Raw genomic sequence first — 113,865 nt, forward strand, 5'->3', positions numbered from 1 at the left:
CAGGCGGTGGATACCCGCTCGAACGCGGAGGAAACCGCCACCTGGGTACGCGAGCATCGCTATCGATCGGTGCGGCTGGTGACGTCCGACTGGCATATGGCGCGCGCGCGGATGGAGCTGGATGCGGCGCTCGACGACAATGTGACGATCGTGCCGGATGGCGTGCCGACCGAGCCGCGGCTGGGGCAATTGGTGAACGAATTCAACAAGCTCATTCTGCGGCGCGTTGTGCTGTGGCTGGGGATCGGGCGATGAGCGACTGGCTGAGGACGATCGCGTTTCGCGTCATATTCTATGCGATATCGGTGCCGATCGTGCTCGGCGTGCCGCTCGCCGCGCTTGGCGGGCAGCGCGTGGTGATCGTCTATGCGGATTGCTGGGCGCGGGTTCACCGCTGGGCGATGCGGGCGATCCTCGGCATCCGCAGCCGGGTGGAGGGCGAGATACCGGGCGGGCAGGTGCTCTACGTCGCCAAGCATCAGGCGATGTACGAGACCGTGGAACTGCAACTGATCCTCGGCAGCCCGGCGATGGTGCTGAAGCGCGAACTGATGCGCATCCCGCTGTGGGGCTGGGCGACCACGCTCTACGGGTCGATCGTGGTCGACCGCGACGCTTCGACGAAGGCGCTGCGCCAGCTGATGCGCGACGGGGCGGCGGCGAAGGCATCCGGCCGCTCGGTGATCGTCTATCCCGAAGGAACGCGCGTGCCGCCGGGCGAGAAGCCGCCGCTGCGCTCCGGGTTCGCGGGCCTTTACAAGGCGCTCGATCTGCCGGTGGTCCCGATCGCCACCAACAGCGGCCTGTTGCTGCCGAAAAAAGGCGCGAAGCATCCCGGCATCGTCACTTTCCGCATCGGCGCGGTGATCCCGCCCGGCTTGCCGCGTGAAGAGGCCGAGCGGCGCGTGTGGGAAGCGATCAACGCGCTGGACGCGTGATGCGCCTCAGCCGTGCTTCCGGCCGAAATCGGCGGCGGCGTCATCCTGCCCCTGATCGACGATCGAGCGGCGGATCGCGCGGGTCTGGGCGAAATGGTTGAACAAGGTGTCGCCATCGCCCCAGCGGATCGCGCGCTGCAACTGTGACAGATCCTCGCTGAAGCGCTGGAGCATTTCCAGCACCGCTTCCTTGTTGCTGAGGAACACGTCGCGCCACATCGTCGGGTCGGAGGCGGCGATGCGGGTGAAATCGCGGAAGCCGCCGGCCGAGAATTTGATAACCTCGGATTCGGTGACCTCGGCGAGATCGTTGGCGGTGCCCACGATCGTGTAGGCGATCAGGTGTGGCAGGTGGCTCGTGATCGCCAGTACGCGGTCATGATGCTCGGGGGCCATCGTCTCGACATCGCTGCCGAGCCGTCGCCAGAATTCCGCCACGCGCTCCGCCGCGACCGGATCGCCGCCCGGCAGCGGGGTGACGATGCACCAGCGGCCATGAAACAGCGAAGCGAAGCCGGCTTCCGGCCCGCTCTTTTCCGTTCCCGCGACCGGATGGGCGGGAACGATGATCGCGTCGGGCAATGCCTCGGTCAGCGCCCGGGCGACGAACTCCTTGCTCGAGCCCACGTCGCTGACGATCGCATCGGCGGGAAGGTCTGCCGCGATCTCGGCGGCGACCGCCCCCATCACGCCGACCGGCACGCACAGGATGACGAGGTCGGCATCGGTCACGGCGGCGCCGGGCGTATCGGTCACGTCGTCGACCAGACCGAGCCGGCGCACCGCCTCGCGCACCGCCGCGCTCGCATCATGCCCGGTCAGCCGCACCGTCGGCATCGCCTGGCGCACCGCGCGCGCCACCGATGAGCCGATCAGCCCCAGCCCGATGATGGTGACGCGTGCGAAAGGCAGCATCAGCCCGCGCCCGTCAGCCGACGCAGCGCGGCGACCACGCCCTTCGTCTCGTCCTCGGTGCCGATCGTGATGCGCAAGCCGTGCGGCAGGCCCTGCCCGGGCAGCCAGCGCACGATATAGCCGGCGTCCATCAGCCCCTTGTACGCCGCCTCGGCGGTCAACGCGCCTTCGAACAGCACGAGGATGAAGTTCGCCTGGCTCGGCACCGCGCGTAGCCCGGCATTGCCGAGCTTGGCGATCTCGCTTGCGAACCACGCGCGCCATTTGGCGTTATGCGCCTTCGTATGGGCGACGAAATCGCTGTCGCCCACCGCCGCGACTGCCGCCGCGGTGCCCGCGATGGTGATCGAGAAGGGCAGGCGGATGCGGTGCATCGCCTCGATGATCGCCGGCGCGGCATAGCCCCAGCCGATCCGCTCGGCGGCGAGGCCATACATCTTCGAGAAGGTGCGCGTGACGAGCACGTTCGGCGCGCGCTCCGCCAGCGCCATCCCGCCGTCATCGTCGTCACCGTCGATATATTCGGCATATGCGTGATCGAGCACGAGCAGGATATCGGGGCGCAGCCCGGCGTGCAGCCGCTCGATGTCGGCGCGCGGGGCATAGGTGCCGGTGGGATTGTTCGGGTTGGCGACGAAAACGATCCGCGTGCGATCGGTCACCGCCGCGAGGATCGCGTCCACGTCGGTCGCATAATCCTTGTCCGGCGCCACTACCGGCGTCGCGCCGACGCGCCGGGTGGCGATCGGATAGACCGAGAAGCCGTAATTGACGTAGATCACCTCGTCGCCCGGCCCGGCAAAGGCGCCGGCGGCGAGATGCAGCACCTCGTCGGATCCGTTGCCGTAGATGATTCGGGCCGGATCGAGGCCATGCCTGGACGCCAGCGTATCGCGCAGCTCGGTGGCGCTCGCATCGGGATAACGCTCCAGGCTGGTCGTGGCGCTGGCAAAGGCGGCGCGCGCCTTGGGGCTGGTGCCCAGCGGGTTCTCGTTCGACGAGAGCTTGGCCACCTTGCGGCCGTCGTCGGTGGTGGAACGGCCCGGAATATAGGGCGCGATCTCCATGATCCACGGCTTGGGAACGGGTGCATTCGTCATGGTGGCGGCAATAGCGATCCCCACGGGCTTCGCAATGCCGCGCCGCTCGCGCATCCGTCACCCTTGTTTCGGCAACCGCTTCAGGGTGGCACCGCAAGGCTGCGATAGTTGCAGTCTCCGGCTGGTCCGCCGCGTGTCGCCAGCGGTGAACTCCCCCGGTCGAATTGTGGTCGGCGATGCCCGGATGACGGAGAAAGGTTGTCAATGGCCTGAGATGGACGCAGTGACGGCGTGCAATGTCCGTGATGAATTCCAGTCAGAATGGTGCTCATGATCCGCGTTTCGGCGCGGGGCGCCATGTCGCGCTGCCCGGGCCGCTGAGGCTCGATGGCGGCGGGATACTGACGCCCGTCGAGATATCATACGAAACCTATGGAACGCTGGCGCCCGATGGCGGCAATGCGGTGCTGGTCTGCCACGCGCTGACGATGGACCAATATGTCGCCTCGCCGCATCCGCGCACCGGCAAGCCGGGGTGGTGGACGGCGATGGTGGGGCCGGGGCGGCCGATCGATACCGACCGGATGTTCGTGGTGTGCGCCAACGTGCTCGGCTCGTGCATGGGCTCCTCGGGGCCGGCGACGATCGATCCGGCGACCGGCCGTGAATATGCGATGGCGTTTCCCGTCATCACGATCCGCGATATGGTGCGGGCGCAGGCGATGCTGCTCGATCATCTCGGCGTGCGGCGGCTGAACGCGGTGGTCGGCGGCTCGATGGGGGGCATGCAGGCGCTGTCATGGGCGGCAACCTTCCCCGATCGCGTGGAGGCGGTCGTCGCGATCGCGTCGGCGGCGCGCCATTCGGCGCAGAACATCGCCTTCCACGAAGTCGGGCGCCAGGCGGTGATGGCCGATCCGAACTGGAACGGCGGCGACTATTATCGCAGCACACAACCAGCCGCCGGCCTCGCAGTGGCGAGGATGGCGGCGCATATCACCTATCTTTCCGAAGCGGGACTGACGGAAAAGTTCGGCCGTAGGCTACAAGCCCGCGACGCGAAGTCTTTCGGTTTCGATGCCGATTTTCAGGTTGAGAGCTATCTGCGCCATCAGGGGCTGAGCTTCGTCGATCGGTTCGACGCCAACTCGTATCTCTACATCACCCGCGCGATGGATTATTTCGATCTGGCGGAGGAGCATGGAGGCCTGCTCGCCAGCGCTTTCCGCACGAGCAAATCGCGTTTCTGCCTCGTCAGCTTCGATACCGACTGGCTTTACCCTACCCGCGAATCGCGCGCTATCGTCCATGCTCTAAACGCCGCCGGTGCCCGGGTGAGCTTCATGGAACTGTCCAGTCCTTATGGCCACGATGCCTTTTTGCTGGACGCGCCAGAGCTCTATCGTGTCGTTGCCGGCTTCATGAGGGGTGCGGCATGATCCTGCTTCGTCCGGATCTGGCGGTGATTGCCGATCATGTCGCGCGGGACTCGCGGGTTCTGGATATTGGATGCGGCGATGGCCTGCTGATGGCAGCACTTCGCGATACGAAAGGCGTCGATGCGCGCGGGCTGGAGCTAAATGCCGGCAATGTCGCCAGCGCGGTGGGTCGCGGGCTTTCGGTAATTCAGGGCGACGCGGACACCGATCTCGCCGACTACCCTTCGCGCAGCTTTGATTACGCTATCCTCAGCCAGACGTTGCAGACCTGTCGCGCGCCGGACAAAGTGCTGGGTGAGTTGCTGCGGATCGGGCAGCGCGCCTTTGTCAGCTTCCCCAATTTCGCGCACTGGCGGGTGCGGCTATCGCTGTTATGGGGCGGCCGGATGCCGGTGACGCGGCTGCTGCCGGAGCGGTGGTACGACACGCCGAATATCCACCATCTGACGATCGACGATTTCCGCGCCTATCTTCGCGAGCACGGTATCGCAGTGGAAGGCGCGTGGTTCCTGTCACGTGGTCGAAAAACCACATCGGCGGCGGCAAATGCGCTCGCTGAGCATGCTGTCTTTTTGTTGCGGGGAACCGGCGGGCGCGACGCCTGTTAAGTTACATCGCTATGATCTGGATTAGGAAATGAGCAAGACCGCGCTGATCGTCGAGGACGAAATCTTCGTCGCGCTCGATCTTGAGCGTATATTGGTTGACGCGGGCTACGAAGTCGGCGCGATCGCTGCCGATGCTACGGAGGCGCTTGCTGCCGCGCCTACCTGCTGCGCCGCTTTTGTCGATATCAACCTGCGCGATGGCGCGACCGGCCCGACGATCGCGGAGCGCATCGCGCGTGATTATGGCGTGAAGGTGGTATTCGTCACCGCCAATCCGTCACAGATCGTAAACGAAAGCGCTGCGCTGGGCTATATCCGCAAACCTTTCAGTGAAGAGGCAATCCGCGCCGCCGCCGCAATGGCGATCGACGGGGTCAATCGAGCCAATCACGATTTCGTCTGCTTTACGCCGCGCGACTGAGCGCCGCGCTCGGCACGGCGATTTCCACTACCAGGCCCTCCGGGCGCCAATCACGGCGAACACTACCGCCAAGCTGGCGGACAGCGCTAAGTTCGATCAGTTGACTTCCAAAGCCGCCAGCATTCTCTGGCGCCTTGATAATCGGGCCGCCGCTTTCGCGCCAGACTAGGGTGGTTGTCCCGTTGTCGGAATCAATATCAAGGGCGATGCTGCCGTCATTGCGTGACAACGCGCCGTATTTGGCGGCGTTAGTGGCGAGTTCGTGAAATAGCAGCGCGATCGGTGTGGCTGCGCGATCGTCGATCGCCACCTCGCCCCCTGCGATCGCGATGCGGACATTGTCTCCGACCTGGTAGGGTTCGAACAACTGCCACAGCAACGCTTGCAGGCTGTCGATCTGAGGTGATGGCCGCGAATTGGCGCTATGAGGGCGGATAAAGTCGTGCGCGCGACCCAGCGCCGTTACGCGCTCCCGCAGATCGCGGGCGGCGGGAGCGAATTCGGGCCGCGTGCGCGCTGTTAGCTGGATCAGTCCGGAGACGACCGAAAAAATGTTCTTTATCCGATGGGACAGTTCCTGGCTGACGATTTCCCGCTCCTCGAGCGCGAGCTTTTGCTCATGGATGTCGGTGCAAGTGCCGAACCATCGAAAAATATTGCCGCTCCCGTCACGGATCGGCAGCGCGCGGCCCAAAACCCAGCGGTACGTTCCGTCCGAACGTCGCAAACGATATTCGATCTGATAGGGGTCGCCGGTTTTGAGGCTGTAACGCCACTTATCCCACGCACGCTCCTGATCGTCCGGGTGGAACATGCCGTTCCACTCCTCGCCATCGGTAGAGCCTTCGGGCATGCCGGTGAACTCGTACCAACGGGCGTTGTAATAATCGTGGTAGCCGTCGGGTAAAGTCGACCAGACCATCTGCGGCATCGTGTCCGCGAGGGTGCGGAAACGGATCTCGCTGTCCTCAAGCGCCGCGCGGGCGCCTTCTGCCTCGCGGGCGGTCCGGCGTTCGACCAGCCGGCCCAGCGCGGCGGATGCGGCTATCGTCATCCCTTCCCGCTGGAGCGCCGTAAGGCCCGCGCGCGGCTTGTTGTCGATCACGCACAGCGCGCCCAGCGCCAGGCCCTCGGCGGTAACGAGCGGAGCCCCTGCGTAGAAGCGGATATGGGGTGCGCCCGTAACCAGTGGATTATCAGCGAAGCGCTTGTCGTCCCGCGCGTCAGGCACCTCCATTACCTGGTGCCCGTACATCGCATATGCGCAGAAAGACTGACTGCGCGGCGTTTCGGTGAGATCCGTCCCCACGCGCGAAATAAAGCGCTGGAAATGCTCTTCCACCACACTGACAAGCGCGACCGGCGCATCGCACAACTGGCCGGCGAAGCGCACCAGATCATCCAGGAGCCCCTCGTCCCGCGCGCCGGCAACATCGTAGAGGGCCATGGCGCGAGCGCGGGCTACTTCGTCCAGCATGGAATCAGCGATGGCGGACACGGGCCTCCTTAGAACGGAACATCGTCGTCGAGGTCTTCTGCGAAGCCGCCACGGCTCTGTCCGAAACCGCCACCGCCGCCTTTGTTCCCTGCGGCGCCACTTGACGAGGCGCTGCCGAAATCGTTCGCGCCGCCCCAGTCGTCTCGGCCGCCGCCGCCACCGGCCGCCGCACCGCCGGCACCTGCCGCGCCATCGAGCATCGTCAGCACGCTGTTGAAGCCTTGCAGCACGATTTCGGTCGAATAGCGGTCCTGACCTTGCTGGTCCTGCCACTTACGCGTCTGAAGCTGCCCCTCGATATAGACCTTCGATCCCTTGCGCAGAAAGCGCTCGGCAACGTTGGCGAGACCTTCATTGAAAATCGCGACAGAATGCCACTCGGTGCGTTCCTTGCGCTCGCCACTGTTGCGATCCTTCCACGTCTCGGAGGTGGCAATGCGCAGGTTCACAACCTTCCCGCCATTCTGAAACGTGCGTGATTCGGGATCCCGCCCCAGGTTACCGACGAGAATTACCTTGTTGACGCTGCCTGCCATTTGAGCCCCTCAGAGACCCGCGGCAACCGCGAGCCAGTATGTGATTCCTGCCATGATGTAGGCGGCGGCGAAGAGATAGCCAATCATGAAGAGTGGCCATTTCCACCCATTCGTTTCCCGACGGGTGACGGCGATCGTGGAGATGCACTGCGGGGCGAATACAAACCACATCAGGAAAGCGAGCGCGGTCGGCAGCGACCAACGACGGCGCAGATTCTCCACGATCGTGCCCTTGCCCTTGTCCGATTCCGCATCGTCCACGGCATAGACGGTGCCGATCGCCGATACCGCGACTTCACGCGCCGCCATCGCCGGGATCAGCGCCAGCGCGATGTCGCGGTTGAAGCCGATCGGCTTCACGACCACCTCGACCCCGCTCGCGATGCGGCCGGCGATCGAATGATCGACCTGGCTTTGACCTTCGGGTGCGCGGGGGAAACTCAGCAAAGCCCATAGGATAACGGTTGTCAGCGCGATGATCGTGCCGGCACGCTTGAGAAAGATCGCGGCACGGCTCCACAGCCCGAGCAACACGTCACCGGCGCGTGGCCACTGATATTTCGGCATTTCCATCATGAAGCCGGATGACGAGCCCTTCGTAACTGTCCGGCGAAGCAGCAGCGCAGCGCAGAAAGCGCCGACGATACCCATCAAATACAGCCCCAGCAGCACCAGCCCCTGCAACCCCACGAATGGCAGTATCCGGGTGTTAGGAATGAACGCGCCGATGATGATCGTATATACCGGCAACCGTGCCGAGCAGGTCATCAGCGGTGCGATCAGGATCGTGGTCAGCCTGTCCTTTTCGTCATCGATCGTGCGCGTCGCCATGATACCGGGCACCGCGCAGGCGAAGCTGGAAAGCAGCGGGATGAAAGCGCGACCGGATAGCCCGACGCTGGCCATCAGCCGGTCCATCAGGAACGCGGCGCGAACCATGTAGCCGGTCGCCTCCAGCACCAGGATGAACAGGAACAGGATCAGGATTTGTGGAAGGAACACCACAACCGCGCCAACTCCAGCGATCACCCCGTCGGTAATCAGCGAGCGCAGGATGCCGTTTGGCATCAGCGAGGTGACCCAAGCTTCCAGCGCCTTGAACGCATCCTCGATCAGGCTGATCGGCGCTTCAGACCAGCTGAACACCGCCTGGAACATGATGAACAGCAATGTCAGCAGCAAGATCGGCCCCGCGACCGGATGCAATGCAACTGCATCGAGCAGGTGTGTCCAGCGGCGCACCGGCGTCTCGCTGAGCGTTGCTCCGGCCGAGATCGCCCTCGCACGGCGCTGGAGCGCGGCGATATCCTCCTCCACGCGGCCGTCGGAAGGACGCAACACGATGGCTGCACTTTCATCGATCGCCAGCGTCAATTCCCGGCGCAGCGCGTCGAGCCCACGTTTGCGCACCGCCACCGTAGGCACGACGGGAACGCCCAGTTCGCGTGCAAGCACCGCAGGATCGAGTGTGAGCCCGTCGCGCTCTGCAAGATCGATCATGTTAAGCGCCACCACGACCGGCAGGCCGAGTGCGACGAGCTGCAGCGTGAAGCGCAGGTGATTGTCGAGGTTGGCAGCGTCCACCACCACGATCAGTGCGTCAGGCAGCCGCTCGCCGGCTTGCGTTCCGGTCACCACGTCGCGAGTGACGCGCTCGTCCGGCGACGATGGCTCGAGACTGTACGCACCCGGCAGATCGACCAGCTCGATCGGGCGGCCGTCATCGAGCGCGAGCCGCCCGGAATGCCGCTCGACGGTCACGCCGGGGTAGTTGCCCACCTTTTGCCGCGCGCCGGTCAAGGCGTTAAAAAGGGCGCTCTTGCCGGCATTGGGATTGCCGACCAGCGCGACAAGCGGGAGCGTCGTCATTATCCGAGGCTAACGGTGATCGCGGCTGCGACAGAACGGCGCAGCGCCACCGTCATTCGCCCGATGCGGCAGGCGATCGGCCCACGCCCGAGAGTCGCGCGATGGAGCACCTCGACATTGACGCCCTCGTCAAAACCAAGCTCACGCAGCCGCCGCGCTTCTGGTGCCGCCAGCCGATCCCATGCGATCGCAGCGATCGTTCCGCGATGACGCAGCGGCAGCGATTCGAGGCTGGGAACGGACGCGAGCACGGCTACGATCTAACGATGCTGCGAACGATTATCAATTGCCTTTCAGGTCAAGCGACCGGATAGCGAAGTCTGCCGATAAAGCGTGATAGACTGGGCCGATGCCGGGTGCGCCGGATAAAGCCGGACTTCGCCTTTTCGAACCGCATGATCCCCTCGATCCGACGGGCGAGGAAGGCGCGTGTTTCGACCTGGCCTTCACTGTCGTCGTCCAGCAGTACCGTCATCGTTGCGGCATAGACGCCGAGCAGGATCGAGCGCTTGGTATAATGATTGTAATCGGTGGCGCTATCGCCCGCCGCGCGCCAGATCGTATCTGCGGCGCGCCAGCCGAGCCGCGTGCCCAGAACGATGTTTTGAGGCAACGCAAGAATGGCCAAGGCGCGTCGCAGCGATTCGCGATGTGGCGCAATGGCGTCGATCCTTGCGCCGACGAGCGCCGCGATCCGCTCGCGGATTTTCATCGCGCTGCATCGCTCGACCGGAACCTGCGCCAGCATCGTCGCGTCGATGGCGGCGAACCAGGCGTCGATCATCGCTGGCGCGTCGGGCAGTGCTAGCGCCGCGATGTCTCGGTCGACCTCATGCGAATCGGCAGCAAGATCTCGTGCTGCTGCCCCCCAGCCGTCGAACGCGGCATTGGCGGCAATCGGCAGCGCCAGCGCGATACGGATCTCGTCGAGGGTGGCGTCGGTCTGATCGGTCATGCAGCCTTCCTATCACTGCGCGGCGAACGGCGCACCAGTACCAGCGCGACGGCGATCAGCAACGCGCCGACAAGGTCAGGCAAGGCAAGCCGCTCATTATAGACGCTCCAACCGATCGCAGCGGCGACGATTGGCTGGACGAGCAGCGCAAGCCCGATGACCAGCGGGCTGAGCGCACCCAGCGCATAGATCATCAATCCCTGGCCAAGCACCTGGCTGGCGAGCGCCAGCGTGACGAGTGGGGTCCAGCTTCCGGGCATCACTTTCTCGCCCAGGGCGATCGATGCTATCAACAGGGGCGGGATAGCGGCGATCGAGGAAAGCGCCAGCGCCGGGAGCGGCAGCATTGTCACCCGTGCCCGCGCCATCAAAATGAAATAGCCAGCGTAAAGGACGCCCGCGACCACGCATAGCAGATCGCCGAGCAAATTCTGCGGCGACACCTGCGCCGAACGCCCCATCAATACCACCGCGCCGACCAGCGCTATCACCAGTGCGGCGCCCTGTCTGCGGGCTGGCCACGCACGGGCGACGACGAAGCCGTAGATCGGATAGATCAGCGAGGCGCAATTGCCCAACAGGGTGGCATTCGCGAGCTTGGTATGGTGGATACCGAGGTGCCAAGCGCCGAGATCGCCTGCGAATAGCAGCCCGGATCCTCCCAGCACCCACCAAAGCCCCTTCGCCTCCGCGAACGGGCGACTCCCGGTCATCCCTGCGAGCAACAGCAGCAGCGGCGCAGCCAATGCGATACGCCAGAATCCTGCCGCGACCGGACCAACGTCGGTCATCCGGACGAACCACGGCCCGAATGCGAGCGCCACGTTGCCGGCTATGAGGGCAAGGAACGCGAGTGTGGGGTTGCTTGCGCCAAGGATAGCTTTTCTTGGGGTAGTGGCTTGATGCATAGCGCGGTGTAACTGCCTATGTCCGTCCCGTCAGGTAGCAATGAGCAACCGAAAGGGGAAATATGCCCACTTTGTTCGATCCCATCGCACTCGGCGCGATCCACGCGCCCAACCGTATTATCATGGCGCCACTGACCCGTACGCGCGCCACTAGCGATCATGTGCCAACCGAATTGATGATAGAATATTATCGCCAGCGCGCCAGCGCCGGTCTTATCATCAGCGAGGCGACTGGAATTAGCCGGCAGGGTCTTGGCTGGCCGAACGCGCCGGGCCTCTGGACCGAGGAGCAGGTCGAAGCGTGGAAGCCTGTTACGGAAGCAGTACATAGCGCGGGCGGACGGATTATAGCACAGCTGTGGCACATGGGCCGCCTGGCACGGCCAGACGTGACCGGCTTGCAGTCTCTATCTTCCTCCACATTGCGCGCGCCGTACGCCGTGCCGGAGAAAAACCCGTACGACCAGCCGCGTGCGGCGACGCTGGATGACATCCGCCAGACGCTGGACGATTATGCCGCTGCCGCGCGCAATGCCATCTCGGCAGGGTTCGACGGGGTGCAGATCCATGCCGCGAATGGCTATTTCATCGATCAGTTCCTGCGCGACGGCACCAATCTGCGCGAGGACGAATATGGCGGCGCGCCTGAAAACCGCATTCGGCTGTTGCGGGAAGCGGCCGAGCGCGTGGTGGCGGAAATCGGCGCCGGCCGCACTTCTGTCCGCTTGTCGCCCAATGGCGAATCGCAAGGCGCTGACGACAGCGCTCCTGAAAAAGTATTTCTGCCAGCGGTGCGTGCGCTAGATGCGCTTGGAATCGCCTTTCTGGAATTGCGTGAGCAGGCGCCCGACGGCACCTTTGGCAGCACGAATGTACCCAAGCTTAGCCCGAAGATCCGAGAGGCCTTCCGGCAGCCGCTGGTGCTCAATCAGGATTACACCCCTGTTTCAGCGCAGGCCGATCTCGATTCCGGCGTCGCCGATGCGATAAGCTGGGGGCGGCTGTTCATTGCCAATCCTGATCTGGTCGAACGATTCCAGCTTGGCGCACCGCTCAACACCCCGAATCCGAAAACCTTCTATCAGCCGGGGCCGGAGGGTTATGTTGACTACCCGGCACTGGAAGCCTCGGTCGCCTGAACGCCTTCGCGCGTCGCTTCCGTTACGGAAGCGACGCGCGGGCAGCGCACGTACCGGCCCCGCCAGGCTTTGATGCGTCTGCGGGGCCAGGCGGGCACGCCGTTGCGGGCGAACAGCAACAGCGCCAGCACCGAGAGCGCAAGCTGCCAGATCACCGCAACTAACCAGATCATCTTGCCGCAAACGCGATCAGGCGCCCGCGGTCGAAGGTGGCGGCGCCCGCCGCATCGAGTTGAATTTTCCGTCGTGCCTTGGCGTCGTAACGGCGCATTGTTGTGAAAGATGGGCCTGCGGCGAGCCCGACGCCGAGGTCATGCCGAGCGATCGACGCCAGCACAGTTTGACCAGTCGGCGGCGAACGGGATGCCCGCGTATCGATCACTTCTAGCCACGGCCCGCGCTCCACATACGATAACGCGGCGCTGGAGGCTCGATCGCCATGTCAGCTGAATTGTTCGCGCAATTGAAGCATCGCGAGCGCCGCTTGGGCCGCGCCGCCACCCTTGTCGAGCTGGGCCGGATCGGCGCGGCGGATCGCCTGTTCCTCATTCTCGGTCGTCAGGATGCCGTTGCCGATCGGAAGGCCGTCCATCGTCAGCGCCATGATGCCACGCGCGCTCTCGTTCGAGACGATCTCGAAATGGTAGGTTTCGCCACGGATGACCACGCCGAGCGCGACATAGCCGTCATAACGCCCCGACTCGGCCGCCATAGCAATTGCACCGGGCACCTCGAGCGCGCCAGGCACTGTGACGACTTCCGCCTGATGCCCGGCGCTCTCGATCGCTGCGCGCGCGCCGGCAATCAGCATGTCGTTGAGGTGATCGTAGAAGCGGGCTTCGACGATGAGAATGCGCGCCATGTGTGATTTTCCTGTTGCCGTGAGATTCAGGCAGTGCCGGTGCCGGTGCCGGTGATCGAGCGTTCGGCGACGATCGACAGGCCATAGCCCTCCAGCCCGATCAATGCGTGGTGAGAGTTGGTAAGCAGCACCATCTCTTCCACACCAAGCTCCGCAAGGATCTGCGCGCCGACGCCGTAATCGCGCAGTTCGTCAATCTCGGGCTCACCGGCGACCTTGCCATCGGCGCGCGCCCTGATGAAGCGCGTGACCGCGCCCTTCATCGGGCGGTTGATGACAACGATCACCCCCGCGCCCTCTTCCGCGATCATTTCCATCGAGCGCGAAAGCATGTCGGCACGGTCGGATTGCTCGCCGAACATATCGACGAAGAAGCTGGCGGTGTGCATCCGCACCAGCGTGGGCTTGGTCGGGTCAATACGGCCTTTTACCAAGGCGATCGTCTCGTCGCCGGTCGCCTTGTTGAAAAAGGTGAGGCCGCGCCACGTGCCGCCCCAGCGCGATTCGAATGTCATTTCCGCTTGTTTTTCGACCAGATGATCGTAGCGACGGCGGTAGGCGATAAGGTCGCGGATCGTCCCGATCCTGAGGTTGTGGAGTTGCGCAAAAGAGACGAGATCGTCCATTCGAGACATCGTCCCGTCGTCGTTCATGATCTCACAGATCACGCCCGACGGGTTGAGGCCGGCCAGTCGCGAAACATCGACCGCCGCCTCCGTGTGGCCAGCGCGAACCAGCACGCCACCGTCGCGCGCCACTAACGGGAAGACGTGGCCCGGCGTCACGATCTCCTCACGGCTCTTGGACGCGTCGATCGCTACAGCGATCGTGCGCGCGCGATCGGCGGCGGAGATGCCGGTGGTAACACCGTCGCGCGCCTCGATGGAAACGGTGAAGGCGGTTTCGTGCCGCGTGCCGTTATGACGGCTCATCAGATCAAGGCCGAGCTGATCGACGCGAGATTTGGTGAGCGCGAGGCAGATCAGCCCGCGGCCATGCCTGGCCATGAAGTTCACCTTTTCCGGCGTCGCCATCTGCGCCGGAATGACGAGATCGCCCTCATTCTCGCGATCCTCGTCATCGACGAGAATGAACATGCGGCCGTTCTTCGCCTCCTCGATAATCTCCTCGGGGGAGGAGAGGAAGGCGTGGCGCAGGCGCGCGAGTTCAGCCGGCTTTGACACGATAATGCTCCATTCGTTGCATGTAACGGGCGAGGACATCGATCTCGATGTTGACCGCCTGCCCCGGAGTGAGACCGCCCAGCGTCGTCACAGTCTGGGTATGCGGGATGAGGTTGATCGAGAAATGGGTGCTGCCGTCGTCCTGATCCGAGACCGCGTTGACCGTCAGCGACACGCCATCGACCGTGACCGATCCCTTGCTGGCGAGAAACGGCGCAATATCCGAGGTGATGCGGAATCCGATGCGGCGCGAATCGCCTTCCGGGCAGATGCCGATCACCTCCGCAACGCCATCGACATGACCCGTCACGATATGTCCGCCGAGCTCGTCTCCAAGCTTCATTGCGCGCTCGAGATTGAGGCGGCGGCCCGCGCTCCATTGGCCCTGCGCAGTACGGCTGGCGGTCTCGCCCGAAACATCGACCGCGAACCAGCCCGGGCCCTTGTCTATCACCGTCAGGCACACGCCGGAGCAGGAGATGGATGCGCCGAGATCGATTCCGGTCGTGTCATAAGCGGTATCGACGATTACGCGCAGATCGCCGCGCGATTCCACCGCGCTGATGGTGCCGATGTCGGTTACGATCCCGGTGAACATGTGAATTCGTTGTCCTGTTATCGCTGGCGCTCATATGCCTCGAGCCGGTCGCTGCCAAGCATGCGTGCGTCGGTCAGGCGCCAGCGGCCATGCGCGCTGGCGAGATTCTGCAAGCCCAGGTCCCCGATCGCCGGGCGGCCCGCGCCGATCAGGATTGGCGCGCGGTACAAAAGCAAGCGATCGACAAGGTCCGCCCTCAGGAAGGCGGATGCCGCGCCCGCGCCGCCCTCGATCAACAGATGATCGCCGGGGAGCGTGGCGATGTCCGCGGGCTGAGCGATGACAATACAACCGGGCGCGTCGACTATTTGTTTGGAAAGAATCACGCGCCTTGGGGCGCGTTCCTCAAGCCCGGGCAGTCGCACGTTGAGACTGGGCCGATCGGTATCCCATGTTCCGCGCCCGATCAGGATGGCCTCGTGGCGGGCGCGTTCAAGATGCGCGTGGGCGCGCGATTCGGAACCGGTGATCCAGCGGCTTTCTCCATCTGCCAGCGCGATGCACCCGTCGAGCGACGTGGCGAGTTTTAGCGTCACCTGCGGACGCCGCGATGCACGGCGGATAAGAAAGCCGGCCATAGCGTGCCGCGCTTCGTCGGCGCAGATGCCGTTCGTAACGGCGACCCCCGCTGCCGCAAGCCGGGCGAACCCGGCACCATTGGTGCGCGGATCGGGATCACCCATTGCGGAAACCACGCGCGCGATCCCCGCCGCGATCAACAGGTTTGCGCAGGCCGGGCCACGTGATGATTGATGCGCGCAAGGCTCCAGCGTGACATAGGCGGTCGCGCCACGCGCTGCCTCGCCCGCCTCCGCCAGCGCCATTGCTTCGGCGTGCGGACGACCGCCCGGCTGGGTCCAGCCGCGCCCGGCAACTCGGCCGTTCGACACGATGACGCAGCCGACGTTGGGATTCGGCGAGGTGCGTCCATGGACCCGCGCCGACAGTGCGAGTGCGGATGCCATCCAGCGCTGGTCGATAGCGGAGGTCAGAGGCCCCAGCGTTTCATTTTGTCGTCAAGCCGCTGGAACTCGGCTCGCGTCTTGGCTTGCTCTTTCTCGAGCGCGGCCTGTTCCTGATCCTTCTTCGCCTGATCGATCTTTTGTTGAGCCAGAATCTCGGCCTCGCTGCGATCGAGCCGCCACTGCTGCACGTAGATGATGTCTGGCTTGTACACCTTTTCCACATGCGAATCCTTCGCGAACGCGAAGATGAAAAATCCGGTGATCAGTATCGCCAGCAGCAGAAAGCCGAGTTCGTGCGGTTGTCGCTGATGCAGAAACAACCGAAGGTCTCGCAGCGCGCGGAGCGGCGACATACGGGCGAGGAATTGCATCCCGGCAAGATAGGCGCGCGGGGCGGTCGTGGCCAGCCCCACGCGCAATCGACTCAGGAAGCCATCTCGAACCGCACCGTCATCGTGCGCCATGATTCGATCGCCACGCCATCCCGGGTCGCTGGGCGGAAGCGCCAGCGGCGCAGCGCTTGCCGCTCCGTCGCCAGCCAGAACGCCTCGCTCGCGGCGGAAATACGCTCGACCAGCTTCACACGGCCGTCGACACCGACCAGGACGCGCACTTCCACCTTTCCTTCATTGCCGAGCCGACGTTCGCCGGCGGGATACTCGGGCTGAAATTCGCGCGCGAAGCGCGGATCTGCGCTGGCATCGATCATCACCGGCGACTTTGCGGGCGGATCGATGATCTTTTCGATGCCGGTTTCGGTGCCGGCCCCGCTGTTCGCTAGCGGCGGAAAGGGCGGGTAGTAGGGCTCGAGCGTTGTCGTGCGCGCTACCGGATCGCTGCGGTCGATAGGCCGTGGTTGCGATTTCGGTTGATGCACCGTCTTGGTTTCGGGTTGCGGCAATGGTTCGGGTGGAGGCGGCTCGTCAATCGGGATGTTGATCGCGGTGAAGTGCTTTTCGACAGTTTTCTTGAACGCCGGCACTGATATTACCATCCCGGCCATGATCGCTGCATTGAGCCCGATGGCGAAGGCGAGGCTGCCCGGATTGATCCCGCGCGAGCGAACATAACGATCCGCGTACATAGGCCTGCTCCTTTCGACTACTCTCCAGCCCGGTTTGCCCGGTTCGGGGATGATACAACGTATCTAAGTCGATCGAAAGAGACTTTATAACAACACATGCCCCTTGCCCCTGAGATGGCGCGCGTTTCAGGCTACGTTCCAGAGAGACGATAAAGTGTGCGATCGCGACCGATCAGCGGGAGCAGGGCGGCCATGTCTGGGCCGTGGTCGCGGCCGGTCAGCGCGCGGCGGAGTGGCAGAAACAACTGTCTTCCCTTTCGCCCGGTGGTTTCCTTGAGCCGGTTGGTTAGTGAGTGCCAGGGATCTGCATCCCAATCGATCATTGCCGCGACAGCGGCAGCCTCGGCGAGATAGGCGGTGTCCTCGCCCTTCTCTATCGTGGGGATCGGCCCTTCGATTACCTGCCACCATTCGGCCGCCTCCGCGACAGCGGTGAGGTTCGGCCGCACGGCCTGCCATGCGGCTTCGGTCATGCCATCGGGCAATCGATCCGCGACGGTCGCGAACGGAAGCTCATGAATGATGCGCGCATTGAGTTGCGCGAGTTCGCATTCGTCAAAACGCGCCGGCGCACGGCCGAAATGCGAGAAATCGAATCCCGCGATCAGCGTCGCGATGTCCTGGATCGGCTCCACCGGATCGCTGGTTCCCAGTCGCGCCAGAAGCGCACGTATCGCCTGCGGTTCGATGCCCGCCGCGCGGAACTGATCGACGCCGACGCTGCCGAGCCGCTTGGAAAGCTTGCCCTCGCTGCCCGTAAGCAGGGCCTCATGCGCGAACGAGGGCGGGGGGGCGCCGAGCGCGTCGAACATCTGGATTTGCAGCGCGGTGTTGGAGACATGATCCTCGCCGCGTACCACATGGGTAATCCCCATATCGATATCGTCGATTACGGAGGGCAGCATATAGAGCCACGAGCCATTGGCACGGCGCACGACAGGATCGCTCATCGTCGCTGGATCGAAATGCTGCGGGCCACGGATCAGATCGTGCCACTCGATTGGGGCACTATGGTCGAGCCGGAAGCGCCAGTGCGGCTGCACGCCCTCCGCTTCCAGCGTCGCGCGATCTTCCGGCGTCAGGTTCAGCGCGGCCCTGTCATATACGGGGGGAAGGCCGCGGCCGCGCTGGATCTTGCGCTTCAGCTCAAGCTCCTGCGCGCTCTCATAGGCAGGATAGATACGTCCGGCGGCCACCAGCGTATCGAATTGGCGTTGGTAAAGCGCGTAGCGCGCTGACTGTCGCTCTTCCTTTACGGGGGTCAGGCCAAGCCATGCCAGATCGGCGCGGATCGAAGTGATGAAATGCGCTGCGCTGCGCTCTTCGTCCGTATCGTCTATACGGAGCATGAATGTGCCACGGTTCGCCTGGGCGAACAGCCAGTTATGCAGCGCGGTGCGGATGTTGCCGACATGCAACCGCCCGGTGGGCGACGGCGCGAAGCGGGTAATGACGGTCATGCGCGCCCGCTTAGGCGCTTGCTCTTTCCCTCGCCAGCCCCCGGCAGTAAGGCGGCGCGATTCGGCGAAGGGGCGCGACGCATGAAACTGATGACGGGTAATTCGAACTTGCCGCTGGCGCGTGACATCGCCGCCTATCTCGAACTACCGTTGACCGAGGCGCTGGTGCGTCGCTTCGCCGATGACGAGATATTCGTCGAAATCCGCGAGAACGTGCGCGGCGAGGACGTGTTCGTTATCCAGTCGACCAGTTTCCCCGCCAACGACAATCTCATGGAATTGCTGATCTGCATCGATGCGCTGAAACGCGCGTCGGCGAAGCGTATCACAGCCGTAATACCCTATTTCGGCTACGCGCGGCAGGATCGGAAGCCCGGCCCCCGTACGCCAATTTCCGCCAAGCTCGTCGCGAACCTCGTTACGACCGCGGGGGCGGATCGTGTGCTTTCCGCCGATCTGCACGCTGGACAAATTCAGGGCTTTTTCGACATCCCGACAGACAACCTGTTCGCTGCGCCGGTGATGTCGGCGGATATCCATGCACGGTTTGGTGACAAGAACCTGATGGTGGTCTCCCCCGATGTCGGCGGCGTCGTGCGTGCACGCGCGCTTGCGAAGCGGCTCGACAATGCGCCGCTGGCGATCGTCGACAAGCGGCGCGAGCGGGCCGGCGAATCCGAGGTGATGAACATCATCGGCGACGTGGAGGGGCGCTTCTGCATCCTGATCGACGATATCGTCGATTCCGCGGGCACCCTCTGCAATGCGGCTGCCGCGCTGAAGGAGTCCGGGGCAGAGGATGTAGTCGCCTACGTCACGCACGGCGTGCTTTCCGGCGGTGCAGTGGCGCGGGTGGAGGGTTCGGCGTTGCGCGAATTGGTGATTACCGATTCGATCGGCAACCAGGAGGCGATCGCCGGCGCCAACCGCATACGCCATCTGACCATCGCGCCGCTGCTCGCAGAGGCGATCCGCCGTATTGCCGATGAATCGAGCGTATCCAGCCTGTTCGACTGATTCGGGCGCAGAGCGGATCCGCGATGTCGTCTGGCTGACGATAGCGCGATTGCACGCTGGAATGGACGCTGTCCGTCCAAACGATCCGCACGATCGCGCGCCGGGGACAGGAGAGGCGTTACGAACGCGCCTTGTCGGTTTCCTCGCCCATCGGCAGGTTGCCGCGGGAACGCGCCAGCGCCTCTGCGATCAATTCGCGGCTGTTCGCGATGCCATAGAGCCTGATAAAACTCCCCATTCGCGGCCCCTGGCTGGATCCGAGAAGTGTCTCGTATAGCGCCTTGAACCAGTCGCGCAGTTCCGGGAACCCGCCGGTCTTGCCGATTTCGTAAACGTGGTTCTGGATATCCTCGGCGGTTGCATCCGCTGGCAATGCAGCGAGCGCAGCATCAAGCCTTTTGAGGCCGTCCACTTCCGCACCTTCCGGCGCGCGGCGCTTTAGCGTCGGCGCGATGAAATCGCGGTGATAGGCGAGCGCATAGCCGATCAGGCGATCGAGCTCCGGATATTGCGCGGGCGAGGCATCAGGAACATAATTTTCGAGATAGCCCCACACCTGCTCGGGCGATGCCTCCCCCATCACGCCGACAAGGTTGAGCAGCAGCCCGAACGTTACCGGCAACTTGCCTTCCGGCAGCTTGCCGTCGTGAATATGGTGAACAGGATTGCCGAGCCGCTCCTTGATCCCCTGCCCGGCATAATTGGTGCGGAACTGCCAGTATTCGTCCACCGCGCGCGGAATTACGCCCATGTGGAGCTGCTTCGCCTTTTTCGGCTCGCGATAAGCGTAAAAGGCGACGGATTCTTCCGGGCCGTAGGTCAGCCATTGCTCCAGGCTCAGCCCGTTGCCCTTGGACTTGGAAATTTTCTCGCCATTCTCATCGAGAAAAAGCTCATACACCAAGGTTTCCGGTTTCCGCCCACCCAGAATCTGGCAGATGCGTCCGCCGAGCGCGGCGGAATCGATAAGATCCTTGCCGTGCATCTCGTAATCGACGCCCAGCGCCGCCCAGCGCATCCCCCAGTCAGGCTTCCACTGCAGCTTCGCCCCTCCGCCCAGGATCGACTGCTCAATCACTTCGCCCTCATCGGCGAAACGGATCAGGCCGGCTTCCGCGTCGACCACCTCTACCGGCACCTGAAGCACGATGCCCGATTTCGGGCTGATCGGCAGCACCGGCGAATATGTCGCCTGGCGTTCGCCGCGCAGCGTCGGCAGCATCACGGCCATGATTGCGTCGTAATTGCGCAGCACATTACGAAGCTGCTCGTCGAAGCGACCAGCGGTGTAATAATCGGTGGAGGAGGCGAATTCGTAATCGAATCCGTAGCGATCGAGGAACGCGCGCAGCATCGCATTATTGTGATGTGCGAAGCTCTCATGCGTGCCGAATGGGTCGGGCACTTCGGTCAGCGGCTTGCCGAGATGTTCCGCCAACATCGCCTGATTGGGCACATTATCCGGCACCTTGCGCAGGCCATCCATATCGTCGGAGAAGGCGATCAGCCGCGTCCGCTGGTCAGATAGCGCGTGAAAGGCATTGCGCACCATCGTCGTGCGGAGCACCTCATTGAAGGTGCCGATATGCGGCAGACCCGATGGCCCGTATCCGGTTTCGAAGATGATCGCCTCGCCGCCCGGCTTTCCTTCCGGCCAGCGCTTGAGGAGCCGGCGTGCTTCCTCGAACGGCCATGCCTTGGATTCTAGGGCTGCGGTGCGGATATCGTCTGTCATGATGCGGTGCGACGTAGCGAGACGCGCCCGTCATGGCTATATCCCGCGCAATGCAATGGTGGTTCGGCCCGCTCCTGTTTCTGGTTACCGTCTCCGGGATGGAGGGCTTTGCCTATGTGATGCACCGCTGGGTGATGCATGGGCCGGGCTGGTTCCTTCACGAAAGCCACCATCGCGTGCGCACCGGACGGTTCGAACTGAACGACCTGTATGGCGTGATATTCGCCGTGCCTTCGATAATACTCCTTCTCGGCGGTACGCAGCTCGGCTGGTGGCAGGGCTGGGCATGGGTAGGCGCCGGCATTGCTGGTTATGGTGCGATCTATTTCGGATTTCATGATGTGATCGTCCATCGCCGCGTCTCCACCGGCTACCTGCCGAAATCCCGCTACATGAAGCGGATTGTTCAGGCGCATCGGTTGCATCACGCAGTCGGCACGAAGCACGGCGCGGTAAGTTTTGGCTTCATCCTCGCCTCACATCCTATCTCACTGAAACAGAAACTGAAACGACGCGAAACGGCTTTGCGCGCTGCGACGAAACGAAAAGATTCGTTTGCCGATTGGTAACCATTGGCCTCCCATAATAGGATGATGGATCGAGCCGTGTCGCTACCTGTACCCCAAGACGGCGAGGACAGCCGCCGCGCGTTGCGCAAGGCGGTGAAGATGCGCGCGCATCTGCGCGACCGCGGCACGACGCGTTTCGAGATCGATGTGGTCGATCTGTCCACCACCGGCTTCCGCGCGCAAACCAGCTTCACTCTGTGGCCGGGGCAGACCGTGTGGCTGACGCTGCCTGGCCTCGCAGGATTGGAAGCGGTCGTCGCATGGCGGGACAAATTCCGTTACGGCTGCGCCTTCGCGAAGCCGCTGCACCCGGCAGTGCTCGATCACATCGTTGCGCTGGGCAATAGCTAGAATCGCATTGGCTGGCCACGGCCGAACAGCGGGTCGTGGCGTCCGGCCCGATACGCAGCGGCTCCGTGTAATATAAGGGTCAGCCCGGAGGCGAGCGTTGCCAGAGCGATCAGGATCAGCGGGCGCCGTGCCGCGCGTGCGATTAAGGCTTTGAGCAGCGCGCGGGGCGAGGGAAAGGTGGATGCCCGACGTGGATTCGAACCACGATTGACGGAGTCAGAGTCCGTAGTCTTGCCGTTAGACGATCGGGCAACAGGGGGGCGCCTCTAGGCCGGAACGGGGGGTGTGGTCAAGCGTGGCTTGCCGGGCCGGTCACGAATCTGTAGCCTCAGGTCCAAGCACCGGGCGAAGCAGAAGTTTCGTGGCGGCAGAACAGAATAGAAAGTAACGGCAATGGGCGACTTTTCCGCCAGCTTGCCGCACCGGCAGGGGCAGGGTCCCGGTCGAACGGCTACCACTCCAGCGCGGCCCCGCACCGGTTTCGCGCGTCATTACGCGGCGCTCGATCTCGGCACCAACAATTGCCGGCTGCTGATCGCGCGGCCGCAGGGCGATGGGTTTGCGGTGGTGGACGCTTTCTCGCGCATCGTTCGGCTCGGCGAAGGACTGGCGAGCAGTGGGCGGCTTTCCGACGCGGCGATCGATCGCACCCTCGCCGCGCTGCGCGTTTGCGCCGACAAGCTGAGTCGCCGCAACGTCGCACTTGCACGTTCCGTGGCGACCGAGGCGTGCCGGCGTGCATCGAACGGGGCCGAATTCATCGCGCGCGTGCGCTCGGAAACGGGGATCCAACTCCATATCATCTCGGCGGAGGAGGAAGCGCGACTGGCGGTGCTCGGCTGCCACGTGCTGCTGGAGCCCGGAGACGGCCCCGCACTGGTGTTCGACATCGGCGGCGGATCGACCGAACTGGTGCTGATCGACACGACCGCCACCGTTCCCACCGTGCTGGACTGGCATTCCGCGCCGTGGGGCGTCGTTTCTCTGACTGAAAGCGTTGCAGTGGCCGAAGGCGCAGCAGGCCGGGTCGCCACCTATGAGCGGATGCGCGCGCTGGTGCGCGAAAGCTTTGCGCCGTTCGCGCAGCGGTTGCCGAGGGGGGCAGGGGAGCATCGGTTGCTGGGCACATCGGGCACGGTGACGACCCTCGCCTCTGTCCACCTGGGGCTCGATCGCTATGATCGCGCGGCGGTTGACGGGCTGATCGCGCCGGCGCACGCGATGCGCGACGTGTCCAACAGTCTTGCCCATATGTCCCCGGCGGAACGGGCGGCCCTGCCTTGCATCGGCCGCGAACGGGCCGATCTGGTCGTGGCGGGCTGTGCGATCCTCGAGACGATCCTCGATCTGTGGCCGGCCGAACGGATCGGGGTGGCGGATCGCGGTATCCGCGAGGGCATATTGCGCAGGCTGATGGCGGCTGGCCGATGACGCGCGGTGGCTCCGGGCTGCGTCAGCGCGTACGCACCGCCCGAAACCGCAGCGCGCAATCGACACGCTGGCTGGAACGGCAGCTCAACGATCCTTACGTCCATCGTGCGAAGGCGGAAGGCTATCGCAGCCGCGCCGCCTACAAGCTGACCGAGCTGGACGAGCGTTTCGGTATCCTGAAGGGCGCGAAGCGCGTCGTCGACCTGGGCATCGCACCGGGCGGCTGGAGCCAGGTGGTGCGGCGGATGGCCCCCAAAGCCGCCGTGGTGGGGATTGACCTGTTGCCGGTCGATCCGATCGATGGGGTGACGATCTTCCAGCATGATTTCATGGACGATGCCGCACCCGCGATGCTCATGGACGCGCTGGGCGGCGCGCCCGATATCGTGCTTTCCGATATGGCGGCGAATACCGTCGGGCATCCGCAGACCGACGCATTGCGCACGATGGCGCTGGTCGAAACCGCGTTCGCCTTCGCGATCGAGGTGCTGGCGCCGGGCGGCACCTTCGTTTCGAAGGTGTTCGCGGGCGGCGCGGATTCCGCGTTGGTGGCGGAGATGAAGCGCCACTTCACCTCCGTGAAACACGCGAAGCCGCCCGCCAGCCGCAAGGGCAGCGTCGAGTGGTTTGTTGTAGCGCAGGGCTTCAAAGGCCGGAGGGACGATTCCACGTCAGGCGCGTGAGCGGCCGGCCAGCGCCAGCGCCGCGAACCCGGTGACCGCCGAAAGCAACGATCCGGCCAGCACACCTATCTTGACCTCTTCCACCAGCGCGCCATCGCCGGGGAAAGCCAGGTCGCCGATGAACAGGCTCATGGTGAAGCCTATACCGGCCAGCAGCGCCATGCCGTAGATCTGCAGCCAGCTCACCCCGCCCGGCCGCTTCGCGATGCCGAGGCGCACCGCGCACCAGATACCGCCGAATACGCCGAATTGCTTGCCCAGAAACAGCCCGAGCGAAACACCCAGCACCACCGGCTGCGCCAACACGCTCCAGCCGACACCGCCCAACGAGACGCCGGCATTGGCAAAGGCAAACAGTGGGACGATCACCAGCGCCACCCATGGGCTGAGCGCATGTTCCAGGCGGTGGAGCGGTGATTCCGGCGCGTCGGGCGCACCGGGCGTTGGCACTACCGGGATGAACATGGCGGTCAACACCCCGGCGACTGTTGCGTGAACGCCAGATTGCAGCACAAAAAGCCACAGCGCCAAACCGGCGAACAGGTACGGCCAGAGCTTATGCACGCCGCGTCGGTTCATGACATACAGCACCACCAGCGCCAGCGCTGCGCCGATCAGCGCCAGCGCCCTAATCTCCTCGGTATAAGCGAGTGCGATGATCGCTACCGCCCCCATGTCGTCAACGATCGCGACAGTTGTGAGCAACAGCTTGAGTGCGGGCGGCACGCGCTTGCCCAGCATCGCCATCACGCCGATGGCGAAGGCGATATCGGTCGCCGCCGGAATCGCCCAGCCGCGCTGAAGGCCGCTGTTGTCACCCACCACCAGCAGATAGACTAGCGCAGGCACTGCCATGCCGGCGGCGGCGGCGATGAACGGCAGCCGCCGCTGATCGGCGCGCGCCAGCCGCCCGTCGACGAACTCGCGCTTGATCTCCAGTCCGACGAGCAGGAAAAACAGCGCCATCAGCGCATCGTTGATCCACAGATGCACCGTCATCGGGCCTAGCGCCGTCGACAGCGTTGGCCCGGTTTCGGCATGCAGCATGCGCGCATACGAGCCTGCGGTTGCCGGCATGTTCGCCGCGACCATGGCCAGTCCGGCGGCCGCGATCAGTACGAAGCCTCCTGCCGTTTCGCCGCTCAGGAACGCGCGCAATGCCGAAGCAGGCCGACGGCTCATGGCCACAGGCCGGCAACAGGGTGTTGGAGGTGCGCACCGGCATCAAGGCTCAACGATTGCATTGCCCCAGTCTAACTTGTGGTTGCCGCGGACACGAGTGCCTCGGCACTGTTCAAGCGACAAATCCACGTTCGAGGCGCCGCATGCCGGAACTGTGCAGCGGTTCTTATGTAATGGGCGCTCTTGGCGGATCACCCGCACCGGGATCGCCGATGGCCAGGAGGCACGCATATGCGGGCGCCGGATCGGCAACCTGCAATCCCTGGGCTGGATATCGGTGATCAACACGGCATCGAGCGTGGCCATCTCGAGATTCGCCTCCCGGCGGACGACGGTAAGGTCGGTCTAACCTAAGCATCAGGACATCGAGCGGCCATTGGTTCCTGCGCAGCCATCCTGCTTTTGCCCGCGTTGAATGCAGCTTCTGCGAAGCCGCGTTCTGCGCATACGCCTTGCCCGCCTGCGGATCGCACGGTAGGCGCTGTCGCCGCGCATCAGATCGATTTCCAGCGGATCGTGTTCGCCTCAGGAGTCTGGCGGGAAAAGCAATGACGACGCGACATCTGGTTGTCTCTGCCGTGAATTTCAGCGAAGGTGGCCCGCTGACCGTCCTGATCGATGCTCTCGATAGCGCGGCCGACACACTTGGCCCCGAGTGGACAATCACGGCGCTTGTTCATGACGAAGCGCTGGTCGCCAATCCGCGCATTCGCACGATCGCGTTCCCGCAATCGAAGCGCAGCTGGCTTTCGCGCCTGCGGCTGGAATGGCGAGAGTTTGGCAAACTGTCTCGACAGATGATGCCGGACCTGTGGCTATCGCTTCACGATATGACGCCGAATGTAGAGGCGCGGCGCCAAGCGGTATATTGTCACAACCCGTCGCCTTTCTACAAAGCGAGTCTGAAGGAAGCCAGGTTCGATATAAAGTTCTTTCTGTTCAACATCCTGTATCTGAGGCTGTACAAGGTTCTCATAAACAGAAATTACGCGGTCATCGTCCAGCAATCATGGCTACGCGACGCATTTCGCCGCGAAGTCGGGCATCCCCGCGTCGTGGTCGCGCGCCCCGCCAAGCAGGCCGTGACGAGTGAAGACGAACCCGCGGTCCCGCAGCGGTTGCGGATGGCGACGCGGGACGCGCCGCTTCGGCTGCTCTATCCTGCGCTTCCCCGTGTCTTCAAGAATATCGAAATCCTGTGCGAGGCGGTGCACAGACTTCCGGCAGAGCTGATACCGCTTGTCGATCTGCGACTTACCATGGATGGAACCGAGAACAGATGGGCCGCCCACCTTGCCCGGCAATATGGCGATGTTGCCGGCATCAGCCTGATCGGCCGGCAGGATCGCGTGCGCATGACCGCCGAATATGAACAGTGCGACGTCGTCCTCTTCCCGTCGCGCCTCGAGACTTGGGGCCTCCCGATCACCGAAGCCAAGGGTTTCGGCAAACCACTACTGGTGGCAGACTTGCCCTATGCTCACGAAACAGTCGGAAACTACGATGCCGTAAGCTTTGTGGCGGTCGACGATCCCTGCGCCTGGCGTGACGCGATCGCGCGAATTGCAGCTGGCGCGTGGGAACCTCAAGGCAATGTGACTCCCGAACCGGAACAGCCGTTCATGAAGGATTGGCCGTCGCTTTGGCGCTACCTCACCGATGGGCTGTAAAGACAAGGATTTACGTGTCGGGGGATGCTCATCTAGGGATGCTCGGCTCGACAGTGATCAGCGTGCCGGATCCGTTTCGGCACGACAGATGTAAGTGAAGGGTTGTCGATGAAGATCATGGTGACGGGCGGCTTAGGTTTCATCGGCCAGGCGCTTGGAAAGAAACTGCAGGAACTGGGCCATGAGGTGGTTCTGGTCGATAGTCTGACGCCCCAGATCCACGGCGCGCTGCCTGTTGTCATACCGCCCGCCGGTGCGGACGTCGTACGGCTCGACGTTCGCGACCTCGCGCGGCATTCCGAACTGGTCGATGGGTGCGACGCGATCTACCACCTAGCCGCGGAGACCGGCACCGCCCAGTCGATGTACCGGGTGCAGGACTATGTCGCCGTCAACGAACTCGGTACCGCGGCGTTGATCGAAGCCATTGCTTCGGCTGATCGCAAGCCCGGTAGGGTTATCCTGGCCTCGAGCCGCAGCGTGTACGGCGAGGGGGCCTATGTTGCGCCCGATCGCCCCGATATGCTCGTCCAGCCCATGCCGCGCTCGCCAGCCCAGCTGGCGGACAATCTGTGGGAGCCGCGCTCCGCAAACGGCACGCCTCTCACCGCCGTGCCGACACCGGAAGACCTGCCGTTTTCCCCCGGATCGATCTACGCGGCGACCAAGGCGTCCCAGGAACTACTACTACGTGCGGCTGGCCCCGCGCTGGGGTTCAAGCCCGTCATCTTCCGGTTCCAGAACGTCTATGGCGAAGGGCAATCGCTGCAGAATCCCTATACCGGCATTATCTCGATCTTCTTCAACCGCGCACGGCAGGGAATGACGATCCCGGTCTACGAGGACGGACTGGAATCCCGCGATTTCATCCATATTGAGGATATTGTCGATGGACTGGTCGCGGCGCTGGACGCCGACCTGCCGGACGGCGCCACGATGAACCTGGGCGCAGGCGCGCCGACAACCGTTCTCGATCTCGTCGACCAGCTGCTCAAATCGGGCGGTTTCCGCGTACCCGTGCAGGTAACGGGCCAGTACCGCGTCGGCGATATTCGCCATTGCTTCGCCGATCTGACTCGGGCGCGCAGCCTGTTGGGTTTCGAGCCAAGGGTGACGCTCGTGGAGGGGCTGACGCGCTTCTGCGCATGGGCAGGAGAGCAGCCGGTACACGAGGACAGGCTGGAACAGGCCGCGGCCGAACTGCGCGCGCGCAAGCTGATGGGTGCCTGACCGGCGTGGCAGACATGCAGAATTTCCTTGCGCGGGAGCGCGCCGGTTCGCTTGCGGGCAAGCGCATCCTTTTTTTTTCCGTGCGCTATTTCGGCTATGAGCAGCAGATCATGGCGGAACTTCGAGCGCGAGGGGCGGAGGTCGATTACCTTCCGGACCGCCCCTTCAACACGCCGCTGATGACCGCGATCACGCGCTATTCACGTGCCGCTGTCATGCGGTTCGCTGACCGCTTCTACCGGCGCAAGCTGGCCGAGTTCGGTAACCGGCAATATGATCTGGTGTTCGTGGTCAACGGGCAGACCCTGTCGAACGGACTCCTGAAGGAGATGCGCGCGCGCATGCCATCCGCGCGCTTCCTGTTCTACATCTGGGATTCGATGCGCAACAAGCCGAAGGCGCAGGAAATCCTGCCTTTCTTCGACGAATGCGTAACGTTCGATCCGGATGCCGCGCAGCGTTACGGGATGCGGCTGCTGCCGCTGTTCTTTGCTCCCGGCTTCGAGCCAAGTGATGGCGCGCCGAAATATGATCTGAGTTTTATCGGCACTGCGCATTCGGATCGGTTCCACATTATCTCGACGATCAACAAAGGGCTCGCGCCGGACGTGCCGCGGTTCTGGTATCTGTTTCTTCAGGCGCCATGGGTCTTCTATGCGCAGAAGGCGATCAACCCGGCGTTCAGGAACGCGAAGTACGACGATTTCAGATATGAGCCGTTGCCGTTTCCGACCGTGCAGCAAACCTTCGCAAGATCGCGCGCGATTGTCGACATGGAGCATCCGCATCAGACCGGGCTTACCATGCGGACGTTCGAGGCCATTGGCGCGAGCAAGAAGCTGATCACGACGAACAGTCATATCAGAGATTATGACTTTTATGATCCGCAGAACATTCACATCATCGACCGGGCGGATCCCGCGATCCCGGAGGATTTTCTCAAGACGCCCTATCGCGCGTTGCCAGGGGTGATCCAGTACAAGTACAGCCTCCCAGGGTGGATAGACAACGTCCTAGAAAACTCGTTGTGACGGCATCGGCGGAGTTACCATGACCGGCTTGGTCTATCTTCTCAAATCCGATTTGGAACGTCACTATTTCTATACCGGACGTGTGGGGAAAGAAGTTCGCGTTTATCATCTTTGGCGGAACTTTCTGGTTCCGCGCTGCTCGCCAGTCGGGATATACCGGCTTTCACGCTGGTTGCACGAAAAGCGAATGGTACCGTTGGCCAAGATACTGACGTGGGTGAATTTCTTCCTTTTCGGCATCGAGATCGCGTCTAATTGCGAGATTGGCCCGCATTTTTACATGCCACACGCGTCGGGCACGGTGATCGGCGCGATGTCGATCGGGCATCATGCCGTCATCTACCATCAGGTTACCATCGGCGCGAAGGATATCATGTTCAGCTATGATGCCCGCCCAGTGGTGGGGGACCATGTCTTGATTGCGTCGGGTGCCAAGATCATCGGCGATATCGTGATCGGAAACGGCTGCGTCATCGCGGCCAACGCCGTCGTCAACAAATCGACCCCTGAAAACTGCATGCTGGCCGGGGTGCCCGCAAAGCCTACCCCGGTGAGGCGCCGTCCCGATGAGAAGGTCTGACCGCGACGGCCGTTAAACAGGCTGATCCCGGAACAGTCCGTCGTTCAGCATCTCCGTCGCCGCCATTCGGCTAGGAAAACAGATGAGCTGGTAGCCGCCGATGCGTATGGATGCCGGGCCCGCGCTTCGGATAAGAAAACCAATCTGATCGAGCGGACGGTCGATGAAAGCGACACCGCCGATCGTTGTCCAGGCGTCCGCGTCAAGCGTTGTCTGAGTAGAGATTCCGGCACGGCCGGCGATCACGAACTCTACAGGCGCACCTGAAATCCGGCGATAGCTGAAGGTCCAGGCGAGATAAGCGGGCGCGGGGACGGCGATCGTGGCCACATACCCTGCGTCGCCGGCCACGAGATCGAGTTGCTGGCTGGCGGCAAGTCCCGGTAGGATCGCGTCGGGAACACTGCGACTGAGTACCCTGCGCTTGCCCTCGACATTCATTGGCGCGGCGCACGTCCCGACCGCATGAGCGCCGTCGATCCGGGGACGGACGATACCGATGCGATGCGGCAAGCGGAAGATGGCGCCGGTCGGGCCAAAATTCTTCTGATTGGCGTTCGTCAGGCTGCGGGTCAGACCCGGAACAACCCTGTCGCCGAAAATGCGGGCGTCGTAATGGGTTAGGGTGGCAGCCGGGCTCGCTTCCACGACGTCAAGCATATCGAGCGCGCATGACCGGGTGACGACGCTGGTGTCGCCAAGCAGCACCATCGCCCCCGGCGGCGTATCGCTGAATTCGATCAGGCCGACGCGATCGGCAAACAGGAAGGCGGGGGATCGATACTTGCCGGCGAGCTGGATGCCGTGGGAAGATCCGCCGGTCGCATTGTTCTCGTTCCAGCACGATCGCACGCTGATGCCGGGCACCCCGTCGCGGCTTTCGAACCGCGCGAACACGAAGACGAAGCCGGGGTTGCTCTCAAAGGTGCAGGTATCGAATGTGATCTGACCCGATCCAGGGACAGAACTGTCGACGTACAGCACTGCCTTGGCCGCTTCCTGGAAATGGCAATCCCGCGCACTCAGCACGCCATCGTGCATGATGAGCCCGTCGGCTCCCCGGAAGCTCTGCCCCCAAATATGATAATCGGCCGCGTCGAACTGGCAGCCTTCTAGGTACAGCCCGATATTGCCCGATGACCGCCGGACGCAGATCGAAAAGCCCGTGAACCTTACATTGCGTAGGATGGTTCGGCCGGTGAAACGATCCGCTGCCGTGTCGCCATAATCCAGCGCCGTGCCCTTGCCCGATCCCTTGATCGTGAGGTCCGAGATTGTCACCGCGTCCCAGCCTGCGGTGGCATAGCGCTGCTGGAATACCGGCAAGTCGGGATTGCGGGGAACAAGGATCGTCGCGTTTCGCCCCGCTCCGCACAGATGCACCACGCGCGAATGCATGACGAGCGTGACGTTATGAACGCCCGCTGGAAGCCGCAACGTACCCCCGCCCGCCGCCGCGATCGCGTCATAGCGGCGCTGCAGGTCGGCGTAATCGCTGCCTTGGGTAGAAGGGGCCGGCGCTTCGGCGAATACCAAACTGTCGCCGCGAGCGCCGGCCGCCAATCCGGACAGCCCTAACAAGGTATCACGCCGCGATACCTTCATGGGAGAAGGCGCCTGACCGCGGCGCGCCGGATTCGCAGATAACCATGCTCCAGCGCCATGAGCGAAGCGGGCACCATCAGAACCATCGTGCCGGTAAAATAACCTCCCCCGCGCACGAACAGTTCGATGGAAAGACCCGCAATGACAGAAAGAGCAAAACGCTCCTGCGCCGACCCCGGTAGCCCGCTTGACAAGGCTCGTAGCGCGAGCACCGCCTTCACGAGTGCATAGAGATAGACCGCAATCAGCCCGATGCCTACAAAGCCCAGTTCGGCTATAAGCTTCGCGGCGGTAAAGCCGCCGTCGCGCAGATTGGCGTCGTCACCGTTGATGCTGTAGATCAGATCGCTGGTCGGCACGTTGAGTGGCACGACGCCGAGCTGCTGGAAACCGATGCCTAACCCGGCGGTCTTGCGTAAGCCGGCTTCGACCAACTCAAGTCCCTGGATGTAGACTAGAGTGGACACGTTCGTGGTGTTCACCGAGAAATCCAAGCGATCGGTGAAATAGCTGATGTCGAGATAGCCGATTACGGCGCTGAGGCCGACCAGTGCGCCCGCCAGCAGCGAGAACGACAGGCAGCATGCCGCCGCCAACCCGACGGCGACGACTAGCGAGAGACTCTGAAGCAACAGGGCCAGCAACAGCGCAATTGCAAGCCACGCTAGCCGAACCGGCAACGACGACCGTACGCACTGATAGATCAGGAAGGGCGAGAAACTCAGCGCGAAGTGCGATGGCTCCGTGAATGGAAAGATTGGCTTGCTGTAATCCGATTTTAGCGGCTGGATGCCCAGGATCGAAAGGACGCCGACCGTCACGAAGGCAATGCAGATGCCTGTCAGCACCCGATCGAGGGATGCAGGCGCCGTCTGTTGCAGAATGAGGCGCATCAGATAGCCAGTAATGACGACAACAATGGCCGCGACAACAGAGCCCGCTACGCGTTGTACGTCCATTGCTACGAACAGTGATACGACCAGGCTTTGAAACAGGATCACGAAAACCGCGATCACAGTAGTCGTCAGTATTATCGCCCAGTACCGCCCCCCCGTCATCGCGTAGAATCCCAAGGCGCCGGCGCCCAGGATGATGGTGCAGGCACCCAATAAGCCCGGCATCGTCGATGATGCATCGAACGCGAACAGTGCCAGAAAAGGCATCGCGATGATGAGCAACAGCGCGCATAAAGCAATCGCTCCCCCGTAGCGGTCGGGACGGCTGTTTGCTCCCGCAGTCCTCCCAACCGGGTCGGGTGACGTTGGCGATATCACCGCGCTGCTGCCAGCGAACGGGGCTGTTCGTTGCGGATCGTTCCCGGTGCCGGTTCCCGCGCGCTCGCGCAGTCCGGCAGTTTCAGTACGATCCCCCGATCGGCGATATACTGCTCCAGACGATCATAGGCGGCTGAAATGTCAGGCAGGTCGTCAAAGCGAATAGCCGTACCGCCCGCCTTGGGCGCTGTCAGCCGTATAGCGTAGCGGCGGGTCTGGAAGACCAGTTCACGCGCAATTTCCCATGTTATTGCCAACCAAGGCGACGCGCTGCTGCTACGCGCTGCGAGGATTTTCGCACGCTGCCGACGATGGCGCAGTAGAGACACCGCATAAACGCGGGCAAGGTTGGGGCGCAGATCGGTCCGTTCGATCCGGTCCACCGCCTTTTTGAGCGAATAGGCCCAGACGTTGTGGGGCGCGTAGAAGGCGGGGAGCGCAGGATCCCATCGCAGATCCGCGAAGGCGGCCGTGTGCGGGTGCTCCGCGAGCGAAGTCAAGTCGGTGCCCGCCGCGCCGGTGCCAGCGGTGCTGCTGGGCGAGCCACCCGGCAGGCAAAAGGGATAGTCGACCTGCCAGACGTTCGCCGCTTGGTCGCTAATCAGGGCGGCACTGTAAATATCCGGGGTCACCCCACCGAACAGGGTTCCATAACGTGCCTTCACCTTATCGATCAGCGCGCGCGAAACCAGGCCGTGATAGACACGGGGCATGTTGCCGAGCCCCGATCCCAAATCGCGCAAGGTCCGGCGAAGGGCTGCGACGGCGTCTATCCGCCTCGCCGTGCCCGTGAATGGCCGCACGAACAGTCGGCTTGCATAACCGTTGCCATAGAAGCGCGATCGCACGCCGGGCCAGAAATAGTTGGCGAGGAAGGAATCGCCGTAGCTAACGACCGCGTCGACACCGCAACGGTCCGCCCATTGGGCAATCTTCTCAAGCCCGGGCCCTATGCAGTCATCATCCCCGATGAACATCACGTACCGACCGCGGGCGCCAGCCAGCGCAAACTCGAAATGCGATACGACGTCCATCGGCCGATCGGGCCGTACATATTCGACCGTCTCTGCCGGCAGCATCGCGCGCAACCTGTCGTCGGCGCTGGTATCGCTAACGATGATCTGCGCGCTGGGCAGCACCGCAATGATCTTGCGCACCGCCTCTGCGGCATAGACCTGACGGTTGTGGGTGGGGATGACAATAGTGATCAGCGTCACGGGATTTCCTTCTGTGCCGCCCAGCCCGGACGATTGCGCTCGCGCAGAAACACGGCTGCGCATGCCAGCATTCCCACAGCACTGGCAACAGCCATCGGTCCGAGCAGGGCCAGCGGGGCCGGAACCGCGAAGGCCGCCGCGACCGCATGAAGCGAGAGATAAGCGAGTGTGATAACCAGCATCGGCATAAGATACGCGATTGCCAGAAAGCGGGCCATCGCTCCCCAGCCAATTCTGCTGGCAAGGCGCAGCCAAAGCCCAACGAAGCCGGCCGCGTAGAAAGCGCAATAGCTCCACGCCACCCCGACAAGATCGTGATGCGCTGCGAAAAATGGCGTCGCGATCAAAACCCCGATCGCTGCCACAATAGACAAACGCGCGAGATATCCGTTGTCCTCGGCCGCGATCAGATAGGTGGTCGGGTAATAGCCCGTGGCGGACAAGGCGCCGCCGGCCAGCAGGATCGGCGCGATGATCATTATCCTGTTCACCTGAGCAGCATCATGCAGCCAGAGCATCAGCCAGTCCGACATCTGGAACGCCAGGCTAAGCGATGGCCCGACCACGATGCACATGAGCACAAGCTGGAACGTGAGTGCCAGGCGATATTCGCGGACGCTGTCCCCGGCGTGTCGCGCATGGGCTACGCGCGGGGCAAAATAGCTGTTGATCGGTCCCGAAAGGATGCCCACCGGCACGAGCGCATAGGTGGTCGCCAGGAAATAGGTGCCGGCAATCTTAAGCGAGATGAAGGCGCTGACGATCGACTTGTCGAGATTGACCGCTGCCGCGCCGCCCAGCGTGTAAAGTACGAGCGGCGTGCAGCGCCGCATTAACCGCATCATCTCCGGCAAATTCAGCAACCGCTCGCCATCAGTACTCGCCGCGCAGCCGCGCTCCAGCACCCAACGCGCTAGGACGAAGTGGACCGTGGCCATTGCAACCTGGACCTGGAGAAACGCCGAAAAGCTCGGCATCGACCGCAAAACGATGACGGTCGCCGCGCCGCGCGCAAGCGCGCCTGCCACTGAAATTCCCGCGCCGGCGCGGTAAAGACCGAGTGCGTTCAGGCTCAATTGGACGATGTTGGTGCCTACCAGCAGCACCATTAGGATCGCGATCAAACCCGCGTTAACGCCGGCCGTTAAAGACCACGGCACCGGCGCCCCGGCCAGCGGCAGCGAGATCGCCACCGCCAACACGCCCAGCGCTAGCACCGCCAGGATCACTTCCGCCCGCCGCCGCGTCCACGCCACCGCAGCCAGTGCCGCCGGATTGTCCCGCGCGACCGCGGTATCCCGGCTGATGAGCGTCGCTAAGCCCAGATCTGACATCAGGAAGAAGGCTTGGAGCGACAGGACCACCGCGATCGCGCCGAACGCATCGGCACCAAGCAGCCGGTTGTATTGCGGGATGAAGAACAGAGTGACGAGAATTCCGCCGACTCGCCCCGCGAAAAGCGATACGAAATCCGCGAGAATGGCAAATCCGTGACTACTGCGCGAACGGCTCATGGGGATCGGCAGCGCCGACGTCAGCGCCGCAGTGCGGCCTGAACATGTGGCAGTGTCAGCAGAAGCTGCTTGGTTTGCGCTACATCAAGCCGGTTTGTATTGTGCGAGGTGTAGTCGTCGATCTGGTTCAACGCCTGCGACCCTTCTGAAATGAACAGTTCGTAGTTGAGATCTCGGTTGTCTGCCGGCACCCGCCAATAGCGGCCCATATCGTCTGCCTTGGCCATTTCCTCGCGCGAGACGAGCGTCTCGTAAAGCTTCTCTCCATGCCGCGTGCCCAGGATGCCGGTATTGAGCGGGACATTGAACAGCTCGCTGAGCGCGATCGACAGCGTTTCGATGGTGCAGGCCGGCGCTTTCTGGACGAAGATGTCACCCTGCTCTCCGTTTCGAAAGGCGTGCAGAACAAGGTCGACCGAATCCTCGAGCGACATCATGAACCGCGTCATGGCGGGATCGGTAATCATCATCGGCTGCCCGGCCTTGATGCGTTCGATGAACAACGGGATAACCGATCCGCGGGAGGCCATGACGTTACCGTAACGGGTTGCACACAAGACCGGACCGTCGGCGTGCATCGCCCGCGCATGCGATACGAGTACCTTTTCGGCCATCGCCTTGGATATGCCCATTGCGTTGATCGGATAGACGGCCTTGTCGGTGCTGAGAAGCACGAGGCGGTGTACCCCGTTTGCGATCGCCGCGCGGATCACGTTGTCGGTGCCGGTCACGTTCGTGCGCACCGCCTCCATCGGGTAAAATTCGCACGACGGAACCTGTTTGAGCGCAGCCGCGTGGAACACGAAATCCACGCCGCGCATGGCCGTGTCGATCGATTGCGGATCGCGGGTATCGCCGATGACGAAACGCACCTTCGGGCTTTTCAGCGCCAGCCGCAAATCCTCTTGCTTCTTCTCGTCCCGAGAGAAGACGATGATCTGGCGGACGCCGGTTTCGACAAACCGTCCCAGAACGGTCGTTCCAAAGGAGCCCGTTCCGCCGGTAATCATCAAGGTCTTGCCGTCAAGCATGAAATCTTCCCTTCGCCCTTGGACGGGCATGGTCACGAAAATTGCCGGATGCTTGCATCCGGCGAGGTGAATCACGTCCGTTGCGCGCTCTGGCGAACCGCCGCGACGATCCGATCAAGTTCATCGTGCGACAACCACCACCCGCAAGGAAGTGCAAGCATCTCCTTTTCGAGCATCGTCGTGCCGGGCAGATTCCGCCTGTTCGCATGGAAGCCGGTGTAGACATCGTTGCGCTGATGCAGTCTGGAACATTGGATCCCGGCGGACTTGAGGCCGGTCATCAAACGGTCGCGCGTGGTGCTGCGAACCAGCGCCACCCAGAAGACGCCTCTTGCGCCCTGGAGCTCGGCAACGAAGCGCAAACCGGGGACATCGGCCAATTCGGCGGACAGCCGTTCGACATTGCTCCGGTTGCGGGCGAGACGCGCGTCGAGGTCGTTCATCGCGTGATCGGCAAGCGTTGCGTTGACATTGGTCAGCGACGACGCAACGCCGATCTCCGCGACATCGAGCGCCGGATCGATCTCCCCGTCCGGGGTCCGGAACCGTGCCGTATCAATACCAAAGCGCCGCAATATTCGTACTCGCGCGGCGTCCTCCTCCCGCGCGCAGACAAGCGCGGCACCCTCTATGCCGTTGACCTGTCGGTTGGCGTAGAAAGAGAATACGGCGAAATCGCCGATCGTACCGGCACGCCGTCCGCGCCATTCGGCGCCCAGCGCAGCGTTTGCATCCTCGATCAGCGGTACGCCGGCGGCGTCGCACAAGGAGCGTACGGCATCCAGGTCGCCGATATAGCCGGCCAGATGGTAGACGACGACCGCGCGTATCCGTTCGGTGAAACAGGCGGCGAGATCGGCGATGTCGATGCTGCCCGTGTCCGGATCTACATCCACCCATACCGGCGTGGCGCCGACAAGCGCGATCGCGCTGTTCGATGACATGCAGTTCATCGCCAGCGTGATGACCTCGTCGCCCGCCCCGACGCCCGCCAGGCGCAGCGCCATTGCTAGTGCCTGGGTCATGTCGCTCATCGCAGCGACGGCTCGATCGCCGACATAGGCGCCGAGCCGTTGCTCGAGGGCCGGCACTGCGGGGCCCGATGCCAGCCGCCCACTGCGCCACAGTGGATCAAGGGCGCGGGCAGCTACATCGTCCACGCGACAATCGAAGAGCGCGATCGTCATGGTCTATACCTGGCGCAAGGCATCAGCAATGCGGGCCCGATCCTCGTCGGTGACCCACCAGCCGCATGGGATGTGTACCAGCCGGCGATAGAATTCCTCTAGTCCCGGCAACGGACGTCGATAGGGTGCGAACACCGAATGCAGATGGTTCGGGCGATGCAGCTTGGATGCGGCAACGCCGATTTCGGCCAACCGGCGTTCGACCGCGTCGGAGTCTTCGGCCAAGAGCGTGTAGATCCAATAGCTCGGCTCGCTGGCCTGTTCAATCCCGACGCAGGCAAGGCCAGGCACGCCAGCGACCGCCGTGTCGAAGAAGCGGCCATTCTCCTTATGCCGGTCTATGGCGGCGTCGATACTGTCAAGCTGGCGCAGGCCGATCGCGCCCGCCACGTTTGTCATGTTGTACTTGTAGCCCGCGCGCGTGATATCGACCTCGGTGCGCGGCACACCCTTTTCCAGGCCGAACCAGCGCAGTTTGCGCGCGTCGCGGATCCGGCTAGGATCGCGAAGCACCAGCGCCCCCCCATCTACCGTCGTCATGTGCTTGATCGCCTGGAACGAGAAGATCGCGGCATCGCCGATCGTGCCGATCGCCTGGCCGGCATAGCGCGCGCCGAGCGCGTGGGCGCAGTCCTCGATTAATGCGACGTCGTGCCGATCGGCAATCTCGCGTAATGCGTTCAACCGGGCTGGATAGCCCGCATAATGAACCACCAGAATCGCACGCGTGCGCGGCCCGATACAGGCTTCGACGGATCGGGGATCGAGATTGCCGCTGTCCGGTTCGACATCGGCAAAGACGGGGATTGCCCCGGTTTGCAGGATGGTCGTATTAGTCGGTTCTGCGGTCATCGATGTCGTAACGACTTCATCTCCCGGCTCGACGCCGCAACTCAGAAGCGCGACATGCAGGGCGGCCGTACCACTGCTGAACCCGAGAATCTCTGGCAGTCCGAAATGCGCGGCAAAACGCCGCTCGAACTCGTACACATGCTCGCCTTCCGCCAGCATGCCGCCGTAAAGAACGTCCTCAAGCATTGGCACGAGCCGATCAGCCGGCGGCATGCGGACCTTCACGATCGGCAGGAGGGGTCCCGACATAGAGCGTTCCTTTAGATGCGTTCGGCTATGGGCACATAATCAATCGGAAACACGGCTTCTGTGAAGCGTGCCATGGTGGCGGCCCCCTCACGACATTCGATAGCGTATCGATCCGCCGGGATCGCTTCCAGAAAGTGGTCGGGGGCAGAAAGATTGACGTTCCAGACGGCATGGCCCTCCGCCTCCATGATTGCCAGAACCTCCGCTGGAGAGCCCTGCCAGTCTAGGAGCGTCACGCCGCGCGGACCTTCCGCTACGATCAGTTTCGCTCTTTCGGTACACAACCGATGCGCCGACACCGCGAAGGCGGGCAGACCTTCGCCGTCACAGGGCCCGGGCCATTTCGAACTGGCGTGGGTGTGCGCAAAGTCTTCCCCGATCCCACGACGGGAAATCCGAACGAACGCATCCCGGCCGATCACGTCATATCCGCTTCGCGTATAGATTCCCGGGAATCCGGTCCATAACAGCGACGCCCGATAGTCCGCCGCGTCGGTGAAGGCATTGACCGCCGCGATGAGATCGCGGCCGGTGCCGCCGCCCCGGAATGGTTCGTCCACACAGACGAAGCCGACCATTGCAACGCCGGTCTGTCGCGCCGGACGTACGATCGCCGTCGCGACCAGGTTGCCGCGCGCGTCTGAAAGGAGGACGGAACGGGTTGAGGGGGCCGCATGCCATGGAAGATGCGCCTCGAAATCGACCCCCCTTTTGGCATGGACGAAGAATGTTTCCCAAATGAGGTTTCTCGCCAGGGGCGGCACGCCTGGTTCCACCCATGTTCGCCAAGCCGGTATCACTGGCGGCCGGGCCGTTGGGGGATGTCGGAGCGCCTGCTCACTTGGCGCCGAAGCCGGTCAATACGGTCTGAACCGTCTTCGAGACGATCAGGAGATCGATCCACGGCGAATAGTTCTTGATATAATAGAAATCGAAAAAAAGCTTGTTTCTAACCTCATCGACCTCCGCAACATGCCCCTGATTGACCTGAGCCCACCCCGTAATCCCGGGGCGGACGATATGACGATAACGATAGAACGGAATTTCTCCCTCATACCATTCAGAGAGAATTCGTGCCTCCGGGCGGGGACCGATCCAGCTCATCTCGCCCTTCAGGATATTCACGATCTGCGGTAGCTCATCGATTCGGCTGCGGCGCAGGAAGCTTCCAATGCGAGTGATCCGGGAATCTTCCGATTGCGTTTTAGCTGCATGGAGTGTGGATGCACCCGTCGGCGCGGCGTGCATCGTGCGAAACTTGTATACCGTGAATGGTACGCCTCGATATCCCATGCGTGTCTGGCGGAAGATCGCGGGCCCGGGCGAATCCAGCCGAACCGCGATGCAAAGGGCTGCCATGAGCGGCAGGAGGAAGAGCATGGCGATCGCCGCGACCAACCAGTCCATCAGATGCTTTATCGTCATGAACGCCGAGACAGGGGCGAGCGTGCCGAAGCTGTTTTCAGACAGATGCTCCAACTGGACCATCCCGGTAAGCGATTCCGCTAAGTGTTTGGTATGGTAGACCGGTATACCCAGCAATGCGCAATCCGCGAGCCACCTGTCCCATTCGGGCGCCAGATCGATCCTGAGGTCTGCTGTGACCGCGTGGATGGCGGCGGTATCCAGCTCCGGCGCATCGAGCAGAATCCAGCGAACGCCCTCCACGCCCAGTATAAGTTCATGATCGCCGCCGGGCACGACACCAATAGTCAGAATTCTCCGGCGGTTCGCAATAGTATTGACGAACATGAACCAGATAATGATTAGGCCGAAACTGCTAAACAGCAGCATTCGGCTGTAGGGAAACCGCGCCAGGATCAGAATCGCAAGCAGTAACCCGAAAGAAATTCCGAAGGAAGGCAGCGTATAGGCATTCGCTTCCACGCCGGGATATTGGCTAAGGCTGCGAAAGAGAATGACTCCCAGAATTGTGGCTAACATACTGAAGAAAAGGGTTTTAGTCAGCAGATAGATACTCACAGACTCTGGCGAGCTGGTCAGCACGATCAGAAGATAGGGAATAAATATCGCGATGAAAGCGCCCGCGAGCTGATAGCGCAGACGCAAAAACCGACTGCCCGGTCCTTGAATGAAGGTAAAATTCACGAGCCAATCCTACGCAATTCTGCGGGAAGACAAGGCTGAATAGAACGATTTACTCATCGTCGATACTCTAAATGACACGTTCTATTATTCCACTATTATCCCATGTTCGCCTGCGCGTCGCATAAAGCGATTGAAAAGAGTTTGTGACGAGACATAGGTATTGCCGTGTGGATGTGGCGGAACTCAATATCACCGGGCGCGGCGCTAGCAAAATCGCTCTCTCGTGGCAACGGGGGCCCGTTTCGATGAGGTGAAATGCCAATGCGGCAAACCATTTGATGGTCCCGCGCGCCGACTTATCTGGTCGCCGGCTCGGCGCTCGTCCGCCACCTGTCGCGGACACCGCGCATGAGGTGCCACGCCGTCACCGATACCAACGGTCGCCCCCGTGATGAACCCAAGACACAGATGTGGGCTGTCTGCGGGCGAACCAACCCAAGCCTCGCCGGACAAATTAGAAAAACGATTTTATATTAGTCGATTATCGGACGTTCGTGAACGCTGCCGGACGGCAAAAATGGTGCCGGAGGGCGCCCGAGCCGCTACGGCCTTCACCGGCATCGGATGATGTGGCGAATCCGGTGGCATGATCGGTTTTCGTGATGGGCGAGGGCTGCACATCACATGCGGAAGCGGATCGTTCCGCCGATGGTGCGCGGATCGCTTGGTGTGCCGACGATCAGGCCGGAATTGCCGGCCTGGATCGTCAGGTTCTGGATGTAATCGGCGTCGAGCAGATTGCGTGCCCAGACGATCAGTTCCAACCCATCGGCGAATCGGTAGCCGATATTGGCGTTGGTCAGGTTGTAGGCGCGGATATAGGTGAAGCGCGACAGGCTGGGATCGCCGTTGAAGCCGCTGCGCGAGGCGGTGTCGATGTGGACGAACACCTGCCCGCTGCCCAGCGGCCGCTGGTAATCCAGCCCCGCGGTGATCGCGAAGCGCGGTAGTGACGCGAGACTGCGCCCCGTCAGGCTGCAACGGGTGGTCGCGGCGGTCTGCACCTCCAGCGGGCACGGGCCAGCGGGATAGTTTGTATATTTCCCATCAGAATAGGCGAAGTTGGTTCGCACGCTGAGCCCCGGCAGGATCAGTGCGGTCACGTCTGCCTCAATCCCCTTCACCGTCACCTCCGGGATGTTGGAGAGATAACCGCGCAGCTGCACCGTCTGGGTCAGCGAGTTCTCCACTACGGTCGCCTGGAAGTCGTGGACCTTGGTGTAGAAGCCGTCGATGTTGAAGATCAGCCGGTTGTCGAACAAGGTGTTCTTCAGCCCGATCTCATAGGTTTCGTTGCGCTCGGGCCGCACCACGGCGGTCGCCAGCGCGGGCTGATTGTTGCTGTCGAGCGGCAGGCCCGACATGTTGATCCCGCCCGATTTGAACCCGCGCGCATAGCTCGCATAGGCCATCGTCGTGTCGCTGACCTGCCAGGCCAAGTTGCCGCGCCCCGACAAGCTTCCGTCGCTGTTATGCGCCTCATAGCTTTGCGGGCGCAGCACGCCGAGACGCGCGTTGATGAGCGCGGCGTTGGTCGTCGCCGGACCACCTGAGACGGTCGTATCGTAATAGCCGTCCTTCTCCTCCTGCGTGTAGCGCAGGCCGACAGTCGCGGTCAGGCGGTCGAGGAAGCGGTAATTGACCTCGCCGAACGCCGCGTAGCTGAGGCTGCGAAAGTCGGTGCGGCCGTCCTGTCCGTAGCCGTCGAGCAAGTTGGACGGCACCGCCGTCGTCACCTGGTTCGGCGCGGTACCGGTGACGACGGTAGTGCCGATCAGATAGCGGGCGGCAGCCGGGCCATAGATGCTGATCGGTCGCCCGGTGAGCCGCTGACGGAAGCCGTAGAGGCCGACGACATAGGACAGCGGCCCCGCGCCGTTCGACGCGAGCCGCAGCTCCTGACTATACTGATCCTGCCGTGACGGGATGTGCTGCGACAGCTGGACGGGCAAGCCGGTATAGTCGCGGTCGTTCTCCGCATCCCAGTTCCAGAAGCGCCACGCCGTCACCGACGTCAGGGTCACCGGCCCGAGGTTCCAGTCGGTGATCGCGCTGACCCCGCCCTCGTTGGTGTCGACGCCGAGCGGCCCGTCGATATCGGTCTTGCGGTCGTAAGGATTGGTGCTGGGCGGCGCGTAACCGAACTGCGCCGCAAGGCCGGCCGGTCCGCCGAACTGGCGCGAGGGCGCGCGCAACGACGTGCCGGTGCGCAGATAGACCTGCGTACAGCAATAGGCCTGAAAATTGGTGAAGTCGGCGATGACGCGCATCTGGATCGTGTCGTCGGGCTTGAACAGCAATTGCCCGCGCGCCGCCTGTGTGCCCAGCGTATTGGCCGCACGGCCGGTGCGGACATTGTCTAGCACGCCGTCTCGCCGGGTCGACACACCGGAGATGCGATAGGCGATGGTGTCGGTGATCGGTCCCGATGCCCATCCCTTCGCCTGGACGTAATTATAATTGCCATAGGATAGCTCGGCGAAGCCTTCGCGCGTAAAGCTCGGCGCACGGGTGGTGATGTTAAGCGCGCCGGCGGTCGTGTTCTTGCCGAACAGCGTTCCCTGCGGTCCGCGCAATTCCTCGACTTGCTCGATATCGGCAAAGTCGAACGCGGCGGTCGCGGGGCGGGCATGGTAGACCTGATCGACATAGAAGCCGACGCCCGGCTCCAGCCCGTCGTTCGCCTGACTGACCGCGACGACGCTCGAACCGAGGCCGCGGATCGTAAACGCGGTGTTGCGCGGGTTGGCCGAGCTGTAGTTCAGCGTCGGGATCAGCGCCGTCAGGCCCTGCGTGTTGACCGTATAACTCTGGTCGATGAGCGCGCCGCCCACCACCGACAGGGCTGCGGGCACGCGCTGCGCATCCTCCGCCCGGCGTCGCGCCGTGACGATGACTTCGGGAAGGCCGGCGGCGGCTGCTTTATCGGAGGCGGATGGCGCCACCTCCGTCGGGCCGGTCTGAGCGAGCGCCGGAGCGCTGAACGCAGGCACGACTGTGGCGCAGAGCAGCATTGAGAACCGCTTCGACATCGATGAACACCCCTGTTCGCGGTCCCTGCGGCCGCATTATGTTTGGGCGTATATCGAGGTCGTATTTGGCCGTATATAGAGATTTGGCGCTGGCCTTCCGATCGGATCGCGCTCAGTTTTTGGCAACTGGACCGTCACGGAGATGTCCGAGCAGGCGGCTATAGGCAGGGCGTTGGGCGATAGCTGCGGCCTCGCGCTCCATCTCGCGATAGGCTTCGAGAACCGCGAGGCCGGTCGCGCTGACTTTTGCCCCGCGCTCCCGACCGCCGCCCTTGAGCGTCTCGACCAGGACCGGCTCGAAGCACCGGTTCATCTCGTCGACCAGCAGCCAGGCGCGACGATAGCTCATCCCGAGCGCACGACCGGCGCCGCTGATCGAACCTTCGGCGATGATCGCCTCCAGCAGGTCGGCCTTCCCTGGCCCCATCGCCAGGGCATCGCCAGCCGCGATCTGGATCTTCAGCCAGAGGGGGCCGAGCTTCATCTACTTGCCGATCATCACGTCGCTGGCCTTGATGATGACGGTGACGATCTCGCCGGGCGCCAGGCCGAGTTCGGCGATCGCTTCCTCGGTGATGCTCGCGGTGACGATGGTGCCGCCTCCGATATCGACCTTGATCGAGCCGTTGACGGCCCCCGGCGTGACCGAAACTATCGTGCCGGAGATCTGATTGCGCGCGCTGATTTTCATGACCACCCTTAGCCTGGATTACCCATAGTTCTTATCATTATCGGTTCCCAACGGCTATCCAGCTCGACGGCCAGCTCGCCACGGGACGGGAGCGAGCGGTAGGCGCCCGACGTCATCTAGTGTGCGCTCGGCACCAGGATCAGAACGCGATCAGCGCGACCTGCACCGGGCGAGTTAACGGAAGACGCGAATGGAAATGTGGTGGAGCGACCGCCTGGATGCGCTTCGCGCCACGGTGGCGAACAGCGAGACGACACCGCTGACCGGGCAGTTGCAGCTGGACCGCGCTTTCTGAAATGCTATGACCCACGCCGTGGAGCGCAACATTGCTGTTCAGTTGCAGCTGGACCGCGATTTCTGAAATGCTATGACACCGGAAGAAAGATTGAGCGGATAAAGATGGTTGCAGCTGGACCGCGATTTCTGAAATGCTATGACCGTGCGCATCACGACCGAGGTCGCGCCTGGGTTGCAGCTGGACCGCGATTTCTGAAATGCTATGACGAGCTGGTCGGCCACAAAGTCAAGGTAGCGTTGCAGCTGGACCGCGATTTCTGAAATGCTATGACGACGAAACTAAAGGCGAATTGGGAGGCGCGTTGCAGCTGGACCGCGATTTCTGAAATGCTATGACATTCGGCCTGATTCTCTATATCACGCCTGCGTTGCAGCTGGACCGCGATTTCTGAAATGCTATGACGGGCGCCGGAAAGCGCGCCCTGTGTTAGCAGTTGCAGCTGGACCGCGATTTCTGAAATGCTATGACGTGGCGAGAAACTCTGCAAGCCGCGTGTAGTTGCAGCTGGACCGCGATTTCTGAAATGCTATGACAATTTCCGGCGAGGGGTTATTCTGTCGCGGGTTGCAGCTGGACCGCGATTTCTGAAATGCTATGACGAACCTACAAATCGTTTGAGGTGCTCTGGCGTTGCAGCTGGACCGCGATTTCTGAAATGCTATGACGTCCACGTCGATCGCGACATGGCTGGCATCGTTGCAGCTGGACCGCGATTTCTGAAATGCTATGACGGGCGAGCTGGGCGGGCAGTTCGCTACGGTGTTGCAGCTGGACCGCGATTTCTGAAATGCTATGACCCCCCCCAGCATCAGCACAGCCAGCAATCGCGTTGCAGCTGGACCGCGATTTCTGAAATGCTATGACGCGCCTGTTATAGCATAAGCATGGGACACAGTTGCAGCTGGACCGCGATTTCTGAAATGCTATGACTCGAAAGCAATCGGCCTGACGGGGGTAGCGTTGCAGCTGGACCGCGATTTCTGAAATGCTATGACTCCCCTTCCGACGCGCCCAGCCCTGCTTCGGTTGCAGCTGGACCGCGATTTCTGAAATGCTATGACCGCGCGGGTCTACGGTAACGCGCGGGTCTAGTTGCAGCTGGACCGCGATTTCTGAAATGCTATGACCTCGGAAGTGGTCACCCCTTCTTGCTGGTGGTTGCAGCTGGACCGCGATTTCTGAAATGCTATGACCGTTGTCGTGTCCGCGCCGCGCGCGATCACGGTTGCAGCTGGACCGCGATTTCTGAAATGCTATGACGCCGGGAAATGCAGGGTGCAGCGCGCGAGGTTGCAGCTGGACCGCGATTTCTGAAATGCTATGACCACGTGGGTCTTCGGCGACACGTGGGTCTAGTTGCAGCTGGACCGCGATTTCTGAAATGCTATGACCGCAGCCTGCACGATCAGCACGGCTGCAACGTTGCAGCTGGACCGCGATTTCTGAAATGCTATGACCGATGGGTGCCTAACCAGTTGAATTGAGACTGGAAGAAGCCCCATCTGTCATCGCAAAAACGCGATGAATCGTCAGAACATGGCGAGCTGATCCGGATTTTTTCGTTGCCGTTGGCGGCTCTGACTCGAAAACCGGATGATGTTTTCATACTGTTTGTCGGTAAAATTGAGCACATGAATCTCCCCGCGTTCGGGAAGATGCGCCTCGATTCGCCGAAGGTAAGTCTCATAATGTTCTTTGCCATTGCAAAATCGGGCATAGATCGAAAACTGGCTCATCTCAAAGCCTTCGTCGAGCAAAAACTCACGAAATTTGGTCGCTTCCCGCGCATGTTCCTTTGTGTCCACGGGCAGGTCGAACATGACGAATATCCACATTAGCCGGTATCCACTCAGGTTCATGCTTCAATCCCGACCGGCTGCCCAAGCGACGCCCAGTCAAGGGCGTCAGGCGGATCGAACAGGGCGAGTGCCGATTTGCGTTCTTCGAAACTCCTCGCAAGCGATTGAGCGAGGCGTTGGGTCGCCACAGACACAGGCGAAATAGCCCCGCCCAGCCGCAAATCATGCCCGATCAGCCGGGCTAGCCGCTGTTTTGCTTCGGGAGTGACGGCTTCGATACCTTCGTCGATCATCCGCCGGACCAGCCCGTCAACCAGGGGGCGAAACGGTTCCACAAGATCGTCAGCCAGCGCGAAGCCGTTAAGCCGATTGTGGTGATGCAGGCCAATTGCAGGGTGCAGCCCGGACCCGATGATCGACCGTGCAACGCATGATCGCATGACGGTGTAGCCATAATTCAGCAGGGCGTTGGCACCGTCAGCGTTTTGATCGCGGCGAAATTCTTTACCCATCAGCGCAGGCCAGTATTTGCGCGCAGCCTGAGCTTCAAGATTGTTCGTATCGCCAGAGCGGACGCGCCGTGCCATAAGCATTAGCGCATTGGCTTCAGCTTTGCCTTGAGCCGTTAACAGCGACGCTTGCATCGTGATCTTTCCCACGATGATCTTTTGCCAGAGCTGCTTGAACATGGGGCGTGGCGCTTCCCATTGCGCTCGCATCCGGGCTGCCTGTGCATGGTGACCGTCAACGGGAGAAATGATGGCCACCGGAGAATGATTGGCCGCGCACATCACCATAATCGCGCCGCGTTCGGCGAGGGCCACCACCAAACTTGTCGTCCAGGTTACGCCATGGGCATGAACGATGATGGCTTGAATATCGTCGAGCGCTACGCGGCCCTGTTCCCGACGACCAAGGCTGACAACCAGAAATCCGCGATACGCGGACAGGTGCAAATCATCGGTAGCAATATCGACAATACGATCCATGGCCAGTCCTTCGAAAATTAAGACTGACATATCATGGATAATGAACGGTTACCGCGGTCCTGGATCAAAGATACGACCAAGTTCGTCGATACGAATCTGCCGGGCTTTGGCTTTTTGCAAGCCGCCAGCAGAAGAATAGAAATATTTGAAAGGATCAGTAGCCGGAGAAGTTGCGTCTCGCGCTTTCAATGGTCCTGCTTCCTGATGTTCTGCAAATGTAATCTGCCCTCCACCGGAAAATTTCACCACCCGCATAATCTTGCGCGGCTGACCTTGCGGTTCAACCGCAATCAAGTCGTTTTGGCGCAGACTTAAAACTCTCTTCGCCGCCGGGTGGGGGCGCTGTTCGGGCTGGATGCTCTGGTGCGCGTCAAACATTGATACAATTCCAGAATGCGATTTGCCGTCCCTGTCCTTCCAGCTTGATACCCACTTCCCGTCAGGCATGCGCCACACATCATATCGGGCATTGGCATCGCCCTTATAAGCCTTAAAAGCATTGCCGGAAGCGTCACGGATCGGGATGATCTTCAACGCCTCCCGCACTCTCACATGCCGGATACCCTTGAATACAGGATCTGACTTTGAAAACCTGACAAGCGCCGCCTCAAACTCTTTGCCCGACTTGCCTTCCGTCGCTTCCCACAGTGCCCGCTGCAAGGCCGCGTCCGGGATGCGAATGGGATCGGTGAGGTCTGCCGGCTTGAGGCTGAGCAGGGGCACGCGGTGTACGACAATCGGCAAGCCGCTGTCGCTGGTCAGGCCTGTCAGCCCATATGCAGTGTCGTTGTGCAGGCGCGCGGCAGTGGCATCCCTGCTCTTCGCGGGAACGCCCTTGCGGCCATGATCGGCCTTGTGGCTGACAACTACGCGCGCAAGCGAGTCACGCAGGTCTTCGCGAAATGATGCCCACGGTTTTGGCAGGTCGACAAAAAGCTTGTCGAGATTCTGATCTTCTGCGCGGCCGGCCGCCTTCGAAATTTCGTTCAACAGGCCGCGTGTCGTAACCCCAACCACGGCCGCATCAATCGCATGATGGCGATGATCGAGGCGATTTTTGGGCGCACCACTATGAGGATTCTCGACGTAATTGTGGTCGGGCAGCAACTCGTTCAATCCCCACAGCCGTCTCAGCATCGCGGTCATCCGACCGGGTATTACATAAACACCGGCATTGTTGGGATAAAGGCTCGAAAGGTAGGTCCGTGCCATCCGCGACAGATATTGCGTGTCGGTCAGTTGACGCGCAATAAAGTCGCCCTCTTGATCGAAGCGCTTCATTGCGTCAGGAGCAAAGCGCCACTGCTTCGATTTGTGGAGCCGGGCCACTTGCTCGGCGATGATCGCCCACTGATCGGTATGCCCCCATGCTTCCCACGGGGTCTTGTTGCCCTTTTCGCGGTTGCAACTGCGATGGGCGATGACTTTGTTTGCGACGCTGTCATCAAAGGAGCGGGAATAGGGTATGATGTGTTCAATCTCGGTTTCCTCCGAGAACAGCGCCAGTTGCCCGATGTGACGTCCGCAAAATGGGCAGCACCGGTCGAGCGGATTGTTCGGATTGAGATCTTCCCACAGCTTCAGGAGCGCCCGGTTGGAACCACTATCGCGCTGATTGCTTTCCAGCAGTTTCCTCGACCGGGCTTCCGCCGCACGCGTGTTCGCACCAATGCGCTTATTGTGTTCGGCCTTGTCTTTTTCACTAAGCTTCAGTTCGCGCGCCAGTTCGACGACGATTTGATCGGGGCGGCCATGCACATTGATGATAGCATTGAGCAAGCGGCGAAGCTGGCCTAGTCCGATATGCACGGTAGGATTAGTGATCTTGCCCCAGCGAATTTCGTCGATGTCATCCGAATTTAGCGTCCCGGGCGGAATCTCGCGCGAGAGAATTTCGCCATAATAGGGCAGATGGAGCAAGACTTCGCCTGTGTCGAAATTGCTGTGCTTGCGGTCGATCCCAAGCTTCGCCGCCTGGTCGAATGTGACGACTTCCTTTTTGAGCTCAGCGAGAATCTTCCGACTGGCAGTTTCGCCCAGCCGCCCATGCCCTTCGGGCAAGCGTACGCGGCCGATGGCTTCGGCCTGTTCAACGGTGACACCATGCGTGGACATCAACCAATCGTGCAGGCGAACAGGGTCTTCCTCTTCTGCTACGGCTTTGACGATCGACCATTGCACACCCGGCTCGAGATGCGCCCAGCGATCGCCAAAGCATTTTTTATCACTGAACGAGGCAAAGATTTCATCGCCGACAAGGCCAGTGCGGTTTTCGCTAGCCTTGTTGAAACTCTCATCATCGGCGAGCTTCAGCAGTTTGGCCAGGCCTGAAAAGCTTGTCGTCTTTGCCGATTTGAGTTTGAGAATGATCTTGTCACGCTGATCAAGCGACAGCTTGCGCGATGGTGCGCCGGCTTTGGTAATTTCGAGTTGATTGACCTCTTCATACAGCCGCCTTTCCTGAAATAGCGGATGGGCCTTGGGCAGGCGCTCTTCCTCGTGGAAAAAGGTGCAGTTGCCCACCTTCGGCGCCTTCAGTGGGCGCTGGAAAAAGATGATGCGCCGTAACCGGTCGCGCACAGCATCGGTCAGCAGCGCGGGATGATGTGTGGCCTGTGCTGCCCAGATTGCATCGAACTCAGCTTCCAGATGGCGGCGTTCGGGGTAAAAGTCGTAGCCGTCTCCATCCGTGCGAATCCGAACACGTTTCGCATCCCTGCCAGCCAGAAACTCTCCATAAGTGCGCGCGCCTGCATCATGCATCGCCTGATCGAGCGCCTTCGCACCGCTCGCAATCTTGCCGCCCTCCTTATCATCCCCCGCTTTGCGCTCCGCCTTACGGTTCGATTTGAAACCTCGCCTTTGGTTGAGATGGAACAGTGCTCGGCCCAACTGGTGGGGATTCAATGCTTCATCCAGTGCTGCCGCGCGCAGAGCATAAGGGTCGCACCCGACCAGCGCCTTGGCATCCTGAGCATCGGTGGGCATCAGGCCGGTATCGACGAGGGCTTGCAGCAACGCCGACCGGCGCCGAACGTAGCGATCACGCCGCCGCCTCATCGCCCGCGCATTGCGCCGGTCAACCGCGAGCGATGCCCCTGACTTGGGATCGCGCCCGTCCGAGAAAATGCGGACACCGATGTCTTGGATGCCCTTTGGATTGCCATGTTCATCAAGAAGGAAGAGGCACCAGCCGATGCTGTTGGTGCCGATGTCCAGGCCAAGCCGCGTCGCCATTGTATTCCCTCCCTGCCGATCTGGAGCCTGGGCAAGCATACGCCCGTCCAGGCTCCAGATCGGGCCTCCAGCGAAACCGAACCAATCCATTTCGCATCATCAGGTTGCCGGGGGCCAGGGCTAAAATCAATTCCTATAAAGCGATTATTTTTACATCGTAAAACAGGAAAGCCGTTGCTATGAGGAAGCAAGCTGCCGCAATCGCATTATGTTGCGACCAGACCGGTCGATTTCTGAGCTGGTTGACACCGCCTGTGATTTCTGAAAGATTTGTGGCTCAGAAATCGCAGGTCTGGTTGTTAACAAGCAATCTGAATTGCACCAAATCGAGACGGGGGCTGCGGCCCCTGTCTTCATTTGTGGATCTGTGGATCGCTCGAAGCCGGCGAACACCGACAGCATGCCGAACATGGCGCGTCCGCTGGGCGTGCTGGTGTCGAGCGCCTGCTGGTGAGATAGAGGTCCCCCCCCCTTGGCGTTGATCGCGGTGAGGGGGTGACGAGGTTCTGGAGGTAGCGCCCGCGCCGGTCCACGGCCCTGCTTGCCACCATGTCGAGCTCGCGCCGCGCCACAGCCTTCATCAGCGCATCGTAGCCGGGGCGCCTGTCACGTCCGTTCAAGCTGCTGATACCGGGGTCGGTGACCAAGCCGCTCGGCGACGACCATGAGTTCTCGACGCTGGTTCGCGGTGGTCTGGCTGTCTTGCGAGTCGCGGGGGTAGCGGGCGATGCGCTGGTCATTCCCGGAGGACTCGCTTAGGTTTCGGAACGGGTCGAGTAGTTCAGTGAGTGTGATAATTTTGATCTGGCACCACCCCCGTGTCCTCACCCACGGAGGCAACATGGCACGCACACCGATCTTGAATGCCAACCGCATTCCCATCTGGAAGGGCAACCAATTGTAGTTGCCGATCGACCGAGCGCGGTGACGTTCAGGCGGTGTCGGCCTGCTCGAACTGATCCCACGATATCTTAAGCCGGTCGCCCTTGGCCTTGGGCAACGCCTTCCGGTCGATGAGCTTCCCCCTGACCTCGAAGTCGGCGCCGATCTTCACGACCAGCACCTTGCTGAAGTTGCGCTTGAGGTTGAGGGCGACGACATCGTTGCTCTTGAACGGCGTGATGGTCTTCACCTCGACGAAGTGGTTGCCGATCTTCCCGTCCGACCCTTGGGCGTAATTGCGGTGCAGCTTCAGCCCGTGCGTGATGACGCCGTATAGCTCGCCGATATCGCCATAGACCTGAAGGTGCCGCCCGGTCAGTTCGTAGTAATCCTGCGCCGTGGAAAGCAGGCTCTGGAAGATCGGCACCAGATCGGCTTCGAGGTCCGGGAAGCGGGCTTCGAACTCTAACCGTTCGAGGTGGGAGTTGATCTCGGTCCAAGTGATCCATTCGCCATCGTCGTAGATGGCATTGTCGTCATTCCACATGCTGGCCGGGGCTCCTGCTATCGCTCCTCAGATTACCGCCTCGGCGGTTAAGGTCCCCTTCCCAACCAACTGGTTCTGAAACGATCGGAAGCGCGGTGCCGGATCGGCGGAAAACCGGGGCGTTCGAGCGCGCAAAGACGGGCAGGTTTCCGGCACGCGCGGCATGTCAGCTCGCCGTTCTCGTCGAGGCTGCCCCCCATCATCAGGTTGGCAGCGGCCGACAGCATCACTTCGAAGAGGTCACCTTGTCGTGCTACATGGAGAACAGCGATCGTGCTCGGCACGCGGGGTCACGCCGAAGGCGCGAGGAACCACTCGCCCGGCTTGACGGGATGCCGAAGCGATCGGTGATGATGAGATCGATTTGCGCGGGTGCGAACACCTTGTAAATCAGTGCTTCGAGTCGCCGCCGATGAATGGGGAACAGCTTGTAGGTGGAGACAGCCTCTACACTGGCGAGCAGGTAGGTAGGCTTCGCGCGTGCTTGCAGACCACGAGCGGGCGGAGTTATCGGTGTAGCGTTGTTAGGCCGTCGTGCGTGTTGGCGAGGAGGGAGCTTCCGCGTCTAAGGTCAGCGGGCCTGCTCATATTGTGGAGAGAGCGTGGCGCACCTAACTACGACCACATTGCGGTTTTTCTAACCGTTTTCCAAACAATGTTCGCTATTGCGGCCTTATACGGCTTTTGGGCTTTACGCGGGCTGACGAGGGAAAAGGCTGAGGAAGTAGCCAAAGAAGAGGTCACTCGCATTGTTGAACCGATGGCCCACCGGATGATCGGCGAATATATCGCCCACGTTTCGATCAATCTCAACCGCTTAGCGCAGGAGAAATGGTGCCCTACGGGGGACAAAGCTGGGCGCTCAGATCATTGGAGAATTTCGATCAGTCGCCGATGAAAGAGATAGACGAAGCCATGATCACGCGGTTTTTAAAATTCCAGCCGGCGTTCAGTCCCTCGCGTCGCGCAGTGCCTCCAATTCGGCTAACCTGACAGGATCGTCGGCTGCGAGCGCCTCCTCAAGGTAGAAGCTGTATGCGATATTGCGCACGACCTCCTGCGCCTCGCCGCTGTATTCCTCCGCTATAACAGGAAACGCATCCACCAGTTCGCGAAGAAATTCCTTGTCCAGCTCCTCGAGATGGCTGCCGAGAGCCTCCATCATCTTCACGGCGGTGTCGAGGTTCAATTCCTCCTCATCGGTGAGTTCGAGAAACACGACATATTCCGCAATAATGCTCGCAATCTGCATGGCAATCATGGCTTGACGACCTTTACGTGGATATTCGTTATGTTCATCTTCTTGAGCAGCTTCAGTGCCTTGAGCTTCTCGACAGGCGTGGGGACCTCCCACGTTCCAATCAGGCGGTGTTCTGCCAACACCTGCGACTGCCGCAAGATCTGAGCTCGCGCCCTAGCCCTATCAACGACCGACCACTTCCGGTCGATCACATAATCGCCTTGGATTCCATCGAACTTGACCGGCCGCTTCGATCCGTCCGCCATCGTCCGCATCAACGTCGGCGCCCGACCGGGTTGGGCGCCCGTCGCAGCATCGTTGTAAGCCTTCCAAGGCTTTTGCGACCTGGTCGTCTCCTTCACCCAGCCGATCTGCGGCGGATCGAAGGTCGTTCGCGGCCTCGCCATGCGAAGTCGGCGCAATGCGGCTGCTTTCGAGAGCGCCGCCCCTGGCGCTGCCGTCAGCGCAACGTTCCCGGCGACCGTCGCGGTGGCACGACCGAGATCCCGCGCCGAGGCGTCGGCGACTGCGCTTGCCGCACGCGAAACCTGTATACGGGCGGGGGTATCCTCGGCAGCAATCGCAGCATCGATCATAGCCGCTATACCGCGACCGGTGTTGCGAACGGTGGTCACCGGATTCGTCGTCAGCGCAGCGCGGACTCCCGCCACCGCTTCTCTTCCGACTTCGTGAAGGCCTTCACCTACGCCACCGACGAATTCGGTAACGGGGTTCGGCTGGTTACCCGGCCGTCCTCCTTCAATACCTCTGGGTTGCACAGGGGATGACATGGGCCTCACTGGCCTGTGGGCGTCACTCGCCGGTGGCCTGGCACGCGATGTTTCCGGTTTCGACCGTGTCGCGGTCTGCGACTTGCTGCGGCCCACTGAAGCAGGCGTGGCGCCGGCGCGGGCGGACGTGCGACTGCTCGCCCCGCTGGCCGTATCAGTCCCGCCGGCACCATAATGGCGTCCCGCACCAGCAAAGGTGAACCGACCGTCGGCCGGATCGTGCCATGGGTTGAATTTGAGTTCGATATCGTCAGGATTGACCGCTGGTGGTAGCTTTCCTGTTCGCAGCCACCATGAAAAAGCGCTCGATTTCCTATCGCGTGATGCCTCGTTCATGCCGCCCCGCTACCATTGCGGCTAGAACATTTGAGCAACATTTTACAACAAGTCAAGCGGAGCTGGGGCGTCCTCACAAGGCCCGCGTGCCCAGCTCTGTCCGCTATGAGGCTCGCCTACATGAGTGTGGTGCCCCACAGGGGACAAAGCTGGGCACTCAAATCATTGGAGAATATCAATTCCGCGCCGAACGCCCGACAGGACATGACCTATACTTCGTAGTTTTGAGCTTCGTCCTCCAAGGGCAGGGGCGGGTAGACGATCTGCTTCTTTCCGAAATGCCGCCGCAGCGCACGTTCCCGGCGTTCGATCACATCTTCCCGGGGATCGATTTCGTCCGGATAGAAATACGCCACTTCGAATAGACCGTCGCGCATCACATATTCCAGTTCCGACCACCGATCCCGCCCGTCCTGTGCTTCCCACAATTCGAGAAGCGCGTAGGGCAAGCGCTCGTTTGCGGGCCACCGATAGAGCAGCTGATTGCCGAGTTCCTTGAAGATCGATTCGCCAATCATGTTATGATCAAGTTGCGCATAGAGTAGCGTGGGTTCCGAGGGATAGTCGCTATCCTCCATCAGTAATCGACCAATCTCGTTCAGCAGACGCTCCGATTCAGTTTCCGCCACGGCGCTTCTCCGGTCGTTCGTTGGGAAATCTTAGGCTCTTTGTCTTGCCATCGACGGTCCACCAAACATTAATCGTCGATGGCCGCACGGAAGCGCTGCTGACTTGTGGAACGATCTTCACCGTCACAGCTCTTCCAGCACGCTTGTCCCTCGCCCACTCGTCCTCGAGCAGGCGATAGCCGCCGCGGTTGAAGTTCGCGTCCTGCGCAAAGTGATTGAACGCCTCGGTAGGGCCGTTGACGACGATCCGACCTTGCGGACCGCTTACCTGCGAATGCTGGTATCCGACGTCACCGTCGCGACGGACAAGATTCTCATCTATGGTCCGCGAGCGGCGTTGGCGAACGGCGTCACCAGCGGCGTCCCGCGCCTCGAGGGCGCGGTGCCCATCTTTGACCGGAAGTGGTGCCCAGAAGAGGACTCGAACCTCCACGCCCTTGCGAGCGCCAGCACCTGAAGCTGGTGCGTCTACCAATTCCGCCATCTGGGCACGGGGTAGGCCGGCGCCTCTAGGGGAGACCGCGTGGCCTTGTCAACGGGTGCGCGAGGGAGGTAGGCGCGGATGATCGAACAATCGCATTGGACGGCTCGCGCATGAAGGACAGATTGGTCACGCTCGTTGGCGGCGGAGGCTTCATTGGCCGCTACGTCGCGCAGGCGCTGCTGGCGGCGGGCGCACGCGTTCGCGTGGCCGGGCGCGATCCCCGCGACGCCTGGTTTCTCAAGCCCCTCGGCGGATTGGGGCAGACGCAGTTTGTCGCGGCCGACGTGACCAGGTCCGATACGATAATGCGCGCGATCGCCGGCGCGGATCATGTCGTGAATCTCGTCGGCAGCTTCACGGGCGATCTCAGGCGGATTCATGTCGATGGTGCGCGGGCGGTGGCGGAGGCGGCGGCGAAGGCCGGCGCGGTCTCGCTGGTGCATATCTCGGCGATCGGCGCGGATGCCGGGGCGTCGTCGCGCTACGCGAGCACCAAGGGCGAGGCGGAAGCGGCGGTGCGCGCGGCGTTCCCGGCGGCGACGATCTTGCGCCCGGCGACAGTGTTCGGCCGCGAGGATCAGTTCATCAACCGGTTCGCCGGATTGATCGCCGCGCTGCCGATCGTTCCGGTGCTGCGCGCTGGCGTGCGCTTCCAGCCGGTATTCGTCGGCGATGTGGCGACGGCGGTGGTGGCCGCGTTAGGCGCCCCGGCCACGTTCGGCGGGCGGACATATGAACTCGGCGGCCCCGATGTGCTCACCATGGCCGAACTGCACCGCTGGATCGCGCGGGAAATCGGGCGCGATCGCGCGCTGCCGGCGCTGCCCGATATTGCCGGCCAGGCGCTCGCGTCGCTCGGCTTCCTGCCCGGCGCGCCGATCACGATGGATCAGTGGAAGCTGTTGCAGCACGATACGGTGGTTGCGCCGGATGCCGAGGGGCTGGCCGCGCTGGGCGTGACGCCCACCCCGCTGGCGGCGGTCGCTCCCGCGTGGCTGGTGCGTTATCGCCGCGCCGGGCGATTCGCCGCGATCGCCAAAGCCTGATCCACCCGCGCCCGTTCACGGGCGGACCCAAGGATTGCTCATGAACGACCTGCTGATCGTGATCCTGCTGGGGATCGTCGAGGGTGTGACCGAATTTCTGCCCGTATCCTCGACGGGGCACCTTATCCTCGCCGGCTCGCTGCTGGGGCTGCCGGAGGCGGACGCGGTGTTCGACATCGTTATCCAGCTTGGCGCGATTCTCGCCGTGGTGGTGCTGTTCTGGCGCCGTTTCGTCAACGTCGCGCATGGGCTGGCGCGGCGTGATCCGGCCGCCATCGCCTTCACCCGCAACGTGGCGCTAGGCTTTCTGCCGGCCGCCGTGGTGGGTGCGATCGCCTACAAGGCGATCAAGGCGGTGCTGGAGGCGCCGGTGATCGCGCCGCTCGTGGTGGCGATTGCGCTGATCGTGGGCGGTATCGCGATCCTCTTCATCGAGCGTGTCGCGCCGCCCGTGCGGACCGGGTCGGTAGAAGCGATGTCATGGCGCACGGCGCTGGCCATCGGGGTGTTGCAATGCTTGGCGATGATCCCGGGGGTCAGCCGCTCGGGCGCGACGATCATGGGCGCGCGCGCGATGGGAGTGAGCCGGGAGATAGCGGCGGAATACAGCTTCTTCCTGGCGATCCCGACGATGCTCGGCGCGACGACGCTGACGCTGTGGAAGGCGCGGCATGAACTGAGCGCCGATCATCTCGGATCGATCGCGATCGGCTTTGTCGTGTCGTTTCTGGTCGCGATCGTCGTGGTGCGGTGGTTCATGTCGGTGGTGACGAAACATGGTTTTCAGCCGTTCGCCTGGTATCGGATAATTGCCGGTGTCGTGGCATTGGCCGCGCTTTCGCTACGATAGTACCGATACGGGACTAAAACGCCGCAATTTCTACGAGGCGTGGAGCCGCGGGTGCGACAATTTACCGTTTAAGTCAGTAATGCTGCCTTGTTGTCCTGGCGTGCGTGTGAGAACGCATGTGGCGGAGGATTTATGGCAGCGGAAAAGATGCTTCGATTCGTCGGGACGGCGCAATCCTATCCTGGCAAGCGCGACGCGGAGGCGCGCGCGGCGGACTTTCGCGAGATCGCGGATCGCTATGCCGTGCCCACGGCGGAAGATCAGGCGTCGCGCTGCTCGCAATGCGGCGTGCCTTATTGTTCGGTGCACTGCCCACTTCACAATCACATTCCAGATTGGCTGCGCCTGACCGCTGAAGGCCGGCTCAAGGAAGCCTATGAACTGAGCAACAGCACCTCGACCATGCCGGAAATCTGCGGCCGCATCTGTCCGCAGGATCGGCTGTGCGAGGGCAATTGCGTGATCGAATTCTCCGGCCATGGCGCGGTGACGATCGGATCGGTCGAGAAATTCATCACCGACACCGCCTGGGAGGAGGGCTGGGTCGAGCCGCTGAAGCCCGGGCCGGCGCGCGGCCAGTCGGTGGGCGTGATCGGCGCGGGGCCTGCGGGTCTGGCGGCGGCGGAATATCTGCGCGGCTATGGCTATGAGGTGCATGTCTACGATCGCTATGATCGCGCCGGCGGTCTGCTGACTTACGGCATTCCCGGCTTCAAGCTGGAGAAACCGGTCGTGATGCGCCGCGTCGAACGGCTGCGCGCGGGCGGCATCGTCTTTCATCAGGGGTTCGAGGTGGGCCGCGATGCGACGCTCGACGATCTGCGCAAGCGGCATGACGCCATCCTGATCGCGACCGGCGTGTACCGCGCGCGCGCGATCGATGTGCCGGGCAGCGGCGCGGGCGGCGTGCTGGAGGCGCTCGACTATCTCACCGCGTCGAACCGCAAGAGCTTCGGAGATGTCGTGCCCGCGTTCGACGACGGCAGCCTCGATGCGGCGGGCAAGCATGTGGTGGTGGTCGGCGGCGGCGATACCGCGATGGATTGCGTGCGAACCGCGATCCGGCAGGGCGCGAAGAGCGTCAAATGCCTGTATCGCCGCGATCGCGCCAATATGCCCGGCAGCCAGCGCGAGGTGGCCAACGCCGAAGAGGAGGGCGTGGAATTCGTATGGCTCTCCGCGCCGCTGGCGTTCGATGGCGAGCGGGTGACGAGCGTGCGCGCCAGCCGGATGCGGCTGGGCGCGGCGGATGCCAGCGGGCGGCGCGCGCCGGAGATCGATCCGGGCGGTGAGATGTCGTTTCCGGCCGATCTCGTCATCAAGGCGCTGGGCTTCGACGCGGAGGAACTGCCGCGGCTGTGGGGCGCGCCCGAGCTGGGCGTGACGCGCTGGGGCACCGTGCTGGTGGACGGAAAGACGCTGATGACCAGCCTCGACGGCGTATTCGCGGCCGGGGACATCGTGCGGGGCGCAAGCCTTGTGGTCTGGGCGATCCGCGATGGCCGCGATGTCTCGGCCAATATGCACAAGTGGCTGAAGGCGAAGGCCGCGCGCGAAAAGGTGGCGGCATGATGTTGCGCGCACTGCTCGCGCTCGCAGTGGCTGGCGTGCCCGCGATTGCGGCGGCGCAGCCCGCCGCGACGCCGGTCGCCGCGCCGGATCCCGCGCGTCAGGCCGCTGCGGAGCGGCTGTTGAAGCAGATGGGCGTCGAGGCGACGCTGGATCGAACGTTCATCCAGCTCGCGCCGATTTTCGCGAAGGCCGTGATCGGCGAAATGGCCAGCAATCCGGCCAGCAAGGGCATCATCGACACGCTCAATTCCCGCGCGCCCGAGAATCACGACCGGATGATCGCGATCCTGTCGCAGGAGTTCATGGTCGCGATCAAACGACAGTACCCCGCCTATATGGCGCGGGCGGCCACCGAATATGCGGCGGCGTTCACCACCGACGAGCTCAACGCGATCGCGGCGTTCTATGCTAGCGGCGCGGGCGCGAAAGCGCTCAGGCTGATGCCGGAAATCCAGGCCAGGATGGGCGCCGCCGGCCGGGAATTGGGCGGCGTGGCCGGGGCCGATGCCGGCAAGCACGCCTTCGAACGCATCCGCCAGGAAATGTTGCCCGAAGACCGGAACAAGAACTCATGACCGACCAGCGCACCTATCTCGCCACCCATGGGATGTATCGCCCGGAGTTCGAATCCGACGCGTGCGGCGTGGGGCTCGTCGCCGCCACTGACGGGCGGCCGTCGCGCCGCGTCGTGCAGTCGGCGATCGATGCGCTCAAGGCGGTGTGGCATCGCGGCGCGGTGGATGCCGACGGCAAGACCGGAGACGGCGCGGGGTTGCATGTCGATCTGCCGATCCGCTTTTTCGACGATGCGATCGCGGCGGGCGGGCACAAGGTGCAGCCGAACCGGCTGGCGGTGGGGATGATCTTCCTTCCGCGCACCGATCTCGGGGCGCAGGAAACGTGCCGCACGATCGTGGAAAGCGCGATCATCGAAGCGGGCTACACGATCTATGGCTGGCGGCAGGTGCCGGTCGATGTGTCGGTGATCGGGCGCAAGGCGCAGGAGACGCGGCCCGAGATCGAGCAGATCATGATCGCCGGCCCGATGCCCGACGACGTGGATGCCGCCGAGTTCGAGAAGAACCTCTATCTCATCCGCCGGCGGATCGAGAAGCGCGTGATCGCGGCGCAGATCCAGGGCTTCTACATCTGCTCGCTCTCCTGCCGATCGATCATCTACAAGGGCCTGTTCCTTGCCGAAAGCCTGTCGGTTTTCTACCCGGACCTTGTCGACAAGCGCTTCGAGAGCCGCGTCGCGATCTTCCACCAGCGTTATTCCACCAACACGTTCCCGCAATGGTGGCTGGCGCAGCCGTTCCGCTGTTTGGCGCATAACGGCGAGATCAACACGATCCGCGGCAACAAGAACTGGATGCTCAGCCACGAGATCCGCATGGCATCGATCGCGTTCGGCGAGCATTCCGAGGATATCAAGCCGGTGATCCCCGCGGGCGCGAGCGATACCGCCGCGCTCGATGCGACGTTCGAGGCGATCTGCCGCTCCGGCCGCGATGCGCCGACCGCCAAGCTGATGCTGGTGCCGGAGGCGTGGCAGGTCGGCGAGGAGGATGTGCCCCCGGCGCATGCCTCCATGTACCAGTATCTCGCCAGCGTGATGGAGCCTTGGGACGGCCCGGCCGCCTTGGCGATGACCGACGGCCGCTGGGCCGTGGCGGGCATGGACCGTAACGCGCTGCGCCCGCTGCGCTATACCGAGACGGCCGACGGCCTGCTGATCGTCGGCTCCGAAAGCGGGATGGTCGTGGTGCCCGAATCGACGATCACCGCCAAGGGCCGGCTGGGGCCGGGGCAGATGGTGGCGGTCGATCTGGCCGAGGGCCGCGTCTATCACGATCGCGAGATCAAGGATCGCATCGCCGGCGAGCAGGATTATGCCGCCATGATCGGCAATTTCGCCACGCTGGGCGATCTGCCGCCCGCGCCTGCGGACAGCGTGCCGCGTTATGATCGCGCGGAGCTGGCGCGGCGTCAGGTCGCGGCGGGGCAGACGCTGGAGGATATGGAGCTGATCCTCGCGCCGATGGTCGAAACCGCCAAGGAGGCGATCGGATCGATGGGCGACGATACGCCGCTCGCCGTCATCTCGGACAAGCCGCGCCTCATCAGCCAGTTCTTCCGGCAGAATTTCTCGCAGGTGACGAACCCGCCGATCGATTCGCTGCGCGAACGCTACGTGATGTCGCTCAAGACGCGGTTCGGCAATCTTGCCAATATCCTCGATACCGAGGATCGGCGCGAGCGCGTGCTGGTGATGGATTCGCCCGTGCTCACGTCGGCTGCCTGGGGGCGGCTCAAGGCATATTTCGGCGGCGCGGCGGCAGAGATCGACTGTACGTTCGAGGCGAACGGCGGCCCGGAAAGGCTGCGCGCCGCGATCCAGCGCATCCGCAACCAGGCGGAACAGGCGGTGCGCGAGGGGCGCAGCGAGTTGTTCCTGACCGATGAACATATCGGGCCGGAGCATGTCGCCATCCCCGGCGTGCTGGCGGCGGCGGCGGTGCACACGCATCTCGTGCGGCGCGGGCTGCGCTCCTATGCGTCGATCAACGTCCGAACCGCGGAATGCCTCGACACGCATTATTACGCGGTGCTGATCGGCGTCGGCGCGACGACGGTGAACGCCTATCTCTCCGAGGCCGCGATCGCGGATCGTCACGCGCGCGGGCTGTTCGGCGAACTGCCGCTGGAGCAATGCCTGGAGCGGCATCGCACCGCGATCGAGGAAGGGCTGCTCAAGATCATGTCGAAGATGGGGATCGCGGTGATCTCCAGCTATCGCGGCGGCTATAATTTCGAGGCGGTGGGCCTGTCCCGCGCGCTCGTCAACGATCTGTTCCCCGGGATGCCGGCGAAGATTTCGGGCGAGGGCTATGCCTCGCTCCATGTCAACGCGACCGAGCGGCACGCAGCGGCGTTCGACGAGGCGGTGGTCAACCTGCCGATCGGCGGTTTCTATCGCCAGCGGCATACGGGCGAGCCGCACGCCTATTCGGCGCAGCTGATGCACCTGTTGCAGACGTCGGTGTCGACCGACAGCTATTCCACCTATCTACAGTTTTCGCGCGGCGTATCCGATCTGCCGGCGATCTACCTGCGGGATCTGTTGCAGTTCAACTTCCCGTCCGAAGGGCTGCCGGTCGATCAGGTGGAGCCGATCACGGAAATCCGCAAGCGCTTCGTGACGCCGGGCATGTCGCTGGGCGCGCTCAGCCCGGAGGCGCACGAGACGCTGGCGATCGCGATGAACCGGATCGGGGCCAAGGCGGTGTCGGGCGAGGGCGGCGAGGACAAGGCGCGCTACACGCCCTATGCCAATGGCGACAACGCCAATTCGGTCATCAAGCAGATCGCGAGCGGGCGGTTCGGCGTGACGGCCGAATATCTCAACGCCTGCGAGGAGATCGAGATCAAGGTCGCGCAGGGGGCCAAGCCCGGCGAGGGCGGGCAGCTGCCGGGTTTCAAGGTGACCGAGTTCATCGCGAAGTTGCGCCACGCAACTCCGGGTGTGACGCTGATCTCGCCGCCGCCGCACCACGATATCTATTCGATCGAGGATCTGGCGCAGCTCATCTACGACCTGAAGCAGATCAATCCACGCGCGCGCGTGTGCGTGAAGCTGGTTTCGTCGGCCGGCATCGGCACGGTCGCGGCCGGCGTGGCGAAGGCGCATGCGGACGTGATCCTCGTCGCCGGCCATGTCGGCGGCACGGGCGCGAGCCCGCAGACCAGCATCAAATATGCGGGCACGCCGTGGGAGATGGGGCTGTCCGAAGTCAATCAGGTGCTGACCCTCAATGGCCTGCGCGGCCGCGTGAAACTGCGCACCGACGGCGGCCTCAAGACGGGGCGCGATATCGTGATCGCCGCGATCCTCGGCGCGGAGGAGTTCGGCATCGGCACATTGTCGCTGGTGGCGATGGGCTGCATCATGGTGCGGCAATGCCATTCTAACACCTGCCCGGTCGGCGTCTGCACGCAGGACGAGGCGCTCCGCCAGAAGTTCGTCGGAACGCCGGAGAAGGTCATCAACCTGATGACCTTCATCGCCGAGGAGGTGCGCGACATCCTGGCGCGGCTGGGCGTGCGCAGCCTTGACGAGATCATCGGGCGCACGGAGCTGCTGCGCCAGGTGAATCGCGGCGCGGAGCATCTCGACGATCTCGATCTCAATCCGATCCTGGCCAAGGTGGACGCGGCGGACGACGAGCGGCGCTTCAGCCTCAAGACGTTCCGCAACGAAGTGCCCGACAGCCTCGACGCGCAGATCCTGAAGGATGCGGCGGCCGTGTTCTCGCGCGGGGAAAAGATGCAGCTCACCTATTCGGTGCGCAACACGCACCGCGCGGTGGGCACCCGGCTGTCGAGCGAGATCACCGCGCGCTTCGGCATGGATACGCTCAACGACGATCATGTCACGATCCGGCTGCGCGGATCGGCCGGTCAGAGCCTGGGCGCGTTCCTGGTGAAGGGCGTGACGCTCGAGGTGTTCGGCGATGCCAATGATTATGTCGGCAAGGGCCTGTCGGGCGGGGTGATCGTGGTGCGGCCGGCGGTGTCCTCGCCGCTTGCCAGTCAGGACAACACGATCATCGGCAATACCGTGCTGTACGGTGCCACCTCCGGGCGCCTGTTCGCGGCGGGGCAGGCGGGCGAGCGCTTCGCGGTGCGCAATTCGGGCGCGACCGTGGTGGTCGAGGGCTGCGGCGCGAACGGCTGCGAATATATGACCGGCGGCGTCGCGGTCGTGCTGGGGGAGGTCGGCGCGAATTTCGGCGCCGGAATGACCGGGGGGATGGCGTTCATCTATGATCCCGCCGGCACGTTCGCGCGCCGCGCCAACCCGGAAAACATCGTGTGGCAGCGGATCGCCGCGTTGCACTGGCAGAGCGTGCTCCAGAATCTGATCCGCGAGCATGCGCGGGTCACCGACAGCAAATGGTCGCGCGGCATCCTCGAGGATTGGGATCGCGTCGCGGGCCACTTCTGGCAGGTCGTGCCGAAGGAGATGCTGAGCCGCCTGTCGCACCCGCTGGACGACAATGAGGTGCTGGAGGCGGCGGAGTAAACCGCGGCGGTCGGCATAGCGATCGCGATCGCGCGCCGACCGCCAGAAATTCCGCGTCGAGCGGCGTTGCCGCACCGGCGTCGCTCGGCTTATGGATGGGCGCATGTGGCAGCTCTACCAATTCACCTTGTGTCCGTTCACCCGCAAGGTTCGCGCGCTGCTCAACGAGAAGGACGTCGGCTACGAACTCGTGCCCGAGGAACCTTGGGCGCGCCGCGACGAATTCATGGATATGAACCCGGCCGGGCAGACGCCGGTGATGGCCGATCCGACGCGCAATATCCTGCTGATCGATTCGATGGGCATCTGCGAATATTTCGAGGAAACGGTCGACAAGGCGCAGATGATAAACGGCACCGCCGCCAATCGCGCCGAAATCCGCCGGCTGGTGACATGGTTCGACGCGCATTTCTATCGTGACGTCACCGGGCCGCTGTTGCAGGAGCGGATGATAAAGCGGATCGTCCATCGCGCCTCGCCCGATGCGTCGCGGCTGCGCGAAGCGATGAAGTCCGCGATCGGGCACCTCGATTATATCGATTTCCTGCTCGATCACCGCAAATGGATGGCCGGCGCGACGATCAGCCTCGCCGATCTTGCCGCCGCCGCGCAGATTTCGGTGGCTGATTATCTCGGCGGGATCGACTGGAGCGGGCATACCCATGCCAAGGCATGGTATTCCGCGTTCAAGAGCCGCCGAAGCTTCCGCCCGCTGCTGGCGGAGCGGATGCGCGGCATCGAGCCGCCATCCTATTACGAGAACCCGGATTTCTGATGCATCTCAACCATGATCCGGCGGCGGATGCCGCCGCCATGATCGGCTTCGACGATTTCCTGAAGGTCGATATCCGCGTGGGCACGATCGTGGCGGTCGATCCCTTCCCGGAGGCGCGCAAGCCCGCCTTCAGGCTGAGCATCGATTTCGGCCCGACGCTGGGCGTGCGCAGATCGTCCGCGCAGATCACCGACCATTATACGCCCGATATGCTCGTCGGGCGGCAGATCGCCGCCGTCGTCAATTTCCCGCCGCGCCAGATCGGCCCGATGATGAGCGAGGTGCTGACGCTCGGTTTCCCCGACGTGGACGGCAAGGTCATGCTGGTCGGCCCGAGCGCGACCGTGCCGAACGGCGGGCGGCTGTTCTAGCCCTCCAGGCTTCTCGATGCCTGCTCGAACAGATCCTTTGACAGGCCCGGCGTGCCGACGATCCGCTCAAGCTCGGCCTTCATCGCGGCGGCGCGATCGGTGTCGAAACGGCGCCAGCGGCCGAGCGGCGGCAGCAGCTTGGCGGCGGTCTGCGGGTTGATCCGGTCCAGCGCGATGAGCTGATCGGCAACGAAGCGATAGCCGTGGCCGCCCGCCGTATGGAAGGCGCGCTGGTTGACGCTGAATGCGCCGATCAGGCTGCGCGCCCGATTGGGATTGGTGAGCGTGAAATCGGGATGCTCGGCAAGCAGCGCCACCGCCCCCGGCGTATCGGCGCGACTCGACAAGGCCTGCGTCTGGAACCATTTGTCGAGCACCAGCGGATTGTCGGCGTAGCGGTGGTGGAACACGTCGAGCGCCGCCTCGCGCTCGTCCCAGTCGCTGTTCACCAGGGTGGTGAGTGCGGCCTGCCGGTCCGTCATGTTATCGGCGGCTTCGAACTGGCGGAAGGCGATGGAGGCGGCATCCGTCGCGCCGCTCGCCGCGATATAATTGAGCGCGACGTTGCGCAGCCGGCGGCGGCCCTTGGCGTCGGGGTTGTAGGCATAAGGCTCGTCGCCGGCCGCTTCATAGGCGGCACGCCATTCGGCGGCGAGCGCGGTGCCGATATCGCGGCGCAGCGCCTCACGCGCGGCGAAGATCGCATCGGGATCGACGGTGGCGAGCTGATCGCCGACGAAGCTTTCGGACGGCAGGAGCACCGCCTCCGCCACGAAGGCGCGGTCGAGTCCCGCGTTGGCGAGCGTGTTCGCCACCGCGCGGATCACCGCCGTGTGATCCGCGCGCCTTTCCACCGTCGCGGCGACGAGCGTGTCGAGCATGAGCTGCTGCATCGCCTCGTACCGGGCGAAGGGATCGTCATCATGCGCGGAGAGGAAAGCGAGATCGGCGGCGGTGCGATCGCTTTCGATGACGACCGGCGCGGAAAAGCCGCGATTGACCGACAGCACCGGGCGCTCTCCGATGCCATCGAACACGATCGTCTCCGCGGTCGATTCAAGCAGCACGAGCCGTTCGTCGGTCAGCGGCCGGCCGGTTTCCGCGCCGAACAGCCGCAGCTTCAGTGGCAGCACCATCGGCTGCTTGTCGCGCTGGCCCGGCGTCGGCGGGACATGCTGCGCGAGCCGCAGCGTGGCCCGGCCCCCGTCCTGCGCGATGCTCGCCGAGATGCGCGGGGTGCCGGCCTGCGAATACCACAGGCGGAAACGCGAGAGATCGACGTTGCCCGCCTCTTCCATGCAGGCGACGAAATTCTCGCAGGTTGCCGCCGTCCCGTCGAACCGCGCGAAATACAGGTCGGTCGCCGCGCGGAATTTCGCCGGGCCGAGGATCGTCGCCATCATGCGGATCAGCTCGGCGCCCTTGTTGTAGATCGTCGCGGTGTAGAAATTGGATATCTCGATATAGCTTTCGGGGCGCACGGGATGCGCGAGCGGCCCGGAATCCTCCGGGAACTGGCTGGCGCGCAGGCCGCGCACATCCTCGATCCGCTTCACCGCGGGTGAGCCCTGATCGGCCGAGAAGCTCTGGTCGCGATAGACGGTGAAGCCTTCCTTCAGCGAAAGCTGGAACCAGTCCCGGCAGGTCACGCGGTTGCCGGACCAGTTGTGGAAATATTCGTGCGCCACCACGGCGGCGATCGCGTCGTAATCGTAATCGGTCGCGGTGTCGGGATCGGCGAGGACATAGCGGCTGTTGAAGATGTTCAGCCCCTTGTTCTCCATCGCGCCGAAGTTGAAATCGTCCACGGCGACGATGTTGAACACGTCGAGATCATATTCGCGGCCATAGACGCGCTCGTCCCACGCCATCGCGGTCTTGAGCGCATCGAGCGCATGATCGGTGCGGGACAGATCGGCGGCGCGCACCCAGATGCCCAGCGCCACCTCGCGCCCCGATTGCGTCACGAACGTGCCCCGGTTGACCGCCAGATCGCCTGCCACCAGCGCGAACAGATACGTCGGCTTGGGATAGGGATCGTGCCATTCGGCCCAGTGCCTGCCATCCGGAAGATCGCCCGACGCGATCGGATCGCCGTTCGCCAGCAGCACCGGAAAGCGTGCCTTGTCCGCGGTCATCCGCACACGATAGGTGGCGAGCACATCGGGGCGATCGGGGAAATAGGTGATACGGCGGAATCCTTCCGCCTCGCATTGCGTGCACAGATTGCCGCCGGAGGAATAGAGCCCCATCAGCTGGGTGTTGTGCGCGGGGGCGATCTCCACCTCCGTTTCGATCACATGCACTGCGCCGGTCAGCGGGATGACGAGATCGTCGCCCTCCCGCCGCCAGTCATTGACCGCAACGCCATCCACCAGCACCGCCAGCGGGGCCTGGCCCGCGCCGTCGAGCCGCAGCGGATCGCCATGCACCCCGTTGCGGGTGACGCGGAAGCGCGCCTTCACGATCGTCCGCTCGGGATCGAGATCGAAATCGAGCGCCACTTCCGGCACCAGCCACGCGGGCGGGCGGTAATCCTCGCGCCGCGTGACGGCGGGGAGGGCGGCGGCGGTCTGTGCGTCGATCATGCGGGAAATATAGCCCGGAAGATCGGTGGTTCCATCGAAACCTTGCGCAGGCGCGGGGGAATGATAGTCCGCCCCCTGTATGAGAGTTTTCTCCCTGCTGGCTCGCGCGGGCCTGATCGCGTTTGTTCCGCTGTCGACAGTCACCATCGCACAGGATGCGCCAACCGCCGCGAACGACGCGCCGCTGCCGCCCGATCAGGCGGCGATCAAGGCCCATGTGATGTTTCTCGCCTCCGACGCGATGAAGGGGCGTGAGGCGGGGAGCGGCGAATATGATATCGCCGCGCAATATGTCGCCGCGCGGTTCTACGCGGCAGGCCTGCGGCCGGGGGGCGACGATGGCGGCTATCTCCAGGCGGTGCCGCTGGTCAGCTATCGCACCACGGGGAAAAGCCGCGTCGTGCGCGCCGTCGGCGACAAGCGCGAAACACTGGTCGCGGGCACCGACTATGCCGCCTTGCCCGATCCCGCCCGCGCGGCGGTATCGCTGGAGGCGCCGGTGGTGTTCGCGGGCTATGGCGTCGCGGGTGGCAGCAATGGGCGCAACGATTTCGCCGGGCTCGATCTGAAGGGCAAGATCGTCGCGGTACTTCCCGGTGCGCCGCGCATGCTGAACGCGGAGGAACGCGCGTATCTGGGCGACATCGACGTCAAGGCCGCGGCGGCTGCCGCGCGGGGCGCGGTCGGCGTGATCCAGCTCAAAATGCCGGGCGGCGCGGCAAGGCAGACATTTGATAGCACCGCGAAGCCGCGCATGGTCTATGCCGAGGCGGATGGCGCCGGCCATCAGTCCAGCCCGATCCCGATCGTCGCCACCTTCAGCGAAGCGGGGGCGGCGAAGCTGTTCGCCGGCGCGCGGATGAACTGGGCGGCGCTCGCAAGGGAGGCGACGAAGAAGATCCCGCATTACGCGCCGCAATCGCTGCCGGGCACGCTCGCGATCGAGACGGCGAGCGCATTCGACAAGGCGCAATCATCCAATGTGGTCGGCGTGCTGCCAGGTACCGATCCGGTGCTTGGCAAGGAGGTGGTGGTTCTGTCGGCGCATCTCGATCATATCGGCGTCACCGCGCCCGATGCGAACGGGGATACGATCAACAACGGCGCGCTCGATGATGCGATCGGCATCGCCAGCCTGATCGAGGAGGCGAAGCGCTTCCGGGAAAGGGCGCCGCGCCGGACGATCATGTTCGTGGCCTTCACCGCCGAGGAAAAGGGGCTGATCGGCAGCGCCTGGTTCACGACGCATCCGGCCGGGGCACGCGGCGATATCGTCGCCAACGTGAACCTCGACATGTCGATCCTCACTTACAGGTTCGAGGATCTGGTGGCGTTCGGCGGCGATCGATCGACGCTGGGCCCGGTGATCGCGCGCGCGGCCGCCGCGATCGGCGTAACCGTCTCGCCCGATCCGATGCCGGACGATGCGATCTTCGTGCGATCGGATCATTTCAATTTCGTGCGGCGCGGTATTCCCGCGGCGTTTCTGTGGCCGGGGCCAAAGGGGCCGGGCAAGGACGCGACGGCCACGTTCATGTCGCGACATTATCACAAGCCGTCGGATGATCTTGCCCTGCCGATCATGTGGGATCAGGCGGTGCGTTTCGTCGATGCCAACTATCGCATCGCGCGCGAGATCGCCGATGCCGATGCGCGGCCCGTGTGGAACAGGGGCGATTATTTCGGGACGCTCTTCAAAGGGCCGATGGCGTCGTGAGCCGGCTGTTCGTGTTCGGCCTCGGCTACGCCGCGCGCGCGATCGTCGCGGCGGGGGGCTGGCCCGTGCTGGGGACGACGCGCGACGGCCGCGACGGCACGATCCGCTTCGGCGATGTGGACGCGGTGCGCGCCGGCGTCGCGGCGGCGACGCACGTGCTGTCGAGCGTGCCGCCGGACGAAGCCGGTGGCGATCCGGTGTTGTCGCATTATGGCGATGTGATCGGCGGGCGCACCCTGGGGTATCTCTCCTCGACCGGCGTCTATGGCGATACGCGCGGCGGATGGGTGGACGAGACCGCGCCGATCGGCGGCGGCCGGCGCGGGGCGCGGGCCGCTGCGGATGCGGCGTGGCTGGCGCGCGACGCGCGCGTATTCCGTCTCCCGGGGATCTACGGGCCGGGTCGTTCGCCGCTGGATCGCGTCCGCGCGGGAACGGCGCATCGCGTGGCCCTTGCGGGGCAGGTGTTCAGCCGCGTGCATGTCGATGATATCGCCAGCGGCGTCATCGCCGGGTTCGATGGGCCGCCCGGCGCGTATAACCTCGCCGACGATCTGCCCGTCAGCCAGAATGACGTGATCGACTATGCCGCCCGGCTGCTCGGCATGCCGCCCCCGCCGTTCGTTTCGCCGGACGCGCTGTCGCCGGCGGCGCGCGGTTTCTACGCGGAGAACCGGCGGGTGGCGAATGGCAAGGCGAAGCGCCTGCTCGGCTGGGTGCCGTTTTATCCCGATTACCGCGCCGGCCTGCGCGCGGTAAGCGCGATGACCAGGCCGACGGCTGCGAGCAGCCCGCCGCCGATCGCCAGCGGCGACCAGCGATAGCCCTCGAAAACGGTGGACAGCAGCATCGCGATCACCGGCACGGTCACGCTGGAATATGCCGCCTTCGCCGGGCCGATCGCGCGGATCACGGTGAAATAGAGCGGAAAGGCGAGCGCCGAGCCTGCCAGCCCCAGGTAGAGGACGCCCGCGATATAGCCGGCGCGCCATTCGAACACCGGCGGCCCCACCGTCGCCCACGCCCAGATCGCATCCAGCCCTGCGCCGATCAGCATCGCCGCCGCGAGCGTGGCGATCATCGGATAGCGGCGCGCCAGCTCCGTCGCCTGCATCACATTGGCGCTGGAGGCGGCCAGGACCGCGCAGCAGGTGAGCGCGATTCCGATGATCGGCGCGCCGGATCCATGCGGGGCGTTGCGCGCCTCATTGATGAACAGCAGCACGACGCCGGCGATCGCGACGCCCGATCCCAGGATCAGCTGGCGCCCGAGCCTCTGGCCGAGGAAGATGCGCCCGAACGCGGCATTGGGCACCAGCAGCAGCGCGAACACCACGGCGACCAGGCCGGAGGTGATGTGCTGTTCGGCGCGATAGACGAAGTTGAAGTTGAGCACGAACTGCCCCGTGCCAAGCGCCGCCGCGAAGCCCCAGCCGCGCGCGCCGAAATCGAAACGCTCGCGTTTGATGAGCGCCCATATCAGCATCGCGATGCCGGCGGTGAGGAAGCGATAGGTGACCGACCAGCTCGGCGGAACGATATTGAGCTGATCGCGGATGACGAGCCAGGTCGAGCCCCAGATCACCGTGACGATGGCGAATGGAATGAGGATCGCGGCGCGGGTGGAGTTTGGCCGGATCGCGTCGCTCATCAGGTTCGCCTCTAATGCTGCTGTGGCTGGCCTGCGATCATCCGCGCGTGCGTGTGACCCGGGCACGCCCGCTCTACCGTTCGGCGCGTCGCTGTCGACCCGATTCTCCCGCTTGGATCAGAAGCTGGGTCGGCCGTGCCGGTTTCAGTCGCGCGGGGGTGCCTCGGGCGGCGGCGCGCGCTCCTCGCGGCGCGGCGGCGGCGGCGTGTTGTCGCGCGCCCGGTTGACCACGATCGACCCGTCCTGTCCCACCTTCAGATCGATCCCAAGCCCCTTGAGCTGCCCCTGCACGCCCTGCACCTGGCCCTGTATCTGGCCTGCGACCGGAGCGAGCACATTATCCGCCACGTCGTCGATCACCGCCTCGGGATCGATCTCCTCGGGCGGCGGCGCCTTCACCACCGGTTTCAGATCGAGCGCGGAAACCATGAAGTTGCGCCAGATCTGCGCGGGGATGCCGCCGCCGTGCAGCCCCGGATTCGGCGTGTTGTCATCATTGCCGATCCACACGCCGACGACCAGATCGCCCGCGAAGCCGATGAACCAAGCATCGCGCCCGCTCTGCGATGTGCCGGTCTTGCCATAGGCCGGAACGGAGAGTGCGGCGGCGCGCCCGGTGCCGCGCATCGAGGCGGCGAGCAGCTCCAGCATTTCGTCGTGAATGGTCGACGGCATCGTTTTCTGGCCGCCGGTGAGCGAGGCGTACCACGGCTTTTCGCTATTGTCCTTCAGCCCGCGCGCCTGAACCGGATAGCGTCCGTCGGCGACCCCGGCGAATGCGGCGGTAAGTTCGAGCAACGACACTTCCGACGTGCCGAGCGAGATCGTCGCCTCATTGGCGATCGGGGTGGAGATGCCGAGATCGCGCGCCGCGCGGATCACGTTCTTCACGCCGACCTGCTCGGTAACCCGCGCCGCGACGACGTTCGACGAACGCTGGAACGCGCGGCGCAGCGGTATCCTGCCGAGATAGTCGTTGGTGTCGTTCTTCGGTTTCCACCCCGCGATCTCGACGGGCGAATCATCGACCTCGGTTTCCGGGGTCATCCCGGCGCGCATCGCGGCGAGATAGACGAACAGCTTGAAGGTGGAGCCGGGCTGGCGCCGCGCCTGCGTCGCGCGGTTGAACGGGCTTTTGGCGTAATCGCGGCCGCCGACCATCGCGACGACCTCGCCGGTGCGCGTCATCGCCACCAGCGCGGCCTGCGCCTGGCGGAGCCCGGCCTGCCGGATCACGCGCTCGGCCGTGCGCTGGAGATCGCGATCGAGCGTGGTGCGGATGACGGCCTCGTTGCGGATCTCGCCCGCCTGATCGCGCGCCTCGGGCAGCACCCAATCGGCGAAATAGGTGCCGCTGGGAAGCTGCTCCGGCCGCTTCGCCAGCACGCGCTGCGGCTGGACGGCATCACCCTCCGCCTTCGTGAGGAAGCCGGCATCGACCATCGCCCCCACCACCACCATCTCGCGCGATTGCGCGCCATCGAGATTGCTGGTGGGCGCGAGCCGCGACGGCGCCTTGACCAGCCCCGCGAGCATCGCCGCCTGCCCCACGTTCAGCTTGTCCGGCGCGCGCCCGAAATAGTGTTTGGCCGCCGCCGTCAGCCCATAGACGTTATCGCCGAAATAGACGTTCGACAGGTAGCGCGAGAGTATCTCGTCCTTGGTCAGCCACGCTTCCAGCCAGAACGCGATCATCACCTCGCGCAGCTTGCGCGCGGCGGTGCGATCCGAATCGAGGAAGGCGTTCTTGGCGAGCTGTTGCGTGATCGTGCTGCCGCCCTGCCGCACCCCGCCATGGCCGACATTGGCCCAGGCGGCGCGGGCGATGCCGCGCGGATCGATCCCCCAGTGCGAATAGAAGCGCCGGTCCTCGATCGCGATGAATGCCTCGCGCACATGCGGCGGCAGTTTCGCGGCATCGACGGGGGCGCCGATGATCGCGCCGCGCCGCGCGATCGGCGTGCCGTCCGACGCGGTGAGCGTGATCGAGGGCGGCGTCGGCGGCTTGAGCGAGCGGGAAAGCGGCGCCGTCACCGCCAGCCACGCGATCGCGATGACGAGGAGGACGATCAGCCCGGCGAGGCCGCGCACCAGCCAGCGGCCGATATTGCGCCCGCGCCCGTGCGGCGCGACCGGCGGCTCCGGCGGTGGCTCCGTCGGCCCGTCCTGCCAGGCGTCGAACGCCGGCAGCGGCGCGCGTGGCGCCGCGGGTGCGTGGTTGTAGCGCAGGCGGCCTGTATCGTGGGGATCGGGGATCATATCGTCGTCGTGGCGGTCGGCCATTGGCGTATTACTTCAATAAGACAGTTGCCGCAAGGGGCCGGCGTATGCGAAGGGCTTAGCCCGATGGCGACGGAAGCGAAAGCAGCAAGCGGGGACGATCGCCCGCTTGTGGTGGGGATCGGCGGAACGACGGGCGGCGTATCCTCCACCGAACGGGCGTTGCGCATCGCGCTTGGCGCGGCGTGCGAGACGGGGTTCCGCACGCGGATGTTCGACGGCGCGGATTTGGCGAAGCTGCCGCTGTACGACCCGCGCAATCCCGAGCGGACGGCGGAGGAGCGCGAGTTCGTCGAGGCCGTGCGGCAGGCGTCGGCGATGATCATCGCCAGCCCCGGCTATCACGGCAGCATTTCCGGCCTGGTCAAGAACGCGCTCGACCTGCTGGAGGAAACCGCGCGCGACGAGGCGCGCCCGTATCTCGCCGATATGCCGGTTGGCCTGATCGCCACCGCTTATGGCTGGCAGGCGACCGGCTCGACGATCGCGGCGCTGCGCTCGATCGTCCACGCGCTGCGGGGTTGGCCGACGCCGTTCGCGGCCGCGATCAACAGCCAGGTCACCAAATTCGACGACACCGGCGGCGCGAGCGATCCGGCGGTGGTGGAGCAATTGCGGATGATCGGCAAGCAGGTCGCCCGCTTCGCGCCGCTGGTGCAGCGCTGACCGACGGCCGCTAACACATTTGACTTAGCGGATCGGCGGACGCACCCTCCCGGAAAATCGAGGAGAGATGCGATGGCTGAAGCAGCCTGGGATCTGGTGATTCGCGGCGGCACGATCGTCGACGGATCGGGCGGCGAACCGTTCGAGGCGGACATCGCGGTGGCCGGGGGCGCGATCGCCGTGGTCGGCCGGGTCGCGGGGCGCGGGCGCGAGGAGATCGACGCGCGCGGCAGGATCGTCACCCCCGGCTTCGTCGATGTGCACACCCATTATGACGGGCAGGCGACGTGGGACGAGCGGCTCCAGCCCTCGTCGTGGCATGGCGTCACCACGATCGTGCAGGGCAATTGCGGCGTCGGCTTCGCGCCGTGCCTGCCGGAAGATCGCGACCGGCTGGTGTATCTTATGGAGGGGGTGGAGGATCTGCCCTATCCGGTGCTCACCGCCGGCCTGCCATGGAACTGGCAGAGCTTCCCCGATTATCTCGATGCGCTGGCGCAGCGCCGCTTCGATCTCGACGTCGCGACGCAACTGCCACACGCGGCGGTGCGGGTGAACGTGATGCGCGAACGCGGCGTGGCGCGCGAGCCGGCGACGGCGGACGATATCGCGCGGATGGCGGCGATCGCGCGTGAGGCGGTGGAGGCTGGCGCGCTCGGCTTCTCGACCAGTCGCACGCTGAACCACCGCACCAAGGCCGGCGAGCCCACCCCCACGCTGACGGCGGAGGAGGATGAGCTGACCGGCATCGCGATGGGGCTTGCCGCCGCAAACGGCGGGCGCGGCGCGGGCGTGTTGCAACTCGTCAGCGATTTTCACCCGGATGCCGCGGGCGAATTCGCGATGTTCCGCCGGATCGTCGAGAAATCGGGCCGCCCGCTCAGCTTCAGCCTCGCGCAGAGCCATCAGGCGCCCGATTCCTATCGCCTGATCCTCGCTGCGCTGGAGCAGGCGGTGGATGCCGGGCTGCCGATGAAGGCGCAGGTCAGCGCGCGCGCCGTGGGTGTGCTGTTCGGGCTGGATCTCACGGTCAATCCGTTCAGCGCGCACCAGAGCTATCGCGACATCGCGGGGCTGCCGATCGCGGAGCAGGTCGCGCGGCTGCGCGATCCCGCGTTGCGCGCGAGGCTCGTCGCCGAGGCGCCGAGCCCGCGCGGGCCATTCGGATCGGCCAATTTCGCGGCATGGAGCGGCATGTATCCGCTGGGAGCCGACAGCCCCGATTACGAGCCGACGCCGGATCACACGATCGCCGCCATCGCCGCGGCGCAGGGGCGCGATCCCAAGGAAGTGGCGCTCGATCATCTGCTCTCGAACGACGGGCGCGGCATCCTCTATCTGCCGTTCCTGAGCTATGGCTACGGCTCGCTCGATGCTTCCTACGAGATGATGATGCATCGCGATACGGTGCCCGGTCTGTCCGATGGCGGCGCACATGTGGGCATGATCTGCGACGGCAGCTTCCCCACCTCGCTGCTGACGCACTGGACGCGGGATCGCGTGCGCGGGCCGAAACTGTCGCTGCCGTTCGTGGTGAAGCAGCAGGCGGCGGATACGGCGGCGCTGGTCGGCCTGGGCGATCGCGGCATGATCCTGCCGGGGCTGCGCGCGGATCTGAACGTGATCGATTACGACAATCTCACATTGCTGGCGCCGGAGGTGATCCACGACCTTCCGGCCGGCGGGCGGCGGCTGATGCAGCGCGCGCGCGGCTATGTCGCGACGATCGTGGCGGGCCAGATCACCTATCGCGATGGCGAGCCCACCGGGGCGCTTCCCGGGCGGTTGGTGCGTGGTGCGAGAGGTGCGCCGGCGGCGCGGCGTCTGGCGGCATAACTTCTGTTATTGTTTGATTGACAGCGCCGCCGCCGCTGGTCCAACCGGGGGCGACGTCGATAGAACGCGACCCCTGAAGGAGAGCGGGCATGGTGCTTACCAAGGGCGATGATTATCCGATCCACCAGACGGCGGAGCCGGTCGCCTATGCGGGTACGGATCGCAATTTCTACGATCGCTATTTCTTCAACGGCTATGCACCGGAACCGGGGCAGGATGGCTTCTTCGCCGCCGCGCTGGGCGTCTATCCGCATATCAACGTGATCGATGCCGCCTTCTGCGTGCTGATCGACGGGCGCCAGGTGAATCTGCATGCCAGCCGTGGCCTCGGCATGGAGCGGATGGATACGACGGTCGGCCCGATCGCGATCGAGGTGATCGAGCCGCTCAAGGCGCTGCGCCTCACGGTGGATGCGCCCGATGAGCGGATCCGCGCCGACATCACCTTCACCGGCCGCGCCTTTCCGCTGGAGGAGCCGCGCTTCACGCGCCGCAACGGCCCGCGCGTGCTGATGGATGTGACGCGGCTGACGCAGAACGGGCGCTACACCGGCTGGATCGAGGTGGACGGCCGGCGGATCGACGTGGACGGCTGGCTCGGCACGCGAGACCGCTCGTGGGGCGTGCGCCCGATCGGCGCGCCCGATGCGCAGCCCGCCAGCCCGCCGATCGCGCCGCAGTTCTTCTGGCTGTGGAGCCCGTGCGCGATGGAGGGCGGCGAACTTTACTGCCACACCAACGACGACGCGCACGGCCGCTTCTGGAACCGGCGCGCGACGTGGCGGCCCGAAGGGGGCGGCCCGGATGACGAGCATCATTACGAAACGGCGGATTACGCGATCGACTGGCGCAAGGGCACGCGCCACGCGGCGGGCGCGTCGCTGTCGCTGCGCGACGAGCGGGGCGAAACCAGGGTCGCGTTCGATATCGGGCCGACCTTCCAGATGCTCGGCCTTGGCTATGGCCACCCCACCTGGGCGCATGGCCGCCATCATGGCGAGGCGGTGACGGTGGAACGCGAGGATTTCGTGCCGGCCGAGCTCGATCCGATGCTGCCGCACCATCTGCACATCCAGGCGGTCGTCGGCGTGACGATGACCGCGCCGGACGGCACGGTGACGCGCGGCAAGGGCGTGCTCGAGCAACTGGTGATCGGGCCGCATGCACCATCCGGCTTCCGCGACATGCTGGATGCCGCCCGATGATCGGCCCGCAGATCGAGGCGTATCTGTCGCGGGTGTGGGGCACGCAGGTGGTGATCCGCGATCTGGCGCGCATTCCCGGCGGGGCGAGCCGCGAAACCTATCGTTTCGACGCGTTCGTCGATGGCGACCGGCGACGGCTGATCCTGCGGCGCGAGCCGAAAGCCGGGCTGATCGAAACCGAAAGCGAAACCGAGTTTCGCGCGTATCAGAGCGCGGCGGGCGTTCTGCCCGTTCCCGGCGCGGTGGCGCTGGAGCGTGACGGGGCGGAGCTGGAGCGGCCGTTCTTCCTGATGGAGCGGATCGACGACGGGCAGGTGATAAGCCCGTTCGACCGGGCCGGATTCGGCGATCACGCGGCGGCGCTTGGCGAGCAGTTCTTCACCGGCCTGGGGCGGCTTGCGGCGCTCGATACGGCGGGCACGCCGATCGCGGCGCACCTTCCCGCCCCGGCGCCGGGCGAATGCTGGCGCATCGCGCTCGATTACTGGGAAGGCGTGATCGGCGAGGATGCGTTCCTGCCGCAGCCGATCGTGCGCGCCGCGATCCGCTGGCTGCGCGCCAATCCCCCGCCGCCCGCGCAGCGCATCGCGCTCGTTCACGGCGATTATCGTTCCGGCAACATGATGCATGACGGCGCGGGGCGGATGCTCGCGATGTTCGATTGGGAGATGGCGCATCTGGGCGATCCGCTGGAAGATCTCGGCTGGGCGCTCAATCCGATCTGGGATCATTTCCAGGCCGGCAGCGCATGCGGCATGGTCTCGCAGGAGCGCGCGCTCGAGATCTGGCGCGCAGCGAGCGGGCTGGAGGTCGATCGGGCGGCGCTCGATTGGTGGCTGATGTTCAATTCGGTGAAGGGCGCGGCGATCTGGCTCTCCGCTTTTCGCGAGTTCGTCGATGGTGGGCACAGCGATCCCGTGCTCGGGCTGTCGGGGTGGTATGTCGGGCGGCGACAGGATGCGGTGATCGCCGCGGCGCTCGCCGGGCGCGGCATCACGCCCGATCCGTCGGGCGAGGCGCAGAGCCAGCTCGGCCATGTGCTGATCGGGGCAGGGGTCATCGCCAGCGGCATGGCGCAGGCGATCGGCGCGGGGGACGCGTTCGGCGCCGCCACGCTCGGCGGCACGGGCGCGCTGGCGCTGCTCGCCGCGCAGGAAGCGGAGAAGGCGGCAGCCTGGCGCCTTGCCGACATAGCGGAGATGCGGGCGCTGCTCGGCGACGCTGTCGACGGCGACACCGCGATGACGCTCACCGCGCTCGATGCGCGCTGGGCGGCGCTCTCGGATGCGTTGATCGCGGCGCACGATCGTGTCGCGGCGGCGGGTGGCGACGAAACCGGATTCGTCGATTTCTATCTGCGCAGCGCGGCGCGCCGCGAGCTGGTGTTGCCGTCATGACGCCGGCGGACCTGCCGCTCGCGGGCGTGCGCGTGATCGATGCGGTGCCGGGGCCGCTCGGGGCGATCGGCCGTTTCCTGCGCGAGCTGGGTGCCGACGTGATCCGCATCGAGCCGCGCGGGGGCGGCGCGGATCGCCTGACCGGCCCGAAGGCGGGCGGCATCGCGCTCGGTTTCGCCGCCGCCAATCTCGGCAAAAGGGTCGCGACGATCGATCTTCCGGGCGATGCGGCGCGGTTGCTCGATCTGGCTCGTGACGCCGACATATTGCTCGAAGCGCGGCTGCCCGGGCTCGATGTGGAGGCGGTGCGGGCGGCGAACCCGGCGCTGGTGGTGGTTTCGATCAGCGATTTCGGCGAGAACGGCCCGTGGAAGGACTGGCAGGCGAGCGACGCGGTGCTGCATGCGCTGACCGGCGGGCTCTCGCGCTCCGGGCTGCCGGGGCGGCCGCCGCTGCTGCCGCCCGGTGAACTGACGTTTCAGACGGCGGCGCCACAGATCGCCTATCTGGCGCTCGCGGCGTTCATCGCGCGGTTGCGTACCGGCAGGGGCGACCGGCTCGATATTGCGCTGCTGGAGGCGGCGATGCAGGCGCTCGATCCCGGCTACGGCCTGTCGGGCAGCGCGCAATCGGGTGTCCCCTTGTGGAAGATGGCGCGCACCCGCACGGACGAGCGCCATCGCTACCCGATCTTCCGCTGCGCCGACGGTTTCGTGCGGCTGTGCGTGCTGGCGCCGCGGCAGTGGCGCGGCATGTTCAAATGGATGGGCGAGCCGGCGGCGTTCGCCGGCGCGGAGTGGGAAAAGCTCGTCACGCGCTATCGCTCGGCGGCGTTGAGGGAGGCGTTCGTGCGCTTCCTCGCGCCGAAGACGCGGGCCGAGATCGAGGCGGAGGCGGAGGCGCATGGCGTGCCCGCCGCCGCGCTGCTCGATGTGGCGGAGGCGATCGAAACCCCCCAGATGATCGCGCGTGAGGCGTTCGCGCCGGTGGAGATCGCGCCGGGCCTGCGCCTCCCGTTTCCGAACGGCGCGGTGGAGATCGATGGCGTGCGCGCAGGCATAACCGGCGGCGTCCCGGAGGCGGGCGGCAGCGCGCGGTTCGGGGGCGCGCGGCCGGTGTTCGCGGCGCCGGCGCCGGCGGACGCGCCGCTCGCCGGCATTCGCGTGCTCGACATGGGGGTGATCGTCGTCGGTGGCGAGACGGGGCGATTGCTCGGCGATATGGGCGCGGAGGTGGTGAAGGTCGAGAACGGCGCCTTCCCCGATGGTCAGCGCCAGTCGCGCGACGATGCGGCGGTATCGCTCACCTTCGCCGCCGGGCACCGCAACAAGCGCGGGCTGTCGATCGATCTGCGCTCCGCGCGCGGCAAGGCGCTGTTTCTCGATCTCGTGCGCCAGGCCGACGTGCTGGCGTCCAATTTCAAGCCCGGCACGCTCGCCGCGCTCGGCTTCGATCGCGAGACGCTGGCGGCGGCGAACCCGCGGCTGGTGACGGTGGACAGTTCCGCCTTCGGCCCGACCGGGCCGTGGTCCGCCCGGCTCGGCTATGGGCCGCTGGTGCGCTGCGCGGCGGGGCTTACGAAGCAATGGACCTATCCCGGCGAGCCGGAAAGTTTTTCCGATGCGGTCACCGTCTATCCGGATCATGTCGCGGCGCGGATCGGGACGTGCGCGGTGCTGGCGCTGCTCATCCGGCGGATGCGCACCGGGCGCGGCGGCAGCGCCAGCCTGAGCCAGGCGGAGGTGATGCTGGGCGAGAAGGCGGCGGAGATCGCCGGGCTCGCCGCCGCTGCCGCCGGTCTGTCGATAGAGCCTGGCGCCACGAGCGAGGACTGGCTGATCGCCTGCGCGGGGGACGACGAATGGTGCGCGGTGACGCTGCGGGATGGCGCGGATCGCGCGGCGCTCGCCGCGTTGACCGGCGGCAGCGATCGCGCGGCGGCGGAGCGATGGGCGGCCACCCGCGCGCCCGACGAGGTGGCGGCGACGCTCCAGGCGGCAGGCATCCCCGCCGGGATGATGGTGCGCGTCGTCGATATACCGGCCAGCCCGCAATATCGCGCGCTCGGCACCTTCCGCGAGGCGCGGCATCCGCTGATCGACGCGCCCTTTCTGGTCGAGGGGCGGCCGGCGCGATCCGGCGGGCTGCCCGATCCCGATCAGCGCCCCGCGCCCCGCATCGGGGAGGACAGCGCGGCGGTGGTGGCGGACTGGCTCGGGCTGGAGGAGGATGCGGTCGCCGCGCTTCTCGGCGACAGGATCATCGAACAGGCAGCTTGAAGGAGAGGATATGAGCGCTCTTGGCAATGACGCCGTGACGGTTGAAACGCGCGGCAATGTGATGCTTGTCACGATCAACCGCCCCGAGGCGCGCAACGCGGTGAACCGCTTCGTGCACGAAGGCGTGGGGGATGCGCTGGAGGCGGCCGACAAGGATCCCGAGATCCGCTGCGTGATCGTCACCGGGGCGGGCGACAAATCCTTTTGCGCCGGCGCCGATCTGGTCGCGCTGTCGCGGGGCGAGAGCCTCGCGCCGGATGACAAGGCCAAGCAGGCCTGGGGCTTCGCCGGGATCGTCAGCCACGCGATCTCCAAGCCGGTGATCGCGTGCGTCAACGGCACCGCGCTGGGCGGCGGGCTGGAGATTACGCTCGCGTGCGATCTTGCGGTGGCGGTGGATGACGCGCGGTTCGGCCTGCCCGAGCCGAAGCGCGGGCTGTTCGCGGCGGCGGGTGGCGTGTTCCGCCTGCCGGAGCAGCTGCCGAAGAAGATCGCGATGGAGATGATCCTGACGGGCGATCCGATTTCCGCGCAGCGCGCGCTGGAGCTCGGCCTCGTCAACGCGGTCGCCCCGCGCGAGGGGCTGCTCGATGCGGCCTTCGCGCTCGCCGAGCGCATCGCGGTCAACGCGCCGCTCTCCGTGCAGGCGTCGAAGCGGATGGCGCAGGGCATCGCGGACGGCAAGGTGGCGCGCGAGGAAGCCGCCTGGGCGCAGAACCGCAAGGAGACGATCGTCGTGTTCACCAGCGAGGATTCGCGCGAGGGGCCGAAGGCGTTCGCCGAGAAGCGCGCGCCGGTATGGAAGGCGCGCTGAGGTGGCGGCTGATCCGGAACGCGTCGCGGTGATCGTTGGCGTCGGGCAGGTCAGCGACCGCCCGGCGGACCCGATGCAGGGGCGCGATTCGCTCGGCCTGATGGTCGCCGCGCTGGAGGAGGCGGATCGCGATGCCGGCGGCGGCTGGCTGGCGGATGCCGGCTCGGTCGCGGTGGTGCAGCAGATCAGCTTCCGGCAGGATAATCCGCTGGCGCAGAAGGTGGCGGACCGGATCGGATCGGCGGCGCGAATCGTGTATGAATCGGTCGGGCCGAACGGCGACAGCCCGATATTGCTGCTCAACGAGGCCGCCAATCGCATCGCGACCGGCGATGTGAAGATCGCGGTCGTCACGGGCGGCGAGGCGCTGCGCACCGCCAGCCAGCGCGCCGCGCTGGCGGCGAAGACGGCGGTGGCGGATCAGAATCCGATCCGCAATCTCGCGAAGGGGCGAGCGCCGGGCTATCGCCAGATCCACGGCCTTGCCGCGCCGGTCGATGTCTATCCGCTGTACGAGAACGCCGGGCGCGCCGCTTACGGGCAGACGCTGGCCGAAGGGCAGCGCGAATCCGGCGAGATCTGGTCGCGTTTCAGCGCCGTGGCCGCAAGCACCCCGGCGGCGTGGATTCATGCGCCGAAAAGCGTGGACGAGGTGATCGAGCCGACCGCGGAGAACCGCCCGATCGCTTTCCCGTACACCAAGCTGATGGTCGCCAATTCGAGCGTCAATCAGGGCGCCGGCTTCATCGTCACCAGCCTTGCCGAAGCGCGCCGGCGCGGCGTGCCGGAGGGGCGGATCATCCATGTCGGGCGCGGCGCGGCGGCGCATGAGGCGGACGATTTCATGGCGCGCGATCGCTATGACAAGTCGCCGAGCATGGAAGTGTGCCTGAAGCGCACGCTCGAATGGAACGGGGTGACGGCCGGTGATCTCGATCTCGCCGAGCTGTATTCGTGTTTCCCCTGCGTGCCGAAAATGGCGCGGCGCGTGATCGGCTGGCCGCTCGAAAAACCCGCGACCGTGTTCGGCGGGCTGACGTTCGGCGGCGGCCCGATCGGCAATTACATGAGCCACGCGGTGGCCGAGATGGTCGATTCGCTGCGCGCGGGCGACGGGCGCACGGGGCTGCTCTTCGCGAACGGTGGCTTCGCGACGCATAATCATGCGATCGTGCTGGGTGTCGAGCCGTTGCCCGGCGCGGGCGAGGCGCATGCGTTCGATTGTCAGGCGGAGGCGGATGCCGCGCGCGGGCCGGTTCCCGAACTGGTGAAGGATTATGCCGGGCCGGCCACGATCGAAACCTATACCGTTTTCTACGCGCGTGACGGGCGCCCCGGATCGGGCGTCGTCGTCGCGCGGCTCCCCGATGGCAACCGGACGCTGGCGCATGTGCCCGGCGAGGATGCGGCGACGATCGCCTTCCTCACCGATGGCGCGAACGAGCCGGTCGGCAGCGGCGGGACGGTGGCGGCGGGCGGAGAAATGATGGTCTGGCGGCGCGGCTGAGGAGAAAGCCTGGCTTCAACGGTGGCATTCGCGCGGCGGCGGGGTTAAAGGCGCGGGCATCCGTCCATCGCCTCCCAGGAAAGCGTCGCCGATGCGCATCGCCATTGCATCCGATCACGCCGCCGTCGAGCTGAAGACCCTGCTCGCCGAATGGCTGCGCGCGGAGGGGCATGAAGTGCTCGATCTCGGCACGGATGGCGGCGCGAGCGTCGATTATCCCGATTATGGCTATGCCGTCGCCGCCGCGCTGGCCGATGGCCGCGTCGAGCGCGGCGTCGCGCTGTGCGGGTCCGGCATCGGCATCTCGATCGCGGCGAACCGCAATCCGGCGTGCCGCTGTGCCTTGGTCAGCGAGCCGCTGTCGGCGGCGCTCGCGCGGACCCACAACGACGCCAACGCCATTGCGATGGGCGCGCGCCTGATCGGGCCGGAAATGGCCAAGGCGTGCCTCGAAGCCTTTCTCGCGACCGGGTTCGAGGGCGGTCGCCACCAGCATCGCGTCGACAAGCTATCCATGAAGGAGCCAGCATGAGCACGAATCCCGCCAATCTCACCGATGTGCAGCCCGATGGCTTCTTCACGCGGGGCCTGGCCGATGCGGATCCCGCGGTGTTCGAGGGTGTCGCGCATGAACTAGAGCGCGAGCAGACCCAGATCGAGCTGATCGCCTCCGAGAATATCGTCTCGAAGGCGGTGCTGGAGGCGCAGGGCAGCGTCTTCACGAACAAATATGCGGAAGGCTATCCCGGCAAGCGTTATTATCAGGGCTGTCACCCCTCCGACGAGGTGGAGCAGCTGGCGATCGAGCGCGCGAAGGCGCTGTTCGGCTGCGGCTTTGCGAATGTCCAGCCGCATTCCGGCGCGCAGGCGAACGGTGCGGTGATGCTGGCGCTCACCAGGCCGGGCGATACGATCATGGGGCTCAGCCTCGATGCGGGCGGGCATCTCACGCATGGCGCGAAGGCGGCGATGTCCGGCAAATGGTTCAACGCCGTCCAATATGGCGTGAAGCCCGATACGCATCTGATCGATTACGATCAGGTCGAGGCGCTGGCGCGCGAGCACCGGCCGAAGCTCATCATTACCGGCGGCTCCGCCTATCCGCGTCACATCGATTTCGCCCGCTTCCGCGCGATCGCGGACGAGGTGGGGGCGTTGTTCATGGTCGATATGGCGCATTTCGCCGGGCTGGTTGCGGGCGGGGTTCACCCCACGCCGTTTGGGCATGCCCATGTCGTGACGACCACCACGCACAAGACGTTGCGGGGCCCGCGCGGCGGCATGGTGCTCACCGATGACGAGGCGATCGCGAAGAAGATCAACTCGGCGGTCTTCCCCGGCCTTCAGGGCGGCCCGCTGATGCATGTGATCGCGGCGAAAGCCGTCGCGTTCGGCGAAGCGCTGCGGCCCGAGTTCAAGACCTACGCCGCCGCTATTATCTCTAACGCCAAAGTCCTCGCCTCCACCCTCGCCGAGCGTGGCGCGCGTATCGTGTCCGGGGGCACCGATACGCATCTGGCGCTGGTGGATCTCACCCCGCTGGGCGTGACGGGCAAGGACGCGGATGAGGCGCTAGAGCGCGCGGGCATCACCTGTAACAAGAACGGCATCCCGAACGATCCGCTGCCGCCGATGAAGACGAGTGGCATCCGGGTCGGCTCGCCCGCGGGTACGACGCGCGGCTTTGGCACGGCGGAATTTCGGGACATCGGCAACATGGTCGCCGATGTGCTGGATGGTCTTGCCAAAAACGGAGAGTCTGGCGACGCACAGATTGAGGCGCGTGTTAGGGAACGAGTTCGTGCGTTGTGCGCTCGTTTTCCCGTCTATCAGTGAGGAACGACATGTCGAAGATCGACGAAGTGCAAAGCAATGTGAAAAACACGCCAGGCCTGGGTAAGAAGATGGCAAAATATGGCGCGATCGGCGCTGTGGTTGCGATCCCGTTGCCGTTTGTCGGCCCCGTGCTGGGCGCTATCGTGGGCGCGGGCGTCGCTTACGCGCGTCGCGACAAGGCTTGATCGCGCCATCATCTGACTGACTGGCGACGGCCCACTCCGCCGCCCGCTTTCCACATCGCGCGAGCTATGGGAAATGCGGGCGCTGAGTGGGCTTTTCCTTACGCGTTACAAGGATTGAAACGAAATGCGCTGCCCGTTCTGCGGCCATGATGCGAGTCAAGTGAAGGACAGTCGCCCGACCGACGACGGCACGGCGATCCGTCGCCGGCGCCAGTGCGAAGGCTGCGCGGCCCGCTTCACGACATTCGAGCGCATCCAGCTACGCGAACTGGTAGTGGTAAAAAGCCAAGAGCGGCGCGAGCCTTTCGAACGCGAGAAGCTGATCCGCTCGATCGGCATCGCCGCGCGCAAGCGGCCGATCGATGGGATCGCGATCGAGCGGCTCGTATCCGGCATCCAGCGGCAGCTGGAGACTAGCGGTGACGGTGAGGTCACCTCGAAGCGAATCGGCGAAATGGTGATGGAGGGGCTGAAGGGTCTCGATTCCGTCGCCTATATCCGCTTTGCCTCGGTCTATCGCGATTTCAACGAGGCCCGCGATTTCGAGGAATTCGCCGGCTCCGTCGAGGAGATCGGGCGCGGATGAGTGCACCGCCGCCCCCCATCATCGTCCTGGTCCGGCCGCAACTCGCTGAGAACATCGGTAAGGCGGCGCGCGCGATGCTCAATTTCGGTCTGACGGAGATGCGGCTGGTCTCCCCGCGTGATGGCTGGCCCAATCCGCTTGCCGGGCCAGCGGCTTCCGGGGCTGATATCGTGCTGGAGCAGGCACGTGTGTTTGAGAGCGTTGCAGACGCCGTCGCCGATTGCGCGCATGTTTATGCCACGACGGTGCGCAAGCGAGGCGTCACCAAGCCGGTAAGGACACCGGAAGCGGCGGCGCTCGCGATACGAAGCGCTGGCGAGCGATCGGCGATCCTGTTCGGCCCCGAGCGCTCCGGCTTGGAAACCGATGACGTCGCGCTGGCGCGGACGATCCTGACCGTGCCGATCAACCCGGAATTCGGCAGCCTCAACCTTGCACAGGCGGTAATCCTGATCGCTTATGAATGGTCAAAGGGCGAGACGCTCGCCAGCCCCCCTACAACCGACCTCGCCCCCCCCGCCCCGCACGAGGAGCTGGAGGGGATGATCGGCCAGCTCGACCGGATGCTGGAGGAAGCGCATTTCTTCTTCCCTCCCGATCGCACGCGGACAACCAAGCGCACGTTGCGTACCTTGCTAACCAAGCCGGGCTGGTCGAGTCACGAGGTGCGCACGTTGCGCGGTGTGCTATCCGCACTGGCAGGGGCGAAAGCGAAGCGCGGCTAGGCGACCGCGCCTCGCGCGCTTACTTTATCGGCTTTGCGCCGGGCGAGCCGCACTTTGCGAACTTACCATTGGCGGTCTTGCACTTCACCGGCTTGGCGGGCGGGCATTTCACGAACTTGCCCTTCGCATCCTTGCACGGGGCTGCATAAGCGGGAACCGTCGCGAGCGATGCCAGCGACAAGGCAATGAAAGCGGCCTTCAGCATATTCTACTCCTCGCTCCCGGCTCGGAAACTGAAGCGTATAGCGGTTTGGTGGAGCGGGCAACGACAAGGTTGCGCGGCGTAAGTGTTTGTTGCCGTCGGTCTTGTTTCGATATCTGGTCGGCCGCCGCTCGGCGCCGAGGGACAGACAGATAGGCGCGTAAGCTGTACGCGCGTCGATCATGGCTTGAGATGTCTCGAAGTCTGCGCAATGCGCCCAGCAGATCGAACCACCGCACCTCCCTCGAACTCGGCCTCCCCATTCTTCCAAGTCTCGAGTGATAGGCGAGGCTGAGTAAGCACAGCGAACACATCAGCAGGACCAATTTCGGACCTTCGCGAATCCAGTCCGGCGATTTCCGCACGACCTTTTTGTCACTGGCTTGTACCGGATCACAGATCAACGGCGTGACGCTTTCCCAGGTTCTTCTGGGCCGCTTGCGAGAGGATGGTGCCCAGGGACGGGATCGAACCGCCGACACTGCGATTTTCAGTCGCATGCTCTACCAACTGAGCTACCTGGGCAAACCCGACGAACGCCGGAGCCGCGCTCTCTAGTCGGCGTCTTTGCCGCTGTCCAGCCCGTTTGGATCCACCGGCGGCCCAGGAAGGCGATAGCCTTCGCCAAGCCATTGCAGGAGGTCACGATCCTTACAGCCGCGGCCGCAGAATGGCGCATTGACCGGGTCCGTCGGGCGGCGGCAGATCGGGCATTTGTTACTGTTCATTGTTCCAAAATCGGCTTTCGACCAGTGCGGCGCGCCAGCTCATTCAGCCAATCGTCGCGCGATCCGATTCGCGCGCTGATGGCCGGTGGCAAGCGGTGATTGTTCGGCGCGCCTGGCGGGGTGCGCTCAATCTGACGGAGCGTCGCTCGCGCAGCGGCGGCAATTGGATCGGCCCTTAGCAGTTCCGGCAACGAAGCGCGCGGACGCGGGCGCACGATCTGCAAGAAGCCGAAGCCGTTCATTGCGGTCCGCTCGAACGGCTGCGGCAAACCGGCATCGATCGCAGCCGCGACGCGGTGGCGCGCTTCCTTGCCCATGATCGTCGGGAAATCCACGCCGATCGAGCCGCCAACGTCGTGCCGCACGATCGCGAGCGCCACAGCCGCCGCTGCTCGTTCGGCAAGTGCATCCAGTGGCCCGTCGCCATCGACGTCGAACAGGGTCATCGCGGGCGTTGGCGTCATGCGCAATGCTCCGCCTGGAAAGCTGATATCTCCCGTCAGCGCCTCTTCGAGCACTTCGGACCAGCCGGCCGCTTCGAGCGCATCGGGTTCGTGCGCGCGAAGCGATCGTACTGGCCCGTCGAGAGTATCGCGCAGGCTGGGTGCGGGCTGCGGGATCTGATCGGTCACCACGACGCGCGGTGGTTTCAGGCGCCCGGGTTCGGGCAGCGCCTCACGAACCACTTCGACGTTGAAGCGTGCGCCGAGGGTCAGCGCCGCCGGCGCGCGCATCAACGTCGCGACGCCACCGTCGGAGAGCCGCACCTCGCCAGGCTCAACGAGCTGGGCCGTATATACCGCACCCAGCTTCGGGCTGCGGTCATCAAGCGCGATCCGTGCGCGAACGATGCGCCCGTCTGCCACCAGCGCGGCGCGCGCCTCGCCGATGCCGTGCTCGAACAGCCATTCAGCCAAGAGCGATGCCCGCCGTGCGCAGCAGTGCCGCCGTCTCATACAGCGGAAGCCCGACTACCCCGGAATGTGAGCCGTTGAGGCGGCGCACCCACGTCTCGGCATGGCCTTGAATCGCGTAGCCGCCAGCCTTGCCCATGCCCTCGCCTGCCGCGACATAGGCGTCGATCTCGGCGGTGGAGAGCGGCTTGAACACCACGAGCGTGTCCGAAAGACGCTCGCGTAGTCGTCCATCGGTATCGATCACCGCTACGGCGGAGAGGCAATGGTGGCGTCGACCGGCGAGCAGTGCGAGCATCCACCGCAGTTCAGCCTCATCATGTGGCTTGCCGAGGATGCGCTGGCCGACCGCGATCGTCGTGTCCGCGCTGAGGATCACCTCATATGGTGCGCGCTCGATCGCTTTTGCCTTTCCGGCGGCGACGCGGCGAACATAGTCGCGCGGGGGCTCGCCTTTGAGCGGAGTTTCATCGATTTCGGGCGCGATAATGCGCGCCGGCGTCACGCCGATGCGCGCCAGCAGATCGCGCCGCCGGGGCGAGGCGGATGCGAGCACTAATTGTGGAGCGGAGGGCATCAGCCCGTCCGGCGCGTTATTGCGGGCCGGGGCCGCCGCGGCCGGGCATGAAGCGATAGGTGATGCGCCCTTTGGTGAGGTCATAAGGAGTCAGTTCAACGAGCACCTCGTCTCCGACCAGCACACGAATGCGGTTCTTGCGCATCTTGCCGGCAGTGTGGCCGAGGATTTCGTGATCGTTCTCAAGCCTTACGCGGAACATCGCGTTGGGCAGCAGCTCGACCACCTGGCCGCGCATCTCGAGGAGTTCTTCTTTCGCCAAACAAAAATCTTTCCGTGCTGGGAATGCGCGAGCGCCCTTAACGGAAAGCGCGGAGTTTGGGAAGCATCGCGCCGCTCCGAGGCCGCCGCGGACGCGGGAAACCGCAAGCCTTGCTCGCCCGCCATCTGCAAAAAGGGCGCCCGCCTCGGCGAACGCCCCTTTCACAACGGATCAGAAGCCGTAGCTCAACCGGACATAGCCGAAGCGGCCGGGCACGTCATAGGTGGTGGGATCATAATTGTTCAGGCTGCACGTGAAGCATGCCGGCGGTCCCTGATCGAAGACGTTGTTGACGCCGAGCGTCAGAGCAATCTTGTTGTCGACCCAGCCCGGGCTGAGCCGGAATTGCACGTCGCCGTAGAAACGGCTGCCAAGCGTATTGCGCGTCGTGCTGTCGATCTGCTCGTATACGCTGCCGATATAGCGACCCGTGAATGCTGCGCCCACGGGGCCAAGCGACCAGTCAATCGTCGCCTGCCCCTTGAAGCGCGGATAGGCCTGATCGGGGCTTCCGCGCTCCGTGCCGACATAATTGATCGTCGTCGAGCCATTGGTGGCGGGCAGCGTCTCAGAATATTTCAGCAGGTAATTTCCGCTGACACTCAACCCGAACGTGCCGGCAGAACCCTCACGCGTACGCAGCGTCAGCGTAGCATCGATGCCGCGCGTTCGGATCCCGCCGGTGTTGAGCAACACGCCGTTGATCGCCGAAATGAAGCCATTGCTAGTGCGCTGCACCGCTGCGCACGACAGCGCATCCCCGGTCAGCGCGCACCGATCGAGCAAAGTGCCCGCCGGGATCGACGAGATCGAGCCGTTTACCTTGATGTCATAGTAATTGACCTCGAGGCTCAGCGCCTGCGCGAAGCCCGAACGAGCCCAGGCCGGGCTGTAAACACCCCCGAACAGGAAAGTGCGCGCGGTTTCCGGCCTCAATGCAAGATTGCCGCCGGTCAGCACCGGGAGCTGGCCGCCCTGCGGTTCGGCGTAGCTGCCGTTTGCCGGCACTCCATTTGCGATGCAGTTCGCTCGCACAGAAGCGTTGCTCTGGAACTGGCCGCCGGCGGCGCTGGTGCACGGATCGTTGAGCGGCTGATCGAACCGTGATTTGGCGCCGTACAGTTCGCCGATCGTCGGCGCGCGCAGGCTCTCGGCATAGCTGCCGCGCAGCAGGAAATCGGCCACCGGCTTCCACAGCACGCCGCCCGATAGCGTCGTATTGCCGCCGAAGGTTGAATAGTTCGAGTGCCGCACCGCGCCATTCACCTCCAGCGAATGAAAGAACGGCACATCCTTGAGCAGCGGCAGGCGCAACTCGCCATAAAATTCGTCGATCATATAGCTGCCGCGTGCGGCCTGCGCCGGGATATCCGAGCCAAGACCGGCCTGGATCACTGGATCGGGCGTGAAGCTGCCTTCCTGATAGCGATGCTCATAGCCGAGCGCGATGCCCACCGGGCCGCCGGGCAGGTCGAACAACTCACCCGAGACGTTGAGGGTGTAATCCTGCAATTCCTGCTGGCTGCGCGAATGCTCGTCGAAAGCCACGAATGCCAGCATCTGCGGCGTAATCGAGCCGGCGCCGCCAAAGATGTTGAACGGCACGCACGCGCCGGTGCACTGGCTGACCGGGCCGAGCGCCTGCGCCAGCTTCGCCGCGTTGATATTGCCGGTGAAAAGCTGCTTGGCGTCGTTAAAGCCGAACTCGGCGTTCGCGTCCCAATACCAGTTGCGTCCGAAAAGCTTGAATTTGCCATCCAGCGTCGCAGTGAACGACATCGTGTCAACGGTTTGCGTGTAAGTGCGCTGCCCGTTCTCGACCACGCGACGGCCGATGAACGAATAGGTCGCCGGTTGGCCATTGGTGCCCGAATTCAGCGTGATGCCGAACGGATTATAGGGATTGGTGGCATCGATGGAGATCGTGTCGAGCAGATTGCCGTTGCCCGCGTCGGGCCCGACGAACAGCGGCAGAAAGGCTGCCTGATTCTGCGAATTGCGGCGATTGTAGATCGCCTTGATCCTCAGATTGAGTGCATCGGAGAATTCCGCGCGGCCATTGAAGAAGCCGCCATAACGCTCATTCGGCGTCAGGAAATAATTGTACGGCGCGAAATTGAAGCGGTCGGCGGTGGTGAAGGCGCGGAAATCGCCGCCCACAAGCGTCGGGTCATAGACGCCGCGGCCGTTAAGAGGTGGGTTGCGCGGCGTGATGCTGCCGCCAGCGGGCAGCGACGGATCGCCCTGGTTGAACACGATACGGCCGTTCACCGCGCCGCTCGAGCAGCCGCCGATCGGATCGGTACAGCTCGTCTGGCCGGGGTTCGGGAATTGCGAGATCGAGCGGTTGCGCGCGCTGACCGAATCCTGTTTCGTGTAGAAGATTCCGGCGTCCATGTGGGTCGATGGGCCGCCGCCGCCCCAGCTCAACTGATAGTTTTGCGTCGCGCCATCATTGTAGCTCAGATACTGGCCATATTGCGCGCTCGCCCTGAACCCCTTCTGGTTCGATCGCGTGATGATATTCACCACGCCCGCGATCGCATCCGAACCGTACAGCGCGGATGCAGCGCTCTCCAGCACTTCGACACGCTCGATCATCACGTCGGGGATCGAATTCAGATCGACCGTTCCGGGAATCCCGCTGGCGGAGGCGCCGTTCACGTAACGCATGCCGTCCACCAGCACGAGCGTGCGCTTGGCGCCGAGATAGCGCAGGTCAATCGCGGCCGAGCCGGCGCCAACGCCACCGCCATCCGGCGGATTGCCGAGATTGCCGGAGTTGTTGAACTTGGAATTGAGGCCGCCTGACGAGGACGGCAGACGCTGGAGCACGTCGGCGAGCGAAGACAGGCCGGTCTTGGCGATCGCGGACTGATCGATCGTTACCACCGGCTGAGGCTGGTCGAGCGGATCGCGGCGGATGCGCGAGCCTGTCACGATCACGTCGCCCTGGGTGATTTCGGGGCTGGCGGCAGGATCAGGCGCGGCCTGGGCGCAGGCCGGCGCGCTGGCGAGTGCGGAGGAAATGGCGATAAGCGCGATTCCCGCCTGAACGGACGACTTCGTCATTCGCATCTTGATGTCCCCTGTTGTCGTCCGCGCCTCTGCGGGCTGATCGGATCGTGACGGGAGTGTGACAATTGTTGGACGGCAGGTGCAAGCGCGCGCGCGGCGTCAAGGCGTGATTTGCGCCGTGGCGTGGCAATCGGGCAACATGAAAACGAAAACCCCGCGCCTGTTTCCAGGCGCGGGGCAGCGTTTTTCAGGGAATGCCAGGGTGTTTACCCGCCGACATGCCCGGCAAGTGCCGCGAGCAGCAGCAGGGCAACGATATTCGTGATCTTGATCATGGGGTTCACGGCGGGGCCGGCGGTGTCCTTATAGGGATCGCCCACGGTGTCACCGGTGATGGCGGCCTTGTGCGCCTCCGATCCCTTGCCACCGTGATGCCCGTCCTCGATATATTTCTTGGCATTGTCCCATGCGCCACCCCCAGAAGTCATCGAGAGGGCGACGAAAAGGCCGGAGACGATCACGCCGAGCAGCATCGCGCCAAGCGCGGCGAAGCCCGCGGCCTGATTCTCGACGCGTGAGACGATGAAATAGAGGGCTATCGGTGACAGCACCGGCAACAGCGATGGCACGATCATCTCGCGGATCGCCGCGCGGGTGACGAGATCGACGGTGCGGCCGTAATTCGGCCGGCTCGTCCCCTCCATGATGCCCGGATTGTTGCGGAATTGGTCGCGCACCTCCTCGACCACCGCACCGGCCGCGCGGCCCACCGCGGTCATCCCGAAGGCGCCGAACAGATAGGGGAGCAGCGCCCCCAGCAGCAGCCCGACGATCACATAGGGGTTGGAGAGGCTGAAATCGACCTGCGTATCGGGGAAGTAGGTCTGCAGATCCGTGGTGTAAGCGCCGAACAACACCAGCGCGGCAAGCCCCGCCGAGCCGATCGCATAGCCCTTGGTTACCGCCTTGGTGGTGTTGCCGACCGCGTCGAGCGCGTCGGTCCTGTGACGCACATCATCAGGCAACCCTGCCATCTCGGCGATGCCGCCGGCATTGTCGGTGACCGGCCCGTAAGCGTCGAGCGCCACCACCATGCCGGCAAGCGCCAGCATCGACGTTGCCGAGAAAGCGATGCCGATGACGCCCGCAAGTTTGTATGCCGCGATCACCGCGATCACGATCACCAGCGTCGGCAGCGCGGTCGCCTCCAGGCTGATCGCCAGGCCCTGGATCACATTGGTGCCGTGGCCCGTTTCCGATGCCTTGGCGATCGACTTGACAGGCCGATAGTTGGTGCCCGTGTAATATTCGGTGATCCAAACGATCAGCGCCGTCACCGCAAGGCCGATCATCATGCACCAGAACAGATCCATTCCGGTAAAGCCCATGCCGGTGACCACCGGGGCCACCGGATCGCTGCCCAGCGCATCGCCGGTTTGATCGAGGAAGCCCGGCGCGCCAATCACCGCGTTCATGTCGCCGAGCGTATATTTGGTGGCGAGCCAGATTGCCGGGATCGACAGTAGCGCCGAGGTGCCAAAGCCCTTGTACAGCGCGCCCATGATGGAGCCGCCGCCCAGCCGCACCATGTAAGTGCCGATGATCGAGGTGATGATGCAAACGCCGCCGACGATGAGCGGCAACGTCATAAGCTTCATCAGATCAGCCGCATCTGCGTGGATCAGCAGCGCGATCGACACCATCGTGACGCCGAGCGTCACCACATAGGTCTCGAACAGGTCGGCGGCCATCCCCGCGCAATCGCCGACGTTGTCGCCGACGTTATCGGCGATCACCGCCGGGTTGCGGGGGTCATCCTCGGGAATGCCGGCCTCGACTTTTCCGACGAGGTCTGCCCCGACGTCCGCCGCCTTGGTAAAGATGCCGCCGCCGAGCCGGGCGAAGATCGAGATGAGTGACGCGCCGAATGCCAGTGCGGTAAGCGCCTCGACGATCACCCGATCATTTGGCGCATGGCCGCCCGGGCCGGTGAGATACCAGAAGAAAGTAGCGATCGCGAGCAGCCCCAGCCCCGCGACGAGCATGCCGGTAACGGCGCCCGAGCGGAACGCCATCGTCAAGCCGCCCTGCAACGATCCGCGCGCGGCTTCGGCCGTGCGCACGTTGGCGCGCACCGAGATGTTCATGCCGACGAAGCCGGCCACGCCGGACAGGATCGCCCCGATAACGAAACCGATCGTGGAGGTTAGACCGAGTGTCGCGGCCAGTATCACGGCCACGATCACGCCGACGATGGCGATGGTGGTATATTGCCGCGAGAGATAGGCTTTCGCGCCTTCCTGAATGGCGGCCGCGATATCCTGCATTCGTTCATTGCCTGGCGAGGCGCGCAGCACCTGCTGGCTGGTAACGAAGCCATAGACCACGGCCAACAAGCCGCAGAGGATGGCGATATGGACTGTCGTCATCGCATTCCTTCCCCTAATTTCGTTTCCGCACTCGGGGGCTGTTGCCCTTTTTCGTAACACGGATGACGAAGGCGTATAGGTCGAGTTGCGCGCGCGCAACCCGCCGCGCGTCAGGCGCGGTGTTCGAATCCGAGCCGCGCCGGGAGGGGCGCCACGCGATCGCCATCCATGAGCGCCAGCCCTTTGCCCTCGCGGAACGCGCCGATGCAGGTCGCTGGAACGGGGATCGGTATGTCCGGCGCCGCGGCGAACAGGAGCTGGTAATCGTCCCCGGCGGTCGCGGCGGCCAACGCGTCCGCGCCGGTCGCGCGATAGTCGGCGGATAGCGGCACACGTGCGAGATCGATCATCACGGCGCAGCCGCTCGCCGCCGCCATTCGCCATGCGTCGATCAACAACCCGTCCGATACGTCCATCATCGCATGAACCAACGGCGCGAGCAGGCGCCCTTCCGCGATGCGCGGCCGGGGCCGGCGATAGGCGGCGAGCAGCGCGTCAGATCCGGCGCTGCCGCGCGCGATGGCAAGGCCCGCACCGGCATCGCCGATCGTTCCAGTTACCCACAGGGCGTCGCCGGGTAGCGCGCCGCTACGTGCCGGCGCCATGGCGTCAGCGCCGAATGCGGTTAAAGTCAGTACACGGGCGGAGCCTTCCGGTAGCGATACCGTATCTCCGCCGATCAGCGGGCAATCGAACGCGGCCAGCGCCGCCGCCAGCCCCGCGACAAAGGCGCGATCCCAGCGGTCATCGCCCAGCGGATAGTTGAGCAGGACGCCTTCGGGCCGCGCGCCCTTGGCGGCTAGATCGGAGAGATTGGTGGCGACGAGCTTCCACGCGACATCCTCGGGCGGATCCAACGGTAGGAAATGCACCCCCTCCACCAACGTGTCGGTCGTGATGACGAACGCGCCAAGCCGCGCAGCATCATCCGCCAGGCCCAAAGCGCCCGGATGCAGAGGCAGCCGGCGCAGTGCTGCGATGAATTCCGCCTCGATCATGGCGTCGCGCTATACGGTCTCGCATCACTGGGCGCAAAGCCGCGGGCAGATTGTGATTGTCGCGCGGCGCAACTTTCGTGCAACAACGCGCGCATGACCAGCACCAGTGACGTCCTTATCGTCGGTTCCGGCGCCGCCGGCCTCACCGCGGCGCTCAATCTTGCCGATCGCTTCAAGGTGACGGTGCTGGCGAAGGGGGCGCTCAACGAGGGCTCGACCGCCTGGGCGCAGGGCGGGATCGCGGCAGTGCTGGAGCCAGGCGACACGTTCGAAAGCCATATCGAGGACACGATGATCGCCGGCGCGGGCCTGAACGACCGTGCGACCGTGGAATTCGTGGTGGAAAATGCCCCGGCCGCTATCCACCGGCTACAGGCGTTGGGCGTGCCCTTCGCCACCGAGGGCGACGCGCTCCATCTGACGCGGGAAGGGGGGCATTCGCACCGCCGCATCGTCCATGTCGCCGATGCGACCGGCTGGGCCGTGCAGGAGGCGCTGCAACGCGCGGCCGAGAAGCATCCGAACATCACGCTCGTCCCCGATCAGGTAGCGATCGATCTCGCCACCAGCAGGCATGAGGAACGCTATTCCGGTGCGGGCAATGTGTGGGGTGTCTACGCCGTCGATCGCCGCACGGGACGGGTAAATCTGTTCACCGCGCGCGCGACGATCCTCGCGACGGGCGGGGCGGGGCGCACCTATCTTTTCTCCACCGCGCCGCGTGGCGCGACGGGAGATGGGATCGCGATGGCGTGGCGCGCGGGCTGTCGGATCTCGAACATGGAATTCATGCAATTCCATCCGACCTGCCTCTACAATCTGGAGGTGAAGAATTTTCTGATTACCGAGGCGGTGCGCGGTGAGGGCGGGCAGCTCAAGATCCCCGATACCGGCCACCGTTTCATGCCCGATTTCGATCCCCGGGCGGAGCTGGCGCCGCGCGATATCGTGGCGCGGGCGATCGATCACGAGATCAAGCGCCTTGGGCTCGATTACGTCCATCTCGACATCAGCCATATGCCGGCCGATTTCGTGCGCGGGCATTTTCCGAACATCTACGAGAAGCTGCTCGGGCTCGGTATCGACATGACGACGCAGCCGATCCCGGTGGTGCCGGCGCAGCATTACACCTGCGGCGGGATCGTGATCGATCGTGATGGGCGAACGGATCTTCCCAATCTCTATGCGGCGGGAGAGTGTACCCAATCCGGGCTGCACGGCGCGAACCGGCTGGCCTCAAATTCGCTCTTGGAATGTTTCGTGTTCGGCGAGGCGGCGGCGAAGCATATCGCGGCCAATTGGGAGGTCTTCGCCGCTGTGCCGCCGATCCGCGCGTGGGACGAGAGCCGTGTCACCGATTCCGACGAGGAAGTCGTCATCAAGCAGAACTGGACGGAGATCCGGCGGTTCATGTGGAATTACGTCGGCATCGTGCGCACCACCAAGCGGCTGGAGCGCGCCGCGCACCGGATAAAGCTGCTGACCGAAGAGGTGGGCGACTATTATGGCCACTTCCGGGTGACGCCCGATCTGATCGAGCTGCGCAACCTGCTCCAGACGGCTGATCTGATCGTCCGATCGGCGCTGCAGCGCCACGAAAGCCGCGGGCTGCATTACAACACCGATTGGCCTGAAAAAATGCCCAGGGCCGCCGACACGATTCTCGTTCCATGAATCTGTCGCGGATCAGGCGCGGTTCATCGCGATTGTGCCAAGCCGCTGTTTTCTTTCGCGGCCTCGATCGGGTTTAACCTGATTTTCGGGTCGGGGTGGGCATTCTGCTGGTATGATCGCTTTGCGTGTTCGTTGGCTGATTGTTGGTTTGGGCACGTTCGCGCTGGTCGCGTGCGGGTCCGGCTCGCGGCCCGGCACATCAGCGGCAGCTCCCTCGTCTACGTACGTCGGTGCGCCGGCCTATGTGATCTCGCTCCCGGTTCCGCGGGTCCTCTCGCGCCCGCGTAACGACGCGCCGCGCGAACTGGTCGCTCGTGTGGATGCGCTGGTGCGCAGCTTCCCCGGCATCGCGGGCGTTGCGATCCGCGCGGTTGACGAGGGCTGGACGGTCGAGAGCGGCGGTCGCCGCCGTATGCCGCAGCAGAGCGTAAGCAAGCTGTGGGTTGCGATGACGGTGCTCGACCAGCGGGATAGCGGGCGCCTTCGGCTCGACGATCCGGTGACGATCTATCCGGCGGATCTCACGTTGTTTCATCAGCCGATCGCGTCCCTGGTGAAGCCGGGCGGCTATCAGACGACGGTATCGGCCTTGTTGACCCGCGCGCTCACACAGAGCGACAATACCGCCAACGACCGGCTGCTGACGCTGGTGGGCGGGCCGGCGGCGGTGCGCTCGTTCATCGAGCGCAAGCAGCTTGGCGATATCCGTTTCGGCCCGGGTGAGCGGTTGCTCCAGTCGCGAACCGCCGGCCTGACGTGGCAGCAAAGCTATTCGCTCGGCAACAGCTTCGAGATCGCGCGCTCGCGGCTTGCGCCGGAGGTGCGCGCCGCAGCGCTCGAAGCCTATATCACCGATCCGCCCGATGGCGCTGCGCCGCTCGCCATTGCCGATGCGCTGTCGCGCCTCGCGCGTGGAGAATTGTTGTCGGAAACGTCGACGCGCTTCCTGCTTGCCACGATGGGTTCCACCGTCACCGGGCGGGCGCGGCTGAAGGCGGCGCTGCCGCCGGGCTGGTCGTTGCAGCACAAGACGGGAACCGGGCAGGAGCTTGGTCGCCGCAATGCCGGGTTCAACGATGTCGGGTTGCTTACCGCGCCTGATGGCCGGCGTTACGCGATTGCGGTGATGATCGGCGATACGATGCGGCCGATGCGCGATCGCCAGCAGCTTATCCAGGCCGCCGCAGGAGCGCTCACAGGCTCGCGCGTCAATCAGGCGCTGGCTGCGAGCGACGAGGACGCGCCGGGCAGCTGATCTTCCGTTTCAACGACTGATCGCGCCGATGCAACAAGCGGGATTGGTCCGCCGCGCGATCCGGGCTATTCCGCCGCGATGCCGCATCTCTATCTCGTCGATGGCTCGGGCTATATCTTCCGCGCCTATCACGTCCTGCCGAAGCTAACCAATCAGCATGGGGAGCCGGCGGGCGCGGTATATGGTTACACCACGATGCTGTGGAAGCTCGCGAAAGAGCTGCACGAAGCCGATGGCCCGACGCATCTGGCGGTGATCCTCGACGCATCCGAGCAGACCTTCCGGAACGAGATGTACGATCAGTACAAGGCACATCGGCCGCCCGCGCCGGAAGACCTCGTCCCGCAATTCCCGATGATCCGCGATGCGACGCGGGCCTTCTCGCTACCGTGCATCGAGGAGAAGGGGTGGGAGGCGGACGATCTGATCGCTTCTTATGCCAAGGCGGCGCTGGCGCAGGGCTGGGAGGTGACGATTATCAGTTCCGACAAGGATCTGATGCAGCTCCTTACCGAGCCGGGGATCGATATGCTCGATACCATGCGTGACCGGCGGATGGGGCCGGAAGCGGTGGTTGAGAAATTCGGGGTCGGCCCCGACAAGCTTGGCGAGGTGCTGGCGCTGATGGGCGACAGCGTGGACAATGTACCCGGCGTTCCGGGCATCGGCCCGAAAACTGCCGCCAAACTGATTCTCGAGCACGGCGACGTCGAGGCGGTTCTCGCCGCCGCGCCGGGGATGAAGGCCGGCAAGCTGCGCGATAATCTCATCGAACACGCCGAGATGGCGCGGCTCAGCCGTCGGTTGGTGGAGCTGGCGAGCGACGTGCCGTTGCCGCAGCCGCTCGACGAAATGGTGCTGAACGGCATACCGGAAGCACCGTTGCGCGCGTTCCTGGAGCATCACGGCTTCAAGTCGCTGCTCGCCAAGCTGGGGCAGGTCGCGGACACGCCGCAGCCCGCGCCCGCGCCCTCGGCCCTGATAACGCACGAGGATGATCCGCCGTGCGACCACGACGGCTACGAAACGGTGGCCGACGAAGCGGCGCTCGATCGGTGGATCGCGGAAGCGCGTCATCAGGGCTTTGTGGCGATCGATACCGAAACGACGGCGAAAGATCCGATGCTGGCGGAGCTGGTTGGGATCAGTCTGGCGCTCGCGCCCAATCGCGCGTGCTACATCCCGCTGGCGCATGGCGGCAGCGACATGTTTGCGGAAAAGCCGGCGCAGATTGATCGCGAAGTGGCGCTGGCGAAGCTTCGGCCGCTGCTCATCGACGCCGGCGTGCTCAAGATCGGGCATAATCTGAAATATGATATGATCGTGCTCGCGCGGTTGGGCGTCGATGTTGCGCCCTACGATGATTCGATTGTGATGAGCTTCGATCTCGACGCCGGGCTGCATGGACATGGCATGGACGAACTGGCGGCTACGCACCTGTCGCACAGCTGTATCGCCTACAAGGAGGTGGTCGGCACGGGGAAGAAGCAGCTGGTCTTCAACGAAGTCGATCTGAAAACCGCGACCCGCTACGCGGCCGAGGATGCGGACGTGACCTTGCGGCTGTGGCGTCGTTTCCGCGCGCGGCTGCCGGTGGAGGGTGCGACGCGCGTCTACGAGATGGTTGATCGGCCGCTTGTGTCAGTGGTCTCGCGAATGGAGCGGCGCGGGATCAAGGTAGACCGGGAGCGTCTGGCGCAGCTCAGCCGCGGATTCGATACCGAGATCGCGGCGCTGGAATCGGCGATCCACGGCATCGCCGGTGCGCCGTTCACGATCGGCAGCCCCAAGCAATTGGGCGACGTGTTGTTCGAGCGGATGGGGATCAAGGGCGGCCGCAAGGGCAAGTCCGGCGTGTATTCGACCGACGTGACCGAGCTGGAGCGGATCGCTGCCGACAAGGATTCGCCCGGTGCGGAGATGGCGGCGCGGGTGCTCGACTGGCGGCAGCTTACCAAGCTCAAGAACACCTATACCGATACGCTGCAGGAGCAGATCAACCCCGTCACCGGCCGCGTCCACACCAGTTACAGTCTGACCGGGGCGCAGACCGGGCGGCTTTCGTCGACCGATCCCAATCTTCAGAACATCCCGATCCGCACCGAAACCGGTCGCCAGATTCGCGATGCCTTTGTCGCGGAGACGGGCAACGTGATCCTGGCAGCCGATTATTCGCAGATCGAACTGCGCCTCGCCGCGCACATGGCGGACGTGCCGGCGCTGAAGGATGCCTTCGCGCGTGGTGACGACATCCACTCGCTCACCGCGCAGGAACTGTTCGGCGAGGTCAATCGCGACACGCGCGGTCGCGCCAAGACGATCAATTTCGCGATCCTCTACGGCATCAGCCGCTGGGGTCTTGCAGGGCGGCTGGACGTCTCGTCGGACGAGGCGCAGGCGATGATCGATCGTTATTTCGAGCGCTTCCCGGGGATCAATCGCTATATCGCGGAAACGCTGACACAGGTGCGCGAACGCGGCTTTACCGAAACGCTGTTCGGTCGCAAGACGCATTTCCCGCGTATCAGATCCAAGGTCCAGCACGAGCGGCAGGGGGCGGAGCGTGCGGCGATCAACGCGCCGATACAGGGCTCGTCCGCCGATATCATCAAGCGCGCGATGGCGCGCATGGAGCCGGCGCTGGCCGAGGCGGGGCTGACGGGCACACGGATGCTGCTCCAGGTGCATGATGAACTGGTGTTCGAGCTTCCCGAAACGGAAGTGGCGCGCGCCCGCCCGGTGATCGAGCATGTGATGGCCACCGCCGCCGAGCCGGTGGTAAAGCTGGACGTGCCGCTCGCGGTGGAAATCGGTGTCGGCGAAAGCTGGGGGGCAGCGCATTGAACTATCGCGGGCGTCGGGAGCGCCGGCGATGAGCGGGCCATCGCAGGATATCGCGACCCTCGCCAAGGGCGGGCGCACCAACGTCGCCGGGTTCATCCTGCGGCTGATGGCGCGCATCCCGTTCCTGTTCATCGCCGGGCGGCTCTATGGGCCTGATCTCGTCGGGCGTTTCGCGATCGCCGTCGTGGTGGTGGAGCTTGCCGCGCTGGTCTCCACGCTGGGCCTGAAACGCGGGCTGGCGCAGGCGCTGGCGACGACCGAGCGACCGCATGTCCACGTCGTGTGGGACGCGATGGTGCTCGGCGGCATCCTGAGCCTGTCCGCGAGCGCGGTGCTGTGGATTTTTCCTGAGGTCATGTACCCCAACAGTTATATCGCGGGGCTGGATCGCTATCTGCCGCTCATCATTCTCGCGGTCGCCTGGTCTGATATCAGCCTCGCGGCTTTGGCCTATCGGCTGAACGTGCGCGCGACGGTGACGGCGCGAGCAGTGGTGGAGCCGTGGACGATCTCGATCGCGGCGTGGATATTTTCGTTCTTCACCACGCGTGACGGGCTGGTGCTCGCGTATGTCTCTTCGATGGTGGCGGCGCTGACGGCGAGCCTCGTGCCATTCATCCGCAGCTATGGCTTGCCACGGGGCTGGTCCCCGCATCTTTCCGAGCTATTCGCGCTGGCGCGGCGCAACGTACCGCTCGCCGGAGCAGACGCGCTGGAATGGGGCACGCGCAATGTCGATCGCTTCATCCTGGGTCTGCTGTTCGCGCCGAAGATCGTCGGCATCTATTACATGGCGCAGCAGGTCGCGTCGCTGCCGCAGAAGCTGAAGACCTCCTTCGATCCAATCCTTGGGCCGGTCATCACCCGCAATCTTGCCAGCGACAACCGCGCCGCGATTGCCGAACAGGTACGCCAGGTTGCGTTCTGGATCATCGCCGCGCAGGGCGGGCTGGCGCTGATGGGCTCGATCCCCGGCGAAGCGGTGATGGGGATTGTCGGCCCGCAATTCGTGGCGGGCACGGCCGCGCTGGCCTTCTTGCTGACGGCGGAGGTGCTCGCTTCCACCGGGGCGGTGTGTGAATCCGCGCTCGTCTATATGGCGCGGCATCGCAATCTGGTGATTTCGGCAGTGATGCTCACGTCGCAGGTGCTGCTGAGCTTCGCGCTGATTTTCGCGATGCGCGCACTTGGCTGGCCGCCGGCTTTCCAGGCAGCGGGCCCGGCGGTTGCGCTGATGCTGAGCCTTGCCCTCACCTCGATTATCAAGGCGCGTGTGCTGAGCCGACTGCTGCATAGCTCCGTCTCGCCACTGCGCTGGCCGCTGCTATGGGCGGCGATCGCGGCGGGGGCGATCGGCGGGCTCTTCACGTTGCTGCCGCATCGCTTCGAATGGGCCGAACTCATATTCGGCATTCCCGCGATCGCCGCCGTCTATCTATTCGTTCTGTGGCGCTGGGCATTCGGCGCGGCGGATCGCGCGCTGTTCAGCAAGAAGCCGCACGTCGAGGATACGACGCTGACCAGCGCCGGAGCGATCACCGGCTAGGCTAGGCGCGCGCCGCGAGCCTGCATCAATGCCGGAAGTGGCGCATCCCGGTGAAGATCATCGCCAGCCCCGCTTCGTCCGCCGCGGCGATCACTTCCGCATCACGGATCGAGCCACCCGGCTGGATCACCGCCGTAGCCCCGGCCTCGACCGCCGCGAGCAGGCCATCGGCGAAGGGGAAGAAAGCGTCCGACGCGACCGCCGAGCCGATCGTGCGCGGAGCCGCCCAGCCAGCCTTCTCTGCGGCGTCCTTCGCTTTCCAGGCGGCGATTCGGGCGGATTCGAGCCGGTTCATCTGGCCCGCCCCCACGCCCGCCGTGCTGCCGTCCTTGGCATAGACGATCGCGTTCGACTTGACGTGCTTGGCGACTGTCCAGGCGAAGCGACAGTCGGCCAGTTCCTGCGGCGTGGGCTGGCGCTTCGTCACCACCTTGAGCATCTCGTCGGTCAGAACCCCGTTATCGCGCGACTGGACCAGCCAGCCGCCGGCGATCGACTTGGCGGTCATCCCGCCGCGCGCAGGATCCGGCAAAGCGCCCGTCAGCAGCAGGCGCAGGTTCTTCTTTGCCGCGAACAGCGCGATCGCCTCCGCGTCTGCATCGGGTGCGACGACTACTTCGGTGAAGATGCCGGTGATCGCCTTCGCGGTGGCAGCGTCGAGGGTGCGATTGAGCGCGATGATCCCACCGAATGCGGAAACCGTGTCACACGCAAAGGCCGCCTCATAGGCTTCGGCCAGGGATGCCCCGCTTGCCACGCCGCATGGATTGGCGTGTTTGACGATCACGCAGGTCGGCCCAGCTTCACGGAACTCGGTGACGAGCTCCAGCGCGGCGTCAGCGTCGTTGAGGTTGTTGTAGCTCAGCTCCTTGCCCTGCACCTGTCGCGCCTGGCCGATGCCGGGCGTCGCGGGGCCGGCATGGTTGTAGAACGCCGCTTGCTGATGCGGGTTCTCGCCGTAGCGCAGCACAGTCGGGTGCTGGAGCACGAACGGAAGTGTCGCGGGAAATTGCTGCCCCTGATCGGCCAAGCCGAACCAGCTCGCGATCATGGCGTCATAGGTGGCGGTGGCGGCGAATGCCTTGGCGGCGAGACGCTTGCGTTCCTCAAGATTTGTTTCGCCACTGGCGACGATCTCATAGTCGGCCGGATCGGTGACGATTGCGACATAGGCATGGTTCTTGGCGGCGGATCGCACCATCGATGGGCCGCCGATATCGATATTCTCGATGACCTCGTCGCGCCCCGCACCCTTCGCGACGGTCTGCGCGAATGGATACAGGTTCACCACCACCAGATCGATCGCCCCGATCTCATGCTCTGCCATCGCGGCCAGGTGCGCGGCATCGTCGCGCACGGCAAGCAACCCGCCGTGGATCATGGGGTGCAGCGTCTTGACGCGGCCGTCCATCATCTCCGGGAAGCCGGTGACGTCCGAAACGTCGCGCACGGTAAGCCCCGCATCGCGCAACGCCTTGGCCGTTCCGCCGGTCGAGACGAGCTCGACACCCCGCTCCGCCAGCGCTCGAGCGAGATCGACCACTCCCGTCTTGTCCGAAACGGAGAGAAGCGCGCGCTTGATCGGGATCGTGGTCATATCGGCCTTGCGAAGCTGGGAGGACTCGCGCGGCCTCTTAGAAGGGGATGCCCGCAAACGCTAGCGCGCGCGCTTCAGCGCCCAGCTCACGCTGGCGCCACCAGCATCCGCTGAGCCGGTGATGACGAGCTGTTGCGTCGCAACCGGCCGGCCTTCGGCATCGATCCACAGGCTTTCCTCGATCGCGAGCGCATCGCCGCGCACGCGGAATTGCCACAGCGCGCCGCCCGGAACGCGCAACACCGCCGCGAGGCCATCGGCGGTGGGAGATGCCTCCACGCCGCGCCCAAGGTGGAAGCGGATCGCGAACGGCGTGCTGCCGGCCCGCCGCCGCCGGCCCTTGGGGAGCAGCGAATCTTCCCCGCGCAATTCGCGGCCGTCACTCGTCAGCACGAGCTGGCGGCGGTGGAGGAAGCCGAAGCGGCGCACATAGCCGTCATGGCTCGCCTCGATCCGCCCCGCGCCGTCGGATTCCTGTCGGGAAAGCTCGACTTCGGCCACGCCCTTTCCCAGGCTGCCATCGGCCAGGGTCGCGGTGGAATTCGAATCCTCGAGCGTCAGCGTCGAGTGCGCCGCGGTGGTGCGCAGGCCGTCGACCAGTTCGCGCGGCAGGCGGGACGACGCGGCGCGGCCGCCACCGCAATTGACGATCAGCCGCGCCGCGCCATCCGATAGCTCGAACGCCAGCGTGGAGGCACAGCCGCCTTCCACGACCCGCGCGATCGGCGGGGGCGCCGCATCCATGATGAGCACCGCACTGCCCCCGGTAAGCCGCTGATACCCCCATTCGCGGGCCTGCTTCAGCGGCCGGGCGCGCACACCGGTCGCCTCGATCACCTGCGCCACGCGCTCGGCCGGAATCGGGCCGCCGCCCTGCCAGCTAGCGAGCGCGCGATCGGCGTGGCAGACGCCCAGCAGCGCCGGGATCAAGCGTGCCAGCGCCGCCTCCGCCGCGTCGGGCAGTTCCATCCGGCGCGCGGCATAGCATTCGCGCAGCATTGCGAGCAGCGTCGCGATCTCCAGCAGCGCATCCGGTGCGCGATTAACCGCGCCGCCATCCTCGAACAGCGCGGTGCCGAGCGCGCGCGCCAGCCCCGCTTCGCCAGCCAGCCGGCGCGGATCGCCGCCGGGTATCAGCAGGCCCGCGGCAATCAGCCCGCACCAGGCGGCGATCCTCTTAGGGCCGGGTGGCGTCTTGTCCGCGCCGCGCTCCAGATGCCGCGCGCCGCGGGCGAGCGTGTTCAACACCTTCGAACGATAGACGAGGTCGGTGGATGAAAGGATCAGCGGCGCGTGCGTCGTCCAGAAAAGAATGCGCCAGCCCCAGATATCGGGTCGCCATGCCGTTCCCGAGACCTTCTCGGCGTGGGCGGAGAGCCAACGCGCCATCAGGCCCTCTGCGATGGGTGCGCCTTTCGCCCGTGTCGCCACCGAAGAGAGATCTCGCAGCCAGGCGAAGGACTGGATATAATCGGCAAAACCCGGTGTGACATCGAGATTGCGAAAATCGACTGCCGGGATCGCGCGTACGTCGCCGCGCCACGTGATCTCGCCCTCGAGCAGCGCCTGCCCGCGCGCCGCATCGCCGAACAGCGGATCGTCGGGCACCGCGATCAGCTTCAGCGGATAGCGGCCCTTCAGGCGAAAGGAGTGGATCGGGGTGCGCCACGTCAGCCGATCCAGCGTTTGCGACAGGCGCTCGGCGAGCGACAGGCCACGGTCACCACCTGATCGAACCAGCCGCTTGCCCTGCTCGATCCCGTCGGCGTCGGGACCGCCGCTCTGATCGTTCATTCGCCCCGCAGCGCCCGGATATTGGCGGCATAGGCATCGGGGCCACCTCGAAAAGTGGCCGTGCCGGCGACCAGCGCGTCGGCGCCGGCATCGATCGCCAGCCGCGCGGTGCGCTGGTCGATTCCGCCATCCACTTCCAGATCGATGTCCCGGCCGCTGGCGTCGATCAGCGCGCGGATCGCGGTGATCTTGCGCAACTGGCTATCGATGAAGCTCTGTCCGCCAAAGCCGGGGTTGACGCTCATCACCAGCACCAGATCGATCATGTCGAGCAGATAGTCGAGGATATCGATCGGCGTCGCGGGGTTCAGCACAACGCCGGCACGTTTGCCCAGGCTCTTGATGTGCTGGACGGTGCGGTGGACGTGCGGGCCGGCCTCAGGATGGACGGTGATCGTGTCTGCCCCGGCTTCCGCGAAGGCATCGAGATAGACGTCGACCGGGGAGATCATCAGGTGGACGTCGAACGGCTTGGTCGTGTGCGGGCGCAGCGCCTTCACCACCGCCGGGCCGATCGTGATGTTCGGCACGAAATGGCCGTCCATCACGTCCACGTGAATCCAGTCCGCACCGGCGGCGTCGATCGCGCGCACCTCTTCGCCCAGTTTTGCAAAATCGGCGGAAAGAATGGAGGGGGCGATACGGACTGGCTTGGTCATGGTGCTCCGCTGCTGCATCGAATCCCCGCCGGGCTGGCGAGTGCGAGGCAGCCTTAACGTGCGATTCGCTCAGGCGGAAGCGCGTCGCAGCCGCGCGACGAAAAAGCCGTCGCAGCCACCCTTCGCCTCGACGGTTCCGGGAAGGGTACGGACGAACCCGTCGGCCTGTGCGGCGATTCCCTCGGGCAGTTCACCGTCAATTGGCGGCATGACGGCAAAATCGCCGCGTTCGGCCAGCAGCCGCGCGATTTGCTCCTCGCCCTCCTCAGGCTCCAGCGAGCAGGTGGCGTACACCAGCGTGCCGCCGGGCCGCACCCAGTCCGCCGCACGTTTCAGGATGAGCTGTTGCAGCGCCGCCGTTTCCGCGATTACGCCCGCGTGGGCACGGTAGAGCACGTCCGGGTGGCGGCGGAAAATGCCGGTGGCGCTGCACGGTGCGTCGATCAGGACGGCGTCGGCCGTAGTGTCGGGTGCCCATTGCAGCACGTCCGCGATCACCGTTTCGGCCTTCAGTCCGACACGGGCGAGATTCTCGCTGAGTCGCGCGGCGCGACTTTTGGAGGCGTCCACCGCCGTCACCTGCCAGCCGGCTGCGGCGAGCTGGAGCGTCTTGCCCCCTGGCGCGGCGCACAGATCGAGCGCGTGGCCGGTGCCCGTGCCAATCAGTCGCGCCGGGATTGAGGCTGCGAGATCCTGCACCCACCAGGCACCTTCCGTGAACCCGGCCAGGTCCGGCACGGGGTCGGGGTCCGTCAGACGCAGGTGCGCTGGCGCAAAGCTCTCCCCCTCCAGTCCCGCCCATGCAGGGTCTCGCAGGGTCAGATCGAGCGGCGGCCGCACCGCCAGCGCGCGCGCGGCGGCGGAGACCATTTCATCACCCCAGGCGGCGCGCCAGCGCTCGGCGACCGGGTTTGGCAGCGTCGGAATTTCCGGCAATGTCGCGCCGCGCCGCGCCAGCGTTCCGAACACGCCATGAACCAGTCGACGGGGGCCGCCATCGACCAATGGCAGCACGGTCGCGATCGCGGCGTGCGGCGGCGTGCCGAGCGCCAGTGTCTGGGCAAGCGCGATGCGCAGCGCCATCCGGGCCTTGGCGTCGTCGGGCAGCCGCTGCTGGGTGGCGGAATCGATCAACGCGTCGAGATCGGGCAGCCGCCGCAACGTTTCGGCAGCGATCGCATGGGCGAGGCCGCGATCGGGCGGCGACAGAACGTCGCGTGTCGCGGCGGGAAACGCCGCTTCCAGCGCCTCGCCCCGCCGCAACACCGCGTCGAGCAGACGCATTGCTGCGCGACGCGTCTTGGTGCCGAGCGGCTCTGCGGTGCTGGATCGGGCGATATGGGGCTTGGCGCGGGTTGTCATCACGCCCATGTGGCGGCTTGGCAGCCCGATCGGAAGAGCAATGTCGAAACGCCCAGCCCATGTAAAGCCGCCGGCCTATCTGTCGCCGAACAGCCCGGTGCCCAAGCCGGCACCCGCGCAGCCTGGCCCCGCCGATCGCGATCCGACGCGTTATGGTGATTGGGAGCTGAAAGGGATCGCGGTCGATTTCTAGGCGGTCAGTTCGACCAGCTTGAGAATCGTGTTCCAGTTACGTGCGGTTGCCGCCTTCGGGAATTTTGCTCTGGCCATCGCCTGGGGCAGTTTCGAATTGCCGATATCCACCGGGTAATCGACGAACAGCGCGCGGTCGATAGCGTGCAGGCGTTCCGGCCCTTCGTGAATGGTCGCCAGCGTATCGAGCAGCGCCGGGGCGAGCGGCTCGTGAAGGAAGAACACCTGCACATGGTTCGGCCGGATGCGCGACTCTTCGACGAAGGGGTTTGCGGCGACGATCGATGCCAGCGCGGGATGATCGCGCAGGAACCATTCGGTATCGAGGCCCAGCCTGTCGCGCGCGGCGGCACGCAGGTGATGTTCCAGCGTTGCCGCATCCTTCTCGTCGCTGTCGAACAGCGCGTTGCCGGAGGCGAGCAGCGTGGCGACATCGCCCATCCCCTCGGCACGCAGGAAATCGCGCAGCTCGGCCATCGCCACCTTCTTGCCGGCGTTGATGCTCTTGAGCAGCGCCGCCCAGCGCATCGTCAGGCCTCGTCGCGCAGCGGGCGGGCGAGCAGGTCGCGCGTTACGGCGCGCACGTCGGCACCGTCGAGCAGCTGGCGCACCGCTGTCACGATCGGCATATCAACCCCCGCCTCACGCGCTGCCTCTGCCAACACCGGGGCGGTGAACGCGCCTTCCGCCACCGTGCGACGGTCCGCGAGCAGGTCCGCGGCCTTCTCGCCGCGCCCGAGACCTAGCCCGAGCGAGAAATTCCGCGAGCTGGTCGATGAACAGGTAAGCACCAGATCGCCCAGCCCCGAAAGGCCCGCCAGCGTTTCGCCCCGCGCGCCGCGCGCGAGGCCGAAGCGGGTCATTTCGGCGAAGCCGCGCGCGATCAGCGCGGCGCGGGCGTTCTGCCCCAGCCCGGCGCCCTCCACCACCCCGCAGGCGATGGCGAGGACGTTCTTCACCGCGCCGCCGATCTCCGCGCCGATCACGTCGCTCGAGGCATAGGGGCGGAAGCCCGGGCCGGCCAGCCGCTCCGCCAGCCGCGCCTGCAGCGCCGCATCCTCGCATGCCAGCGTGACGGCGGTGGGCAGCCCGGCGGCCACCTCATGCGCGAACGTGGGGCCGGAGAGCACCGCGATCGGCGCGCGGGGATGCGCGGCCTGCGCGACCTCGCCCACCAGCCGCCGCGAGCCCGCCTCGATTCCCTTGGCGCACATCACCAGCGGGGTGGCGCCCACGGGTGTGTCGGCGAGCACGCGGCCGACGTGTTGAGCGGGGGCAACCACCAGCAGCGCATCCATGCCCGCCAGATCGGCGAGCGCTTCGGTCGCGCGGATCGCCGGAGAGAGCGGGACGCCGGGCAGGAACAAGGGGTTGGTGTGGCTGGCGTTGATCGCCAAAACCACCTCCGGTTCGCGCGCCCACAGCATCACGTCGCCGCCGCGCGCCGCCACCTGTGCGAGCGCGGTGCCCCAGGCGCCGCCACCGAGCACGCCGATCCTCATGCCTTTACTCCCGCGCCCCGGACTGCCTCTGCCGTGGGATCGAGCGCCCAGCGCGCGCGCGCCGGCGTGTCGAGGGGATCGGTGAGGCCTGCCGCGAACCGCTCGACCCCCGCCCAGGCGATCATGGCCGCGTTATCGGTGCACAGCCACAGCGGTGGGGCGACGAAACGCAGCCCGCGCGCCGCCGCCAGTTTCTCCAGCGCGCCGCGTACAGCGCCATTCGCCGCGACGCCGCCGGCCACGACCAGCGCCGTCGCGCCGCCGGTGCGATCGAGTGCGCGGCCCGTGCGGTCGATCAGGCAGTCCACTACCGCCTGCTGGAACGAGGCGGCGATATCCTCGGGCGCATGATGCCCGACCGCGCGCGCCACCGCGCTCTTGAGGCCTGCGAAGGAGAAGTGCGGCTCTGCCGATCCGAGCAGCGGGCGGGGCAACGGCACCGAGCGTGGATCGCCAAGCGTGGCAGCGCGCTCCACCGCCGGACCGCCGGGAAAGCCCAGCCCAAGCAATTTGGCCGTCTTGTCGAAGGCTTCGCCGGCCGCATCGTCGATCGTGGTGGCGAGCCTGCGATAGCGTCCGACACCTTCCACCAGCAGCAACTGGCAATGCCCGCCTGAAGCGAGCAACAGCAGGTAAGGGAAAGCGAGATCGGGATCGGACAAGCGCGGGCTGAGTGCATGGCCTTCCAGATGATTGACCGCGACCAGCGGCTTGCCGACCGCGTGCGCCAGCGCCTTGCCGGTGACCAGGCCCACCATCACACCGCCGATCAGCCCCGGTCCTGCCGTCGCGGCGATCGCGTCCACCTGATCGAGCGTGATGCCGGCGTCCGCCAGCGCAGCCTCGATCAGCGGCTCCAGTGCCTCGACATGCGCGCGCGCCGCGATTTCGGGGACTACCCCGCCATAGGGGCGATGTGCGGCTTCCTGCCCGGCGAGCCGGTGCGCGAGCACCTGTCGCCCGTCGCTCACCAGCGCGGCGGCGGTCTCGTCACAGGAGGATTCAAGGCCAAGGATCAGCATGTCCCGCCTTCTATCCAATCGCTGCGATCTTGTCGAAGGGCGCGCCATCGGCCATCGGGGCGCATGACCTTTCGGCTCGGCACCCGTGCGTCCCCCCTTGCGCTCACCCAGGCGGAGATGGTGCGCGACGCGCTCGTCGCGGTGCATCCGGGCCTTTCGGTCGAGCTGGTGCCCATGCGGACCACTGGCGACAAGGTGCAGGATCGCGCGCTGGCTGAGATCGGCGGCAAGGGGTTGTGGACCAAGGAGCTCGATCGGGCGCTGCTCGCCGGGGAGGTCGATGCCTGTGTTCATTCGGGCAAGGATGTCGAAACGATCCGGCCGCCAGAGATCGTCATTGCCGCCATGTTGCCGCGCGCCGATGTGCGGGACCGGCTGATCGGCGCGGATTCGATCGCGGCGCTGCCGAAGGGAGCGGTGGTGGGCACCAGCTCGCCGCGCCGCCGCGCGCAGCTGCTCAATCTGAAGCCGGATCTGCAGATCGTGCTGTTTCGCGGCAATGTCGCGACGCGGCTGGAAAAGCTCGCCGCCGGTGAGGTTGACGCGACGTTGCTCGCCGCCGCCGGGCTGGACCGGCTGGGCCGGCACGATCTTGGCACGGTTATCTCGGCTGGCGAGATGTTGCCGGCGCCCTCGCAAGGCGCGATCGCGATCGAGGTGCGCGCGAACTCACCGGCGGTGGCGATCGTCGCGGCGATCGACGATCGCGATACGAGCATGGCGGTGTTCACCGAACGCGCGTTTCTTGCCGCGCTGGGTGCGGGATGCCATTCCCCGGTCGGCGCGCTGGCGCGGATCGAGGGGGCGCGCATCACGTTGCGTGGGCAGCTTCTTTCGGAGGAAGGCGCCTATGCCGTGGACGGGACGATAAGCGGCGCGCCGGGCGAGGATATCTCGGGCGCGCTGGCCCGCGATCTGCTGGCACGGGCGCCGATCGCGATCACTCAGCTGTTCGGTGGATGATGCGGAACGCGATCGTCGTGCGCCCCGCGCCCGGTGGCGGGCAGACGATCGCCCGGCTCGCCGCTTTGGGCATACCGGCCCTTGAATTCCCGCTTTTCGTGATCGCGCCGGTCGCCTGGTCTCCGCTGAACGAAACATTCGACGCGCTGCTCGTCACCAGCGCCAATGCGATGCGGCACGGCGGGATCGGGCTGGAAGCACTGACCGCGCTGCCGGTGGTGGCCGTCGGCGAGGGAAGCGCGCGAGCGGCGCGGGCCGCCGGATTTCAGGTTGCGGTCACCGGTGCCGCGGACGGTCGCGAAGCGGTCGAAGGGGCGCACCAGGTCGGCTTTTCGCGCCTGCTGCATCTCGCCGGCCGCGATCGAATCGACCTGCCGGGCGTCACCAGCATGACCGTTTATAGGAGCGACGCGCTATACCCGCCGCCCGGCGCGCTCGAGGTGGCGTGTGGACAGGTGGCGCTGCTGCATTCGCCACGTGCCGCCCGGCATTTCGCCGCGCTCGTCGATCGTGATGCCGTGCCGCGTCATAAGGTCCGTATCGCCGCGCTTAGCGAGGCGGTGGCCCAGTCCGTTGGCGGCGGCTGGGGCACGATCGGCGTCGCGCCGCGTCCCGACGATGTGGTGCTCACCGCTCTTGCTGCCAAGCTCGCGATTGACCCGTGAGGCCGGGACGGGGATAGTATCACCATGAACGATCCTATGCCGAGCGAAACCGCCGCGCGCCGGCCGCGGGTCGGGCTGGTGATGACTCTCGCCGTGCTCGCCTTTGTTGTCGGCATCGCGCTGATGTTCGTGGCGATGCGCAATTCCGACGGCTGGTTCATTCAGACGGCCCCGCAGGACCAGCCCTCGTCTCAGCCAGCCGGGCCGGCTCCCGCGCCGGCGGTGGCTGTGCCCGCGCCAACGCTGAATGCGCTGGAGACGCGCGAGACCGCCTTGGCCGCGCAACTCGCGGCGCTGGAGGCGCGTGCCGCGGGGATCGATACAAGCTCCGCCGCTGCCGCTGCCCAGGCAGGTCGGGCCGAGGCGATGATGGTCGCCTTCGCCACCCGTCGCGCGATCGATCGCGGCATGCCGCTCGGTTATCTCGAGGTTCAGCTGCGCGAGCGTTTTGGCCAGATCGCGCCGGGCCCGGTGGCCACTATTATCCAGGCGGCGCGCCAGCCGGTCACCCTCACCGCGCTGCGCCAGGCGCTGGATACCAACGCCGACGTTCTCGTGAACGGCGACGACGGCTGGCTTGAGGGAGTGCGGCGGCAGCTTGGCAAGTTGGTGATACTGCACGATGCGAGGACACCGTCGCAACTGCCAGCTGAGCGGCTGGCGCGGGCGCGGCGGCTGCTCGAATCCGGACAGGTACAGGCGGCGATCGCCGAGGTATCGCGGCTGCCGGGTGCAACCAATTCGGGCAATTGGGCTAATGCCGCTCGCCGCTATCTCGATGCGCATCGGGCACTGGACG

General features: G+C 64.6%; 102 protein-coding genes, 3 tRNA genes and 1 CRISPR repeat array (2 of these 106 only partly in view). Of the genes, 45 read left to right on the forward strand and 60 right to left on the reverse strand.

What is annotated here, in order from left to right; translation table 11 throughout:
• Positions 1–255 carry the end of a YdcF family protein gene (locus tag ACM61V_RS03625; protein ID WP_137786938.1) on the forward strand. 279 nt of this gene lie to the left of the window's left edge, so 255 of the gene's 534 nt are visible here — the last part of the coding sequence; its start codon lies beyond the left edge, outside the window; its stop codon occupies positions 253–255.
• Entirely contained in the window at positions 252–938 is a 687-nt protein-coding gene (locus ACM61V_RS03630; RefSeq protein ID WP_137786937.1) for a lysophospholipid acyltransferase family protein, read from the forward strand. The genes ACM61V_RS03625 and ACM61V_RS03630 overlap by 4 nt, the downstream gene beginning before the upstream one ends.
• Before the next feature lie 6 nt (positions 939–944).
• On the opposite strand, the gene ACM61V_RS03635 is transcribed toward ACM61V_RS03630, so the two are convergent.
• Together ACM61V_RS03635 and hisC are read right to left on the reverse strand one after the other, a co-directional pair.
• Positions 945–1,853: a prephenate/arogenate dehydrogenase family protein gene (locus ACM61V_RS03635; protein WP_137786936.1), complete on the reverse strand. Its 909-nt coding sequence runs from the start codon at positions 1,851–1,853 to the stop codon at positions 945–947.
• Complete coding sequence (gene hisC, locus ACM61V_RS03640) at positions 1,853–2,953, reverse strand: histidinol-phosphate transaminase (RefSeq protein ID WP_137787092.1); 1,101 nt, start codon at positions 2,951–2,953, stop codon at positions 1,853–1,855. The genes ACM61V_RS03635 and hisC overlap by 1 nt, the downstream gene beginning before the upstream one ends.
• Positions 2,954–3,189: 236 nt before the next feature.
• Between hisC and metX the strand changes: the two genes are divergently transcribed.
• From metX to ACM61V_RS03655, 3 genes are read left to right on the forward strand one after another with little or no spacing between them, the layout of a single operon-like run.
• On the forward strand, positions 3,190–4,332 hold the full coding sequence (gene metX / locus ACM61V_RS03645; RefSeq protein ID WP_171007588.1) for a homoserine O-acetyltransferase MetX: 1,143 nt from the start codon (positions 3,190–3,192) through the stop codon (positions 4,330–4,332).
• On the forward strand, positions 4,332–4,940 hold the full coding sequence (gene metW / locus ACM61V_RS03650) for a methionine biosynthesis protein MetW (protein ID WP_137787090.1): 609 nt from the start codon (positions 4,332–4,334) through the stop codon (positions 4,938–4,940). Before metX ends, metW begins: the two co-directional genes overlap by 1 nt.
• A 28-nt stretch (positions 4,941–4,968) precedes the next feature.
• Positions 4,969–5,361, forward strand: a complete 393-nt coding sequence (locus ACM61V_RS03655; protein WP_137786935.1) for a response regulator — start codon at positions 4,969–4,971, stop codon at positions 5,359–5,361.
• Here ACM61V_RS03655 and ACM61V_RS03660 read toward each other — a convergent pair.
• The 6 genes from ACM61V_RS03660 to ACM61V_RS03685 are packed head-to-tail and all read right to left on the reverse strand — an operon-like array spanning position 5,345 to position 11,127.
• The gene (locus ACM61V_RS03660; RefSeq protein ID WP_419714242.1) at positions 5,345–6,838 is read right to left on the reverse strand and encodes a sensor histidine kinase; all 1,494 of its coding nucleotides are present in this window, start codon (positions 6,836–6,838) and stop codon (positions 5,345–5,347) included. The genes ACM61V_RS03655 and ACM61V_RS03660 overlap by 17 nt on opposite strands.
• 29 nt (positions 6,839–6,867) lie before the next feature.
• Positions 6,868–7,395 (reverse strand): single-stranded DNA-binding protein, encoded by a 528-nt coding sequence (ssb, locus tag ACM61V_RS03665; RefSeq protein WP_137786934.1) that lies wholly within the window; start codon positions 7,393–7,395, stop codon positions 6,868–6,870.
• Between the two features lie 9 nt (positions 7,396–7,404).
• Positions 7,405–9,264 carry a ferrous iron transporter B gene (feoB, locus tag ACM61V_RS03670; protein ID WP_137786933.1) on the reverse strand — a complete coding sequence of 620 codons (1,860 nt, stop codon included), beginning with the start codon at positions 9,262–9,264 and terminating at the stop codon, positions 7,405–7,407.
• A complete protein-coding gene (locus tag ACM61V_RS03675; RefSeq protein ID WP_171007587.1) occupies positions 9,264–9,515 on the reverse strand; it encodes a FeoA family protein in 252 nt (83 codons plus the stop codon). The genes feoB and ACM61V_RS03675 overlap by 1 nt, the downstream gene beginning before the upstream one ends.
• Before the next feature lie 47 nt (positions 9,516–9,562).
• Complete coding sequence (locus tag ACM61V_RS03680; protein WP_137786931.1) at positions 9,563–10,219, reverse strand: COQ9 family protein; 657 nt, start codon at positions 10,217–10,219, stop codon at positions 9,563–9,565.
• On the reverse strand, positions 10,216–11,127 hold the full coding sequence (locus tag ACM61V_RS03685; RefSeq protein WP_137786930.1) for a DMT family transporter: 912 nt from the start codon (positions 11,125–11,127) through the stop codon (positions 10,216–10,218). Before ACM61V_RS03685 ends, ACM61V_RS03680 begins: the two co-directional genes overlap by 4 nt.
• 62 nt (positions 11,128–11,189) lie before the next feature.
• Between ACM61V_RS03685 and ACM61V_RS03690 the strand changes: the two genes are divergently transcribed.
• A complete protein-coding gene (locus ACM61V_RS03690) occupies positions 11,190–12,266 on the forward strand; it encodes an alkene reductase (protein WP_419713806.1) in 1,077 nt (358 codons plus the stop codon).
• On the opposite strand, the gene ACM61V_RS03695 is transcribed toward ACM61V_RS03690, so the two are convergent.
• The 8 genes from ACM61V_RS03695 to gltX all read right to left on the reverse strand — a co-directional run bounded on the left by ACM61V_RS03695 (position 12,236) and on the right by gltX (position 18,419).
• The gene (locus ACM61V_RS03695) at positions 12,236–12,439 is read right to left on the reverse strand and encodes a hypothetical protein (RefSeq protein WP_137786928.1); all 204 of its coding nucleotides are present in this window, start codon (positions 12,437–12,439) and stop codon (positions 12,236–12,238) included. The two genes, ACM61V_RS03690 and ACM61V_RS03695, sit on opposite strands and share 31 nt — an antisense overlap.
• Before the next feature lie 269 nt (positions 12,440–12,708).
• Positions 12,709–13,128 (reverse strand): 6,7-dimethyl-8-ribityllumazine synthase, encoded by a 420-nt coding sequence (gene ribH, locus ACM61V_RS03700; protein WP_137786927.1) that lies wholly within the window; start codon positions 13,126–13,128, stop codon positions 12,709–12,711.
• A 26-nt stretch (positions 13,129–13,154) separates the two neighbouring features.
• Entirely contained in the window at positions 13,155–14,312 is a 1,158-nt protein-coding gene (gene ribB, locus ACM61V_RS03705) for a 3,4-dihydroxy-2-butanone-4-phosphate synthase (protein WP_137786926.1), read from the reverse strand.
• Positions 14,296–14,910, reverse strand: a complete 615-nt coding sequence (locus ACM61V_RS03710) for a riboflavin synthase (protein WP_137786925.1) — start codon at positions 14,908–14,910, stop codon at positions 14,296–14,298. Before ACM61V_RS03710 ends, ribB begins: the two co-directional genes overlap by 17 nt.
• Before the next feature lie 17 nt (positions 14,911–14,927).
• Positions 14,928–15,875, reverse strand: a complete 948-nt coding sequence (gene ribD, locus ACM61V_RS03715; protein WP_137786924.1) for a bifunctional diaminohydroxyphosphoribosylaminopyrimidine deaminase/5-amino-6-(5-phosphoribosylamino)uracil reductase RibD — start codon at positions 15,873–15,875, stop codon at positions 14,928–14,930.
• Positions 15,876–15,898: 23 nt separating this feature from the next.
• Entirely contained in the window at positions 15,899–16,339 is a 441-nt protein-coding gene (locus ACM61V_RS03720; protein WP_249341560.1) for a hypothetical protein, read from the reverse strand.
• Positions 16,300–16,959: an energy transducer TonB gene (locus ACM61V_RS03725; protein WP_137786923.1), complete on the reverse strand. Its 660-nt coding sequence runs from the start codon at positions 16,957–16,959 to the stop codon at positions 16,300–16,302. The genes ACM61V_RS03720 and ACM61V_RS03725 overlap by 40 nt, the downstream gene beginning before the upstream one ends.
• 131 nt (positions 16,960–17,090) lie before the next feature.
• Positions 17,091–18,419, reverse strand: a complete 1,329-nt coding sequence (gltX, locus tag ACM61V_RS03730; RefSeq protein WP_419713807.1) for a glutamate--tRNA ligase — start codon at positions 18,417–18,419, stop codon at positions 17,091–17,093.
• Positions 18,420–18,500: 81 nt separating this feature from the next.
• Between gltX and ACM61V_RS03735 the strand changes: the two genes are divergently transcribed.
• Complete coding sequence (locus tag ACM61V_RS03735; RefSeq protein ID WP_137786921.1) at positions 18,501–19,436, forward strand: ribose-phosphate pyrophosphokinase; 936 nt, start codon at positions 18,501–18,503, stop codon at positions 19,434–19,436.
• A gap of 118 nt (positions 19,437–19,554) precedes the next feature.
• Here the strand turns inward: ACM61V_RS03735 and ACM61V_RS03740 are convergent, their stop codons facing one another.
• Positions 19,555–21,171: a lysine--tRNA ligase gene (locus ACM61V_RS03740; protein WP_137786920.1), complete on the reverse strand. Its 1,617-nt coding sequence runs from the start codon at positions 21,169–21,171 to the stop codon at positions 19,555–19,557.
• A gap of 50 nt (positions 21,172–21,221) precedes the next feature.
• Between ACM61V_RS03740 and ACM61V_RS03745 the strand changes: the two genes are divergently transcribed.
• Positions 21,222–21,740 carry a sterol desaturase family protein gene (locus ACM61V_RS03745; RefSeq protein ID WP_137786919.1) on the forward strand — a complete coding sequence of 173 codons (519 nt, stop codon included), beginning with the start codon at positions 21,222–21,224 and terminating at the stop codon, positions 21,738–21,740.
• 36 nt (positions 21,741–21,776) lie between these two features.
• Positions 21,777–22,091, forward strand: coding sequence for a PilZ domain-containing protein (locus ACM61V_RS03750; RefSeq protein WP_249341559.1), 315 nt, complete (start codon positions 21,777–21,779; stop codon positions 22,089–22,091).
• A 178-nt stretch (positions 22,092–22,269) separates the two neighbouring features.
• Here ACM61V_RS03750 and ACM61V_RS03755 read toward each other — a convergent pair.
• Positions 22,270–22,343, reverse strand: a tRNA-Gln gene (locus ACM61V_RS03755).
• Positions 22,344–22,484: 141 nt separating this feature from the next.
• Between ACM61V_RS03755 and ACM61V_RS03760 the strand changes: the two genes are divergently transcribed.
• Both ACM61V_RS03760 and ACM61V_RS03765 read left to right on the forward strand, forming a co-directional pair.
• A complete protein-coding gene (locus ACM61V_RS03760; RefSeq protein WP_419713808.1) occupies positions 22,485–23,522 on the forward strand; it encodes a Ppx/GppA phosphatase family protein in 1,038 nt (345 codons plus the stop codon).
• Positions 23,519–24,205, forward strand: coding sequence for an RlmE family RNA methyltransferase (locus ACM61V_RS03765; RefSeq protein WP_137786917.1), 687 nt, complete (start codon positions 23,519–23,521; stop codon positions 24,203–24,205). The genes ACM61V_RS03760 and ACM61V_RS03765 overlap by 4 nt, the downstream gene beginning before the upstream one ends.
• Here ACM61V_RS03765 and nhaA read toward each other — a convergent pair.
• The gene (gene nhaA / locus ACM61V_RS03770; protein ID WP_137786916.1) at positions 24,194–25,387 is read right to left on the reverse strand and encodes a Na+/H+ antiporter NhaA; all 1,194 of its coding nucleotides are present in this window, start codon (positions 25,385–25,387) and stop codon (positions 24,194–24,196) included. The two genes, ACM61V_RS03765 and nhaA, sit on opposite strands and share 12 nt — an antisense overlap.
• Before the next feature lie 548 nt (positions 25,388–25,935).
• Between nhaA and ACM61V_RS03775 the strand changes: the two genes are divergently transcribed.
• The 4 genes from ACM61V_RS03775 to ACM61V_RS03790 all read left to right on the forward strand — a co-directional run bounded on the left by ACM61V_RS03775 (position 25,936) and on the right by ACM61V_RS03790 (position 29,898).
• Positions 25,936–27,057 (forward strand): glycosyltransferase, encoded by a 1,122-nt coding sequence (locus ACM61V_RS03775; RefSeq protein WP_137786915.1) that lies wholly within the window; start codon positions 25,936–25,938, stop codon positions 27,055–27,057.
• A 108-nt stretch (positions 27,058–27,165) separates the two neighbouring features.
• Positions 27,166–28,287: an NAD-dependent epimerase/dehydratase family protein gene (locus ACM61V_RS03780; RefSeq protein ID WP_212742195.1), complete on the forward strand. Its 1,122-nt coding sequence runs from the start codon at positions 27,166–27,168 to the stop codon at positions 28,285–28,287.
• 14 nt (positions 28,288–28,301) lie between these two features.
• Positions 28,302–29,318, forward strand: a complete 1,017-nt coding sequence (locus ACM61V_RS03785) for a hypothetical protein (RefSeq protein ID WP_419713809.1) — start codon at positions 28,302–28,304, stop codon at positions 29,316–29,318.
• Positions 29,319–29,337: 19 nt separating this feature from the next.
• On the forward strand, positions 29,338–29,898 hold the full coding sequence (locus tag ACM61V_RS03790) for a serine O-acetyltransferase (RefSeq protein ID WP_137786912.1): 561 nt from the start codon (positions 29,338–29,340) through the stop codon (positions 29,896–29,898).
• Between the two features lie 12 nt (positions 29,899–29,910).
• On the opposite strand, the gene ACM61V_RS03795 is transcribed toward ACM61V_RS03790, so the two are convergent.
• The 19 genes from ACM61V_RS03795 to ACM61V_RS03885 all read right to left on the reverse strand — a co-directional run bounded on the left by ACM61V_RS03795 (position 29,911) and on the right by ACM61V_RS03885 (position 54,322).
• Positions 29,911–31,503: a hypothetical protein gene (locus tag ACM61V_RS03795; RefSeq protein WP_137786911.1), complete on the reverse strand. Its 1,593-nt coding sequence runs from the start codon at positions 31,501–31,503 to the stop codon at positions 29,911–29,913.
• The gene (locus ACM61V_RS03800; protein ID WP_137786910.1) at positions 31,500–32,681 is read right to left on the reverse strand and encodes a hypothetical protein; all 1,182 of its coding nucleotides are present in this window, start codon (positions 32,679–32,681) and stop codon (positions 31,500–31,502) included. The genes ACM61V_RS03795 and ACM61V_RS03800 overlap by 4 nt, the downstream gene beginning before the upstream one ends.
• Positions 32,682–32,773: 92 nt before the next feature.
• A complete protein-coding gene (locus tag ACM61V_RS03805; RefSeq protein ID WP_171007585.1) occupies positions 32,774–33,994 on the reverse strand; it encodes a glycosyltransferase in 1,221 nt (406 codons plus the stop codon).
• Positions 33,991–35,508, reverse strand: coding sequence for a lipopolysaccharide biosynthesis protein (locus tag ACM61V_RS03810; protein WP_419713810.1), 1,518 nt, complete (start codon positions 35,506–35,508; stop codon positions 33,991–33,993). Before ACM61V_RS03810 ends, ACM61V_RS03805 begins: the two co-directional genes overlap by 4 nt.
• Positions 35,509–35,528: 20 nt before the next feature.
• Positions 35,529–36,539, reverse strand: coding sequence for a polysaccharide biosynthesis protein (locus ACM61V_RS03815; protein ID WP_137786907.1), 1,011 nt, complete (start codon positions 36,537–36,539; stop codon positions 35,529–35,531).
• Between the two features lie 71 nt (positions 36,540–36,610).
• A complete protein-coding gene (locus tag ACM61V_RS03820) occupies positions 36,611–37,726 on the reverse strand; it encodes a DegT/DnrJ/EryC1/StrS family aminotransferase (RefSeq protein ID WP_137786906.1) in 1,116 nt (371 codons plus the stop codon).
• Positions 37,727–37,729: 3 nt separating this feature from the next.
• Positions 37,730–38,827 carry a DegT/DnrJ/EryC1/StrS family aminotransferase gene (locus ACM61V_RS03825; RefSeq protein WP_137786905.1) on the reverse strand — a complete coding sequence of 366 codons (1,098 nt, stop codon included), beginning with the start codon at positions 38,825–38,827 and terminating at the stop codon, positions 37,730–37,732.
• A gap of 11 nt (positions 38,828–38,838) precedes the next feature.
• The gene (locus ACM61V_RS03830) at positions 38,839–39,591 is read right to left on the reverse strand and encodes a GNAT family N-acetyltransferase (protein ID WP_137786904.1); all 753 of its coding nucleotides are present in this window, start codon (positions 39,589–39,591) and stop codon (positions 38,839–38,841) included.
• Between the two features lie 73 nt (positions 39,592–39,664).
• Positions 39,665–40,936 carry a sugar transferase gene (locus ACM61V_RS03835; RefSeq protein WP_212742193.1) on the reverse strand — a complete coding sequence of 424 codons (1,272 nt, stop codon included), beginning with the start codon at positions 40,934–40,936 and terminating at the stop codon, positions 39,665–39,667.
• A gap of 620 nt (positions 40,937–41,556) precedes the next feature.
• Positions 41,557–43,968 carry a TonB-dependent receptor gene (locus tag ACM61V_RS03840; protein ID WP_137786903.1) on the reverse strand — a complete coding sequence of 804 codons (2,412 nt, stop codon included), beginning with the start codon at positions 43,966–43,968 and terminating at the stop codon, positions 41,557–41,559.
• 112 nt (positions 43,969–44,080) lie between these two features.
• Positions 44,081–44,452, reverse strand: coding sequence for a winged helix-turn-helix domain-containing protein (locus tag ACM61V_RS03845; RefSeq protein WP_137786902.1), 372 nt, complete (start codon positions 44,450–44,452; stop codon positions 44,081–44,083).
• The gene (locus ACM61V_RS03850; protein WP_137786901.1) at positions 44,453–44,659 is read right to left on the reverse strand and encodes a TOBE domain-containing protein; all 207 of its coding nucleotides are present in this window, start codon (positions 44,657–44,659) and stop codon (positions 44,453–44,455) included.
• Positions 44,660–44,929: 270 nt separating this feature from the next.
• A CRISPR array of direct repeats spans positions 44,930–46,414; the repeat unit is 36 nt; unit sequence GTTGCAGCTGGACCGCGATTTCTGAAATGCTATGAC.
• Positions 46,415–46,486: 72 nt separating this feature from the next.
• On the reverse strand, positions 46,487–46,816 hold the full coding sequence (gene cas2 / locus ACM61V_RS03855) for a CRISPR-associated endonuclease Cas2 (protein WP_212742192.1): 330 nt from the start codon (positions 46,814–46,816) through the stop codon (positions 46,487–46,489).
• The gene (gene cas1, locus ACM61V_RS03860; RefSeq protein WP_137786900.1) at positions 46,813–47,745 is read right to left on the reverse strand and encodes a type II CRISPR-associated endonuclease Cas1; all 933 of its coding nucleotides are present in this window, start codon (positions 47,743–47,745) and stop codon (positions 46,813–46,815) included. The genes cas2 and cas1 overlap by 4 nt, the downstream gene beginning before the upstream one ends.
• 48 nt (positions 47,746–47,793) lie before the next feature.
• Positions 47,794–50,982, reverse strand: a complete 3,189-nt coding sequence (gene cas9, locus ACM61V_RS03865; protein WP_137786899.1) for a type II CRISPR RNA-guided endonuclease Cas9 — start codon at positions 50,980–50,982, stop codon at positions 47,794–47,796.
• Positions 50,983–51,335: 353 nt separating this feature from the next.
• Positions 51,336–51,722 carry a recombinase family protein gene (locus ACM61V_RS03870; protein ID WP_419713811.1) on the reverse strand — a complete coding sequence of 129 codons (387 nt, stop codon included), beginning with the start codon at positions 51,720–51,722 and terminating at the stop codon, positions 51,336–51,338.
• Positions 51,723–51,913: 191 nt separating this feature from the next.
• Positions 51,914–52,411 carry a hypothetical protein gene (locus ACM61V_RS03875; protein WP_137786898.1) on the reverse strand — a complete coding sequence of 166 codons (498 nt, stop codon included), beginning with the start codon at positions 52,409–52,411 and terminating at the stop codon, positions 51,914–51,916.
• A 949-nt stretch (positions 52,412–53,360) separates the two neighbouring features.
• Positions 53,361–53,663 carry a hypothetical protein gene (locus ACM61V_RS03880; RefSeq protein ID WP_249341557.1) on the reverse strand — a complete coding sequence of 101 codons (303 nt, stop codon included), beginning with the start codon at positions 53,661–53,663 and terminating at the stop codon, positions 53,361–53,363.
• Positions 53,664–53,668: 5 nt separating this feature from the next.
• On the reverse strand, positions 53,669–54,322 hold the full coding sequence (locus ACM61V_RS03885; RefSeq protein ID WP_171007584.1) for a hypothetical protein: 654 nt from the start codon (positions 54,320–54,322) through the stop codon (positions 53,669–53,671).
• 118 nt (positions 54,323–54,440) lie between these two features.
• Here ACM61V_RS03885 and ACM61V_RS03890 point away from each other — a divergent pair, with 118 nt between their 5' ends.
• Positions 54,441–54,617 carry a hypothetical protein gene (locus tag ACM61V_RS03890; RefSeq protein WP_171007583.1) on the forward strand — a complete coding sequence of 59 codons (177 nt, stop codon included), beginning with the start codon at positions 54,441–54,443 and terminating at the stop codon, positions 54,615–54,617.
• Between the two features lie 370 nt (positions 54,618–54,987).
• Here the strand turns inward: ACM61V_RS03890 and ACM61V_RS03895 are convergent, their stop codons facing one another.
• The 3 genes from ACM61V_RS03895 to ACM61V_RS03905 all read right to left on the reverse strand — a co-directional run bounded on the left by ACM61V_RS03895 (position 54,988) and on the right by ACM61V_RS03905 (position 55,897).
• On the reverse strand, positions 54,988–55,407 hold the full coding sequence (locus ACM61V_RS03895) for a hypothetical protein (RefSeq protein WP_249341556.1): 420 nt from the start codon (positions 55,405–55,407) through the stop codon (positions 54,988–54,990).
• Positions 55,394–55,840, reverse strand: a complete 447-nt coding sequence (locus ACM61V_RS03900; protein ID WP_137786895.1) for a DNA/RNA non-specific endonuclease — start codon at positions 55,838–55,840, stop codon at positions 55,394–55,396. The genes ACM61V_RS03895 and ACM61V_RS03900 overlap by 14 nt, the downstream gene beginning before the upstream one ends.
• Positions 55,811–55,897: transfer RNA gene (locus tag ACM61V_RS03905), tRNA-Leu, on the reverse strand. The genes ACM61V_RS03900 and ACM61V_RS03905 overlap by 30 nt, the downstream gene beginning before the upstream one ends.
• Positions 55,898–56,001: 104 nt before the next feature.
• Here ACM61V_RS03905 and ACM61V_RS03910 point away from each other — a divergent pair.
• The 7 genes from ACM61V_RS03910 (at position 56,002) to ACM61V_RS03940 (ending at position 65,591) form a co-directional block, all read left to right on the forward strand.
• Positions 56,002–56,937 carry a complex I NDUFA9 subunit family protein gene (locus ACM61V_RS03910; RefSeq protein WP_137786894.1) on the forward strand — a complete coding sequence of 312 codons (936 nt, stop codon included), beginning with the start codon at positions 56,002–56,004 and terminating at the stop codon, positions 56,935–56,937.
• Between the two features lie 40 nt (positions 56,938–56,977).
• Positions 56,978–57,787, forward strand: coding sequence for an undecaprenyl-diphosphate phosphatase (locus tag ACM61V_RS03915; RefSeq protein ID WP_137786893.1), 810 nt, complete (start codon positions 56,978–56,980; stop codon positions 57,785–57,787).
• Between the two features lie 132 nt (positions 57,788–57,919).
• Complete coding sequence (locus ACM61V_RS03920) at positions 57,920–59,359, forward strand: NAD(P)-dependent oxidoreductase (RefSeq protein ID WP_137786892.1); 1,440 nt, start codon at positions 57,920–57,922, stop codon at positions 59,357–59,359.
• Entirely contained in the window at positions 59,356–59,934 is a 579-nt protein-coding gene (locus ACM61V_RS03925; RefSeq protein ID WP_137786891.1) for a DUF2059 domain-containing protein, read from the forward strand. Before ACM61V_RS03920 ends, ACM61V_RS03925 begins: the two co-directional genes overlap by 4 nt.
• Complete coding sequence (gene gltB / locus ACM61V_RS03930; protein WP_137786890.1) at positions 59,931–64,445, forward strand: glutamate synthase large subunit; 4,515 nt, start codon at positions 59,931–59,933, stop codon at positions 64,443–64,445. The genes ACM61V_RS03925 and gltB overlap by 4 nt, the downstream gene beginning before the upstream one ends.
• Before the next feature lie 103 nt (positions 64,446–64,548).
• Positions 64,549–65,220 carry a glutathione S-transferase family protein gene (locus tag ACM61V_RS03935; protein WP_137786889.1) on the forward strand — a complete coding sequence of 224 codons (672 nt, stop codon included), beginning with the start codon at positions 64,549–64,551 and terminating at the stop codon, positions 65,218–65,220.
• Positions 65,220–65,591 (forward strand): tRNA-binding protein, encoded by a 372-nt coding sequence (locus tag ACM61V_RS03940; protein WP_137786888.1) that lies wholly within the window; start codon positions 65,220–65,222, stop codon positions 65,589–65,591. The genes ACM61V_RS03935 and ACM61V_RS03940 overlap by 1 nt, the downstream gene beginning before the upstream one ends.
• Here ACM61V_RS03940 and pepN read toward each other — a convergent pair.
• Positions 65,588–68,179, reverse strand: a complete 2,592-nt coding sequence (gene pepN, locus ACM61V_RS03945) for an aminopeptidase N (protein WP_137786887.1) — start codon at positions 68,177–68,179, stop codon at positions 65,588–65,590. The genes ACM61V_RS03940 and pepN overlap by 4 nt on opposite strands.
• Positions 68,180–68,258: 79 nt before the next feature.
• On the opposite strand from pepN, the gene ACM61V_RS03950 reads away from it, so the two are divergent.
• Both ACM61V_RS03950 and ACM61V_RS03955 read left to right on the forward strand, forming a co-directional pair.
• Positions 68,259–69,896: a M28 family peptidase gene (locus ACM61V_RS03950; RefSeq protein WP_137786886.1), complete on the forward strand. Its 1,638-nt coding sequence runs from the start codon at positions 68,259–68,261 to the stop codon at positions 69,894–69,896.
• On the forward strand, positions 69,893–70,720 hold the full coding sequence (locus ACM61V_RS03955; RefSeq protein ID WP_137786885.1) for an NAD(P)-dependent oxidoreductase: 828 nt from the start codon (positions 69,893–69,895) through the stop codon (positions 70,718–70,720). Before ACM61V_RS03950 ends, ACM61V_RS03955 begins: the two co-directional genes overlap by 4 nt.
• On the opposite strand, the gene ACM61V_RS03960 is transcribed toward ACM61V_RS03955, so the two are convergent.
• Positions 70,630–71,547, reverse strand: coding sequence for a DMT family transporter (locus tag ACM61V_RS03960; RefSeq protein WP_137786884.1), 918 nt, complete (start codon positions 71,545–71,547; stop codon positions 70,630–70,632). The genes ACM61V_RS03955 and ACM61V_RS03960 overlap by 91 nt on opposite strands.
• Before the next feature lie 144 nt (positions 71,548–71,691).
• The gene (locus tag ACM61V_RS03965) at positions 71,692–73,830 is read right to left on the reverse strand and encodes a transglycosylase domain-containing protein (protein ID WP_249341555.1); all 2,139 of its coding nucleotides are present in this window, start codon (positions 73,828–73,830) and stop codon (positions 71,692–71,694) included.
• Positions 73,831–73,893: 63 nt separating this feature from the next.
• Between ACM61V_RS03965 and ACM61V_RS03970 the strand changes: the two genes are divergently transcribed.
• The 12 genes from ACM61V_RS03970 to ACM61V_RS04025 all read left to right on the forward strand — a co-directional run bounded on the left by ACM61V_RS03970 (position 73,894) and on the right by ACM61V_RS04025 (position 86,863).
• Positions 73,894–74,493, forward strand: a complete 600-nt coding sequence (locus ACM61V_RS03970; protein WP_419713812.1) for an NADPH-dependent FMN reductase — start codon at positions 73,894–73,896, stop codon at positions 74,491–74,493.
• Positions 74,494–74,565: 72 nt separating this feature from the next.
• Entirely contained in the window at positions 74,566–76,329 is a 1,764-nt protein-coding gene (locus tag ACM61V_RS03975; RefSeq protein WP_137786882.1) for an N-acyl-D-amino-acid deacylase family protein, read from the forward strand.
• Positions 76,330–76,418: 89 nt separating this feature from the next.
• A complete protein-coding gene (locus ACM61V_RS03980) occupies positions 76,419–77,534 on the forward strand; it encodes a hypothetical protein (protein ID WP_137786881.1) in 1,116 nt (371 codons plus the stop codon).
• On the forward strand, positions 77,531–78,931 hold the full coding sequence (locus ACM61V_RS03985; protein WP_212742191.1) for a phosphotransferase family protein: 1,401 nt from the start codon (positions 77,531–77,533) through the stop codon (positions 78,929–78,931). Before ACM61V_RS03980 ends, ACM61V_RS03985 begins: the two co-directional genes overlap by 4 nt.
• Positions 78,928–81,210 (forward strand): CaiB/BaiF CoA-transferase family protein, encoded by a 2,283-nt coding sequence (locus tag ACM61V_RS03990; protein ID WP_137786880.1) that lies wholly within the window; start codon positions 78,928–78,930, stop codon positions 81,208–81,210. The genes ACM61V_RS03985 and ACM61V_RS03990 overlap by 4 nt, the downstream gene beginning before the upstream one ends.
• A gap of 10 nt (positions 81,211–81,220) precedes the next feature.
• Positions 81,221–82,024, forward strand: coding sequence for a crotonase/enoyl-CoA hydratase family protein (locus ACM61V_RS03995; RefSeq protein ID WP_137786879.1), 804 nt, complete (start codon positions 81,221–81,223; stop codon positions 82,022–82,024).
• A gap of 1 nt (position 82,025) precedes the next feature.
• Positions 82,026–83,531: an acetyl-CoA acetyltransferase gene (locus ACM61V_RS04000; protein WP_137786878.1), complete on the forward strand. Its 1,506-nt coding sequence runs from the start codon at positions 82,026–82,028 to the stop codon at positions 83,529–83,531.
• Positions 83,532–83,622: 91 nt separating this feature from the next.
• Complete coding sequence (gene rpiB / locus ACM61V_RS04005; RefSeq protein WP_137786877.1) at positions 83,623–84,063, forward strand: ribose 5-phosphate isomerase B; 441 nt, start codon at positions 83,623–83,625, stop codon at positions 84,061–84,063.
• On the forward strand, positions 84,060–85,367 hold the full coding sequence (gene glyA, locus ACM61V_RS04010) for a serine hydroxymethyltransferase (protein WP_137786876.1): 1,308 nt from the start codon (positions 84,060–84,062) through the stop codon (positions 85,365–85,367). Before rpiB ends, glyA begins: the two co-directional genes overlap by 4 nt.
• Positions 85,368–85,375: 8 nt before the next feature.
• A complete protein-coding gene (locus tag ACM61V_RS04015) occupies positions 85,376–85,552 on the forward strand; it encodes a small multi-drug export protein (RefSeq protein ID WP_171007582.1) in 177 nt (58 codons plus the stop codon).
• A gap of 124 nt (positions 85,553–85,676) precedes the next feature.
• Positions 85,677–86,138 (forward strand): transcriptional regulator NrdR, encoded by a 462-nt coding sequence (gene nrdR, locus ACM61V_RS04020; RefSeq protein ID WP_137786875.1) that lies wholly within the window; start codon positions 85,677–85,679, stop codon positions 86,136–86,138.
• Complete coding sequence (locus ACM61V_RS04025; protein ID WP_419713813.1) at positions 86,135–86,863, forward strand: RNA methyltransferase; 729 nt, start codon at positions 86,135–86,137, stop codon at positions 86,861–86,863. The genes nrdR and ACM61V_RS04025 overlap by 4 nt, the downstream gene beginning before the upstream one ends.
• Positions 86,864–86,882: 19 nt before the next feature.
• Here ACM61V_RS04025 and ACM61V_RS04030 read toward each other — a convergent pair whose 3' ends face one another.
• The 9 genes from ACM61V_RS04030 to thiL all read right to left on the reverse strand — a co-directional run bounded on the left by ACM61V_RS04030 (position 86,883) and on the right by thiL (position 95,991).
• Entirely contained in the window at positions 86,883–87,068 is a 186-nt protein-coding gene (locus ACM61V_RS04030; protein ID WP_137788251.1) for a hypothetical protein, read from the reverse strand.
• Positions 87,069–87,514: 446 nt separating this feature from the next.
• Positions 87,515–87,590 (reverse strand) — tRNA-Phe (locus ACM61V_RS04035).
• Positions 87,591–87,619: 29 nt separating this feature from the next.
• Positions 87,620–87,793, reverse strand: coding sequence for a DNA gyrase inhibitor YacG (locus ACM61V_RS04040; protein ID WP_137788250.1), 174 nt, complete (start codon positions 87,791–87,793; stop codon positions 87,620–87,622).
• Positions 87,790–88,710, reverse strand: a complete 921-nt coding sequence (locus ACM61V_RS04045) for a ribonuclease (RefSeq protein WP_419713814.1) — start codon at positions 88,708–88,710, stop codon at positions 87,790–87,792. Before ACM61V_RS04045 ends, ACM61V_RS04040 begins: the two co-directional genes overlap by 4 nt.
• The gene (locus ACM61V_RS04050) at positions 88,703–89,284 is read right to left on the reverse strand and encodes a Maf family protein (RefSeq protein ID WP_137788248.1); all 582 of its coding nucleotides are present in this window, start codon (positions 89,282–89,284) and stop codon (positions 88,703–88,705) included. The genes ACM61V_RS04045 and ACM61V_RS04050 overlap by 8 nt, the downstream gene beginning before the upstream one ends.
• Positions 89,285–89,300: 16 nt before the next feature.
• The gene (gene infA, locus ACM61V_RS04055) at positions 89,301–89,546 is read right to left on the reverse strand and encodes a translation initiation factor IF-1 (RefSeq protein WP_026325702.1); all 246 of its coding nucleotides are present in this window, start codon (positions 89,544–89,546) and stop codon (positions 89,301–89,303) included.
• A 171-nt stretch (positions 89,547–89,717) separates the two neighbouring features.
• Positions 89,718–92,618, reverse strand: a complete 2,901-nt coding sequence (locus ACM61V_RS04060; protein ID WP_349290338.1) for a TonB-dependent receptor domain-containing protein — start codon at positions 92,616–92,618, stop codon at positions 89,718–89,720.
• Positions 92,619–92,830: 212 nt separating this feature from the next.
• A complete protein-coding gene (locus ACM61V_RS04065; RefSeq protein WP_137788246.1) occupies positions 92,831–94,993 on the reverse strand; it encodes a sodium-translocating pyrophosphatase in 2,163 nt (720 codons plus the stop codon).
• Between the two features lie 110 nt (positions 94,994–95,103).
• Positions 95,104–95,991 (reverse strand): thiamine-phosphate kinase, encoded by an 888-nt coding sequence (gene thiL, locus ACM61V_RS04070; protein WP_137788245.1) that lies wholly within the window; start codon positions 95,989–95,991, stop codon positions 95,104–95,106.
• Positions 95,992–96,084: 93 nt separating this feature from the next.
• Here thiL and nadB point away from each other — a divergent pair, with 93 nt between their 5' ends.
• The 4 genes from nadB to ACM61V_RS04090 all read left to right on the forward strand — a co-directional run bounded on the left by nadB (position 96,085) and on the right by ACM61V_RS04090 (position 103,310).
• Positions 96,085–97,665 carry an L-aspartate oxidase gene (nadB, locus tag ACM61V_RS04075; RefSeq protein WP_137788244.1) on the forward strand — a complete coding sequence of 527 codons (1,581 nt, stop codon included), beginning with the start codon at positions 96,085–96,087 and terminating at the stop codon, positions 97,663–97,665.
• Positions 97,666–97,777: 112 nt separating this feature from the next.
• A complete protein-coding gene (locus tag ACM61V_RS04080; protein WP_137788243.1) occupies positions 97,778–98,920 on the forward strand; it encodes a serine hydrolase in 1,143 nt (380 codons plus the stop codon).
• A 78-nt stretch (positions 98,921–98,998) separates the two neighbouring features.
• Positions 98,999–101,764: a DNA polymerase I gene (gene polA / locus ACM61V_RS04085; RefSeq protein WP_137788242.1), complete on the forward strand. Its 2,766-nt coding sequence runs from the start codon at positions 98,999–99,001 to the stop codon at positions 101,762–101,764.
• Positions 101,765–101,792: 28 nt separating this feature from the next.
• Positions 101,793–103,310, forward strand: coding sequence for a lipopolysaccharide biosynthesis protein (locus ACM61V_RS04090; RefSeq protein WP_137788241.1), 1,518 nt, complete (start codon positions 101,793–101,795; stop codon positions 103,308–103,310).
• 25 nt (positions 103,311–103,335) lie between these two features.
• On the opposite strand, the gene purH is transcribed toward ACM61V_RS04090, so the two are convergent.
• The 4 genes from purH to ACM61V_RS04110 form a co-directional block, all read right to left on the reverse strand.
• A complete protein-coding gene (purH, locus tag ACM61V_RS04095) occupies positions 103,336–104,907 on the reverse strand; it encodes a bifunctional phosphoribosylaminoimidazolecarboxamide formyltransferase/IMP cyclohydrolase (RefSeq protein ID WP_137788240.1) in 1,572 nt (523 codons plus the stop codon).
• 60 nt (positions 104,908–104,967) lie between these two features.
• Entirely contained in the window at positions 104,968–106,701 is a 1,734-nt protein-coding gene (locus ACM61V_RS04100; protein WP_137788239.1) for a heparinase II/III family protein, read from the reverse strand.
• Positions 106,698–107,360, reverse strand: coding sequence for a ribulose-phosphate 3-epimerase (gene rpe, locus ACM61V_RS04105; protein ID WP_137788238.1), 663 nt, complete (start codon positions 107,358–107,360; stop codon positions 106,698–106,700). The genes ACM61V_RS04100 and rpe overlap by 4 nt, the downstream gene beginning before the upstream one ends.
• 69 nt (positions 107,361–107,429) lie before the next feature.
• A complete protein-coding gene (locus tag ACM61V_RS04110; protein ID WP_137788255.1) occupies positions 107,430–108,722 on the reverse strand; it encodes an RsmB/NOP family class I SAM-dependent RNA methyltransferase in 1,293 nt (430 codons plus the stop codon).
• A 40-nt stretch (positions 108,723–108,762) separates the two neighbouring features.
• Here ACM61V_RS04110 and ACM61V_RS04115 point away from each other — a divergent pair, with 40 nt between their 5' ends.
• On the forward strand, positions 108,763–108,915 hold the full coding sequence (locus ACM61V_RS04115; protein WP_137788237.1) for a DUF1674 domain-containing protein: 153 nt from the start codon (positions 108,763–108,765) through the stop codon (positions 108,913–108,915).
• Here ACM61V_RS04115 and ACM61V_RS04120 read toward each other — a convergent pair.
• Genes ACM61V_RS04120 through tsaD form a run of 3 tightly spaced genes read right to left on the reverse strand, consistent with a single transcriptional unit; the run spans position 108,912 to position 111,438 of the window.
• Complete coding sequence (locus tag ACM61V_RS04120) at positions 108,912–109,442, reverse strand: DUF1697 domain-containing protein (RefSeq protein WP_137788236.1); 531 nt, start codon at positions 109,440–109,442, stop codon at positions 108,912–108,914. The two genes, ACM61V_RS04115 and ACM61V_RS04120, sit on opposite strands and share 4 nt — an antisense overlap.
• A 2-nt stretch (positions 109,443–109,444) precedes the next feature.
• Entirely contained in the window at positions 109,445–110,416 is a 972-nt protein-coding gene (locus ACM61V_RS04125) for an NAD(P)H-dependent glycerol-3-phosphate dehydrogenase (protein ID WP_137788235.1), read from the reverse strand.
• A complete protein-coding gene (tsaD, locus tag ACM61V_RS04130; RefSeq protein ID WP_137788234.1) occupies positions 110,413–111,438 on the reverse strand; it encodes a tRNA (adenosine(37)-N6)-threonylcarbamoyltransferase complex transferase subunit TsaD in 1,026 nt (341 codons plus the stop codon). The genes ACM61V_RS04125 and tsaD overlap by 4 nt, the downstream gene beginning before the upstream one ends.
• Before the next feature lie 63 nt (positions 111,439–111,501).
• Here tsaD and hemC point away from each other — a divergent pair, with 63 nt between their 5' ends.
• The 3 genes in view from hemC to ACM61V_RS04145 are tightly spaced (at most 24 nt apart) and all read left to right on the forward strand, a layout consistent with a single transcriptional unit that may run on beyond the window.
• The gene (hemC, locus tag ACM61V_RS04135; protein ID WP_137788233.1) at positions 111,502–112,401 is read left to right on the forward strand and encodes a hydroxymethylbilane synthase; all 900 of its coding nucleotides are present in this window, start codon (positions 111,502–111,504) and stop codon (positions 112,399–112,401) included.
• Positions 112,398–113,066 (forward strand): uroporphyrinogen-III synthase, encoded by a 669-nt coding sequence (locus ACM61V_RS04140; protein WP_419713815.1) that lies wholly within the window; start codon positions 112,398–112,400, stop codon positions 113,064–113,066. The genes hemC and ACM61V_RS04140 overlap by 4 nt, the downstream gene beginning before the upstream one ends.
• Positions 113,067–113,090: 24 nt before the next feature.
• Positions 113,091–113,865: the 5' portion of a hypothetical protein gene (locus ACM61V_RS04145; protein WP_137788231.1), read on the forward strand. 122 nt of this gene lie beyond the right edge of the window; the window shows 775 of its 897 coding nt (coding positions 1–775); the start codon lies at positions 113,091–113,093; the stop codon falls past the right edge of the window.

Source organism: Sphingomonas sp. TX0543 (assembly GCF_048565505.1).
Taxonomy (GTDB): Bacteria; Pseudomonadota; Alphaproteobacteria; order Sphingomonadales; family Sphingomonadaceae; genus Sphingomonas.

Bases quoted from the DNA above. Each gene is read 5' to 3' on its own strand.
- ACM61V_RS04110 (WP_137788255.1), bottom strand. From the start codon at position 108,722: ATGACAACCCGCGCCAAGCCCCATATCGCCCGATCCAGCACCGCAGAG.
- feoB (WP_137786933.1), bottom strand. From the start codon at position 9,264: ATGACGACGCTCCCGCTTGTCGCGCTGGTCGGCAATCCCAATGCCGGC.
- ACM61V_RS03690 (WP_419713806.1), top strand. From the start codon at position 11,190: ATGCCCACTTTGTTCGATCCCATCGCACTCGGCGCGATCCACGCGCCC.
- ACM61V_RS03915 (WP_137786893.1), top strand. From the start codon at position 56,978: ATGAACGACCTGCTGATCGTGATCCTGCTGGGGATCGTCGAGGGTGTG.
- ACM61V_RS04060 (WP_349290338.1), bottom strand. From the start codon at position 92,618: ATGACGAAGTCGTCCGTTCAGGCGGGAATCGCGCTTATCGCCATTTCC.
- gltB (WP_137786890.1), top strand. From the start codon at position 59,931: ATGACCGACCAGCGCACCTATCTCGCCACCCATGGGATGTATCGCCCG.
- ACM61V_RS03890 (WP_171007583.1), top strand. From the start codon at position 54,441: ATGGGCCTCACTGGCCTGTGGGCGTCACTCGCCGGTGGCCTGGCACGC.
- ACM61V_RS03680 (WP_137786931.1), bottom strand. From the start codon at position 10,219: ATGACCGATCAGACCGACGCCACCCTCGACGAGATCCGTATCGCGCTG.
- ACM61V_RS03785 (WP_419713809.1), top strand. From the start codon at position 28,302: ATGCAGAATTTCCTTGCGCGGGAGCGCGCCGGTTCGCTTGCGGGCAAG.
- pepN (WP_137786887.1), bottom strand. From the start codon at position 68,179: ATGATCGACGCACAGACCGCCGCCGCCCTCCCCGCCGTCACGCGGCGC.
- ACM61V_RS03995 (WP_137786879.1), top strand. From the start codon at position 81,221: ATGAGCGCTCTTGGCAATGACGCCGTGACGGTTGAAACGCGCGGCAAT.
- ACM61V_RS03790 (WP_137786912.1), top strand. From the start codon at position 29,338: ATGACCGGCTTGGTCTATCTTCTCAAATCCGATTTGGAACGTCACTAT.
- ACM61V_RS03820 (WP_137786906.1), bottom strand. From the start codon at position 37,726: ATGACGATCGCGCTCTTCGATTGTCGCGTGGACGATGTAGCTGCCCGC.
- polA (WP_137788242.1), top strand. From the start codon at position 98,999: ATGCCGCATCTCTATCTCGTCGATGGCTCGGGCTATATCTTCCGCGCC.
- hisC (WP_137787092.1), bottom strand. From the start codon at position 2,953: ATGACGAATGCACCCGTTCCCAAGCCGTGGATCATGGAGATCGCGCCC.
- ACM61V_RS03980 (WP_137786881.1), top strand. From the start codon at position 76,419: ATGGTGCTTACCAAGGGCGATGATTATCCGATCCACCAGACGGCGGAG.
- gltX (WP_419713807.1), bottom strand. From the start codon at position 18,419: ATGACCGTCATTACCCGCTTCGCGCCGTCGCCCACCGGGCGGTTGCAT.
- nhaA (WP_137786916.1), bottom strand. From the start codon at position 25,387: ATGAGCCGTCGGCCTGCTTCGGCATTGCGCGCGTTCCTGAGCGGCGAA.
- ACM61V_RS03760 (WP_419713808.1), top strand. From the start codon at position 22,485: ATGGGCGACTTTTCCGCCAGCTTGCCGCACCGGCAGGGGCAGGGTCCC.
- ACM61V_RS03745 (WP_137786919.1), top strand. From the start codon at position 21,222: ATGCAATGGTGGTTCGGCCCGCTCCTGTTTCTGGTTACCGTCTCCGGG.
- ACM61V_RS03815 (WP_137786907.1), bottom strand. From the start codon at position 36,539: ATGCTTGACGGCAAGACCTTGATGATTACCGGCGGAACGGGCTCCTTT.
- ACM61V_RS03870 (WP_419713811.1), bottom strand. From the start codon at position 51,722: ATGACCAGCGCATCGCCCGCTACCCCCGCGACTCGCAAGACAGCCAGA.
- nrdR (WP_137786875.1), top strand. From the start codon at position 85,677: ATGCGCTGCCCGTTCTGCGGCCATGATGCGAGTCAAGTGAAGGACAGT.
- ACM61V_RS04100 (WP_137788239.1), bottom strand. From the start codon at position 106,701: ATGAACGATCAGAGCGGCGGTCCCGACGCCGACGGGATCGAGCAGGGC.
- ACM61V_RS04015 (WP_171007582.1), top strand. From the start codon at position 85,376: ATGTCGAAGATCGACGAAGTGCAAAGCAATGTGAAAAACACGCCAGGC.
- ACM61V_RS03845 (WP_137786902.1), bottom strand. From the start codon at position 44,452: ATGAAGCTCGGCCCCCTCTGGCTGAAGATCCAGATCGCGGCTGGCGAT.
- purH (WP_137788240.1), bottom strand. From the start codon at position 104,907: ATGACCACGATCCCGATCAAGCGCGCGCTTCTCTCCGTTTCGGACAAG.
- ACM61V_RS03660 (WP_419714242.1), bottom strand. From the start codon at position 6,838: ATGCTGGACGAAGTAGCCCGCGCTCGCGCCATGGCCCTCTACGATGTT.
- ACM61V_RS04050 (WP_137788248.1), bottom strand. From the start codon at position 89,284: ATGCCCTCCGCTCCACAATTAGTGCTCGCATCCGCCTCGCCCCGGCGG.
- ACM61V_RS03735 (WP_137786921.1), top strand. From the start codon at position 18,501: ATGAAACTGATGACGGGTAATTCGAACTTGCCGCTGGCGCGTGACATC.
- ACM61V_RS03875 (WP_137786898.1), bottom strand. From the start codon at position 52,411: ATGTGGAATGACGACAATGCCATCTACGACGATGGCGAATGGATCACT.
- ACM61V_RS03925 (WP_137786891.1), top strand. From the start codon at position 59,356: ATGATGTTGCGCGCACTGCTCGCGCTCGCAGTGGCTGGCGTGCCCGCG.
- hemC (WP_137788233.1), top strand. From the start codon at position 111,502: ATGACCTTTCGGCTCGGCACCCGTGCGTCCCCCCTTGCGCTCACCCAG.
- ACM61V_RS03630 (WP_137786937.1), top strand. From the start codon at position 252: ATGAGCGACTGGCTGAGGACGATCGCGTTTCGCGTCATATTCTATGCG.
- rpe (WP_137788238.1), bottom strand. From the start codon at position 107,360: ATGACCAAGCCAGTCCGTATCGCCCCCTCCATTCTTTCCGCCGATTTT.
- ACM61V_RS03940 (WP_137786888.1), top strand. From the start codon at position 65,220: ATGCATCTCAACCATGATCCGGCGGCGGATGCCGCCGCCATGATCGGC.
- ribH (WP_137786927.1), bottom strand. From the start codon at position 13,128: ATGGCGCGCATTCTCATCGTCGAAGCCCGCTTCTACGATCACCTCAAC.
- ACM61V_RS04025 (WP_419713813.1), top strand. From the start codon at position 86,135: ATGAGTGCACCGCCGCCCCCCATCATCGTCCTGGTCCGGCCGCAACTC.
- ACM61V_RS03935 (WP_137786889.1), top strand. From the start codon at position 64,549: ATGTGGCAGCTCTACCAATTCACCTTGTGTCCGTTCACCCGCAAGGTT.
- ACM61V_RS03780 (WP_212742195.1), top strand. From the start codon at position 27,166: ATGAAGATCATGGTGACGGGCGGCTTAGGTTTCATCGGCCAGGCGCTT.
- ssb (WP_137786934.1), bottom strand. From the start codon at position 7,395: ATGGCAGGCAGCGTCAACAAGGTAATTCTCGTCGGTAACCTGGGGCGG.
- nadB (WP_137788244.1), top strand. From the start codon at position 96,085: ATGACCAGCACCAGTGACGTCCTTATCGTCGGTTCCGGCGCCGCCGGC.
- ACM61V_RS03710 (WP_137786925.1), bottom strand. From the start codon at position 14,910: ATGTTCACCGGGATCGTAACCGACATCGGCACCATCAGCGCGGTGGAA.
- ribD (WP_137786924.1), bottom strand. From the start codon at position 15,875: ATGGCATCCGCACTCGCACTGTCGGCGCGGGTCCATGGACGCACCTCG.
- cas9 (WP_137786899.1), bottom strand. From the start codon at position 50,982: ATGGCGACGCGGCTTGGCCTGGACATCGGCACCAACAGCATCGGCTGG.
- ACM61V_RS03810 (WP_419713810.1), bottom strand. From the start codon at position 35,508: ATGAGCCGTTCGCGCAGTAGTCACGGATTTGCCATTCTCGCGGATTTC.
- ACM61V_RS03685 (WP_137786930.1), bottom strand. From the start codon at position 11,127: ATGCATCAAGCCACTACCCCAAGAAAAGCTATCCTTGGCGCAAGCAAC.
- ACM61V_RS04040 (WP_137788250.1), bottom strand. From the start codon at position 87,793: ATGAACAGTAACAAATGCCCGATCTGCCGCCGCCCGACGGACCCGGTC.
- glyA (WP_137786876.1), top strand. From the start codon at position 84,060: ATGAGCACGAATCCCGCCAATCTCACCGATGTGCAGCCCGATGGCTTC.
- ACM61V_RS03635 (WP_137786936.1), bottom strand. From the start codon at position 1,853: ATGCTGCCTTTCGCACGCGTCACCATCATCGGGCTGGGGCTGATCGGC.
- ACM61V_RS03950 (WP_137786886.1), top strand. From the start codon at position 68,259: ATGAGAGTTTTCTCCCTGCTGGCTCGCGCGGGCCTGATCGCGTTTGTT.
- ACM61V_RS03920 (WP_137786892.1), top strand. From the start codon at position 57,920: ATGGCAGCGGAAAAGATGCTTCGATTCGTCGGGACGGCGCAATCCTAT.
- ACM61V_RS04065 (WP_137788246.1), bottom strand. From the start codon at position 94,993: ATGACGACAGTCCATATCGCCATCCTCTGCGGCTTGTTGGCCGTGGTC.
- ACM61V_RS03975 (WP_137786882.1), top strand. From the start codon at position 74,566: ATGGCTGAAGCAGCCTGGGATCTGGTGATTCGCGGCGGCACGATCGTC.
- ACM61V_RS03960 (WP_137786884.1), bottom strand. From the start codon at position 71,547: ATGAGCGACGCGATCCGGCCAAACTCCACCCGCGCCGCGATCCTCATT.
- ACM61V_RS03990 (WP_137786880.1), top strand. From the start codon at position 78,928: ATGACGCCGGCGGACCTGCCGCTCGCGGGCGTGCGCGTGATCGATGCG.
- cas1 (WP_137786900.1), bottom strand. From the start codon at position 47,745: ATGGATCGTATTGTCGATATTGCTACCGATGATTTGCACCTGTCCGCG.
- ACM61V_RS03985 (WP_212742191.1), top strand. From the start codon at position 77,531: ATGATCGGCCCGCAGATCGAGGCGTATCTGTCGCGGGTGTGGGGCACG.
- ACM61V_RS03695 (WP_137786928.1), bottom strand. From the start codon at position 12,439: ATGATCTGGTTAGTTGCGGTGATCTGGCAGCTTGCGCTCTCGGTGCTG.
- ACM61V_RS03850 (WP_137786901.1), bottom strand. From the start codon at position 44,659: ATGAAAATCAGCGCGCGCAATCAGATCTCCGGCACGATAGTTTCGGTC.
- ACM61V_RS03840 (WP_137786903.1), bottom strand. From the start codon at position 43,968: ATGTCGAAGCGGTTCTCAATGCTGCTCTGCGCCACAGTCGTGCCTGCG.
- ACM61V_RS04080 (WP_137788243.1), top strand. From the start codon at position 97,778: ATGATCGCTTTGCGTGTTCGTTGGCTGATTGTTGGTTTGGGCACGTTC.
- ACM61V_RS03775 (WP_137786915.1), top strand. From the start codon at position 25,936: ATGACGACGCGACATCTGGTTGTCTCTGCCGTGAATTTCAGCGAAGGT.
- rpiB (WP_137786877.1), top strand. From the start codon at position 83,623: ATGCGCATCGCCATTGCATCCGATCACGCCGCCGTCGAGCTGAAGACC.
- tsaD (WP_137788234.1), bottom strand. From the start codon at position 111,438: ATGCTGATCCTTGGCCTTGAATCCTCCTGTGACGAGACCGCCGCCGCG.
- thiL (WP_137788245.1), bottom strand. From the start codon at position 95,991: ATGATCGAGGCGGAATTCATCGCAGCACTGCGCCGGCTGCCTCTGCAT.
- ACM61V_RS03825 (WP_137786905.1), bottom strand. From the start codon at position 38,827: ATGTCGGGACCCCTCCTGCCGATCGTGAAGGTCCGCATGCCGCCGGCT.
- ACM61V_RS03720 (WP_249341560.1), bottom strand. From the start codon at position 16,339: ATGGCGCACGATGACGGTGCGGTTCGAGATGGCTTCCTGAGTCGATTG.
- ACM61V_RS03740 (WP_137786920.1), bottom strand. From the start codon at position 21,171: ATGACAGACGATATCCGCACCGCAGCCCTAGAATCCAAGGCATGGCCG.
- ACM61V_RS04090 (WP_137788241.1), top strand. From the start codon at position 101,793: ATGAGCGGGCCATCGCAGGATATCGCGACCCTCGCCAAGGGCGGGCGC.
- ACM61V_RS03910 (WP_137786894.1), top strand. From the start codon at position 56,002: ATGAAGGACAGATTGGTCACGCTCGTTGGCGGCGGAGGCTTCATTGGC.
- ACM61V_RS03880 (WP_249341557.1), bottom strand. From the start codon at position 53,663: ATGCAGATTGCGAGCATTATTGCGGAATATGTCGTGTTTCTCGAACTC.
- ACM61V_RS04115 (WP_137788237.1), top strand. From the start codon at position 108,763: ATGTCGAAACGCCCAGCCCATGTAAAGCCGCCGGCCTATCTGTCGCCG.
- ACM61V_RS03655 (WP_137786935.1), top strand. From the start codon at position 4,969: ATGAGCAAGACCGCGCTGATCGTCGAGGACGAAATCTTCGTCGCGCTC.
- ACM61V_RS04125 (WP_137788235.1), bottom strand. From the start codon at position 110,416: ATGAGGATCGGCGTGCTCGGTGGCGGCGCCTGGGGCACCGCGCTCGCA.
- ACM61V_RS03765 (WP_137786917.1), top strand. From the start codon at position 23,519: ATGACGCGCGGTGGCTCCGGGCTGCGTCAGCGCGTACGCACCGCCCGA.
- ACM61V_RS03725 (WP_137786923.1), bottom strand. From the start codon at position 16,959: ATGTACGCGGATCGTTATGTTCGCTCGCGCGGGATCAATCCGGGCAGC.
- ACM61V_RS04140 (WP_419713815.1), top strand. From the start codon at position 112,398: ATGATGCGGAACGCGATCGTCGTGCGCCCCGCGCCCGGTGGCGGGCAG.
- ACM61V_RS03965 (WP_249341555.1), bottom strand. From the start codon at position 73,830: ATGGCCGACCGCCACGACGACGATATGATCCCCGATCCCCACGATACA.
- ACM61V_RS04030 (WP_137788251.1), bottom strand. From the start codon at position 87,068: ATGCTGAAGGCCGCTTTCATTGCCTTGTCGCTGGCATCGCTCGCGACG.
- ACM61V_RS03795 (WP_137786911.1), bottom strand. From the start codon at position 31,503: ATGAAGGTATCGCGGCGTGATACCTTGTTAGGGCTGTCCGGATTGGCG.
- metX (WP_171007588.1), top strand. From the start codon at position 3,190: ATGTCCGTGATGAATTCCAGTCAGAATGGTGCTCATGATCCGCGTTTC.
- ACM61V_RS04120 (WP_137788236.1), bottom strand. From the start codon at position 109,442: ATGCGCTGGGCGGCGCTGCTCAAGAGCATCAACGCCGGCAAGAAGGTG.
- cas2 (WP_212742192.1), bottom strand. From the start codon at position 46,816: ATGAACCTGAGTGGATACCGGCTAATGTGGATATTCGTCATGTTCGAC.
- ACM61V_RS03970 (WP_419713812.1), top strand. From the start codon at position 73,894: ATGGCGACGGAAGCGAAAGCAGCAAGCGGGGACGATCGCCCGCTTGTG.